At 45.9% G+C, this 114,395-nt stretch carries 116 protein-coding genes and 2 riboswitches (2 of these 118 cut by a window edge); of the genes, 80 read left to right on the forward strand and 36 right to left on the reverse strand.

Annotation, left to right across the window (positions count from 1 at the left end):
* From srfAC to CDO84_RS01020, 3 genes are all read left to right on the forward strand, one after another.
* On the forward strand, positions 1–1,735 hold the end of the coding sequence (gene srfAC / locus CDO84_RS01010; RefSeq protein ID WP_040084197.1) for a surfactin non-ribosomal peptide synthetase SrfAC. It extends 2,093 nt beyond the left edge of the window; the window shows 1,735 of its 3,828 coding nt (coding positions 2,094–3,828); the start codon falls outside the window, past its left edge; it ends in the stop codon at positions 1,733–1,735.
* Positions 1,736–1,763: 28 nt separating this feature from the next.
* Positions 1,764–2,492, forward strand: a complete 729-nt coding sequence (srfAD, locus tag CDO84_RS01015; protein WP_040084195.1) for a surfactin biosynthesis thioesterase SrfAD — start codon at positions 1,764–1,766, stop codon at positions 2,490–2,492.
* A gap of 99 nt (positions 2,493–2,591) precedes the next feature.
* The gene (locus CDO84_RS01020; protein WP_040084194.1) at positions 2,592–3,818 is read left to right on the forward strand and encodes an MFS transporter; all 1,227 of its coding nucleotides are present in this window, start codon (positions 2,592–2,594) and stop codon (positions 3,816–3,818) included.
* 14 nt (positions 3,819–3,832) lie between these two features.
* On the opposite strand, the gene CDO84_RS01025 is transcribed toward CDO84_RS01020, so the two are convergent.
* Both CDO84_RS01025 and CDO84_RS01030 read right to left on the reverse strand, forming a co-directional pair.
* Positions 3,833–4,390, reverse strand: coding sequence for a YcxB family protein (locus tag CDO84_RS01025; protein ID WP_040084193.1), 558 nt, complete (start codon positions 4,388–4,390; stop codon positions 3,833–3,835).
* Positions 4,391–4,443: 53 nt separating this feature from the next.
* Positions 4,444–5,382, reverse strand: coding sequence for a DMT family transporter (locus CDO84_RS01030; RefSeq protein ID WP_040084192.1), 939 nt, complete (start codon positions 5,380–5,382; stop codon positions 4,444–4,446).
* Between the two features lie 123 nt (positions 5,383–5,505).
* Between CDO84_RS01030 and CDO84_RS01035 the strand changes: the two genes are divergently transcribed.
* Positions 5,506–6,840, forward strand: a complete 1,335-nt coding sequence (locus CDO84_RS01035) for an aminotransferase-like domain-containing protein (RefSeq protein ID WP_040084191.1) — start codon at positions 5,506–5,508, stop codon at positions 6,838–6,840.
* Here CDO84_RS01035 and CDO84_RS01040 read toward each other — a convergent pair.
* From CDO84_RS01040 to bsdA, 6 genes are all read right to left on the reverse strand, one after another.
* A complete protein-coding gene (locus CDO84_RS01040; protein WP_040084190.1) occupies positions 6,835–7,509 on the reverse strand; it encodes a 4'-phosphopantetheinyl transferase in 675 nt (224 codons plus the stop codon). The genes CDO84_RS01035 and CDO84_RS01040 overlap by 6 nt on opposite strands.
* A gap of 103 nt (positions 7,510–7,612) precedes the next feature.
* Positions 7,613–8,260 (reverse strand): YczE/YyaS/YitT family protein, encoded by a 648-nt coding sequence (locus CDO84_RS01045; protein WP_040084189.1) that lies wholly within the window; start codon positions 8,258–8,260, stop codon positions 7,613–7,615.
* Positions 8,261–8,383: 123 nt separating this feature from the next.
* The gene (gene tcyC, locus CDO84_RS01050; protein ID WP_014662753.1) at positions 8,384–9,127 is read right to left on the reverse strand and encodes a cystine ABC transporter ATP-binding protein TcyC; all 744 of its coding nucleotides are present in this window, start codon (positions 9,125–9,127) and stop codon (positions 8,384–8,386) included.
* A gap of 13 nt (positions 9,128–9,140) precedes the next feature.
* A complete protein-coding gene (tcyB, locus tag CDO84_RS01055) occupies positions 9,141–9,845 on the reverse strand; it encodes a cystine ABC transporter permease TcyB (protein WP_014662754.1) in 705 nt (234 codons plus the stop codon).
* Entirely contained in the window at positions 9,832–10,638 is an 807-nt protein-coding gene (tcyA, locus tag CDO84_RS01060; protein ID WP_040084188.1) for a cystine ABC transporter substrate-binding lipoprotein TcyA, read from the reverse strand. Before tcyA ends, tcyB begins: the two co-directional genes overlap by 14 nt.
* A 115-nt stretch (positions 10,639–10,753) precedes the next feature.
* Positions 10,754–11,626 (reverse strand): transcriptional regulator BsdA, encoded by an 873-nt coding sequence (gene bsdA, locus CDO84_RS01065; protein ID WP_040084186.1) that lies wholly within the window; start codon positions 11,624–11,626, stop codon positions 10,754–10,756.
* A gap of 89 nt (positions 11,627–11,715) precedes the next feature.
* Between bsdA and CDO84_RS01070 the strand changes: the two genes are divergently transcribed.
* From CDO84_RS01070 to CDO84_RS01090, 5 genes are all read left to right on the forward strand, one after another.
* Positions 11,716–12,330, forward strand: a complete 615-nt coding sequence (locus CDO84_RS01070) for a non-oxidative hydroxyarylic acid decarboxylases subunit B (RefSeq protein ID WP_050982287.1) — start codon at positions 11,716–11,718, stop codon at positions 12,328–12,330.
* 2 nt (positions 12,331–12,332) lie between these two features.
* Positions 12,333–13,754 carry a phenolic acid decarboxylase BsdC gene (bsdC, locus tag CDO84_RS01075; protein WP_040084185.1) on the forward strand — a complete coding sequence of 474 codons (1,422 nt, stop codon included), beginning with the start codon at positions 12,333–12,335 and terminating at the stop codon, positions 13,752–13,754.
* A gap of 16 nt (positions 13,755–13,770) precedes the next feature.
* Complete coding sequence (gene bsdD, locus CDO84_RS01080) at positions 13,771–13,998, forward strand: phenolic acid decarboxylase subunit BsdD (RefSeq protein WP_019257455.1); 228 nt, start codon at positions 13,771–13,773, stop codon at positions 13,996–13,998.
* On the forward strand, positions 13,995–14,459 hold the full coding sequence (locus CDO84_RS01085; protein WP_040084183.1) for a pyridoxamine 5'-phosphate oxidase family protein: 465 nt from the start codon (positions 13,995–13,997) through the stop codon (positions 14,457–14,459). The genes bsdD and CDO84_RS01085 overlap by 4 nt, the downstream gene beginning before the upstream one ends.
* A 64-nt stretch (positions 14,460–14,523) precedes the next feature.
* The gene (locus CDO84_RS01090; RefSeq protein WP_040084181.1) at positions 14,524–15,369 is read left to right on the forward strand and encodes an alpha/beta fold hydrolase; all 846 of its coding nucleotides are present in this window, start codon (positions 14,524–14,526) and stop codon (positions 15,367–15,369) included.
* Between the two features lie 39 nt (positions 15,370–15,408).
* On the opposite strand, the gene CDO84_RS01095 is transcribed toward CDO84_RS01090, so the two are convergent.
* Positions 15,409–16,887, reverse strand: coding sequence for a peptide MFS transporter (locus tag CDO84_RS01095; RefSeq protein ID WP_014662760.1), 1,479 nt, complete (start codon positions 16,885–16,887; stop codon positions 15,409–15,411).
* Positions 16,888–17,166: 279 nt separating this feature from the next.
* On the opposite strand from CDO84_RS01095, the gene CDO84_RS01100 reads away from it, so the two are divergent.
* Positions 17,167–18,921 carry a right-handed parallel beta-helix repeat-containing protein gene (locus CDO84_RS01100; RefSeq protein ID WP_040084180.1) on the forward strand — a complete coding sequence of 585 codons (1,755 nt, stop codon included), beginning with the start codon at positions 17,167–17,169 and terminating at the stop codon, positions 18,919–18,921.
* Between the two features lie 14 nt (positions 18,922–18,935).
* Here the strand turns inward: CDO84_RS01100 and CDO84_RS01105 are convergent, their stop codons facing one another.
* Complete coding sequence (locus CDO84_RS01105) at positions 18,936–19,157, reverse strand: YczF family membrane protein (protein WP_014662762.1); 222 nt, start codon at positions 19,155–19,157, stop codon at positions 18,936–18,938.
* Between the two features lie 124 nt (positions 19,158–19,281).
* On the opposite strand from CDO84_RS01105, the gene gerKA reads away from it, so the two are divergent.
* The 3 genes from gerKA to gerKB are packed head-to-tail and all read left to right on the forward strand — an operon-like array spanning position 19,282 to position 23,278.
* On the forward strand, positions 19,282–20,916 hold the full coding sequence (gene gerKA, locus CDO84_RS01110) for a spore germination protein GerKA (protein ID WP_040084178.1): 1,635 nt from the start codon (positions 19,282–19,284) through the stop codon (positions 20,914–20,916).
* A complete protein-coding gene (gerKC, locus tag CDO84_RS01115) occupies positions 20,906–22,129 on the forward strand; it encodes a spore germination protein GerKC (protein WP_040084176.1) in 1,224 nt (407 codons plus the stop codon). Before gerKA ends, gerKC begins: the two co-directional genes overlap by 11 nt.
* 24 nt (positions 22,130–22,153) lie before the next feature.
* Complete coding sequence (gerKB, locus tag CDO84_RS01120; protein WP_040084175.1) at positions 22,154–23,278, forward strand: endospore germination permease GerKB; 1,125 nt, start codon at positions 22,154–22,156, stop codon at positions 23,276–23,278.
* 101 nt (positions 23,279–23,379) lie between these two features.
* On the opposite strand, the gene CDO84_RS01125 is transcribed toward gerKB, so the two are convergent.
* Positions 23,380–24,060: an ABC transporter ATP-binding protein gene (locus tag CDO84_RS01125; protein ID WP_014662766.1), complete on the reverse strand. Its 681-nt coding sequence runs from the start codon at positions 24,058–24,060 to the stop codon at positions 23,380–23,382.
* Between the two features lie 15 nt (positions 24,061–24,075).
* Positions 24,076–25,551 carry an ABC transporter permease gene (locus CDO84_RS01130; RefSeq protein ID WP_040084174.1) on the reverse strand — a complete coding sequence of 492 codons (1,476 nt, stop codon included), beginning with the start codon at positions 25,549–25,551 and terminating at the stop codon, positions 24,076–24,078.
* A 212-nt stretch (positions 25,552–25,763) separates the two neighbouring features.
* Here CDO84_RS01130 and yclJ point away from each other — a divergent pair, with 212 nt between their 5' ends.
* The 4 genes from yclJ to phrC all read left to right on the forward strand — a co-directional run bounded on the left by yclJ (position 25,764) and on the right by phrC (position 29,272).
* A complete protein-coding gene (gene yclJ, locus CDO84_RS01135; protein WP_040084391.1) occupies positions 25,764–26,447 on the forward strand; it encodes a two-component system response regulator YclJ in 684 nt (227 codons plus the stop codon).
* Positions 26,434–27,855, forward strand: a complete 1,422-nt coding sequence (gene yclK / locus CDO84_RS01140; RefSeq protein ID WP_082033070.1) for a two-component system sensor histidine kinase YclK — start codon at positions 26,434–26,436, stop codon at positions 27,853–27,855. The genes yclJ and yclK overlap by 14 nt, the downstream gene beginning before the upstream one ends.
* 162 nt (positions 27,856–28,017) lie before the next feature.
* Positions 28,018–29,166 carry a response regulator aspartate phosphatase RapC gene (rapC, locus tag CDO84_RS01145; protein ID WP_014662770.1) on the forward strand — a complete coding sequence of 383 codons (1,149 nt, stop codon included), beginning with the start codon at positions 28,018–28,020 and terminating at the stop codon, positions 29,164–29,166.
* Positions 29,150–29,272 (forward strand): phosphatase RapC inhibitor PhrC, encoded by a 123-nt coding sequence (gene phrC, locus CDO84_RS01150; RefSeq protein WP_014662771.1) that lies wholly within the window; start codon positions 29,150–29,152, stop codon positions 29,270–29,272. Before rapC ends, phrC begins: the two co-directional genes overlap by 17 nt.
* 97 nt (positions 29,273–29,369) lie before the next feature.
* Here phrC and CDO84_RS01155 read toward each other — a convergent pair whose 3' ends face one another.
* Both CDO84_RS01155 and CDO84_RS01160 read right to left on the reverse strand, forming a co-directional pair.
* Complete coding sequence (locus CDO84_RS01155) at positions 29,370–29,480, reverse strand: YjcZ family sporulation protein (protein ID WP_040084173.1); 111 nt, start codon at positions 29,478–29,480, stop codon at positions 29,370–29,372.
* A gap of 142 nt (positions 29,481–29,622) precedes the next feature.
* On the reverse strand, positions 29,623–30,987 hold the full coding sequence (locus tag CDO84_RS01160) for an aspartate kinase (protein ID WP_014662772.1): 1,365 nt from the start codon (positions 30,985–30,987) through the stop codon (positions 29,623–29,625).
* A gap of 384 nt (positions 30,988–31,371) precedes the next feature.
* Between CDO84_RS01160 and yclN the strand changes: the two genes are divergently transcribed.
* From yclN to yclQ, 4 genes are read left to right on the forward strand one after another with little or no spacing between them, the layout of a single operon-like run.
* Positions 31,372–32,322: a petrobactin ABC transporter permease YclN gene (yclN, locus tag CDO84_RS01165; RefSeq protein ID WP_040084171.1), complete on the forward strand. Its 951-nt coding sequence runs from the start codon at positions 31,372–31,374 to the stop codon at positions 32,320–32,322.
* Complete coding sequence (gene yclO / locus CDO84_RS01170) at positions 32,315–33,262, forward strand: petrobactin ABC transporter permease YclO (RefSeq protein WP_040084169.1); 948 nt, start codon at positions 32,315–32,317, stop codon at positions 33,260–33,262. The genes yclN and yclO overlap by 8 nt, the downstream gene beginning before the upstream one ends.
* Positions 33,256–34,014, forward strand: coding sequence for a petrobactin ABC transporter ATP-binding protein YclP (gene yclP, locus CDO84_RS01175; protein ID WP_040084168.1), 759 nt, complete (start codon positions 33,256–33,258; stop codon positions 34,012–34,014). The genes yclO and yclP overlap by 7 nt, the downstream gene beginning before the upstream one ends.
* Positions 34,015–34,035: 21 nt before the next feature.
* On the forward strand, positions 34,036–34,989 hold the full coding sequence (gene yclQ, locus CDO84_RS01180; RefSeq protein WP_040084167.1) for a petrobactin ABC transporter substrate-binding protein YclQ: 954 nt from the start codon (positions 34,036–34,038) through the stop codon (positions 34,987–34,989).
* Between the two features lie 47 nt (positions 34,990–35,036).
* Here yclQ and CDO84_RS01185 read toward each other — a convergent pair whose 3' ends face one another.
* The 4 genes from CDO84_RS01185 to CDO84_RS01200 form a co-directional block, all read right to left on the reverse strand.
* Positions 35,037–36,455 carry an MDR family MFS transporter gene (locus CDO84_RS01185; RefSeq protein WP_014662777.1) on the reverse strand — a complete coding sequence of 473 codons (1,419 nt, stop codon included), beginning with the start codon at positions 36,453–36,455 and terminating at the stop codon, positions 35,037–35,039.
* Positions 36,456–36,474: 19 nt separating this feature from the next.
* Positions 36,475–37,353 (reverse strand): TetR/AcrR family transcriptional regulator, encoded by an 879-nt coding sequence (locus CDO84_RS01190; RefSeq protein WP_040084166.1) that lies wholly within the window; start codon positions 37,351–37,353, stop codon positions 36,475–36,477.
* Positions 37,354–37,516: 163 nt separating this feature from the next.
* Entirely contained in the window at positions 37,517–38,266 is a 750-nt protein-coding gene (nfsA, locus tag CDO84_RS01195) for an oxygen-insensitive NADPH nitroreductase (protein ID WP_014662779.1), read from the reverse strand.
* A 16-nt stretch (positions 38,267–38,282) separates the two neighbouring features.
* Entirely contained in the window at positions 38,283–38,570 is a 288-nt protein-coding gene (locus tag CDO84_RS01200; protein ID WP_014662780.1) for a putative quinol monooxygenase, read from the reverse strand.
* A gap of 140 nt (positions 38,571–38,710) precedes the next feature.
* Between CDO84_RS01200 and CDO84_RS01205 the strand changes: the two genes are divergently transcribed.
* Positions 38,711–39,025: an ArsR/SmtB family transcription factor gene (locus CDO84_RS01205; RefSeq protein ID WP_040084165.1), complete on the forward strand. Its 315-nt coding sequence runs from the start codon at positions 38,711–38,713 to the stop codon at positions 39,023–39,025.
* 1 nt (position 39,026) lies between these two features.
* Here the strand turns inward: CDO84_RS01205 and gabR are convergent, their stop codons facing one another.
* Complete coding sequence (gabR, locus tag CDO84_RS01210) at positions 39,027–40,466, reverse strand: MocR-like transcriptional regulator GabR (RefSeq protein WP_014662781.1); 1,440 nt, start codon at positions 40,464–40,466, stop codon at positions 39,027–39,029.
* 105 nt (positions 40,467–40,571) lie between these two features.
* Between gabR and gabT the strand changes: the two genes are divergently transcribed.
* The 4 genes from gabT (at position 40,572) to gdh (ending at position 45,130) form a co-directional block, all read left to right on the forward strand.
* Complete coding sequence (gene gabT / locus CDO84_RS01215) at positions 40,572–41,882, forward strand: 4-aminobutyrate--2-oxoglutarate transaminase (protein ID WP_040084164.1); 1,311 nt, start codon at positions 40,572–40,574, stop codon at positions 41,880–41,882.
* Positions 41,883–41,950: 68 nt separating this feature from the next.
* Positions 41,951–43,339 (forward strand): succinate-semialdehyde dehydrogenase, encoded by a 1,389-nt coding sequence (gabD, locus tag CDO84_RS01220; RefSeq protein WP_014662783.1) that lies wholly within the window; start codon positions 41,951–41,953, stop codon positions 43,337–43,339.
* A gap of 122 nt (positions 43,340–43,461) precedes the next feature.
* A complete protein-coding gene (gene glcU, locus CDO84_RS01225; RefSeq protein ID WP_014662784.1) occupies positions 43,462–44,325 on the forward strand; it encodes a glucose uptake protein GlcU in 864 nt (287 codons plus the stop codon).
* Positions 44,326–44,344: 19 nt separating this feature from the next.
* Positions 44,345–45,130, forward strand: a complete 786-nt coding sequence (gdh, locus tag CDO84_RS01230; protein WP_040084163.1) for a glucose 1-dehydrogenase — start codon at positions 44,345–44,347, stop codon at positions 45,128–45,130.
* A gap of 44 nt (positions 45,131–45,174) precedes the next feature.
* On the opposite strand, the gene CDO84_RS01235 is transcribed toward gdh, so the two are convergent.
* The 3 genes from CDO84_RS01235 to ycnK are packed head-to-tail and all read right to left on the reverse strand — an operon-like array spanning position 45,175 to position 48,035.
* Positions 45,175–45,789, reverse strand: a complete 615-nt coding sequence (locus tag CDO84_RS01235; RefSeq protein WP_014662786.1) for a YcnI family copper-binding membrane protein — start codon at positions 45,787–45,789, stop codon at positions 45,175–45,177.
* 13 nt (positions 45,790–45,802) lie between these two features.
* Entirely contained in the window at positions 45,803–47,428 is a 1,626-nt protein-coding gene (gene ycnJ / locus CDO84_RS01240) for a copper transporter YcnJ (protein WP_040084162.1), read from the reverse strand.
* Positions 47,429–47,462: 34 nt separating this feature from the next.
* Positions 47,463–48,035, reverse strand: a complete 573-nt coding sequence (ycnK, locus tag CDO84_RS01245; protein WP_014662788.1) for a copper uptake transcriptional regulator CutR — start codon at positions 48,033–48,035, stop codon at positions 47,463–47,465.
* 164 nt (positions 48,036–48,199) lie between these two features.
* On the opposite strand from ycnK, the gene CDO84_RS01250 reads away from it, so the two are divergent.
* From CDO84_RS01250 to sipU, 6 genes are all read left to right on the forward strand, one after another.
* Complete coding sequence (locus tag CDO84_RS01250; RefSeq protein WP_003246726.1) at positions 48,200–48,553, forward strand: hypothetical protein; 354 nt, start codon at positions 48,200–48,202, stop codon at positions 48,551–48,553.
* Between the two features lie 173 nt (positions 48,554–48,726).
* Entirely contained in the window at positions 48,727–50,163 is a 1,437-nt protein-coding gene (locus CDO84_RS01255) for a PTS mannitol transporter subunit IIBC (protein ID WP_040084161.1), read from the forward strand.
* A gap of 24 nt (positions 50,164–50,187) precedes the next feature.
* Positions 50,188–50,619, forward strand: a complete 432-nt coding sequence (locus tag CDO84_RS01260) for a PTS mannitol transporter subunit IIA (protein WP_040084159.1) — start codon at positions 50,188–50,190, stop codon at positions 50,617–50,619.
* Position 50,620: 1 nt separating this feature from the next.
* Complete coding sequence (locus CDO84_RS01265) at positions 50,621–51,742, forward strand: mannitol-1-phosphate 5-dehydrogenase (RefSeq protein ID WP_040084158.1); 1,122 nt, start codon at positions 50,621–50,623, stop codon at positions 51,740–51,742.
* A gap of 93 nt (positions 51,743–51,835) precedes the next feature.
* Positions 51,836–52,900, forward strand: a complete 1,065-nt coding sequence (locus CDO84_RS01270) for a tartrate dehydrogenase (protein ID WP_082033069.1) — start codon at positions 51,836–51,838, stop codon at positions 52,898–52,900.
* 133 nt (positions 52,901–53,033) lie between these two features.
* On the forward strand, positions 53,034–53,597 hold the full coding sequence (gene sipU, locus CDO84_RS01275; RefSeq protein WP_040084157.1) for a signal peptidase I sipU: 564 nt from the start codon (positions 53,034–53,036) through the stop codon (positions 53,595–53,597).
* Positions 53,598–53,658: 61 nt separating this feature from the next.
* Here sipU and CDO84_RS01280 read toward each other — a convergent pair whose 3' ends face one another.
* Complete coding sequence (locus CDO84_RS01280; RefSeq protein WP_040084156.1) at positions 53,659–54,267, reverse strand: dienelactone hydrolase family protein; 609 nt, start codon at positions 54,265–54,267, stop codon at positions 53,659–53,661.
* A gap of 85 nt (positions 54,268–54,352) precedes the next feature.
* Between CDO84_RS01280 and CDO84_RS01285 the strand changes: the two genes are divergently transcribed.
* The gene (locus CDO84_RS01285; protein ID WP_014662795.1) at positions 54,353–54,745 is read left to right on the forward strand and encodes a 3-hydroxyacyl-ACP dehydratase FabZ family protein; all 393 of its coding nucleotides are present in this window, start codon (positions 54,353–54,355) and stop codon (positions 54,743–54,745) included.
* Between the two features lie 32 nt (positions 54,746–54,777).
* On the opposite strand, the gene CDO84_RS01290 is transcribed toward CDO84_RS01285, so the two are convergent.
* On the reverse strand, positions 54,778–54,942 hold the full coding sequence (locus CDO84_RS01290) for a hypothetical protein (protein WP_052438188.1): 165 nt from the start codon (positions 54,940–54,942) through the stop codon (positions 54,778–54,780).
* A gap of 132 nt (positions 54,943–55,074) precedes the next feature.
* Here CDO84_RS01290 and CDO84_RS01295 point away from each other — a divergent pair, with 132 nt between their 5' ends.
* From CDO84_RS01295 to CDO84_RS01335, 9 genes are all read left to right on the forward strand, one after another.
* Positions 55,075–55,824 (forward strand): Cof-type HAD-IIB family hydrolase, encoded by a 750-nt coding sequence (locus tag CDO84_RS01295; RefSeq protein WP_040084155.1) that lies wholly within the window; start codon positions 55,075–55,077, stop codon positions 55,822–55,824.
* Between the two features lie 201 nt (positions 55,825–56,025).
* A complete protein-coding gene (gene pxpA, locus CDO84_RS01300) occupies positions 56,026–56,799 on the forward strand; it encodes a 5-oxoprolinase subunit PpxA (RefSeq protein ID WP_014662798.1) in 774 nt (257 codons plus the stop codon).
* Between the two features lie 14 nt (positions 56,800–56,813).
* A complete protein-coding gene (locus CDO84_RS01305; RefSeq protein WP_014662799.1) occupies positions 56,814–58,028 on the forward strand; it encodes an NRAMP family divalent metal transporter in 1,215 nt (404 codons plus the stop codon).
* Positions 58,029–58,051: 23 nt separating this feature from the next.
* Positions 58,052–58,825, forward strand: a complete 774-nt coding sequence (locus CDO84_RS01310; protein WP_080478305.1) for a putative hydro-lyase — start codon at positions 58,052–58,054, stop codon at positions 58,823–58,825.
* Between the two features lie 44 nt (positions 58,826–58,869).
* Positions 58,870–59,592 (forward strand): 5-oxoprolinase subunit PxpB, encoded by a 723-nt coding sequence (pxpB, locus tag CDO84_RS01315; RefSeq protein WP_040084154.1) that lies wholly within the window; start codon positions 58,870–58,872, stop codon positions 59,590–59,592.
* 2 nt (positions 59,593–59,594) lie between these two features.
* Positions 59,595–60,602 carry a 5-oxoprolinase subunit PxpC gene (gene pxpC / locus CDO84_RS01320; protein ID WP_082033075.1) on the forward strand — a complete coding sequence of 336 codons (1,008 nt, stop codon included), beginning with the start codon at positions 59,595–59,597 and terminating at the stop codon, positions 60,600–60,602.
* Between the two features lie 15 nt (positions 60,603–60,617).
* Positions 60,618–61,370, forward strand: a complete 753-nt coding sequence (locus CDO84_RS01325; RefSeq protein WP_014475834.1) for an IclR family transcriptional regulator — start codon at positions 60,618–60,620, stop codon at positions 61,368–61,370.
* A gap of 63 nt (positions 61,371–61,433) precedes the next feature.
* The gene (gene lipC / locus CDO84_RS01330) at positions 61,434–62,075 is read left to right on the forward strand and encodes a spore germination lipase LipC (protein ID WP_040084151.1); all 642 of its coding nucleotides are present in this window, start codon (positions 61,434–61,436) and stop codon (positions 62,073–62,075) included.
* Positions 62,076–62,247: 172 nt separating this feature from the next.
* Positions 62,248–62,493 carry a YczI family protein gene (locus CDO84_RS01335; protein ID WP_014662805.1) on the forward strand — a complete coding sequence of 82 codons (246 nt, stop codon included), beginning with the start codon at positions 62,248–62,250 and terminating at the stop codon, positions 62,491–62,493.
* A 5-nt stretch (positions 62,494–62,498) separates the two neighbouring features.
* Here CDO84_RS01335 and CDO84_RS01340 read toward each other — a convergent pair whose 3' ends face one another.
* A complete protein-coding gene (locus tag CDO84_RS01340; protein ID WP_014662806.1) occupies positions 62,499–62,786 on the reverse strand; it encodes an antibiotic biosynthesis monooxygenase family protein in 288 nt (95 codons plus the stop codon).
* A gap of 150 nt (positions 62,787–62,936) precedes the next feature.
* On the opposite strand from CDO84_RS01340, the gene pbpC reads away from it, so the two are divergent.
* From pbpC to CDO84_RS01360, 4 genes are all read left to right on the forward strand, one after another.
* A complete protein-coding gene (pbpC, locus tag CDO84_RS01345) occupies positions 62,937–64,943 on the forward strand; it encodes a penicillin-binding protein 3 (RefSeq protein ID WP_052438187.1) in 2,007 nt (668 codons plus the stop codon).
* A gap of 100 nt (positions 64,944–65,043) precedes the next feature.
* The gene (locus tag CDO84_RS01350) at positions 65,044–65,946 is read left to right on the forward strand and encodes an aldo/keto reductase (protein WP_040084149.1); all 903 of its coding nucleotides are present in this window, start codon (positions 65,044–65,046) and stop codon (positions 65,944–65,946) included.
* Positions 65,947–66,132: 186 nt separating this feature from the next.
* Entirely contained in the window at positions 66,133–68,217 is a 2,085-nt protein-coding gene (gene mtlR / locus CDO84_RS01355) for a mannitol operon transcriptional activator MtlR (protein ID WP_040084148.1), read from the forward strand.
* A gap of 211 nt (positions 68,218–68,428) precedes the next feature.
* Complete coding sequence (locus CDO84_RS01360; RefSeq protein WP_040084147.1) at positions 68,429–69,940, forward strand: class I adenylate-forming enzyme family protein; 1,512 nt, start codon at positions 68,429–68,431, stop codon at positions 69,938–69,940.
* 18 nt (positions 69,941–69,958) lie between these two features.
* On the opposite strand, the gene CDO84_RS01365 is transcribed toward CDO84_RS01360, so the two are convergent.
* On the reverse strand, positions 69,959–70,555 hold the full coding sequence (locus tag CDO84_RS01365) for a class I SAM-dependent methyltransferase (RefSeq protein WP_040084146.1): 597 nt from the start codon (positions 70,553–70,555) through the stop codon (positions 69,959–69,961).
* Between the two features lie 150 nt (positions 70,556–70,705).
* On the opposite strand from CDO84_RS01365, the gene CDO84_RS01370 reads away from it, so the two are divergent.
* The 5 genes from CDO84_RS01370 to amj all read left to right on the forward strand — a co-directional run bounded on the left by CDO84_RS01370 (position 70,706) and on the right by amj (position 74,540).
* Positions 70,706–71,566 carry an SDR family oxidoreductase gene (locus tag CDO84_RS01370; RefSeq protein WP_040084145.1) on the forward strand — a complete coding sequence of 287 codons (861 nt, stop codon included), beginning with the start codon at positions 70,706–70,708 and terminating at the stop codon, positions 71,564–71,566.
* Positions 71,567–71,581: 15 nt separating this feature from the next.
* Entirely contained in the window at positions 71,582–72,085 is a 504-nt protein-coding gene (gene lyxE / locus CDO84_RS01375) for a D-lyxose ketol-isomerase (RefSeq protein ID WP_040084144.1), read from the forward strand.
* An 87-nt stretch (positions 72,086–72,172) separates the two neighbouring features.
* Positions 72,173–72,718: a GNAT family N-acetyltransferase gene (locus tag CDO84_RS01380; protein ID WP_040084143.1), complete on the forward strand. Its 546-nt coding sequence runs from the start codon at positions 72,173–72,175 to the stop codon at positions 72,716–72,718.
* Between the two features lie 83 nt (positions 72,719–72,801).
* Positions 72,802–73,224, forward strand: a complete 423-nt coding sequence (locus CDO84_RS01385) for a pyridoxamine 5'-phosphate oxidase family protein (protein WP_014662815.1) — start codon at positions 72,802–72,804, stop codon at positions 73,222–73,224.
* Between the two features lie 506 nt (positions 73,225–73,730).
* A complete protein-coding gene (gene amj, locus CDO84_RS01390; protein ID WP_003234394.1) occupies positions 73,731–74,540 on the forward strand; it encodes a lipid II flippase Amj in 810 nt (269 codons plus the stop codon).
* 44 nt (positions 74,541–74,584) lie between these two features.
* Here the strand turns inward: amj and CDO84_RS01395 are convergent, their stop codons facing one another.
* Entirely contained in the window at positions 74,585–74,875 is a 291-nt protein-coding gene (locus CDO84_RS01395; protein WP_014662816.1) for a DUF3817 domain-containing protein, read from the reverse strand.
* Between the two features lie 184 nt (positions 74,876–75,059).
* Here CDO84_RS01395 and lrpC point away from each other — a divergent pair, with 184 nt between their 5' ends.
* From lrpC to CDO84_RS01445, 10 genes are all read left to right on the forward strand, one after another.
* Positions 75,060–75,494: a transcriptional regulator LrpC gene (lrpC, locus tag CDO84_RS01400; RefSeq protein ID WP_003246585.1), complete on the forward strand. Its 435-nt coding sequence runs from the start codon at positions 75,060–75,062 to the stop codon at positions 75,492–75,494.
* Between the two features lie 64 nt (positions 75,495–75,558).
* On the forward strand, positions 75,559–77,742 hold the full coding sequence (locus tag CDO84_RS01405) for a DNA topoisomerase III (protein WP_040084142.1): 2,184 nt from the start codon (positions 75,559–75,561) through the stop codon (positions 77,740–77,742).
* Between the two features lie 201 nt (positions 77,743–77,943).
* Complete coding sequence (locus CDO84_RS01410; RefSeq protein ID WP_040084141.1) at positions 77,944–79,032, forward strand: glycosyl hydrolase family 8; 1,089 nt, start codon at positions 77,944–77,946, stop codon at positions 79,030–79,032.
* The gene (gene epsK, locus CDO84_RS01415; protein ID WP_040084140.1) at positions 79,013–79,864 is read left to right on the forward strand and encodes a cyclic-di-GMP receptor EpsK; all 852 of its coding nucleotides are present in this window, start codon (positions 79,013–79,015) and stop codon (positions 79,862–79,864) included. The genes CDO84_RS01410 and epsK overlap by 20 nt, the downstream gene beginning before the upstream one ends.
* 10 nt (positions 79,865–79,874) lie before the next feature.
* Positions 79,875–81,584, forward strand: coding sequence for a DUF2334 domain-containing protein (locus CDO84_RS01420; RefSeq protein WP_082033074.1), 1,710 nt, complete (start codon positions 79,875–79,877; stop codon positions 81,582–81,584).
* A complete protein-coding gene (locus CDO84_RS01425) occupies positions 81,577–82,839 on the forward strand; it encodes a glycosyltransferase family 2 protein (RefSeq protein ID WP_040084138.1) in 1,263 nt (420 codons plus the stop codon). Before CDO84_RS01420 ends, CDO84_RS01425 begins: the two co-directional genes overlap by 8 nt.
* Before the next feature lie 5 nt (positions 82,840–82,844).
* Complete coding sequence (locus tag CDO84_RS01430) at positions 82,845–84,956, forward strand: cellulose biosynthesis cyclic di-GMP-binding regulatory protein BcsB (RefSeq protein WP_040084137.1); 2,112 nt, start codon at positions 82,845–82,847, stop codon at positions 84,954–84,956.
* 137 nt (positions 84,957–85,093) lie between these two features.
* Positions 85,094–85,237, forward strand: a riboswitch (cyclic di-AMP (ydaO/yuaA leader).
* Positions 85,238–85,430: 193 nt separating this feature from the next.
* The gene (gene kimA / locus CDO84_RS01435) at positions 85,431–87,254 is read left to right on the forward strand and encodes a potassium transporter KimA (RefSeq protein ID WP_014662824.1); all 1,824 of its coding nucleotides are present in this window, start codon (positions 85,431–85,433) and stop codon (positions 87,252–87,254) included.
* Positions 87,255–87,310: 56 nt separating this feature from the next.
* A complete protein-coding gene (locus CDO84_RS01440; protein WP_040084387.1) occupies positions 87,311–87,760 on the forward strand; it encodes an NUDIX hydrolase in 450 nt (149 codons plus the stop codon).
* Between the two features lie 66 nt (positions 87,761–87,826).
* Positions 87,827–89,551, forward strand: a complete 1,725-nt coding sequence (locus CDO84_RS01445) for a pyruvate oxidase (protein ID WP_040084136.1) — start codon at positions 87,827–87,829, stop codon at positions 89,549–89,551.
* A 294-nt stretch (positions 89,552–89,845) separates the two neighbouring features.
* Here CDO84_RS01445 and CDO84_RS01455 read toward each other — a convergent pair whose 3' ends face one another.
* The 4 genes from CDO84_RS01455 to CDO84_RS01470 all read right to left on the reverse strand — a co-directional run bounded on the left by CDO84_RS01455 (position 89,846) and on the right by CDO84_RS01470 (position 92,510).
* Positions 89,846–90,112, reverse strand: coding sequence for a hypothetical protein (locus CDO84_RS01455; protein WP_040084133.1), 267 nt, complete (start codon positions 90,110–90,112; stop codon positions 89,846–89,848).
* Between the two features lie 103 nt (positions 90,113–90,215).
* A complete protein-coding gene (locus tag CDO84_RS01460) occupies positions 90,216–91,493 on the reverse strand; it encodes an Nramp family divalent metal transporter (RefSeq protein WP_014662829.1) in 1,278 nt (425 codons plus the stop codon).
* A 229-nt stretch (positions 91,494–91,722) separates the two neighbouring features.
* Positions 91,723–91,980 (reverse strand): GlsB/YeaQ/YmgE family stress response membrane protein, encoded by a 258-nt coding sequence (locus CDO84_RS01465; protein WP_003246519.1) that lies wholly within the window; start codon positions 91,978–91,980, stop codon positions 91,723–91,725.
* A 77-nt stretch (positions 91,981–92,057) separates the two neighbouring features.
* Positions 92,058–92,510: a DUF2188 domain-containing protein gene (locus CDO84_RS01470; RefSeq protein WP_014662830.1), complete on the reverse strand. Its 453-nt coding sequence runs from the start codon at positions 92,508–92,510 to the stop codon at positions 92,058–92,060.
* Positions 92,511–92,628: 118 nt separating this feature from the next.
* Here CDO84_RS01470 and CDO84_RS01475 point away from each other — a divergent pair, with 118 nt between their 5' ends.
* From CDO84_RS01475 to CDO84_RS01490, 4 genes are all read left to right on the forward strand, one after another.
* Positions 92,629–93,447, forward strand: a complete 819-nt coding sequence (locus tag CDO84_RS01475; protein WP_014662831.1) for an EcsC family protein — start codon at positions 92,629–92,631, stop codon at positions 93,445–93,447.
* A gap of 128 nt (positions 93,448–93,575) precedes the next feature.
* Entirely contained in the window at positions 93,576–93,947 is a 372-nt protein-coding gene (gene gsiB, locus CDO84_RS01480; protein ID WP_014662832.1) for a glucose starvation-inducible protein GsiB, read from the forward strand.
* Positions 93,948–94,079: 132 nt separating this feature from the next.
* A complete protein-coding gene (locus CDO84_RS01485; RefSeq protein WP_014662833.1) occupies positions 94,080–94,412 on the forward strand; it encodes a cupin domain-containing protein in 333 nt (110 codons plus the stop codon).
* A gap of 2 nt (positions 94,413–94,414) precedes the next feature.
* On the forward strand, positions 94,415–94,774 hold the full coding sequence (locus CDO84_RS01490; protein WP_040084132.1) for a YdbC family protein: 360 nt from the start codon (positions 94,415–94,417) through the stop codon (positions 94,772–94,774).
* Positions 94,775–94,810: 36 nt separating this feature from the next.
* Here the strand turns inward: CDO84_RS01490 and CDO84_RS01495 are convergent, their stop codons facing one another.
* Both CDO84_RS01495 and dctB read right to left on the reverse strand, forming a co-directional pair.
* Entirely contained in the window at positions 94,811–95,632 is an 822-nt protein-coding gene (locus CDO84_RS01495) for a manganese catalase (RefSeq protein WP_015382816.1), read from the reverse strand.
* Positions 95,633–95,716: 84 nt separating this feature from the next.
* Positions 95,717–96,769: a C4-dicarboxylate TRAP transporter substrate-binding protein DctB gene (dctB, locus tag CDO84_RS01500; protein WP_014662836.1), complete on the reverse strand. Its 1,053-nt coding sequence runs from the start codon at positions 96,767–96,769 to the stop codon at positions 95,717–95,719.
* A 69-nt stretch (positions 96,770–96,838) separates the two neighbouring features.
* On the opposite strand from dctB, the gene dctS reads away from it, so the two are divergent.
* The 9 genes from dctS to CDO84_RS01545 all read left to right on the forward strand — a co-directional run bounded on the left by dctS (position 96,839) and on the right by CDO84_RS01545 (position 106,673).
* On the forward strand, positions 96,839–98,446 hold the full coding sequence (gene dctS, locus CDO84_RS01505) for a two-component system sensor histidine kinase DctS (protein WP_014662837.1): 1,608 nt from the start codon (positions 96,839–96,841) through the stop codon (positions 98,444–98,446).
* Complete coding sequence (gene dctR, locus CDO84_RS01510; protein WP_040084131.1) at positions 98,436–99,116, forward strand: two-component system response regulator DctR; 681 nt, start codon at positions 98,436–98,438, stop codon at positions 99,114–99,116. The genes dctS and dctR overlap by 11 nt, the downstream gene beginning before the upstream one ends.
* Positions 99,117–99,235: 119 nt before the next feature.
* Positions 99,236–100,501 carry a C4-dicarboxylate transporter DctP gene (dctP, locus tag CDO84_RS01515; RefSeq protein WP_040084129.1) on the forward strand — a complete coding sequence of 422 codons (1,266 nt, stop codon included), beginning with the start codon at positions 99,236–99,238 and terminating at the stop codon, positions 100,499–100,501.
* Positions 100,502–100,648: 147 nt separating this feature from the next.
* Positions 100,649–101,701, forward strand: a complete 1,053-nt coding sequence (locus CDO84_RS01520) for an AI-2E family transporter (protein WP_040084127.1) — start codon at positions 100,649–100,651, stop codon at positions 101,699–101,701.
* A gap of 48 nt (positions 101,702–101,749) precedes the next feature.
* Positions 101,750–101,880: riboswitch (cyclic di-AMP (ydaO/yuaA leader) on the forward strand.
* A gap of 72 nt (positions 101,881–101,952) precedes the next feature.
* Positions 101,953–103,191: a dicarboxylate/amino acid:cation symporter gene (locus CDO84_RS01525; protein WP_040084124.1), complete on the forward strand. Its 1,239-nt coding sequence runs from the start codon at positions 101,953–101,955 to the stop codon at positions 103,189–103,191.
* Between the two features lie 90 nt (positions 103,192–103,281).
* On the forward strand, positions 103,282–104,208 hold the full coding sequence (locus CDO84_RS01530) for an ABC transporter ATP-binding protein (RefSeq protein WP_040084122.1): 927 nt from the start codon (positions 103,282–103,284) through the stop codon (positions 104,206–104,208).
* Positions 104,201–104,968: a DUF2705 family protein gene (locus CDO84_RS01535; RefSeq protein ID WP_014662842.1), complete on the forward strand. Its 768-nt coding sequence runs from the start codon at positions 104,201–104,203 to the stop codon at positions 104,966–104,968. Before CDO84_RS01530 ends, CDO84_RS01535 begins: the two co-directional genes overlap by 8 nt.
* A 94-nt stretch (positions 104,969–105,062) precedes the next feature.
* Positions 105,063–105,398, forward strand: a complete 336-nt coding sequence (locus CDO84_RS01540) for a hypothetical protein (protein WP_003225151.1) — start codon at positions 105,063–105,065, stop codon at positions 105,396–105,398.
* 129 nt (positions 105,399–105,527) lie between these two features.
* Positions 105,528–106,673: an acyl-CoA dehydrogenase family protein gene (locus tag CDO84_RS01545; protein ID WP_040084120.1), complete on the forward strand. Its 1,146-nt coding sequence runs from the start codon at positions 105,528–105,530 to the stop codon at positions 106,671–106,673.
* 24 nt (positions 106,674–106,697) lie between these two features.
* Here the strand turns inward: CDO84_RS01545 and fbpB are convergent, their stop codons facing one another.
* Both fbpB and CDO84_RS01555 read right to left on the reverse strand, forming a co-directional pair.
* On the reverse strand, positions 106,698–106,877 hold the full coding sequence (fbpB, locus tag CDO84_RS01550; RefSeq protein ID WP_080478162.1) for a Fur-regulated basic protein FbpB: 180 nt from the start codon (positions 106,875–106,877) through the stop codon (positions 106,698–106,700).
* Positions 106,831–106,995, reverse strand: coding sequence for a Fur-regulated basic protein FbpA (locus tag CDO84_RS01555; protein WP_003225157.1), 165 nt, complete (start codon positions 106,993–106,995; stop codon positions 106,831–106,833). Before CDO84_RS01555 ends, fbpB begins: the two co-directional genes overlap by 47 nt.
* Before the next feature lie 246 nt (positions 106,996–107,241).
* Here CDO84_RS01555 and CDO84_RS01560 point away from each other — a divergent pair, with 246 nt between their 5' ends.
* The gene (locus CDO84_RS01560; RefSeq protein ID WP_040084119.1) at positions 107,242–108,114 is read left to right on the forward strand and encodes a cation diffusion facilitator family transporter; all 873 of its coding nucleotides are present in this window, start codon (positions 107,242–107,244) and stop codon (positions 108,112–108,114) included.
* A 14-nt stretch (positions 108,115–108,128) separates the two neighbouring features.
* Here the strand turns inward: CDO84_RS01560 and CDO84_RS01565 are convergent, their stop codons facing one another.
* Entirely contained in the window at positions 108,129–108,449 is a 321-nt protein-coding gene (locus CDO84_RS01565) for a thioredoxin family protein (RefSeq protein WP_003234326.1), read from the reverse strand.
* 153 nt (positions 108,450–108,602) lie between these two features.
* On the opposite strand from CDO84_RS01565, the gene CDO84_RS01570 reads away from it, so the two are divergent.
* The 5 genes from CDO84_RS01570 to CDO84_RS01595 all read left to right on the forward strand — a co-directional run.
* Positions 108,603–109,688, forward strand: coding sequence for a D-alanine--D-alanine ligase (locus CDO84_RS01570; protein ID WP_014662845.1), 1,086 nt, complete (start codon positions 108,603–108,605; stop codon positions 109,686–109,688).
* A 71-nt stretch (positions 109,689–109,759) separates the two neighbouring features.
* A complete protein-coding gene (locus tag CDO84_RS01575) occupies positions 109,760–111,133 on the forward strand; it encodes a UDP-N-acetylmuramoyl-tripeptide--D-alanyl-D-alanine ligase (protein ID WP_040084386.1) in 1,374 nt (457 codons plus the stop codon).
* Positions 111,134–111,534: 401 nt separating this feature from the next.
* Positions 111,535–113,019, forward strand: coding sequence for a degradosome RNA helicase CshA (gene cshA, locus CDO84_RS01585; RefSeq protein ID WP_040084118.1), 1,485 nt, complete (start codon positions 111,535–111,537; stop codon positions 113,017–113,019).
* A 173-nt stretch (positions 113,020–113,192) separates the two neighbouring features.
* The gene (locus CDO84_RS01590) at positions 113,193–113,672 is read left to right on the forward strand and encodes a PH domain-containing protein (protein WP_014662848.1); all 480 of its coding nucleotides are present in this window, start codon (positions 113,193–113,195) and stop codon (positions 113,670–113,672) included.
* Positions 113,662–114,395, forward strand: partial view of a PH domain-containing protein gene (locus CDO84_RS01595; RefSeq protein WP_040084116.1) — the beginning only. The gene runs 748 nt beyond the window's last position; 734 of the gene's 1,482 nt are visible here — the first part of the coding sequence; the start codon lies at positions 113,662–113,664; the stop codon falls past the right edge of the window. Before CDO84_RS01590 ends, CDO84_RS01595 begins: the two co-directional genes overlap by 11 nt.

Below are 114,395 nucleotides of genomic sequence, written 5' to 3' on the forward strand. Positions count from 1 at the left end.
CAATGTCATGTTTGCGACAACTGCGCTGTTTAATCTTCTCACAGATGCGGGAGAGGATTGGATGAAGGGGCTTCGCTGCGTGTTATTCGGCGGAGAGCGCGCGTCTGTGCCGCACGTCAGGAAAGCGCTGCGGGTCATGGGGCCGGGCAAGCTGATTAACTGTTACGGGCCGACCGAGGGAACAGTGTTTGCGACTGCTCACGTCGTGCAAGATATACCGGATTCCATCTCCTCATTGCCGATCGGAAAGCCGATCAGCAATGCCAGTGTTTATATTCTGAATGAGCAAAGCCAGCTCCAGCCATTCGGGGCGATCGGTGAACTGTGCATCAGCGGAATGGGCGTGTCAAAAGGATATGTAAATCGTGCTGACCTCACGAAGCAAAAGTTTATCAAGAACCCGTTTAAGCCGGAAGAAATGCTTTACCGCACAGGGGATTTAGCACGCTGGCTGCCGGATGGAACGATTGAATACGCCGGCCGTATTGACGATCAGGTCAAAATACGGGGACACCGGATTGAGCTTGAAGAAATTGAAAAGCAGCTGCAGGAATACCCGGGAGTGAAAGATGCGGTCGTTGTTGCGGACTGCCCTGAGTCTGGCGATGCATCAATCAACGCCTACCTGGTGACCCGGACGCAGCTTTCAGCTGAAGGCGTAAAGGCGCACCTGAAAAAACAGCTTCCTGCTTACATGGTGCCGCAAACCTTTACCTTCTTGGATGAGCTTCCTTTAACGACAAACGGGAAAGTCAATAAACGGCTGCTGCCAAAACCTGATCAGGATCAGCTGGCGGAAGAATGGATCGGACCGCGAAACGAGATGGAAGAAAAAATCGCGCAAATCTGGTCTGAGGTTCTCGGCAGAAAACAAGTCGGCATTCATGACGATTTCTTTGTGCTCGGAGGACATTCCTTGAAGGCAATGACCGCCGCCTCCCGCATCAAGAAGGAGCTCGGGATTGATCTTCCGGTAAAGGTTTTGTTTGAAGCGCCGACAATCGCCGGTATTTCAGCGTTTTTGAAAAACGGGGGCTCAGATGGATTGCAGGATGTAACGATAATGAATCCCGATCAGGAACAGATCATTTTCGCATTTCCTCCAGTCTTGGGCTATGGCCTCATGTACCAAAACCTGGCCAACCGCTTGCCGTCATACAAGCTGTGCGCCTTTGACTTCATTGAGGAAGAAAATCGCCTTGACCGCTATACGGATTTGATCCAGAAGCTTCAACCGGAAGGGCCTTTGACTTTGTTTGGATATTCAGCAGGATGCAGCCTGGCGTTTGAAGCTGCCAAAAAGCTTGAGGAACAAGGCCGTATTGTGCAGCGGATCATCATGGTGGATTCCTATAAAAAACAAGGTGTCAGTGATCTGGACGGACGCACGGTTGAAAGTGATGTCGAAGCGTTGATGAATGTCAACCGGGACAATGAAGCGCTCAACAGCGAAGCCGTCAAACAAGGACTTAAGCAAAAAACACATGCCTTTTACTCATACTACGTCAGCCTGATCAGCACAGGCCAGGTGAAAGCAGATATTGATCTGCTGACTTCAGGCGCTGATTTTGACATGCCGGAATGGCTTGCATCATGGGAAGAGGCAACAACAGGTGTTTATCGTGTGAAAAGAGGCTTCGGAACACACGCAGAAATGCTGCAGGGCGAAACGCTAGATAGGAATGCCGTAATTTTGCTCGAATTCCTTAATACACAAACCGTAACGGTTTCTTAAATGAAGTGATGAAAGGAGGAGACAGCCAATGAGCCAACTCTTCAAATCATTTGATGCGTCGGAAAAAACGCAGCTCATCTGTTTTCCGTTTGCCGGCGGCTACTCAGCGTCGTTTCGCCCTCTCCATGCTTTTTTGCAGGGGGAGTGTGAGATGCTTGCTGCTGAGCCGCCGGGACACGGCACGAATCAAACGACAGCCATTGAGGATCTCGAAGAGCTGACGGATTTGTACAAGCAAGAACTGAACCTGGGCCCTGATCGGCCGTTTGTGCTGTTCGGACACAGTATGGGCGGCATGATCACCTTCAGGCTGGCGCAAAAGCTTGAGCGGGAAGGCATCTTTCCACAGGCAGTTATCATTTCTGCGATACAGCCGCCTCATATTCAGCGGAAGAAAGTGTCCCATCTGCCTGATGATCAATTCCTTGATCATATTATCAAATTAGGCGGAATGCCCGCAGAGCTTGTTGAAAATAAGGAGGTCATGTCCTTTTTCCTGCCTTCCTTCCGATCGGACTACCGGGCGCTTGAACAATTTGTGCTTCACGACCTGGCCCAGATCCAATCGCCTGTTCATGTCTTTAACGGGCTTGATGATAAAAAATGCATTCGAGATGCGGAAGGCTGGAAGAAGTGGGCAAAAGACATCACATTCCATCAATTTGACGGCGGCCACATGTTCCTGCTGTCACAAACGGAAGAAGTCGCAGAACGGATTTTTGCAATCTTGAATCAGCATCCGATCATTCAATCGTGATCAAAAGCGGACAGCTCAGGCTGTTCCGCTTTTTAGTGTGGAATGACAATTTTTGCATGGTATAATAGTCGAAATACTCAAATAAAGGCAGGTCAAAACATGCGCACGTCTCCCAGGATGAAATGGTTTGTATTGCTGTTTACGTTTGTTTTCGCCATCGGAATGAACTCATTCAGAAACTCCTTTCAATTTTTTATGCTTCCAATGGCGGATGCCTTCCATGCCGACAGGTCGCTGATCTCGGTTTCTGTCAGCATTTTTATGATCACAACCGGCATCGTCCAGTTTTTTGTCGGTTTTTTTATCGACCGGTTCAGTGTCAGAAAAATTATGGCGCTGGGGGCTGTTTGCATCAGCGCTAGCTTTTTGGTGCTTCCGTATTCACCAAATGTTCATGTGTTTTCCGCTATTTACGGTGTGCTTGGCGGGATCGGCTATTCCTGTGCGGTCGGCGTGACAACCCAGTATTTCATCAGCCGCTGGTTTGACACACACAAAGGTCTGGCACTTGCTATTTTGACCAATGCCAACTCTGCGGGCTTGCTGCTTCTCTCGCCCATTTGGGCAGCGGCTCCGTACCATGCCGGCTGGCAGAACACCTATACCATTTTGGGAATCGTCATGGCGGCTGTTCTGCTGCCGCTCCTCGCCTTCGGGATGAAGCACCCGCCACATGCACAAGTGCAGTCAGTGAAAAAATCTTATGACTGGAGAGGATTTTGGAACGTGATGAAGCAGTCTCGCCTCATTCATATCCTGTACTTTGGGGTGTTTACTTGCGGATTTACGATGGGAATCATTGATGCTCACCTCGTCCCGATACTGAAGGATGCGCATGTCTCTCATGTTAACGGAATGATGGCCGCGTTCGGGGCGTTTATTATCATTGGCGGATTATTGGCGGGCTGGCTGTCAGATCTCCTCGGCAGCAGAAGCATCATGCTATCCATCTTATTTTTCATCCGGCTGCTCAGCCTGATTTGCCTGCTCATCCCCATTTTCGGAATTCATCACAGCGAACTTTGGTATTTTGGCTTTATCCTGTTATTTGGACTCAGTTACACAGGCGTGATCCCGCTGACCGCGGCGTCAATTTCAGAAAGCTATCAAACAGGATTGATCGGTTCGCTGTTAGGCATCAATTTCTTTATCCATCAGGCTGCCGGGGCTCTCAGTGTGTATACGGGCGGTTTGTTTTTTGACATGACTCATGATTATCTGCTGATTGTTGCTGTGTGTATCGTGTTTGTAGGTGTATCGGCTGTAATAGAGCTTGTGCCGTTTTTCGATAAACAAAAGGCAAAAGAAACCCATCAATCAATATAAAAGGACCGGCACTATCAATGCCGATCCTTTTTAAATTTGAGTTTTTTTGTTTCGGTATTTTTAAGGATAATCTCCTTGAATCTGTTCATCTCCACTTCGGAATGAAAAAAATGTTTTGGTATCGCAATATATTGGCTGCTGGATGTATTGATCCGAAAGATATTCTTATATTCGAAAACAGCTGTGATTTCATTCCAATTGAAAATGAGGTCATATTTTTTAGAACTTATACGAATTCCTTCTTGATTCACAGTATATGTTCTTTTGGATTTCATCCGTTCGTTCTTCTTGTATGCTCTGGAAAACTTCACATATAGAAGAAGGAGGAGCAGCAGTGTAAACAGAACGGACAACACGATAATCAACATACTGTTCATAAACAAGTTAAGCGCGTCACTGCCATAAACGATACGGGGCCATCCGTTAATGAAGTTAACTGCAGCAAATATGGCACAACACAACAGAAAGTAAAAGCATGACATTTTTGCGATTTGATAAAAAAAGATTTCTCTTACATCCTTAAAAGTGATTTCTCCTGGAAGAATGATACTTTCACTAGCATATTGAATCATACGGTAAACCTACACCTCTAACCATGTTTTTCCTTTCAGTCTAGCATAATTTCTCATTTTTTTGCAGGCATACCAGAGCGCTTTGTTTTTTTCTGCAGATTGGTATTGCTCCCCAGCACGCCAATCATAATACAAACTGCTCCGGCAAAGTGATACCAGGCAAGGCTTTCGTTTAGAATCACCACTCCTGCAATCATCGTTACGATAGTAGATACATGATTAAAAGCACTCATTTTAAACGCCTCAATCCGTGACAGCGTATAGTTAGACAAGAATGAAGTGACGAGTGAAGACAGCACGCCCAAATACAAAATAGAGAGAACGAAGCCGGGCTCCCGGAATGGCAGAAAATAAGTGCCGACAGTTCCCGCCGCTCCGTGGCGCACAAGGGCAATGGCGTTGAAGACGACAAAGCCGATGGCAGACATGATGTAGGTAAGCTCGGTCAGCTTGAACCGCTGCGTCATTTTTCTGGCAGCGGTATTGTACATCGCTGAAGACAAGGCGGACAACAGTATCAGCAAAGACCCTTTTAAGCTGGCTGATTCCACGTCAACGCCTTTCATCACAAAAATAAACATGACACCGGCAACGGATAAAACCGTGAACCCCTTTTGTATCCACGTCGGGCGTTCCTTTAAAACATAAGCGGCAAACACCATCGTGAAAATCGGAATGGCTGCCTGAATAACCCCCGCTTCAGATGAGGACGAGTACACAAGGCCGAATGCCTGAAAGCTGAAAAATAGCGCGGGATACAGCAGGGCGAGCGGCAAAATGGCAATGACGTCCTTTATGCGGATTGAAAGCTTTACCCAGCCGAATAAGACAGGTACAGTGGCCGCAGCAAACGCAATGGTGAACCGGTGCGCCAGAATATCAAACGGCTCTGCTGTTTCCAGTGCGATTTTTACGAATAGAAAGGATAAACCGATAATAACCGAATATAAAACAGCCGCTATATAAGCGGAGGCTTGCTGATGTTTAACCATAATGGGAGGTGCTCCTTTACCTGAATTGCAGCGCCGGTCGCTCCCTTTATTGTATGGCCGCGGTCAGCACGGTACAATGAGAAAAACAATGAACTGTACCGGTACAAAACAGGAGGAGAAGACATGGAGAAATATATGTGTCTATTAACGAGGATAGAGGAGATGATGCAAAGCACCGCCTATCAAGAAGGAGACAGGCTTCCATCTATCCGTCAGCTGTCCGCCCGCCACCAAGTCAGCAAAAGCACAGTGATCCGCGCGCTGCAGGAGCTGGAAAAGCGCCACCTTATCTATTCCGTTCCGAAAAGCGGCTATTATATTGTGAAAAAGACGGGGAAATCAAAAAGTGGGCAGCCTGGCCCCATCGACTTTGCCACATCTGCGCCGGATCCAGATGTGTTTCCGTATCTTGATTTTCAGCACTGCATCAACAAAGCGATTGATACATATAAAAACGATTTGTTTATTTATGGGACGCCAAAGGGGCTTCCATCACTCATCCGTGTACTCCGAAAGCTCTTGGCCAATCAGCAGGTATTTGCGGATGAACGGCACATTTTCATTACTTCAGGTGTCCAGCAGGCGTTATCCTTGCTTTGTGCCATGCCGTTTCCAAATGGGAAAGAGAAGATCGCCATTGAACAGCCGGGCTACCATTTGATGGTCGAACAGCTTGAGACGCTTGGAATTCCCGCCATCGGAGTGAAACGAACGGAAGAGGGGCTCAATTTAACCGAGGTTGAGCGGCTGTTTCAAACAGAATCGATCAAATTTTTTTACACGATGCCGCGCTTCCATAACCCGCTTGGCTGCTCTTTGTCAGAGCAAGAGAAACAAGAGCTTGTAAGACTGGCAGAAGCGTATGATGTCTATCTCGTTGAGGATGATTATCTCGGTGATTTGGAAGAAAATAAAAAGGCAGATCCGCTGCACGCATATGACCTGTCCTCACATGTCATTTATTTGAAAAGTTTCTCGAAAATGATGTTTCCCGGTCTTCGTGTGGGGGCGGCTGTTTTGCCCGAAGCACTGACTGACATGTTTCATGCGTACAAAAAGCTGAACGACATCGACTGTTCGATGATTTCTCAAGCGGCATTGGAGATTTATCTGAAAAGCGGTATGTATGGCAGGCACAAGGAGAAAATCAGAGATTCCTATAAGGAGCGATCACTGAGGCTTCATCAAGCCATTCAAACCCACAGGCAGCTGGGAAGCGGACGCTTTACGTTTTCAGGCGGCCAGGCACCCTGTATGCACACCCATCTGGTGCTTCCTGAGGATCTACCGGCCTCAAGAGTGATTCATAGACTGAAAAAACAAGGGGTTCACCTTGAGGCGATAGACCGTCATTATTTATCAGGTTATCCAAAAGAAAATCTATTAAAAATCAATATATCCAATGTGAAAACGGAAGATATTGATCGCGGTGTCAAGCTGTTGATGAGCCATTTATAAAAGCGCTTCGTACGAGACCATTGTGATATCCTCAGGGAAATCAGGGTGCGCGGCGCATACAGCCATTTTGTAGCCGGGATCGACATCATACGTTTTGATATAGCAGGGGGAATGGCTGTCCGGAAGCTCAATGGATACTTCTCCGTCCTGATGCAGGCGCACTGAAAAGGAATCAAGCGGTAGTGATAACCCCTTGCCCTCCTGTTTGATAAAGCTTTCTTTCATTGACCATAGATGATAAAAATAGTCTGTTTGCTCGTCTTTGTTTTTGGCTAAAAGGTCGCTGTACTCTGTTTTTGAAAAGAAGCGCTTGGCGATCTCAAGGCTGATCGGTTTCATTTTTTCAATATCGATGCCGATGGGCTGTGAATCAAACGCACCAATGACCCAGCGGCCGGAATGAGAAATGTTGAAATGGGCGTCAGGAAGATCAGGGATGCAGGGCTTCCCGTATTCCTGCGTGCTGAAGCGGATATCAGATTTGTCCAACTGATACTGCCCGCTTATGACTGAACGAACAAGCACATCTCCCAGCAGGGTGCGGTGTGCATCTTCTTTATGATAAAATCTCCGGCATTTCTCCCGTTTTTCAGGCGATATGAAAGACATGAACCGTTCAGTCTCTTCCTGTGAAAGCGGGCGGTCCATATAAATTCCGTAAATCTTCATTCTAGGTCCTCCGTCTGCAAAAGATTGTCAAAACCATCCTATCATACATCAACAAGACTCATATAGAGGAGAAAATAAAAAACAAAGCCAAGACGGCTTTGTTTTAGTGTATAGGCGGAGATGCTTTCACAGCGGCTGTCCGCCTTGCCACGGCATAATTCAGCAGCTGGATTGACTGCGGCAATGAAAAGCGCAAAATGAGTCCGGTGAAGATGGCGGTCAAAATGGTGCCAAAACCGATCGGGCCGCCCATGCCCCATGCCGCAAATAAAATAGTTAATTCCATGCCGTTCCGCACCCATTGCACATTCCAGCCGGTTTTTTCTGTAATCAGCATCATCAGTGAATCACGCGGCCCCGCGCCAAGGCCTGCTGATACATAAACACCGACGCCGTAACCGATCAGCACCACGCCGAGAGAGAAGACGATGACGGAGCCCGTGTAGGTCGAGGGAGCAGGCAGAAGAAAATTGAAAAAGTCTATAAATACACCGATGAGCACCATATTCAGGATCGCTCCAATTTTTGGCCAAGCCCTCGTGAACAATGACGTTAATCCGACGATGAGCGCTCCAATAATGATGGACCACTGGCCGACGGTAAGCCCGTAGTGCTGAAACAGGCTGTAATGAAATGCATCCCACGGACTAATGCCGAGTGCTTTTCCTTCTATCGTCAGGGATACACCAAAAGCCAAAATGATCAAACCGGCAAAATAAAATGTCCAGCGCAGAACAAGTTCTTGCTTCACGTGAGGTCCCTTCTTTCGTAAAAATCAGTCGATTGTCATTGTAGCACATCTGACAGAAGAGCGGAATAGGCGAAAGGAGCTCAACAAAAAAACAGGGCGCCCGCAGGCGCCCTGTTTTTCTTATTACAGCGGATTCAAAATCCGGTTCAAGAACCGCTGTGTCCGTTCTTCTTTTGGGGCGGAGAAAATTTGCTCCGGCGGTCCTTGCTCCACGATTACACCGCCGTCGATGAAGATGACTTCATCAGCAACCTCCTGCGCGAACTTGATTTCGTGGGTCACCACGACCATGGTCCAGCCTTCATTGGCTAAGTCCTTGATAACCTTCAGCACCTCTCCGACGAGCTCCGGATCAAGCGCTGAGGTCGGTTCGTCAAACAGCATGAGCTCAGGCTGAATCGCCAGTGCGCGGGCGATGCCCACGCGCTGCTGCTGTCCGCCGGAAAGCTGGAACGGATATAAATCCATTTTGTCCTTCAATCCGACTTTATCAAGAAGCTGGATCGCTTCTTTTCTGACTTCCTCTTTGTTCCGTTTTTGCACCTGAACAGGGCCCTCCATCACGTTTTCGAGGGCTGTGCGGTGCGGGAACAAGTGATACGCCTGAAATACCATTCCGGATTTTCGGCGAAGCTTTAGGATATCCGCCTGTTTCACCTTTTTGGAGAAATTGATGGAGAAATCATCAAATGCAAGCTCTCCGCGATTCGGAATCTCCAGCGCGTTCAGGCAGCGGAGCAGCGTCGTTTTCCCTGAACCTGAAGGCCCAAGTATGGCGATGACTTTTCCTTTTTCAATCTTCATATCTATCTTTTTTAAAATTTCATTTTCACCGAATGATTTGTTTAATCCCTTAACGGTAAGCATACTCGGAACCTCCTTATTTGGCCACGTAGCGGTCAAGACGCCGTTCGATGACATGCTGGACGAGTGAAAGCAGGAAGCAGATAATCCAATAAATAAAGGCTGCTTCAATATAGATCACTAAAATTTGATCAAGATTCCGCGCGCCGATTTCCTGGGCTTTTCTGAACAGCTCAGCGACCAGAATTTGGGAGGCGAGGGATGTATCTTTAATCAGGCTGATAAAAGTATTGGATAATGGCGGGATCGACACACGAAACGCCTGCGGCAGTATGACGCGGAACAGCGTTTTCTGATGTGTCATGCCGATTGTGTAGCCGGCTTCCCATTGCCCTTTCGGCACGGATAAAATAGATGCCCGGATGATTTCAGATGCATAGGCGCCGACGTTTAATGAAAAGGCGATGACTGCGCTTGGAAATGGATCTAATGTGATGTTAAAGGCCGGGAACAGATAGAAAATGATGAACAATTGAACGAGAAGAGGAGTGCCGCGTATTGCGGATACGTATACGCTGAACACCCATCTCAAAGGTCTCACTTTCGACATTCTGGCAAGCGCCGTAATCAGCGCCAAGATCATTCCAAATATAAAGGAAAGAATCGTAAGGGGAATCGTATAGTAGATTCCCCCTGAAAGTATCGGCCAGAATGACTGCTGCACCAGATCCCACGGGATCGCCGTGCCAAGCGTCAATGCCGGCAGATTATTTAGAAACATCTTCGCCGAACCATTTTTTAGAAATTTTAGAAAGAGTCCCGTCCTCTTTCATTTCTTTTAATGCTTTGTTGACTTGATCAACAACCTCGCCGCTTCCTTTACGGAACGTGAAATACGTTTCCTGCGGATCGCCTGTTTCAAACGCGATCTTCACGTTTTTGTTGCCGGATGTTTTTAAGTAGTTCAATACGGCAAGCTTATCGTTGTACGTCATGTCGACGCGGCCTTGCTGGATCATTTGGAGGGCTTGCGCCATGCCCTCAACGCCTTCTACTTTAGCGCCGGCATTCGTAGCTAATTTGTTGTAGTTGCTTGTCAGTGATTGAGCTGACGTTTTTCCTTTTACATCTGCTTCAGACTTAATATCGTTGTTGTCTTTTTTCGTCACGACAACGGCTCTTGATGTTGTGTATTTATCTGAGAAATCATATTTGTCTTCACGATCTGTTTTTCCGACTTGGTTGGCAACAACGTCAAACCGTTTGGAATTCAGGCCGGCAAACATGCTGTCCCATTGTGTTTCTTTAAAATCGACTTTCAGTCCGAGGCGTTTTGCGACTTCTGTGATGACTTCGACATCATAGCCAGTCAGCTTGTCAGTGTCTTTGTCGTGGTAAGTGAACGGCTCATATGTTCCTTCCGTTCCGACTGTGAGCACACCTTTTTTCTTGATTGAAGCCCAAAGATCGCCACCTTTGGCATTATCTTTTGACTGATTGTCATTTCCTGCTCCGCAAGCTGCAAGAGCTGCAATACTTACGACCATGAATAAAGCCAATAATGCTTTTTTCATCTTATTCCCCACTTTTCTGGTTGATTTTATTGAAATAAAAAATTAGCTTACAAATCTAAAGGATAACTTTTTTTTAGTATGAGTCAAGTATTTGGTTTTCATAAGACAAATTCTTTTAAAATAAATCCAAAAATTGCTGTGCCGGTTTAGGCAAATAACTGTCCGTTCTCCACATGACAGCGGGCGTCATAATGAAGGGATTATTTTCGATATGAACGGTGTGAACGTGATTTCGCATATGAACGGGAATCATTGTGACAGGCAGAATGGACGCGCCAAATCCGGATGACACGAGGCTGAGCAAAGTTGCAGAGTCATGGCATTCACAAACAATGCTCGGCTTCAGGTTCAAACGATGAAATTCATTCATGACCTGATTATAAACGCCTTTTCCGTTAACAGGCCGGAGCAGTATCAGCGGAAACGAAGGAATGTCCTCCATCTTAATCGTGTCTCCGCACGGATATCCGGCGTCATCTGAAAGCACGAGCACACATGGAATGTCATCAAGCTGCTTGAATTGTACTCTGTCACTTTTGATCAGTGTTGTCGTGACCGCCGCATCGATTTGCCGGCTTTCCAGCAGTTCCAACAGTGTCGCAGGCTCATTTTCCCAAATATTAAAGGTGAGATGGGGGTATCTCTCTTTGATCTGTGTGACTTTTTCAAGCATCAGAGCCGCGCAATAAATTGTTGAACCCACGGCTAGCGTGCCGGCTACCTCCTCCTTCAGCTCCTGTACCTCGATGACGGCATCCTCAAACCTATGCAAAATCTCCTTTGCTCTTTTCAGAAAAACAGTTCCTTCATATGTAAGCGTCATTTGTTTTTTCTTGTTCCGATCAAACAGAACAACACCAAGCTCGTCCTCCAGCTGTTTGAGCTGCCTGCTTAAAGGCGGCTGCGCCATGTGAAGCTTTTTGGCTGCGGAGGTGATTTTCTGTTCTTGGGCAATGGTAATGAAGTATCGAAGCTGGCGAATGTCCAAAAGAAAGCGCCTCCTTAATATACCTTTTAGGTATTAAATATAGATTTTATAGATATTTTTCATATGGATATATCAGGAGTATGATTGAAATGAAAGCAGAATTCAAGCGTAAAGGAGGGGGCAAAGTGAAACTCGTTGTCGGAATGACAGGGGCAACAGGGGCGATTTTCGGGGTCAGGCTGCTGCAGTGGCTGAAGGCTGCCGAAGTGGAAACCCATCTCGTTGTGTCTCCTTGGGCGAACGTCACGATCAAACACGAAACAGGCTATACCTTACAAGAAGTAGAACAGCTGGCCACATACACTTACTCACATAAGGACCAGGCGGCAGCCATTTCAAGCGGATCGTTTGATACCGATGGAATGATCGTTGCGCCGTGCAGCATGAAATCTCTCGCAAGCATTCGCACCGGAATGGCGGATAATCTGCTGACACGTGCGGCGGATGTCATGCTCAAGGAGAGAAAAAAACTCGTCCTCTTAACGAGAGAGACGCCTTTAAACCAAATACATCTCGAAAATATGCTAGCGCTTACGAAAATGGGTACAATCATTCTTCCTCCGATGCCGGCATTTTATAATCAGCCGACCAGCTTAGAGGAAATGGTTGACCATATTGTATTTAGAACGTTGGACCAATTCGGCATTCGCCTTCCTGAAGCGAAGCGCTGGAATGGGATTGAAAAACATAAAGGAGGAGCTTGATCATGGCTTATCAAGATTTCAGAGAATTTCTCGCAGCCCTCGAAAAAGAAGGACAGCTGCTTACAGTGAATGAAGAGGTAAAGCCGGAGCCTGATTTAGGGGCCGCCGCACGCGCAGCCAGCAACCTTGGCGATAAGAGCCCCGCGCTTTTATTTGACAACATTTATGGCTATCATAACGCGCGAATTGCGATGAATGTCATCGGCTCTTGGCCGAACCATGCAATGATGCTGGGTATGCCGAAAGACACACCGGTAAAAGAACAGTTTTTTGAATTCGCAAAGCGTTATGACCAGTTTCCGATGCCGGTCAAACGTGAGGAAACAGCGCCATTTCATGAAAATGAAATCACAGAAGATATCAATTTGTTCGATATACTGCCTCTTTTCAGAATTAACCAAGGTGATGGAGGCTATTATTTAGACAAAGCATGTGTCATTTCCCGTGATCTTGAAGACCCTGACAACTTTGGCAAACAAAATGTCGGCATTTACAGAATGCAGGTCAAAGGAAAAGACCGCCTCGGCATTCAGCCTGTGCCGCAGCACGATATTGCCATCCATTTGCGCCAAGCTGAAGAACGCGGCATCAATCTTCCAGTCACGATTGCGCTTGGCTGTGAGCCGGTTATTACAACAGCGGCATCGACTCCGCTTCTTTATGATCAATCAGAATACGAAATGGCAGGCGCGATTCAAGGCGAACCATATCGCATCGTCAAATCAAAGCTGTCTGATCTTGATGTTCCGTGGGGCGCTGAAGTGGTGCTTGAAGGTGAGATTATTGCCGGAGAGCGCGAATATGAAGGGCCGTTCGGTGAATTCACAGGCCATTATTCCGGCGGACGAAGCATGCCGATCATTAAAATTAAACGCGTCTATCACAGAAACAATCCAATTTTCGAGCATTTATACTTAGGCATGCCTTGGACAGAATGCGATTACATGATCGGCATTAACACATGCGTGCCGCTTTATCAGCAGTTAAAAGAAGCGTATCCGAACGAAATTGTGGCAGTAAACGCCATGTACACACACGGTTTAATCGCGATTGTATCCACAAAAACCCGTTATGGCGGATTTGCGAAAGCGGTCGGCATGCGCGCATTGACCACACCGCACGGACTTGGCTACTGCAAAATGGTCATTGTCGTTGATGAGGATGTCGATCCATTCAACCTGCCGCAGGTCATGTGGGCGCTTTCGACGAAAATGCATCCGAAACACGATGCGGTCATCATTCCGGACTTATCTGTTCTGCCGCTTGATCCGGGATCTAATCCGTCAGGAATCACTCACAAAATGATTCTTGACGCGACTACACCGGTTGCGCCGGAAACAAGAGGCCACTATTCACAGCCGCTTGATTCTCCGCTTACAACGAAAGAATGGGAACAAAAACTAATGGACTTAATGAATAAATAAGGAAAGGGTGTTCGAAATGCATACATGTCCTCGATGCGACTCAAAAAAGGGAGAAGTCATGAGCAAATCGCCTGTAGAAGGCGCATGGGAAGTTTATCAGTGCCAAACATGCTTTTTTACATGGAGATCCTGTGAACCGGAAAGCATTACAAATCCCGCGAAATACAATCCGGCGTTTAAAATTGATCCGAAGGAAACAGAAACAGCCATTGAAGTTCCGGCGGTGCCGGAACGAAAGGCTTGATCAGCGTGAACTGTCTATCAGACCGTCTTTTTGAACTGCTTGACGGGGACCGCCTAAATGAGAAGCAGCATGAGGCCTTCGTTCTGCAAACAGTGTCAGAGGATGGCTGGCCGCATGCCGCTATGATCAGTGCGGGGGAAATGATCGCGCTGAACCGAACTGATATCCGAATCGCTCTGTGGAAAAACACAATGACTTCGGCCAATATCCTTCGCACAGGAAAAGCTCAGTTCACGGCATGGTGGAAGGGAGCCGCTTATTATGTAAAGCTTGAATGCGCGCCTTTGCCGCCTTTGAATGATGCCGAATATGATAGAGACCGTTTTTCCTGCCGGGTCGTTTCAGTGAAGGAAGACGTTGCGAAATACGCTGATTTGACTTCTGGTGTCCGTATCGAGCTTCACAGACCTGAAGAGGTGCTGAGCAGATGGAAAAAGACCCTGGAAGAAGTAAAACGGTAATATCGATAACCTGACGCCATGCGTCAGGCTTTTTTTATATAATGAAAACAAAGGGGGCGGAAAAATGGAACGTACGGGGATCTGTCACTCGGACGGTTTTGATTTAGCTTATCGAATTGAGGGCGAGGGCGCACCCATCCTTGTGATCGGGAGTGCGGTTTACTACCCGCGCCTTTTTTCCTCAGATCTCAAACAGAAATATCAATGGATCTTTGTCGACCATAGGGGATTTGCTAAGCCTAAGCGGGAGCTTCGTGAGGAGGATTCGAGGCTTGATGCCGTCTTGGCTGATATTGAAAGGATGAGAACATTTCTTCAGCTTGAGGATGTTATCATCCTGGGACATTCCGGGCATGCTTTTATGGCTTTAGAGTATGCCAGGACATATCCTGAACATGTCCGGAAGGTGGCGCTCTTCAATACTGCGCCTGATAACAGTGAAGAAAGACAACGAAAAAGTGAATCATTTTTTATGGAAACAGCCAGTCTTGAGAGAAAGAAACGCTTTGAAAAAGATATCGCGAATTTGCCGCAGGACATTGAAAACGATCCTGAAAGACGCTTCGTACACATGTGTATTCGCGCTGAAGCGAAAAGCTTTTATCAAGAGCGGCCGCATGCAGCTGCTTTATGGGATGGCGTATTTACGAATATGCCGATCATGGATGAATTATGGGGGAATACATTTGCCCGGCTGAATCTCATTCAGCGGTTAGTTGATGTACAAGTGCCGGTGTACATCGGCTTAGGAAGATATGATTATTTGGTTGCGCCTGTTGCGCTATGGGATACTGTTGACGATTTATATCCCCATGTGGAGAAGGTTATTTTTGAAAAGAGCGGCCATCAGCCGATGCTGGAAGAACCGCAAGCCTTCGAACAAAGCTTCAGGAAATGGCTTGATCAATAAAAAACAGCCCGCGGATCAACATCCGCGGGCTGTTTCTGATTATAAGACCCCTTTCATCGCGCGTTTGATCACCGGCGAGAGCAGCAGGAGAATGCCGCCAAGAACGATAGAAATCAAACCGATGGTGCCGAAGTATGTTGTTTCAGGAATTTTATCAAACAATCCGGCTACTTGGGCATTGATCGCTTGGGCTGCTGCGTTCGTCAGAAACCACATACTCATTGTCTGTGCAGAGAAGGCAGCTGGCGCCAGTTTCGTTGTCACGGATAAACCGACTGGAGACAGGCACAGCTCTCCAAGCACAACAAGCAGGAAGCTGAGAACGAGCCAAAGCGGGCTTACGAGTGCTTCTTTTCCTTGCATAGCCGGGAATACCATAATGATAAATGACAATCCGGCAAGAATAATTCCGATTGAGAATTTAACTGGCGTAGACGGCTGGCGTTTGCCGAGCTTCATCCAGAGCCATGCGAATATTGGCGCAAATATGACGACAAACAATGGATTTAATGATTGGAACCAAGATGACTGAAGTTCGAATCCGCCCAATGAAAGTCTTATACGCTCATCAGCATATACCGCAAGAATGGTCGCTCCCTGTTCCTGAATGGCCCAGAACATGACAGCACCGATAAACAAAGGAACGTAAGCGGCAAGACGGGATTTTTCTGTTTTGTCCGCTTTTTTGCTAGTAAACATGATGATGAAATAAATAACAGGAATCAAAATACCGAGAATACTTACTAGGTCGATGAAACGCTTGATCGTCAGCACGCCTGTTTGTACGGAGATAATCACTGCGATCGCCACAATGATCACACCGATTCCGGTGCCAATCGCAGATTTTTTAGACAGCGGATTCGGCACATTGGAACCTGCAAGACCGAGGTTTTTCTTTCTTGTCAAAGCAAATACGATAAGTCCGAGAAGCATTCCGACCGCGGCAGCTCCGAAGCCGAGATGATAGTTGTACTTCTGTCCGAGTGTTCCGACAATTAACGGCGCAAGTAAACCACCGAGGTTAATCCCCATGTAGAAAATACTGAAACCTGAGTCGCGGCGCGGGTCTTCTTTCGTGTAAAGATCCCCAACCACGCTTGAAACGTTTGGTTTTAATAAGCCTGTTCCGACAATGATAAGCACCATGCTGATATAGAATGCTATCGAACTACCCGGATAGGCGAGTGCAATGTGGCCGAACATAATGAATATGCCGCCGTAAAACACGGTGTTTGCGGTACCGAATACCCGATCAGCGAGCCATCCGCCAATAATAGTGGACATGTATACGAGTGAGCCGTAAATCGACATAATGGCAACCGCAGTGCCTTTGTCAAAACCAAGCCCGCCGTTTACCGTCTCTGTATACAAATAGTAAAGTAAGATTGCTCTCATTCCATAGTAAGAGAAACGCTCCCAAAATTCGGTGAAAAATAGTGTAAATAGTCCTCGCGGGTGACCAAAGAACCCTTTTTGCGGGACGCTTTTGATGATACTTTCGTTATCAATCGAAGCCATGTCAGCCAAACCCTTTCTAAAAAAAGTGTATTATAAAAATCATATTCTTATATAATACTTGTGTCAATATAATTTATACTCATTTCAAATAGTTCCATAATGGAAAAATTATAAATGCCTAAAAATAGTGATTTTCTCCTAATTTTTATACTCTTTATCGTGAGATTTTCTTACACAACTATTCCTTTATATTTTTTTAATAAAATTTTAGAGAAATGTACAAGCAGACCGGGCCTTTGTGAGTAACATGATAGTAATCATAGAGAAGGAGGCTCGCAATTGGCTGAATTCATATTAAATGCAGCAGATTTCGGTGTTCCTGGAGATGGTCAAACGGATTCGACAGAACTGATTAATCAGTGCCTCAGTACAGCTGTTTCGAAAGGCTATCATACTGTCTGGTTTCCAAAGGGAACATATTTAATAGATGGAACGCTTGGCGGAGATTTTAATCAGAAGTTTCGAAACGCGGGAATCATTGTTCCCGGCAACCTTGAGATTATGATGGACCCAGAGTGTATTATGAAAGTAATCCCGAATCGTTCGTGGGGTTATTCCGCATTTTATGTAGGCAAGCAAGAGAATATAACCATTTCCGGGGGACAAATTATCGGCGAACGCGATGAGCATATCTACGCCTCAGCGGGGATCAGGTCAACCCATGAATGGGGCTTTGGCATATGTATTGAAGGATGCTCGAATGTTGTCATTGATCATGTGAAAATTTCTGATTTTACCGGCGATGGGATCATTGTCAGTCCGAGGGGATTAAAGACCAATCAAGATTATCGAACGTCAAAGCAAATTATCATCCGCCGCTGTGAGGTTCGGCGGTCGAGGAGAAATAACATTTCCATTACCGGATGTGACATGGTCACAGTGGAGGAATGCGTGATTGAAGATGCCGGAACGGGGAATGGGACAGCGCCGAAATACGGAATCGACATTGAAGGATATGGCGAAGGTGATGTTGATTATGAGGAACCGATTAATGTATCAATTCGCAATAACTACTTTATTGGAAACGTTTCAAGTTCTGTGACCAATTTTAACGGGTATGGCGTTTTAATAGAAGGAAATCTCTCAGATAATACAATCAGCTACGGATATGGGACGCAAACAGTGATCAAGGGAAATATTCTGAGAGGTCCTGAAGACGCGGCGGCTGCGACAAGAGTCGGGATAACCGGACTCGGTGTGTCACAAGGAAAAGAGACCAGTGATGCGGTGATCTCTGGCAATCTGATTACCGGATTTTCAACTGGAATTGATGTCAGGGGAAAGAGCGTTCTTGTGACCAACAACAAAATCAGCAACTTTGAAAACACAGGGATATTGGTTTATCAGTCTTCTGACGTAAAGGTAGACGGAAACCACATTCAAAACGGACTGTCTGAAACAAGGCGCAGCATCGGTCTTCGCGCAGTACTGTCAGATGACATCGCGTTTCTGAATAACTGTCTCATTCAAGTCATTGACGGTGTGAACATCTCCGGAGGCGACGTGATCATTAAAGATAATCTCCTGAGAAAATTCAGCCGGGGCATTTGGATCGCTCAAGGGAATGCGGTGATTGAAGGAAATACACTGCATCCTGACACGTTTGAAGCGGTCCCGGAATCATATGCTGTTTCCGTCACAAATAATGCTGGCGCTATCATCAAAAACAATACATTTAAAGAGTTTAAAAATTACCCGATTTACTGCTCCACAAGTGCAAAAACCTCAATTATCGGCAACCACCTCGAGAGATCTCCGCTTTTGGTCACCATCTATATCAGCACCGGTGTGCATGAGATTTTTGATAATACCATTTCAGTCAACAGAACAGCCGGGAATCCGATTGTGATTTATATCAATGGATCAGCAGGCTCTATCATTTCTGGAAACACCATCAATAACCTCTCCGCAGGCACTGCGACAGCTATTCAAACAAACACCTCAACCAATTCCAAAATCATTGGCAACCGCATTTTTAAAGGGACCATCAACAAACACAGCAGTGATACACTAGACGGCAATATTATCGCCTGAAAAAAGCGCCCCCTCTAGGGGTTCTTTTTTTTCGATTTATAGATCACGTACATTTCCCTCACAAGGACTAACACAAAAAATATAAGCACAACCCATTCCGCAAACGTTGTCATCTTAAAGCTGGACATATTGTTATAAATCGCTTTTGTTAAACTGAACCCTTGAAGCATGTCCATCAATACAGAAATAGTTAATAAACAAATTAATATGACTCCTGTCACGCCCAATATCTTCATGCTTCATCATCCTCCGCTTTTAGTGTCTATCGTTGGCGGAGAAGTTATACGGCATCTAAACCTATGCATAATCTTAATTCTAATAGGAAGAATATGAGAAAACGACAAGGAAAGGTATTTGTGTATGCCTTTATTTTCTAAGCGAAAGAACAATACCGGTTCAAAAGACAAGCAGAATACAGAAGAAAAGAACCAGGAACGGCAGCAAGAAAAAGAAAGGCCGGCTCTCATTTCTCCTAGTTTGGCAAAGAACATAGCGGAAACGAAAAAGGAAGTCGGAAGCAGCTCTGACGTTATCATTCGCGAGATTAAAATCGGGGAGCAGGATCGTGTCCATCTAGCTGTTATTTATATTGCTGGGCTGGTCGATAATAACACGATCCATGAGTCGTTAATCGATCCATTGGTACAGGATGAGTCTATCCAGAATACTCATGCGATCCAGCAAATTCTTGAAAAAACGCTCCCACTGGGCGGGGTGAAAGCGGAAAAGAGCTGGGATAAGCTTTTTTCCGAGTTAATGCTCGGCAATGCGCTCGTTTTTGCCGATGGCTATGCCGAAGCGCTGATTTGCAGCACTCAAGGGGGAGAGCAGCGCTCCATCCAAGAGCCGAGCACCCAGGTGTCATTCCGCGGCCCGCGCCAAGGGTTTACAGAATCTCTGCAAACCAATATTTCCATGATCCGGCGATACATTAAAAACCCGAATTTATGGGTTGAAAAAATGAAAAAAGGTTCTGTCACAAATACGGATATCGCCCTCATGTACATTGAAGGAATATGTGATGAAAAGGTGCTGAAGGAAGTGAAGCAGCGCCTGGAAAAAATAGATATTGACAGTATTTTGGAATCTGGATATATTGAGCAGCTGATTGAAGATGAAACCTTTACGACGTTTCCGACTATGTATCATACAGAACGCCCTGATGTTGTAGCGGGCAATCTGTTAGAAGGAAGATTCGCGATTATTGTGGATGGAACACCGTTTGTGCTTATTGCTCCGGCATTATTTGTCCAATTTTTTCAGTCTGTTGAAGATTATTATTCCCGTTTTGACATTGCGACAAGCATACGGATCCTGCGGGTTTTAGTCTTTTTCATTTCGCTAGTGGCTCCGGCTGTCTATGTGGCAGCCACGACGTTTCACCAAGAAATGATACCGACTCAGCTGTTAGTGGTCATTGCGGCCCAGCGGGAAATTGTCCCGTTTCCGGCTGTTGTGGAGGCGCTAACGATGGAGGTTGCTTTTGAGATTCTGAGGGAAGCGGGGGTCAGGCTGCCCCGGGTTGTCGGCTCGGCAGTATCAATCGTAGGCGCGCTCGTAATCGGCCAGGCTGCCGTACAAGCTGGTATTGTCTCTCCGGCAATGGTGATTATCGTGGCACTCACCGCGATTGCGAGCTTCGCAACGCCGGCATTTGCAATGGCGATTTCAGCCCGGCTCATCCGGTTTATTTTTATTATTGCCTCAGCTGTTATGGGTTTTTACGGGCTGATTTTAGGGATCATTATGATGTTTGTGCACTTATGCAGTCTTCGTTCATTTGGCGTTCCATATATGTCGCCGCTTGCACCCTTTTCTTCACAAGGCGTAAAGGACGCGCTGTTCCGGGTTCCGTGGTGGGCCGATGAAAAGAGGCCGGAATCGGTCAGTAAGGAAGATAAGGTGCGGCAGGGAGAGGGTCAGCGCCCAGAGCCGGCCGCTTCACGAGGAATGGTGAACAAAGATTTGGAAGAAGGGGATCAGAATGGTACGTAAATGTCTGTTAGCCGTTCTCATGCTTTTGAGCGTCATTGTGCTGCCCGGCTGCTGGGATAAGCGGGAGCTGACGGATCTTGCGATTATCTCGGCGATTGGCATCGATCGGACAAACGACGGCAACTACGTGCTGCATCTTCAAATTATCAATCCAGGAAATGTTGCCGGCGGCCTTCAAGGAGGCGGTGCCGGAGACAGGCCGCCTGTATCTGTCTATTCGATTGAAGGTAACAATATAACGGAAGCACTCAGAAAAGCCTCCATAAAGGTGTCACGCCGGCTTTATTTTGCCCATACCAATCTGGTCGTGATCAGTGAAAAGCTGGCAAAAGAAGAAGGATTGGATTTTGTTTTAGATAATCTTGACCGGGACACAGAATTCAGGACAACGGCAACATTCGTCGTTGCTCATAAAACAAAAGCGGAAAATATTGTGAAAATCTTGACGCCAATTGATAAAATTCCATCAAATAAAGTCAATAAAACCCTGGATTTCACGGAGGCGGAATACGGACGGGTGGTTAAAACCAATATTCAGGACGTTTTAAAAACACTTGCCGCCAATACCAGGGCGCCGGTTATTCCGGGATATATGATGATTGGTGACGATAAAAAAGGAGTCAGCATGGAAAACACGCAGGCGACTGACCCGAAAGCCATTCTCCAGGCAGATGGTTTGGCGATTTTTGATAAGGCTGGGTATTTAAAGTATTGGCTTGAAGATCATGAAAGCGTGGGGGCAGTCTGGCTGATGAATAAGATCCAGCATACGTTTATTAATGCTGACTGGGACAAGACGAAGGATGCCGTCAGCTTGCAGGTTACCCATCAAGATACAAAGCTGGTACCGGAGATGCGGAACGGACGTCCATACATCCATGTGAAAGTGTCGGTTGAAGGAATTATAGATGCTGTCAAATACCCTTTCCAATTGTCTGACCCCAAGGTGCTGCCCGCTATTGAAAAAGCGCTCAACAAAGAGCTGGAAAAGGAAATCAGCCATACTGTGAAAAAGATCAAGAAGAATAAAATAGATTTTATCGGTTTTGGTGACACGATATATAGAAAGTATCCGGAGCAGTGGGAGAAAATGAAGGATACATGGGACAAAGAGTATTTACCGGACCTGCCCATCGACGTAAAGGCCGAGACGTATATCAGAAGAACGGGATTGCGAAACAATCCGATCAAACACCAGTTTAAAGATGATTAGGTCTGTAGAAAGGGGAAGTGACAGATGGAAAAAGCCAGAATAAGCATAAGGCAGCTGTTTGTCATGATCATCATTTTTGAACTGGGCAGCTCCTTATTGATTACACCCGGATCGATGGCGGGCAGGGATGCTTGGATAGCAGTTCTATTAGGCTGTGCGGCCGGGCTGTTTCTTTTCTATTTGTATCAGGGCATTTATCAATGCTATCCGGAATCTTCACCGAAAGAATATATGGATGATATGCTCGGAACCAAGCTGAGCTGGCTGTTTTCATTTCTCTATATCTTGTACTTTGCCTATATTGCCGCAAGGGTGCTGCGTGACTTTGGAGAAATGCTGCTGACGTTTGCTTATCATGATACACCTATCATTATTGTAAATGCTTTATTAATGGTTGTAAGCATATATGCCGTAAGAAAAGGAATTGAAGTGCTCGCACGCGCGGCCGAACTGCTTTTCGGGGCCATGTATTTACTGGGCGCGCTCGGCCTCGTGCTGATTATTGTCTCAGGCACTATAGACCCGCACAATTTAAAGCCGGTTTTGGCAAACGGCATTTCTCCTGTCCTTCACTCTGTTTTCACACAGACCATGTACGTTCCATTTGGTGAAGTTGTTTTATTTGTGATGATTTTCCCTAACCTGAATGACAGAAAAAATGCGAAAAAAATGGGGATGATTGCCATGGCTATTAGCGGATTGGTTGTGGCGCTCACCGTGGCGATTAATATCAGCGTGCTTGATGTTGATCTTACACTCAGATCCCAGTTTCCGCTTTTAAGCACGATCCAGACAATCAAGGTCGAAGAATTTTTAGATCGGCTTGATGTCTTTTTTATGCTGGCGCTGATCATTGGCGGCTTCTTTAAGGTCAGTCTCTACTTATATGCCACTGTGGTGGGGACATCTACGCTCTTTAAGGAAAAGAATCCCTCCCAATTGGCTTATCCGATGGGATTGGGCATTTTAATCCTCTCTATTACGATTGCGACTAACTTTTCGGAGCACTTGAACGAAGGCCTGAAAGTGGTGCCGCTGTATATTCATTTGCCTTTTCAATTATTGTTTCCGCTCTTTCTGTTTATTCTGGCTGTTTGGAAAAAGAAGCGAAGAGAGAAGTCAAAAGAGGCAGGAACGAAAAAAGGATAAAAAGAGCGGGGGGATGCAGCCGCCGCTCTTTTTATGTTCACTTCTATATAAAAGGGGGATATAGGTTGCGCCCCTGTCTGCACTGGCAGAGGCGCGTTTTGTTATACCACTGCGACGTTTTCCTTCACAGTAAAGCTTCCTCTTGAAAGTCTGATATTAATGTCGGATACTTTTGCAATTTGCTCATCGTGCGTCACCATGATGACGCATTTATCTTCCTTGTGCGCCAGATCTTGAAAGAGCCGTACAATTTCTTTTGATGTGTCCTCATCAAGGTTTCCGGTCGGTTCATCGGCTACGATAAGATCCGTGTCACAGCAGAAAGCTCTTGTAATTGATACCCGCTGCTGCTGTCCGCCGCTCAGTGTGAGCACTTTTTGCCGGGCTTGTTTTTCGTTGATGCCGACCTTCTGCAGCATGTCAAGCGCATACGATTCTTTGTTCTTTTCTTTAGATCCTGTGATTTCCATAGCGGTTGTGACGTTCTGCAAAGCCGTCATATACGGAAGCAGGTTGTACGCCTGAAACACGATTGATACATATTGATTTCTGAAATTGGTTAAGCCGATTTTAGAAACCGCTTTTCCGTCGTAAAGGATGTTTCCTTCTTTTGGTGCGTCAAGTCCACCTGCCAGAGACAGGAAAGTGGTTTTCCCTGTCCCTGATGTGCCGACGATCGTGTAGAATTTTCCTTTTTGAAAGCTGATGTTAATATCCTGAAACAACGGCTGGCTTTTGTCTTTATACCAGTAGCCGACTTGTTGAAATTCTAATAAGCTCATAGGTTCCGCCTCTTTCTATTCCTGTTTTGTCAGTATCGTTTTCGGATGAAGCCGCAGTACTGAAATGGACGGCAGCAATGTTGCAATGATTGCGATAAGGATGCCGATCCCGCCAAGAACAAGCATGTCGTTCATAGAAACCGCGACGTTCAGTGAATCGATAACGTCCGCGTTTGATGAACTGTGGCCGAACATTCCGCCGCCCATGCCGCCACCGCCGCCAGGCATTTGTCCGTTTTGCCCGCTTGCAGTTTGCGTTGAATCGGTTGATGAACTGATCTGCTGGGATAAAAGCTGATTTCCAAGCTGATTCGCGACGAGATTTCCAGTCACCGATGCAAGGCCGATCGCGATAACGGCCACGATCAGAATCTCAGTCAAGAACTGTCCAATCAATTTCCACCGTTTTTCACCGATGGCCATTAACACGCCCATTTCGTATTTGCGCTCCCTGATCGACATCATGACAATCAGGCCAAGAATGACAGCCCCTGCCACTGATACAAGATACACCACGTTTTTAGAGAAAGAAGCTACATTTTCAATCGGGCCGACCATTTGCTGGTACAACTGATCGTTTGTATTCAGTGTGTACGTATCGAAGTCAATGGATGTTTTCTTCGCCGCTTTTACGAAAGCATCCATATTTTTCGCATCGTCCATATAGTAAACGGCTGAGTCAATCGTATTTTGATAGTCGTCGCCTTTCAGCGCCGCTGTTGCTGTGTAAGGTGTATAAAGCTTGTTATAAGGATTTAAGAAAGAGAAATTTTGGGCTTGGTCATCGCCTGAAGATGTTGTTTTATAAATACCGACGATCTTCAGCTTTACTGTTGTATCCTCATCTGATGCTGATTCAATTGTGATCGAATCGCCAACGCTTAAATCATTTTCTTCCGCTAATGTTTCGTTGATCACTGTTACTTTTTTACCGACATCTGATTTTGTAATCGCGCGTCCGTCAGTGATTTTTGAATCCCCGTCAGAGAAATCATCAACTAATGCTGTGCTGATGACACCTTCAATCGAAAGATCGGCTTGCACCATTTGCGGTCCGCCTTGTCCGCCGCCTTGGCTGTTTTTAGCATTTGAGTTTGAACTGCTTGAGCTGGAATCGCTTGAACTGGAGCTTGAGCTCTCAATCGCATCAAAGTTCCCCGCGTTGGCTGAAGCTGATGTGATGTAATTGTAGCTCTTCACATGATCGAGTGCTGCAAGCTTATTTGCATCAGACACTTTAATCGGTGTTGATTCGAAGCTGCGTTTTTCGCCGCTGTCCTGCTGTTTTTCCATTTGCTTTTGGCGGTCAACCTGTAGTGTCACGCTCCCGCCGAGCTCTTGTCTGGCCAGTTCGCTTGATTTTTGTGCTGCCGACTGGATGGTGAGGCCTGATAGAACAAAGACACATATGACTGTAAACACAAATAATTGCAATAACGTTTTTCCCTTTTTAGCCTTCATATTCCAAAAGGCCCGTTTGATAAAGTTCATTTATGTTCCTCCGTATAGGTATTGTTATTGATAAGGCCGCCTCTGGGGCGGGCTTGCTTGTTGATAAATTAATAGTAGTCCAAAGGTATGAAAAAAATATGAACAATCTATTTCTAGTTGATGAAATAAAAACTAACAATTGTGAAACGCAAAACCTTCTGTTTAAAATGGTGCTATTATATAAAAAAGCATCAAAACAACCGGAGGATATAATGAAAATATTAATGATAGAAGATAATGTTAGTGTCTGTACGATGACGGAGATGTTCTTTTTTAAGGAAGGTTTTGAAGCGGAATTCATTCATGACGGATTAGAGGGATACCAGCGTTTTACGGAAGAAAATTGGGATCTGATCATTTTGGATATCATGCTTCCATCTATGGACGGCGTGACCATTTGCAGAAAAATAAGAGAGACAAGCACGGTGCCGATTATCATGCTGACTGCCAAAGACACTGAATCAGATCAGGTCATCGGTTTTGAGATGGGGGCGGATGATTATGTCACGAAGCCGTTCAGCCCGCTGACATTGGTTGCCCGCATCAAAGCCGTCATCAGAAGATACAAGGCGACAGGCAAAGCGGTTGTTGATGAAGATATGATCGAATCGGAATGCTTTACAATTAATAAGAAGACGAGAGAAGTCTTTTTGAACGGAGAGCCTGTAGAAAATCTCACGCCGAAGGAATTCGATCTGCTTTACTACCTTGTCCAAAATCCGCGTCAGGTGTTCTCCAGAGAACAGCTGCTTGAACAGGTATGGGGCTATCAATTTTATGGAGATGAGCGGACGGTTGACGTTCATATCAAACGGCTGCGGAAAAAGCTTGCCAGCGAAGACAAGCCTTTCCTATATACCGTGTGGGGAGTAGGGTATAAATTTGATGAAGATTAAATATTTATACCAGCTGCTGCTGAGCCATATCAGCATTTTGATTTTAGCGTTTGTCATTATCATTTCGCTATTTTCTCACTTTGTGAAAGATTTTGCCTATCAAAATAAAGTAGAGGAACTGACGTCATATGCGGTTCAGATCGCGAATGAATTCCAAGCAGGCCAGGTTGATATGCGCAGGCTCTATCCTTATCAGGACATTTTAAGCACAAGAAAGACTCAGTTTATCATCTTCAATGAAAAGCAGCAGCCTTATTTTCTTCCTGAAGGCTTTCATCATCAGCCAAGGGAACAGCTGAAGAAATCAGAATGGAACAAGCTGAAAAAAGGGCAGACTGTCATGATCAGGGCAGATGGCCGTTTTGATGATGAAGTGTCTCTTGTGGCGCAGCCTATATTTGTTCAGAACGAGTTTAAAGGCGCCGTTCTGCTGATTTCTCCAATCAGCGGCGTTGAACAGATGGTCAATCAGGTCAACCTCTATATGTTTTACGCTGTAATCAGCACGCTCGTCATTACGATTCTTGTGAGCTGGCTCCTATCCAAATTCCATGTCAAACGGATTCAAAAGCTGAGAGAAGCGACAGATAAAGTGGCTTCCGGCGATTATGACATCCACTTGGAAAACAGCTACAGGGATGAAATCGGCGTACTGGCGTCCGACTTTAATATTATGGCGAAAAAATTAAAGCAATCGAGGGATGAAATCGATCGCCTTGAGAAGCGGAGAAGGCAGTTTATCGCTGACGTGTCACATGAATTAAAAACTCCGCTGACGACGATCAACGGTTTGGTTGAAGGGCTGAACAGCCAGACGATTCCTGAGGATAAGAAGGATAAGTGCTTCTCGCTGATCAGTGAGGAAACGAAGCGCATGCTGCGGCTCGTAAAAGAAAATCTGGATTATGAAAAAATCAGGTCTCAGCAAATTACCTTGAACAAGCTGGATGTTCCGCTGATCGAGGTGTTTGAAATCGTGAAAGAGCACTTAGAGCAGCAGGCGGAAGAAAAACAAAACAGGCTGATGATTCAGGTAGAGGATCACGTGATCGTTCATGCCGATTACGACAGGCTCATTCAAATACTCGTCAACATTACGAAAAACAGCATCCAATTTACGCAAAACGGTGACATTTGGCTGCGCGGAATAGAAGGTTATAAAGAGACGATTATTGAAATTGAAGATACGGGGATCGGCATTTCAAAAGAGGATATTGAGCATATTTGGGAGCGGTTCTATAAAGCAGATATTTCAAGAACGAACACGGCATACGGTGAATATGGACTCGGTCTCTCGATCGTCAAGCAGCTCGTTGAAATGCATCGGGGCACAGTAGAGATCAAGAGTGAAGAAGGGAAAGGCACAAAATTTATCATCCGCCTTCCCTTAACGGCAAAGCAGCAATAGCATACAGGGCGGCAGCATCATCAGATGAGCCGCCTTTTTTGCACACCGCTTCGGTTTATTGCGTGCTCCCGAAAACAAAGATTGCGTGTTTTTCGGGTTAGGACAGTCTATAAACATGATAAAATATGACATAAACAGTTTTTGATGGGAGAGGGTGAAGGAATGAAGAGCGGGGTAATTCCTTCTTCAGCGGTCGGTCAAAAAATTAACGAGTGGTACAAATATATCCGGACATTCAGCGTGCCGGATGCCGAAGTGTTAAAAGCTGAAATCCAGCAGGAACTGAAACACATGCAGCATGATTCCAACTTGCTGCTTTATTATTCACTAATGGAATTCCGGCACCAGCTTATGCTGGATTATCTTGAGCCGTTAGAAAAATTAAATATCGAAGACCAGCCAAGCCTGTCTGAATTATCACGAAACATTGACAGCAATCAGGCAGATCTTAAAGGGCTGCTCGACTATTACGTGAATTTTTTCCGCGGGATGTATGAGTTTGATAAGCGGGAATTTATTTCTGCCATTACATACTATAAACAGGCGGAGAAAAAACTTTCCTTTGTCGCAGACCATATTGAACGGGCTGAATTCTACTTTAAAATCGCGGAAGCTTATTATTATATGAAGCAAACGTATTTTTCATTGATTAATATCAAAAACGCCTATGAAATTTACGTGGAGCAGGAAACCTATAATGTGAGAATCATTCAATGCCATTTCGTGTTCGGGGTTAACCTGATGGATGAAAGAAATTTCGAACAAGCCGCACGCCATTTCAAATTGGCGCTCAATATGGCCCAAGCGGAACAAAAAGCCCAGCTGGTCGGAAGAGCATACTACAATCTCGGATTATGCTATTACAATCAAGATATTCTTGACCCTGCCATTGAGTACTTTGAAAAAGCGGTCTCCACGTTTGAAAGCAGCAGGATCATCAATTCTCTGCCGCAAGCCTATTTTTTAATCACCCTGATTTATTATAAACAGGGAAAACATGATAAAGCTTCGGAATATCACAAGCGGGGCTATGAATATGCTAAAGAAACAGACGATGCAGACTATGCCGTAAAATTCGAGTTTTTGCAATCCCTATATCAGGATCAGCCCAGTGAAGAAGGAATCGAGCGATGTTTTCAATACCTAAAAAATAAAAATATGTACGCTGATATAGAGGATTTAGCCCTAGAAGTAGCAAAATATTACTATGAACAGAAGTGGTTTAAACTGTCTGCTTCCTACTTTCTACAAGTTGAAGAGGCAAGAAAACAAATACAAAGGAGTGAAGGTTTGTATGAAATTGAAATCTAAGTTGTTTGTTATTTGTTTAGCCGCAGCCGCGATTTTTACAGCGGCTGGCGTTTCTGCTCATGCGGAAGCACTCGACTTTCATGTGACGGAAAGAGGAATGACGTAAGAACCAGCCCCTTCTCTTTGGTGAGAAGGGGTTTTTCTTTTCAAAAAAACACCGCAAGACATAGTCTTGCGGCGCCCCCGCAGAGACGGTCAGCAGCTTAGTAGCCGCCAACAAACGCAGTCCCTACGATAATTAAAAGAATGAACAATACAACGATTAAAGCGAAGGAACTGATGCCGTAACCGCCGCCAGTAGAGTATCCTGACATAAGGTTTCACCTCCCTATGAAGGATACTATAAGATATGCTGAGCCGATCTGTTTGGCAGGGATAATAGTGGACAAGAGAAAAAAATGAACAATTCGGCTATATGAAAAATAGCGGGCGCTGCGGCCCGCTATTTATGTACGATTAAGAGATCAGCACGCCCGCGAAAAATTCCTGGTATAACGCTTGAACGGCTTTTCTTTCTTCGGCTTCTTTTACGCCAAACATCATGCTCACTTCAGATGATCCCTGATTGATCATTTCGATATTCACCTTAGCCTCTGATAATGCTTTGGCGGCTCTTGCTGTTGTACCGACATTGTGGCGCATCGCTTCTCCTACAACCATAATTAGTGCGAGATGATGCTCGACAATGACTTCGTCGGCATGCAAATCCTTTTCGATCCGTTTGATCACGCTGCGTTCAGTGGCGGCATCCATTTGACCCTCCCGCAAGATGATGGTCATGTCATCAATTCCCGATGGAACATGCTCATACGTCAATCCGTGCTCCTCCAGGATTTGAAGGGCTTTGCGGCCAAATCCGATTTCTCTGTTCATTAAATACTTGCTGATATAAATGCTGCAAAAACCGGTATCGCTGGCAATGCCGACGACAGGCCCGTTCGTGTTATCCCGCTTGCTTACGACGCGGGTGCCTCCGGCTGAGGGGTTGTTCGTATTTTTGATCTGAACAGGAATCCCCGCTCTAAATGCCGGAATGAGCGCTTCATCATGAAACACTGAAAAACCGGCGTAAGACAGCTCCCGCATCTCTCTGTATGTCAGCTCACTGATTTCCTTTGGATTTTCAACGAAGGACGGATTGACAGAATACACAGCGTCCACGTCTGTAAAGTTTTCGTACAAATCAGCTTGAAGTCCGTTGGCAAGAATCGAGCCGGTAATATCAGAACCGCTCCGTGAGAATGTGATCACATCGCCATCCTTGCTGAATCCGAAAAAACCGGGAAAAATAATGAGTCCGTCACGTTCCCGGAGACGATAGAGGTTTTGATAGGATTCAGGAAGAACTTGCGCGTTGCCGGGTTCATTTGTCACAAAAAGGCCGGCATCCTTCGGGTTGACATATTCCGCTTTGACGCCTTTATAGCGGAAATAAGCGGCGATCAGCTTGGCGTTGTTATCCTCCCCGCTGGCCTTAACTGCGTCAAGATATTGCTCGGGATTGCTTTTGTCTCCTTCTAAAAGCGTAAACAAATCATCTCTGATTTTATCGATAATGCTTTGCCCCAGCTGAAGCTCATTGGCGATGAGAGCGTACCGTTCCACAACCGCTTCCGCCAGTTCAGGTGCGCTGCCTGATGCCAAATATTGTTCTGCACATGCGATTAAGAGATCAGTCACTTTCGTATCCTCGGCATAGCGTTTTCCCGGAGCTGAAACGACTACAGCTTTCCGTGCCGGGTCTGAGGTAACGATGTGAAACACCTTGTCAAGCTGGGCGCCTGAAGCAAGTGAGCTGCCTCCGAATTTAACGACCTTCATGTTTACATCTCCTAATGTTTAAAATTTTCACACAAATTTAGTATTTATTATCTCTCTTTCAGTCCTGTAAATCAAGGGATAATTTCTCTCTGGAATGAACATTTGTATTTTCCACGAGGAATAATGTCAGGTTTGCTGACCGTAAACAGGCGTTCAAAAGATAAATATGGTAAACAGCCTAACGTTTTGGGATGGAAAATGGTTAGAATGATTAGTAAAATTGATAAATGACCAGGTTAATATTTTTAAAGAATATTGACTAACACTAGAAAAATGGTAATATGTAAATGATAATGATAATCAATTACTATATGGCCATATTGTTTTGAGTCCTTGCGGAGTAGGAGATACGTTCTTTTTGCTGTAAGGATGTAAGGAGGCAGCATGAAGCTACGTTATTTATTTATTCTACTTATCATATTAGCCATCACATCTGTATTTATCGGCGTAGAAGATCTGTCGCCGCTTGATCTCTTCGATTTAAGCAAACAAGAGGCGTCAACGCTGTTTGCAAGCCGTTTGCCGCGATTAATCAGCATTGTCATCGCGGGCTTAAGCATGAGCATCTGCGGCTTGATTATGCAGCAGATCAGCAGAAACAAATTCGTGTCACCGACGACGGCGGGCACGATGGATTGGGCTCGGCTCGGCATTTTAATTTCCTTGCTGCTGTTTACATCCGCCAGTCCTTTAATCAAAATGCTGGTCGCGTTTGTCTTTGCCCTAGCAGGCAACTTCCTGTTTATGAAAATCCTTGAAAGAATCAAGTTTAACGACACCATCTTTATTCCGCTTGTCGGTTTAATGCTCGGGAATATCGTCAGTTCAATCGCGACTTTTATCGCGTATAAATATGACTTGATCCAGAACGTGTCATCATGGCTTCAGGGAGACTTCTCCTTAGTCGTGAAAGGGAGATACGAGCTTCTTTATCTGAGTATTCCGCTCGTCATCATTGCCTATGTGTATGCGGATAAATTCACATTGGCCGGTATGGGAGAAAGCTTTTCTGTCAATCTCGGCCTAAAATACAAGCGGGTAGTGAACATCGGGCTCATTATCGTGTCCCTGATCACGTCTCTTGTCATTTTGACTGTCGGTATGCTGCCGTTTCTCGGTTTAATCATCCCGAATATTGTATCGATTTACAGAGGAGACAATCTGAAGAGCAGCCTGCCGCATACTGCGCTATTGGGAGCGGTTTTTGTGCTGTTTTGCGATATATTGGGCAGAGTTATTATCTTCCCTTATGAAATCTCGATTGGCCTGATGGTCGGAATCATCGGCAGCGGCATTTTCCTGTTTATGCTGTTAAGGAGAAAAGCGTATGCGTAACCAGATGAAAATGGCGTTGCTCGTTGGTTTAGCCATTGTATGTATTGGCTTGTTTCTGTTTTATGACTTAGGCAATTGGGATTACACCCTGCCGAGACGAATCAAAAAGGTCGCCGCCATTGTGCTGACGGGGGGAGCGATTGCGTTTTCGACCATGATCTTTCAAACGATTACGAACAACCGCATCCTGACGCCGGGCATCTTGGGCCTCGATTCTCTCTACATGCTGATTCAGACCGGCATTATCTTTCTGTTCGGTTCTGCGAATATGGTCATTATGAATAAAAACATCAACTTTATCATCTCTGTTCTTCTGATGATACTGTTTTCTCTTGTTTTATATCAGATCATGTTCAAGGGTGAGGGGAGAAATATCTTTTTCCTTCTGCTTATCGGTATCGTGTTTGGCACGCTGTTCAGCAGCCTGTCTTCCTTTATGCAGATGCTGATTGATCCGAATGAGTTCCAAGTGGTGCAGGACAAGATGTTTGCCAGCTTTAACAACATCAATACAGATTTGTTATGGCTCGCGTTCATCATCTTCCTGCTGACAGGCGCTTATGTCTGGCGTTTTACAAAGTTTTTCGATGTGCTGTCGCTCGGACGCGAGCACGCCGTGAATTTGGGCATTGACTACGACAAAGTGGTGAAGCAGATGCTGATCGTGGTTGCGATTTTGGTTTCTGTGTCAACAGCGCTAGTCGGGCCGATTATGTTTTTAGGCCTTCTTGTCGTCAACCTGGCGAGAGAATTCCTGAAAACCTATAAGCATTCATACTTAATCGCAGGCTCCGTTTTCATCAGCATCATTGCGCTGGTCGGAGGGCAGTTTGTGGTTGAGAAAGTGTTTACCTTCTCAACGACGCTGAGCGTCATTATTAATTTTGCCGGCGGGATTTATTTTATCTACTTGCTGTTAAAGGAGAATAAATCATGGTAGAGGTCAAAAATGTAAGCAAACAATATGGCGGGAAAGTTGTCCTTGAAGAGACGTCAGTCACGATTCAAAAGGGCAAAATCACCTCGTTTATCGGTCCTAACGGCGCCGGCAAAAGTACGCTGCTGTCTATCATGAGCCGCCTGATCAAAAAAGATTCCGGCGAGATTTACATAGACGGACAAGAGATTGGATCATGCGACAGCAAAGAGCTTGCCAAGAAAATGAGCATTTTGAAGCAGGCGAACCAAATCAATATTAGGCTCACGATCAAAGACCTCGTCAGTTTTGGAAGGTTTCCGTACTCGCAGGGCCGGCTGACTGAGGAAGACTGGGTTCATATCAACCAGGCGCTCAGCTATATGAAGCTGGAAGACATTCAGGACAAATACCTCGATCAGTTAAGCGGCGGACAATGTCAAAGGGCATTTATCGCCATGGTCATTGCCCAGGACACCGATTATATCTTTCTGGATGAGCCGCTGAACAATCTGGATATGAAACATTCAGTTGAAATTATGAAACTGCTGAAACGGCTGGTAAAGGAGCTTGGAAAAACGATCGTCATCGTCATTCACGATATCAATTTTGCTTCTGTCTATTCGGACTATATCGTAGCTTTGAAAAACGGCCGCATCGTAAAAGAGGGGCCGCCTGAAAAAATAATAGAAACCTCTGTGCTTGAGGAAATCTACGATATGACCATCCCGATTCAGACGATTGATCATCAAAGAATAGGTGTCTATTTTTCTTAATATATAGAAGAGGTGAAGAGCATGAAAAAGTTCGCATTACTATTCATCGCTTTGGTGACAGCAGTTGTCATTTCTGCATGCGGAAACCAAAGCACAAGCAGCAAAGGTTCTGATTCAAAGAAAGAACAAATCACGGTGAAACACCAGCTGGACAAAAACGGCACAAAAGTACCGAAGAACCCTAAAAAAGTTGTCGTATTTGACTTTGGAAGCTTAGATACATTAGATAAACTAGGACTTGATGATAAAGTAGCGGGCCTGCCGAAACAAGCCCTTCCTAAATATCTGTCCAAATTCAAAGATGACAAATATGCTGATGTCGGAAGCCTAAAAGAGCCAGACTTCGAGAAAGTGGCAGATTTAGACCCTGACCTGATCATTATTTCAGGAAGACAATCTGAGTCTTACAAAGAATTCTCTGAAATCGCGCCGACAATTTACCTTGGCGTAGACACAGCGAAGTATATGGAATCATTTAAATCAGACGCGGAAACAATCGGTAAGATCTTCGATAAAGAAGACGAAGTGAAGGATGAACTCGCAAAAATCGATGATTCAATCACAGATGTAAAGAAAACGGCTGAAAAGCTTAACAAAAACGGTCTTGTCATTATGGCGAACGACGGGAAGATCAGCGCATTCGGCCCTAAATCAAGATACGGCCTGATCCATGACGTGTTCGGCGTGACACCGGCTGATAAAAACATCAAAGCGTCTACTCACGGACAAAGCGTTTCATACGAGTACATTTCAAAAACAAACCCGGATTACCTGTTTGTCATTGACCGCGGTACAGCGATCGGTGAAACATCATCTACAAAGCAAGTTGTTGAAAATGATTATGTAAAAAACGTAAACGCTGTGAAAAATGATCATGTCGTCTACCTTGATTCTGCTACTTGGTACTTATCAGGAGGCGGTCTTGAGTCTATGGCGCAAATGATTAAAGAAGTGAAAGACGGTTTAGATAAGTAAAACCAAAAAGAGCCTCCGCTAAATCAGCGGGGCTCTTTTTATGTTGATCAGCGTGCCGGCTGCTGTTCGGCAGGGCGCTGAGGTTTCTTTAGTGTGAATGAGAGAAGGAAGCCGACAAGTGCTATGACGGCAGCCACAATAAAAGCGGCGTTCATGCCGTGCAGGGCGGCGTGCTTTACATTTGTCGTGCCTGCATGTGCCGCCTGGTTGCTCATCACGGAAACCAATAGCGCGGTTCCGATCGAGCCGCCGACTTGGCGAATCGTGTTGTTCATCGCCGTTCCGTGCGGAATCAGGTGGCGCGGCAGCGCATTGATGCCGGCTGTTGTCACCGGCATCATGATCATGGCGGTGCCTAAGAGACGAACGGTGTATAAAACGACAATCCAAGCGAGTGACGTATGATCAGTCAGCTGCATAAACGGCAGTGATGTCAGGAAGATGATGCAGAAACCGGCAATCGCCAGCCCTCTTCCGCCGACACGGTCAAAAACTCTGCCGATAATCGGCGACATGAAGCCCATCACAACGGCTCCCGGCAGAAGCATAAGCCCTGTATCAAAAGCTGTGACGTCTCTGACGTTTTGTGTATAAAGCGGCAGGATGGTTTCCGTACCGATCAATAATGCAAAGACAAGGGTTCCCAGCAGTGTTGTTAAGCTGAAAACGCCAAACGTGAAGACGCGGAATTCTAGCATCGGTTTTTCAAGCTTCATTTGTCTTGTGATAAATAAGAGCAGCGCGATGACACCCACCAGCAGTGAAATCAAGACGGTTGAACTGGACCAGCCGTAAGAGCCGACGCTTGAGAAGCCGTACAGAAGGCCGCCGAACCCAAATGTTGAAAGGATGACTGATAAAATATCAATCTGTGTTTTTCTTAAAGTCGTCACGTTTTTCATCAGGATGCTGGCAAGAATCAAATCAATCACAGCAAACGGAAGAATAATATAAAACAATGATCTCCAAGAGAAAGCTTCGACAGCCCATCCGGAAAGAGTCGGTCCGATCGCAGGCGCAAATGAGATGACCAATCCAACCATACCCATAGCCTGGCCGCGCTTTTCAATCGGAAAGATTGTCAGGAATACAGTCTGCATGAGCGGCATCATAATGCCGGCTCCGGCCGCTTGAATGATACGAGCCGTCAGCAGAACCGGGAAGTTCGGCGCGAATGCTCCGACAATCGTTCCGGCGGTGAAAATGCTCATTGCTGTGATGAGCAGCGTCCGGCTTGTGAATTTCTCAATTAAAAACGCAGTGATCGGAATTAAGATCCCGTTGGTTAACATAAATGACGTGGTCAGCCACTGTGCTTGGTTGGCATCAACATTGAAATCCCTCATGATATGGGGGAGGGCGGTAATCAACAATGTCTGATTCAAAATCGCCACAAACGCTCCGGCTAACAAAATGCCGACAATGACAGAACGGTTAAAAGGTTTCGGTTCAATACTTGTGTCCAATACATATCCCTTCTTTTCTCTAAGTGATTAACAGTGTTTTTAACATGGAAACGGGCTGTGTTAAAACACCGGTTTGTTCCAGATAGCCAATTAGTGATTTGAGTAAAAAAGCGCGGGGTTCTTCCTTCTTCGCTTCTTCTTCCAGCATGGCGGCTGCGGATGTCAGTTCATCTACGTCATAGTCCGCGGCAGGCAGGGAAGAGATGCCTTTATGTAATTCCTTCAGGCTTTCCGATAATAGGACTGACTTATCCTTTGGTTTGTAGGAGGATGCCGAATGAATATAAAGCTCGATGGCTTCGGGCGGAAGAAGAGACTGATGGGTTTCCCTGTTTTTTACAATCTGATTGAGGGTGCTGATGATAAACGCTGCGATCGGGTCAAGCTCAAGCGGTTTTTCCTCAATTTTGATCAGCATTAAAAACTCACGCATCATGCCGTGAAGAATGATGACCAAATCCCACACAAACGGGAGAATGGTTTCTCCATACGCCTGGATCAGCGAATCACGGTGCCAGCAGATAATCGTCGATCTGGTCTGATGGATATGCTGTTTGACCCGGTCATTATGCAGCTTGGGATTTCCGTAGGTCAGCATATTGAAAAACTGCTGATTCCGCCTGAAGCCCTCCAGTTCCATTTTGACCTTTTGCGTCAAACGCTCCTCCGGTGTAAGTGCGGTATTTTCCTGAAGTCTTGAGGCCGCGGCCACCATTTGCTTCTGGTTAAATGACAGCAGCTCCAAAAGCAGGTCTTCTTTAGATTGAAACAGCTTATATATCGAAGCTTTTGACATCTTACATTCTTCTGCGATCGCCTGCATGGAAACCGACGTAAAATCCTTTTCCGAAAAAAGCTTTCGCGCGGCTAACAAGATATCTGTTTTTTTATCAAGCATCTCATGGCTTCCTTCTTTCTTGAGCATTAGAAAACCCATTGGTTCACAGAAAACCAATGAGTAACAATGAAAAAATTTTACCAAATAAACAAATTAGAAGTCAATGGATTTTAACCGGGTAAATGAAAGGCCTGCCGGAAAATCCGACAGGCCGGGTGAAGGCTTATTTTTCAACCTTAAATCCTTGTTTTTCAAGCATTTCACGGATATGCGGATAGTACAGGCGCTCATAGTATGAAGCGATGCTCTGTGACCAGTTTCTTGTTTCTTTTCCGTTTGTCCGTTTATTCATGTATTCAGACATCTGTTCGTCGTATGCCTGAATGTGAGACGTCAGCTCATCCTGGTTCAAATAAGTTTCCTGATGATTGACTGCTGCCTGCGGAAGGCGCGGTTTTTTCGCGGAACGGTCAGCAGGATGCCCAATGACAAGTCCTGATAAAGGGAACACGTATTTCGGAAGCTCAAGCAGTTCGATCAGCTCTTGAGGGTTTCCGCGAACCGCGCCGATCGGAACTGTGCCAAGTCCGAGTGACTCAGCGGCTGCTGTCGCTGTGCCGAGGGCAATACCAGCGTCTACTGCGCCGACAAGAACAGATTCCAGTCCATTTGTGATTTCCATTTTGAAATCATGCAGATCTTCAAGCGCGATTTTGGCCCGGTTGAAATCTGCGCAGAACAGCAGGAAAACAGGAGCTTGATCGATCCATGGCTGGCCGCCTGCCAGCTCAGAGATTTTCTTTTTGCGCTCTTTATCCTGCACTGTGATCACAGTCACTTGCTGCCCGTTGATAGAAGAAGGGGCTGCTTGCACCGCTTCAATGATTTGGTCCAATTGCTCTTGAGCTACAGGTTCATCTGTGTAGCTGCGAATTGAGCGGTGGTCTGTTAATGATTTAATCACTTCATTCATATGAGACACCCTTTCTTTACTCGCTAAGCTCTGTGCGGACAACATCAAGAGGAGCGCTCAGCAGTTCTTTTGCTTTTGCGACAAACCCTTGGAAGTGTGCAGTTTCATTGTGGGATTTCATCGCTGCTTCACCTTTCCATTGTTCAAGCATGACAAATGTATTTTCTTCGCCTACTTTTTCAAATAGGTCGTACTGCGCGTTGCCTTCCTCAGCTCTTGAATGCTGAACAAGCGATTGCGCCTCGCTCAAAAATTCCTCGCGTTTTTCTGGTTTTACTTTCATGTAAGCTTGTAATACGATCATTCTAATCTCCTCCATCGTTATGCTGAATTTATTGTTCGAATTTCATCGAACTAACTGTACCATGTATTCTACATGAGGTAAAGGAAAAACCCTTAATTAGTAAAATTGTCATTCTAATTGTTGTGTGATACATTTGTGTCATGAACATTCCAAACCATCCAGAAACAGAAACATTGCAGCTGACAAAGGTTCTTCATGCACTTAGCGATCCGCTTCGTTTAGAGCTGGTCAAGCAATTAGCTGTAGCGAAAGAAAAAACGTGCAGCACCTGTGCGGATGTGCAGGTTGCTAAATCGACTTTGTCGCATCACTTTAAAGTTTTGAGAGAATCAGGCATCGCGCAAGTTCGGATAGAAGGAAAGCGCCGGTATTACTCGCTTCGCGCTGAAGACCTTGAAAAGGCATTTCCGGGCCTGCTTGAAGCCGTGCTGAATGTAGACCAGGACCGCTGGTGAATCAATCCCCTGTAACGGGGATTTTTTTATGTCCGTAAACAGCTTTGAAAAGCCGCTGCACACCCTCCTGAATATCCTCTTCCTTCAGCCGGGCAAAGCCGATAATGAGTGCTGTCCTGCCTGTTTGCCGCTGGTTTTTCTTCAAGTTAAACCGGCTCATTCCGAATATTTCAAGCTGCAGGCCGGCGGCATGTGAGAGGATGTCTTGTTCGGTGCGGCTGGTATCAAATTCGGTAACAAAGTGCAGCCCCGCATTTGCTCCTTTAACGGTAACTGCTCCGCTGAACCCTGCTTCTAAAGCGGTGATCAGGCGTTCTCTCTTTTCTTTATAATGCTGCTTCATTTTTTTTATATGCTTCTGGTATTCACCAGACTCGATAAATTCCTGCAGGGTGAGCTGCGTCAGTGATGAGCAAGTCTGCAGATCATAGCCCCGCTGTTTGTATGTCCTCAACAGCTCAGGCGGCAACACCATATAGCTGATCCTCAAGCCGGGGAGAAGGGACTTCGAAAAGGTTCCCATATAGATGACATTTTGAAAACGATCTAAGCTTTGCAGTGCCGGTATACTGTCTACATCATATGTGAATTCACTATCATAATCGTCCTCAATGATGTATCGGCGCGGCTTCCCGGCTGCCCAGTTCAGCAGCTGAATTCTTCTGGATACAGGCATAATCGTTCCGGACGGAAACTGATGCGACGGGGTCGTCACCAGCACATCAGGCTGCTGTCTGGTGATTTCAGCAATCGACATTCCTTTTTCATCCAGCATGATCGTTTTTACTTGTTTTCCGGCATTCCTCAAAAGCTGGTACATGCGCCTGTAGCCAGGCTCCTCCATCGCATACACGGCTTCCTTGGGCAAAAGCTCAGTCAACAGCTGCATGAGCACCTGTGTGCCTGCCCCTATGATTATTTGTTCCGGCCTGCATTTTACACCCCGCGTCAGAGAAATGAGCCTGGTAATGGCCGCTCTTACTTCATATATCCCTTGCGGATGCGACATCTCGCCGAGCGTGCGGTATGAGCGGGAGGCCGCTTTTTGCTCGCAGCGAAACCAGCTTTTGATCGGAAAATGGTCTGTATCGGAGCTCATGTGTGAAAACGAAATCCAATCGCTCTGATCAATGTGAATCTCTTTCAGGTCATCGGGCAGTGCATATGGAGTAAGCTCCTCGGCGGAAAACATGTCTAGCTCCTCCACGAAGAAACCCTTTCGCTCAATGGCGTACAAATACCCCTCAGCCAGCAGCTGCTGATAGGCTGAATTCACTGAATTTACGCTGACCTTCAGATTTACAGCCAGCTCCCGCTTGGAGGGAACCTTCGAGTGTGGCAGCAAATTGTGGCTGAGGATTTCTTTTTTCAGCTTTTGATAAATTTGCTGATAGATATAATCAGCTTGTTCTGAACGATCGAGTGTAATCGTGATATCCATTTGCAGATTCTCCTTCTGATACCATCCAAAAGTTATAATTGGTACTTTTCATCATACCAAAGAGAAGTCAGAATGATAAGAAAATACCGACAGGGGGATATTCACATGAGTCAAACAACAGCAAGCATCACAACTGCACAATGGCAGCAAAAACGGGATCAATTTGTGTCAAAAGGTGTGAGCAACGGCAACCGCAGTCTGGCGGTCAAAGGAGAAGGGGCTGAGCTGTACGATCTGGACGGCCGGAGATTTATTGATTTTGCAGGCGCCATCGGAACGTTAAACGTCGGTCACTCTCATCCGAAGGTGGTTGAGGCTGTGAAGCGGCAGGCGGAGGAGCTGATTCATCCAGGCTTCAATGTCATGATGTATCCGTCTTATATCGAATTAGCCGAAAAACTGTGCGGCATTGCACCGGGCGATCACGAGAAAAAAGCGATTTTTCTTAACTCAGGGGCGGAAGCGGTCGAAAACGCTGTGAAAATCGCCAGAAAGTATACAAAACGTCAAGCGGTTGTCTCGTTTACCCGCGGGTTTCACGGGCGTACGAATATGACGATGAGCATGACAAGCAAGGTAAAACCTTATAAATTCGGTTTCGGGCCTTTTGCGTCAGAGGTTTATCAAGCGCCATTCCCTTACTATTATCAGAAGCCGGACGGCATGAATGATGAAAGCTATGACGACATGATGATCCAAGCGTTCAATGATTTCTTTATCGCTTCCGTTGCGCCTGAAACGGTAGCGTGTGTCGTGATGGAGCCGGTGCAGGGAGAAGGCGGATTTATTATTCCTTCGAAAAGGTTCGTGCAGCATGTTGCTTCATTCTGCAAAGAACATGGCATTGTTTTTGTTGCTGATGAAATTCAAACCGGCTTTGCCAGAACTGGCACTTATTTTGCGATTGAGCACTTTGAGGTAGTGCCTGACCTGATCACGGTGTCTAAATCGCTTGCGGCTGGCCTGCCATTAAGCGGTGTGATCGGCCGTGCGGAAATGCTAGATGCGGCAGCGCCAGGCGAGCTAGGGGGCACGTATGCCGGCAGCCCGCTCGGCTGCGCGGCGGCTTTGGCTGTCTTGGATATTATTGAAGAAGAAGGGCTGAATGAGCGATCTGAAGAAATTGGAAAAACCATTGAAGGCAAGGCGTATGAGTGGAAACAAGAATTCCCGTTCATCGGTGACATCCGCAGACTCGGGGCGATGGCGGCAATCGAAATCGTCAAGGATCCTGACACGCGTGAGCCTGATAAAGCAAAAGCAGCAGCGATTGCTGCCTATGCGAATCAAAATGGATTACTTTTGCTGACAGCGGGAATTAACGGTAATATCATCCGCTTTTTGACACCGCTTGTCATCTCAGACAGCCTTTTAAATGAAGGGCTAAGCATCCTGGAGGCGGGCCTGCGAGCTTAATCATTGGAAAGAAAACGGCCGGGTCTGCTATCATTTTAAGTAATCATGAAAAGAAAGGAATGTTCAATATGCCAGATCAATTAAAGGTCTACAACCCGGCTACGGGCGAGGAGATCAAAACGATCCCTCAGCAATCAGCCAAAGAAGTAGAAGAAGCCATTGAACGTTCACATCAAGCGTTTAAAACGTGGTCTAAAACATCAGCGAACGAAAGAGCGTCTCTTTTGAAAAAATGGTATGAGCTGATTGTTGAACATAAAGAAGAACTTGCAGATTTAATTACAAAGGAAAACGGAAAACCCTATCAGGAAGCAGTCGGAGAGGTACTATACGGCGCAGGCTATATTGAATGGTTCGCAGAGGAAGCGAAGCGTGTGTACGGAAGAACGGTCCCCGCTCCGACAACGGGTAAACGAATTGTGGTCACACGCCAGCCCGTCGGTCCCGTTGCCGCTATCACGCCTTGGAATTTTCCGAATGCGATGATTACACGCAAAGCGGCGCCTGCTCTTGCTGCGGGCTGTACATTTATCATCAAGCCGGCGCCGGACACACCGCTGTCTGCTTATGAACTGGCGCGCCTCGCATATGAAGCGGGTATTCCGAAGGATGTTCTTCAGGTTGTGATCGGCGATGGAGAAGAAATCGGAAATGTGTTCACAAGCAGTCCGAAAATCCGCAAAATCACGTTCACAGGATCAACACCAGTAGGGAAAATCCTCATGAAAAACAGCGCGGACACTGTGAAACACGTTTCAATGGAACTCGGCGGACACGCCCCGCTGATCGTAGATGAAGATGCGGACATTGACCTTGCCGTTGAACAGGCGATGGCGTCCAAATACCGGAACGCCGGGCAAACATGCGTATGTGCCAACCGCCTGATCGTTCATGAATCCATCAAAGATGAATTTGCTGCGAAACTGAGCGAGCAAGTGTCTAAGCTGAAAGTCGGAAATGGACTTGAAGAAGGCGTCAATGTCGGCCCGATCATCAACAAAAGAGGCTTTGAAAAAATCGTCAGCCAAATTGATGATGCGGTTGAAAAAGGCGCGAAAGTGATTGCTGGGGGCACATATGACCGAAACGATGACAAAGGTTGCTACTTTGTGAATCCGACAGTGCTTACCGATGTTGATACGTCCATGAATATCATGCATGAGGAAACATTCGGCCCAGTCGCCCCGATCGTCACGTTTTCTGATATTGATGAAGCGATTCAGCTTGCCAACGATACACCGTACGGCTTAGCTGCTTACTTCTTCACAGAAAACTACCGCCGCGGCATCTATATTTCCGAAAATCTAGAGTATGGCATTATCGGCTGGAATGACGGCGGACCATCAGCGGTTCAAGCGCCATTCGGCGGAATGAAAGAAAGCGGCATCGGCCGTGAAGGCGGTTCGGAAGGCATCGAGCCGTACCTTGAAACAAAATATTTGTCCATCGGTTTGTAAAAGAATGCAAGCTCCTGAGAGCTGCCGGATTTTCCGGCAGCTCTTTTTGTGTTCCGGCGAATAATCACAACAATTCCAGCCAAAATAACAGCAAATACATTTTGAAAGAAGGTTCCCCAACAATGGATTTATTATTGGCTCTTCTCCCAGCTTTGTTTTGGGGGAGCATTGTTCTCTTCAATGTGAAATTAGGCGGCGGGCCGTACAGCCAGACACTGGGAACGACGATCGGGGCGCTCATTGTTTCTATCGTTATTTACTTTTTTGTTCAGCCCGTTCTGTCACTTCGCATCTTTATTGTTGGAATCGTATCCGGCTTATTTTGGTCACTTGGACAGGCCAACCAGCTGAAAAGCATTCAATTGATGGGCGTATCTAAAACAATGCCGATTTCCACAGGAATGCAGCTCGTTTCCACCTCGCTGTTCGGTGTGATCGTGTTCCGCGAATGGTCAACACCGATTGCGATTACGCTCGGCGTTCTCGCTTTGATCTTTATCATTGTGGGAATCATTCTCACGTCCTTGGAAGATAAGAATGATAAAAAAGAAGGCGAGCCAAGCAATTTGAAAAAGGGCATTTTGATTCTCCTTGTTTCGACTCTTGGTTATTTGGTTTATGTAGTCGTGGCTAGATTGTTCAATGTGTCCGGCTGGTCCGCGCTGCTGCCGCAGGCAATTGGCATGGTGGTCGGGGGGTTAGTTTTAACCTATAGACACAAACCCTTTAACAAGTATGCAATCAGAAATATTCTCCCAGGCTTAATCTGGGCAGGCGGAAATATGTTTTTGTTTATTTCTCAGCCGCGAGTTGGCGTTGCAACGAGCTTCTCCCTTTCACAAATGGGAATTGTCATTTCTACGCTCGGGGGTATTTTCATCCTGCGTGAAAAGAAAACGAAACGTCAGCTAATAGCAATTGCAATCGGGATTATCCTGATTATTGCGGCCGCCGTCTTCTTGGGTATCGCGAAATCAAATTCATAACAAATGGAGGAAGATGTATATGTATCCGGATTTAAAAGGAAAAGTCGTTGCCATTACAGGAGCTGCATCAGGGCTTGGAAAGGCAATGGCCATCCGCTTCGGCAAGGAGCAGGCAAAAGTGGTTATCAACTATTATAGTGATAAACAGGATCCAAACGAGGTAAAAGAAGAGGTCATCAAGGCAGGCGGTGAAGCTGTTGTCGCCCAAGGAGATGTCACGAAAGAGGAAGATGTAAAAAATATCGTGCAAACGGCAATTAAAGAGTTCGGCACACTCGATATTATGATTAATAATGCCGGGCTTGAAAATCCTGTGCCGTCTCACGAAATGCCGCTTAAGGATTGGGAAAAAGTCATCGGCACGAACTTAACGGGTGCCTTTTTAGGAAGCCGTGAAGCGATTAAGTACTTCGTGGAAAACGATATCAAGGGAAATGTCATCAATATGTCCAGTGTGCATGAGATGATTCCGTGGCCGTTATTTGTCCACTATGCAGCTAGTAAAGGCGGAATTAAGCTGATGTCTGAAACGTTGGCTTTGGAATACGCGCCGAAGGGCATTCGCGTCAACAATATCGGGCCAGGTGCGATCAACACGCCAATCAATGCTGAAAAATTCGCTGACCCTAAACAGAAAGCGGATGTAGAAAGCATGATTCCGATGGGATATATCGGCGAACCGGAGGAAATCGCAGCAGTAGCGGTGTGGCTTGCTTCGAAGGAATCCAGCTACGTCACAGGCATTACGCTGTTTGCAGACGGCGGAATGACGAAATATCCTTCTTTCCAGGCAGGCCGCGGTTAAACATAAAAAGCGACCCAGACATGACATCTGGATCGCTTTTTTTATTAGGCGCGTTTTTTCTTAACAAGCGCTGCTACAGATAAAATAATGGCAGCCGCGGACAGCACAATCGCTGTAATGTCTAGAGCTGAAGAACCTGCGTTTTCAGAATCATCTTCTGTTTTCGTGGCGCCGTGCTCATCTGTCACTTGTTTTGCAGAAGTGATCTTTGTAATGGAGTGAGGTGTATCGGCATTCTCGTCACCTGTCCATTCAACAATGCTGCTGTCCTTATAATATTGATATGCGTCCCAAGCGGCTTCCTCCGCTTTGTCAGGGTTTTTTGCAACAAAGGTAAACTGCTGGAACTGTCCTTCCTGAATACCGCCGCCAGTCGCTTCCCACGTCACGGACACTGATTTGTCATCATGTTTTTGGGTGGAAACCTTCCAGCCTGGAATTGGCTCGTACTGCTGGAATTCAACATCCTTCGGCATTTTGAGGACAACCTTCGTTGTCGGTTGATTTTTCTCGGAAGGAACCTTCATTGTATACGTTTCCCAAGAGCCTGCAGCAGATTCAGCCGGTTTTACAGAAACATGCGCGCTGGCAGGAGCCGTAAAGAATAAGAGAGAGCCGACAATAGCCGGACATAGTGTCAATGCGATTTTTTTCAACAACGTAAACACTCCTTTAATTGGTCTTTGTAAACATGATATTGATTTCGTTAAAGTCACCGGTCAGTCCGTGGACTTTGATCTTCCAGTTTCCCTTCTCATTAATGGACAGGTTTTCATCCTGGAAGACGCCTTTTGTTTTCTCTTTTAATTGAAACGTGCTTTTGTTTTCGCTGCCTGACAGCCCTGTTTTATAAATGGTTAACGTGATTTGCTGGATGTTTTTCACCGGATCTCCGTTATGGTCGGTGACTCGCAGCTCAAAAACATTTTTCCCGGGCTGGTTTGGGCTGATGCTGAGTGAAACGCTTTGTCCGTTCTCAATCGCTTTGGTTTGGTAGAACGGTTCCGGCTGCGGCTCAGGCGGGCTTGGCAGGCTTGTAAACACAGCAGCTGTGATCAATACAGCAATGCCGATTGCCCACTCCGCTTTCAACGTTCGGCTGATTCCTGTGCGGCGCTGCTTTCTGGTGAGAAGAAAATGAATCGCGCCTAAAACCAGCATGAAAACAAACAGCCCGCTTTTCACTAAAAGTGCTTGGCCATACGCTGTATGGAACAGTGAATCCATTGAACGAATGATGAAAAATCCATTGAGCAAGCCTGAAAACAAAATGACGCCGACTGCAGTGAGTGCCCATGGGGAGAACCGGCTTACCGTTTCCCATGCGAGCGTTTTGTCAGGCTGCCTCCATTCTTTTGAGAGCAGCAAAACGAGTGCCGCGATTCCGCCGACCCAGATGGAAGCGGAAGATAAATGAAGGAAATCCATCAAAATGCCCACTGTTTTTTCTTCAACGACAGCCGCATGTCCTGTAAACGCCTTGGCAAGCAGGAGACCGAAAAAGAAAATGAGCGGCGCAGTCCAATAGCCAAAAGATGAAAAGCGGTTTTTCCGTATTGCAGGGATTACAGACAGTGCGAGCAGCACGAACAGTGCGGCCTGTATAATCCAAATAGAGCCGCCTGCTGTCTCAAACAGTGTTTCTCGGATGTAGCCCGGCTGGAATGCGCTGCCCCAGCCACCGCCTGCGTTCGCTTTTGTTTGAATCGGAAGCTGAAGCAAAAGCGCCAGACCCAGTGCTGCGATCGAGACGATCAGGATACGTCTCGTCCGTTTCACGAGCTGTTCTGGTTTCCCTTTATACCAGAAAAGATGGAAGAAAACCGTTCCGATAAACAGAGATAAGGCTGTATACAGAATCGCGCGATCTGCGGCTGTTCCCGGATTCAGCGCTGAAACGGATGCTTTTTGGCTGCTGAATCCGCCATCCGCTTTCCCGATACTGAACGGAATGACGCCGGAAACCGGATGCCCGTCCGCGGATACCGCATTCCATTCCGCTCTGTACACATCATGAGGCAGATTCTTTTTTAGCTTCGCTGTCATGATGTGATTGTTGTCTTTTTTGATTTCCGTCTTGTCCATATCCACCCGGTCGCCGTTTGAATTATAGACTTTAATGTAATGAAATCCTTCTTCAACAGGTTCATTAAATTCAATCTCCACCTGTGCAGGCGCGTTTTTTAATTCGCTGTTTTCCCCAGGTGAGGATTTGACAATATAGGCGTGAGCAAAGCTTGTTTTCGGCAGGAAAACAAGAAAAAGCAGCAGAATGATCCACCATCTGTTTCGCTTCATCACTCAGACACCACCTTCCGCTGTATGTGTTGTGTTATTTCTTGGTGCAGGTGCAGCGTTTCTTTCTGTCTTTGAGCATGTCTTCCAGCGCTTGGTCGAAAGTACGGACGGCGCCGCCGAATCCTTTTTGAAATCGTTCGGCATGGTCAAGCGTCGCAAACGGAATGGCCTGCGGCTGGCAGCAGTGCAGGTTCAATTCAGCATTTACGACAAAATAAGCCGAACCGGCACTGACGGTTGTGTGTAACAGAAAATCTCTGCAAATCAAGTGTGAAACCTCTTCCGTTTTATCGGCGTAACGCAAAAATGCACAATGTGCGCAGCATAGCTGTTCAATGTCTTGGTTTACCGTAATCAGCTGAACCGAATGTGCTTGATTGACGGGCTTCAAGCAATAGCTGCACATATGATCTGTTTGAGGTGTTCGGACGGGAAGCGTGATACCGCCGGCTGTTTTGATGACTTGATTTGACTGAACCAGCTGATTGACATCTCTATATACCGTCATTTCCGAAACGCCGAACCTTGCGCTGATGTCAGAAATTCTAAGCGAGCCTTCTTCTTTCAGCCACTTTAGTATGTGTTGCTGTCTATTAATCGGAAGCATTCATACACCCTCTTCATTAAGATCTATTTAAGCGTAGAGGATTTTAGAGACGGAGACAAGTAAGCTGATGATAAAAAATGTGAAAATGTGTTGAACAGCAACAAAACGTAACAGAAGGGACTCTGGTATAATAGACAGATGGAATAGAAAGTGAGGAATACCCTATGAAAGAAACACCATGCCCGAACTGCGGCAAACCTTTGACAGGCGATATGGTCAGATCATCAAATGTGCCTTGTCAATTTCGCTGCGGCCACTGCCGGGAACGGCTTTATGAATATAAAGTTTCAGCTCCGATTATGCTGGTATCATTAGCGGCTATCGTGCTGCTTATTTATCTTTTGATGCTCCTCCGCAATGCGGCAGGCTCAGTGCTGCCAGCTGTACAGCACGTGCCGATGGCTGTATTTGCGCTTGTGTGCGCGTATCCCGTTTTTATTGTGAGTGAGCGGATGATTGCAAAGTACGTGATTCAAAACGGCAACATTATTTATAGAGGAAAAAGAAAAGGCTCCTGATATCAGGAGCCTTTTTATTTTTAAAAAATTGTCACAGTCATGTGCCAAAGTCCTCTTTACTTTCAATTGTATAGGGGATGTAAGCGTTTTAACATAGAGTCAAAGGGAAGGCATCATTCTCTAAACATATCTTTGTATCTTATAGCGACAAACAAAACAGGGAGGGTTTATATATGCAGCAGCAAGAACAGCAGCAAGGCGGCATGAAAGTGAAAGTGCAGCGCTTTGGGAGTTATTTGAGCGGAATGATCATGCCGAACATCGGCGCGTTTATCGCGTGGGGCATCATTACCGCGTTGTTTATTCCGGCAGGATGGTTTCCAAATGAACAGCTGAATACGCTTGTCAGCCCGATGATCACGTATTTACTGCCGCTTTTGATAGCGTATACAGGCGGAAAAATGATTTACGACCACCGCGGCGGAGTCGTCGGGGCGACAGCGGCAATCGGGGTGATTGTCGGGTCAGATATTCCAATGTTTCTAGGCGCAATGATTATGGGGCCGCTTGGCGGATACCTCATTAAACAAACTGATAAATTGTTCAAGGATAAAGTCAGACAAGGCTTTGAAATGCTGATCAACAACTTTACAGCAGGGATTGTCGGCGCGGCTTTAACGATTCTCGCGTTTTACGCCATCGGCCCGGTTGTCCTGACACTAAACAAATTGCTGGCGGCTGGTGTGGAAGTTATTGTACACGCGAATTTACTGCCGGTAGCCAGTGTTTTTGTAGAACCGGCGAAAGTGTTGTTCCTCAACAACGCCATTAACCATGGAATCTTAAGCCCGATCGGAATCGAGCAAGCATCTCAAACAGGAAAATCCATTTTGTTTTTAGTGGAAGCAAACCCTGGACCGGGGCTCGGCATTTTGCTGGCGTACATGTTCTTCGGTAAGGGATCTTCAAAATCAACGGCTCCCGGTGCGGCGATCATCCATTTCTTCGGCGGGATTCACGAGATTTATTTCCCGTACATTTTGATGAAACCGGCCCTGATTCTCGCAGCCATTGCCGGCGGAGCAAGCGGACTTTTAACGTTCACGATCTTTAATGCCGGACTTGTCGCAGCGGCGTCACCGGGAAGCATTATCGCATTGATGGCGATGACGCCAAGAGGAGGCTATTTCGGCGTATTGGCGGGTGTATTGGTCGCTGCAGCTGTATCGTTCATCGTATCAGCAGTGATCCTGAAATCCTCAAAAGCAAGTGAAGAAGACCTGGCTGCCGCAACAGAAAAAATGCAGTCCATGAAGGGGAAGAAAAGCCAAGCAGCCGCTGCTTTAGAGGCGGAACAAACCAAAGCGGAGGAAGCGTCTGAGCTGTCTCCTGAAAGCGTAAACAAAATTATCTTTGCGTGTGATGCGGGAATGGGATCAAGTGCCATGGGGGCATCCATCTTAAGAAACAAAGTGAAAAAAGCAGAGCTTGACATCAGTGTGACCAACACGGCCATTAACAATCTGCCAAGCGATGCGGATATTGTCATCACCCACAAAGATTTAACAGATCGCGCGAAAGCAAAGCTGCCGAACGCGACACACATATCAGTGGATAACTTCTTAAACAGCCCGAAATACGATGAGCTGATTGAAAAGCTGAAAAAGTAATCTTATAGAAAGAGAGTGATACTCATGCAAGTACTCGCAAAGGAAAATATTAAACTCAATCAAACGGTATCATCAAAAGAAGAGGCCATCAAATTGGCAGGCCAGACGCTGATTGACAACGGCTATGTGACAGAGGATTACATTAGCAAAATGTTTGAACGTGAAGAAACGTCTTCTACGTTTATGGGGAATTTCATTGCCATTCCACACGGCACAGAAGAAGCGAAAAGCGAGGTGCTTCACTCTGGAATCTCAATCATTCAGATTCCAGACGGTGTTGAGTACGGAGAAGGCAACACGGCAAAAGTGATATTCGGCATTGCGGGTAAAAATAATGAGCATTTAGACATTTTGTCTAACATCGCCATTATCTGCTCAGAAGAAGAAAACATTGAACGCCTGATCTCCGCTAAAAGTGAAGAAGATTTGATCGCCATTTTCAACGAGGTGAACTGACATGATCGCTTTACATTTCGGTGCGGGAAATATCGGGAGAGGGTTTATCGGCGCGCTGCTTCACCACTCTGGCTATGATGTGGTGTTTGCGGATGTAAACGACACGATGGTCAGCCTCCTCAATGAAAAAAAAGAATACACAGTCGAACTGGCAGAAGAAGGACGTTCATCAGAGGTCATTGGCCCGGTCAGCGCGATTAACAGCGGCAGCCAGCCGGAGGAGCTGTACCGGCTGATTAATGAGGCTTCGCTCATCACAACAGCTGTCGGCCCGAATGTGCTGAAGCTGATTGCTCCATCTATCGCAGAAGGTTTAAGACAGAGAAACGCTGCCAACACACTGAATATCATTGCGTGCGAAAATATGATTGGCGGAAGCAGCTTCTTAAAGAAAGAGATATACAGCCATTTAACGGAAGCAGAGCAGGAATCCGTCAGTGAAACGGTAGGTTTCCCGAATTCTGCCGTTGACCGGATCGTGCCGATTCAGCATCATGAAGACCCGCTGAAAGTATCGGTTGAACCATTTTTCGAATGGGTCATTGATGAATCAGGCTTTAAAGGGAAAACACCAGTCATAAACGGCGCGCTGTTTGTTGATGATTTAACGCCGTACATCGAACGGAAGCTGTTTACGGTCAATACCGGACACGCGGTGACAGCGTATGTCGGCTATCAGCGCGGATTGAAAACAGTCAAAGAAGCAATTGATCATCCGGAAATCCGCCGTGTCGTTCATTCGGCGCTGCTTGAAACTGGTGACTATCTCGTTAAATCGTATGGCTTTAAGCAAACTGAACACGAACAATATATCAAAAAAATCATCGGGCGCTTTGAAAATCCTTTCATTTCGGACGATGTGACCCGCGTAGCGAGATCGCCTCTCAGAAAATTGGGAGAGAATGATAGACTCGTAGGCCCGGCAAAGAAAATAAAAGAGCCGAACGCACTGGCGGAAGGAATTGCCGCAGCCCTGCGCTTCGATTTCACCGGTGACCCTGAAGCGGTTGAACTGCAGGCGCTGATCGAAGAAAAAGGATACAGCGGCGTACTGCAAGAGGTGTGCGGCATTCAGTCCCACGAACCGCTGCACGCCATTGTTTTAAAGAAACTCAATCAATAACCAACCACCACCCGTGACACAACGTCACGGGCTTTTTTTACAATCTCGCTATCTAGTATAATAGAAAACGCTTACGATAACAGGGGGAGGAGAATGACGATGAAACAATTCGAGATTGCGGCAATACCGGGAGACGGAGTAGGAAAAGAGGTTGTAGCGGCTGCTGAAAAAGTGCTTCATACAGCGGCTGAGGTGCACGGGGGTTTGTCATTCTCATTCACGGCTTTTCCATGGAGCTGTGATTATTACTTGGAGCACGGCAAAATGATGCCCGAAGATGGAATACATACGCTTACTCAATTTGAAGCCATTTTCTTGGGAGCCGTCGGAAATCCGAAGCTGGTTCCCGATCATATTTCGTTATGGGGGCTGCTGCTGAAAATACGGAGGGAGCTTGAGCTTTCCATTAATATGAGGCCAGCCAAACAAATGGCGGGCATTACGTCGCCGCTTTTGCATCCAAATGATTTTGACCTTGTGGTGATTCGCGAGAACAGTGAGGGTGAATACAGTGAAGTCGGCGGGCGCATTCACAGAGGCGATGATGAAATCGCCATCCAGAATGCCGTGTTTACGAGAAAAGCGACAGAACGTGTCATGCGCTTTGCCTTCGAATTGGCGAAAAAACGGCGCGGCCATGTGACAAGTGCGACAAAGTCTAACGGCATTTATCACGCGATGCCGTTTTGGGATGAAGTCTTTCAGCAGACGGCCGCTGAGTATAGCGGAATTGAAACGTCATCCCAGCATATTGATGCGCTGGCCGCTTTTTTTGTGACGCGTCCGGAAACGTTTGATGTTATTGTGGCGAGTAACTTGTTCGGTGATATTTTAACCGACATCAGCTCGAGCCTGATGGGAAGCATCGGCATTGCGCCTTCTGCGAACATCAATCCATCCGGCAAATATCCATCCATGTTTGAACCGGTTCACGGCTCAGCTCCTGACATTGCCGGACAGGGCCTTGCCAATCCAATCGGCCAGATTTGGACAGCGAAGCTGATGCTGGACCACTTCGAGGAGGAAGAACTGGGGGCGAAAATTCTGGATGTAATGGAGCAAGTAACTGCCGACGGCATCAAAACACGCGACATTGGGGGGCAAAGCACAATGGCTGAGGTCACTGATGAAATCTGTGCGCGTTTAAGAAAGCTCTGATGAAACAGGCCGGGGAAGTTGGCTGCCCCGGCCTGTCCATTTCCTTACGAAAATTTCCCCAAAAGTCTAACCAAGCTGATCCAAATGCTGTATAATAATTTGGAATTCTTAGGAAAGCACTGGGTGAAGGAAGTTGAATGCAAAAACAATCACGTTAAAGAAAAAAATAAAAATCGAATGGATCGTTGTACTCAGTATCGTTATGATTGCAGCTCTCATTTTTACGATCAGATTGGTGTTTTACAAGCCCTTTCTCGTTGAAGGCTCATCGATGGCCCCAACGCTTAAAGATTCAGAAAGAATTCTGGTTGACAAAGCAGTCAAATGGACTGGCGGGTTTCATAGAGGCGACATCATAGTCATTCATGACAAAATGAGCGGCCGCTCTTTTGTCAAACGTTTAATCGGTTTGCCTGGTGACAGCATCAAAATGAAGAATGATCAGCTATACATAAATGATAAAAAGGTGGAAGAACCGTACTTAAAGGAACAGAAACAAGAGGTCGAAAAGTCGGGTGGAACCTTAACAGGCGACTTCGAAGTTGAGGTGCCTTCCGGTAAATATTTTGTAATGGGAGATAACCGTCTCAATTCACTAGATAGCAGAAATGGAATGGGCATGCCTTCTGAGGAAGATATCATCGGTACTGAATCTCTCGTCTTTTATCCATTCGGTGAGATGAGACAGGCAAAATAAAACGCAATGCAAAAAGTACATGGAACGTATGACGGCACTGATAAAAAAGCGCCGTGCACGTTTAAAAAAATGATGATGAAGCAGGGCGGAGACGTTTTTCCGCCCCGTTTTTTATGATGGAAAGCGTTTTGAAGAAAAGGGCCCTGTCGAAATAAACAGAATCAGGATTGGCGAAGCCGTGAAGCGCATCAAATTGATAAATCTTCAGATGGGCATGCTGTTTCTCCTGAAGTTTTTTGATCAGAAGCGCCACGTCAAACGATGGCTCATAAGAAGGGAAAAACAATAGGACCGGGCAGGCTGGCACGTGGTGAAGAGAATCACGTATCCGGGAACCGTAATAACAAACAGTTCCGCTTACCTCGGGCATACTGCTGCATTTCCATGCGATGGTAGCCCCTACGCTGAATCCAATCACAAAGATGTGCCGTCCGGCATTTTGCCTGATCACATTCTGGATGATGGTTTCTCCCGTTTTCAGCCGTTCATGTTTTGTAAATTGTTCGTATGCCGTTTTTTCCTCTAGCAGTGTGTAGACTTCTTCCGGTTCGAGCAAGTTGGGCGTCAGCACGTCATATCCAGCCATGTTGATCAGCCGGGCCATCTTTTTCATATGGCTGTTTACACCGTATATTTCGTGGACAAGAATGACAAGCGGTTTTGGGGACATAACGGCCTCCTTTTGTGTTTTTTCCATTATATCCTATCGTTACGCTTTAGGCTGATATATAATGGTCAAAAAAAGGAGATATACAATGAACCCATTATCTTTGCCTCACCGCTACCCGTTTTTATTTATTGATGGCGTGACGGATAGCGAGCCCGGCAAACACGCGGCAGCTTATAAACGAATTAGTGAGAATGACTGGTTTATCACTGATGCCCAAACAGAAATGCCGTTTTCACTTGTGATTGAAGCGCTAGCGCAAACCGCTGCTTTTACAGGAATTACAGATGAGAACAGCTTGGGGTTATTGTCTTCGGTGAAGAAAGCAGAAAAGCTGGGAGCGGCTGTGCCTGGTGACCGGCTTGATCTTACGTTTGAAGTCACGCGCAATCGGCGCGGATTTGTGTTCGGACATGCCAAGGCGTCAGTAGGGGAGCAGCCTGTTGCTGAAGCTGAAATCGGCATCTATATTGAAAAATGAAAAAAACCCTTCACAACATTTTGTGAGGGGTTCTATTTTGTGTCGTAATCCCGTTCGCTTTGAGAGTCATCTCTTTGCTGGCGTTTGTGTTTTTCATCATTCATATTTTCCTTCAGCTCTTCATTAGGAATTGGATCGGTTAAGTCGTTGTGCTCGGGATTTTCATTTGGTTTGTTTTGCTGTTTTCTTTCTGCCATGTTTGATCACCTCACCGTTTGTTTTCCTCTTATCAGTTCACCTCAAACATGGGAAATCGCTTTTTTGTCCCGCTGGGTATAATGTATTAGAATAGAGAGAAGCACAACAAAAAGATAAAGAGAGGTACATATATGTCTGTTCAAAGAGAAGATGTAGATATCAAGCTGATCGCAATTGATATGGATGGAACATTGCTGAACGACGAGCAGCTGATCTCGGAGGAAAACCGCAAAGCCATTCGTGAAGCGGAGGATAAAGGTGTGTATGTGGTAATCAGCACGGGCCGGACGCTGATGACGTGCCGGGAGCTGGCCGAGTCGCTGAATCTGTCATCCTTTCTAATCACGGCAAACGGCAGTGAAATCTGGGACTCGGATTTTAATTTGGTGGAACGGAAGCTGCTCCATACAGACCATATTCAAATGATGTGGGATTTGCGGAATAAACACAACACCAATTTCTGGGCTTCTACCGTGAACAAAGTATGGAGAGGCGAGTTTCCGGAAAACATTACGGATCATGAATGGCTCAAATTCGGCTTTGACATCGAGGATGACGACATCCGAAACGAAGTGCTGGAGGAGCTGAAAAAAAACAAAGAGCTCGAAATCACAAATTCAAGTCCGACAAACATTGAAGTCAACGCGCTCGGCATCAACAAAGCGGCAGCCCTTGCCAAGGTTACGGAAAAACTCGGCTTTGCGATGGAGAATGTGATGGCGATGGGCGACAGCCTCAATGACATCGCGATGATTAAAGAAGCGGGTCTGGGCGTCGCAATGGGTAATGCGCAAGACATCGTGAAAGAAACGGCTGATTGGATCACGGATACAAATATTGAGGATGGTGTCGCTAAGGCGATTCGCCATTGGGTACTATAAAAAAGAGAGTCCTAAGATGGACTCTCTTTTTGTTTGGCAGGTTTTCTTCTGGGACCATGGTAGGTTTTCTGACAAAAGTATTTCACAAACTAATATGCTTGACTTATAATGAAATAAAGTTCAAAAATTCGGAATAGTCGTTCCGAATTTCGGGACAATAAATACATAAAGCATATCGTTTGCTTTGGCAGGAGGGATTCTGTGTTTCAAATTGATTTAAACTGTGATTTAGGAGAAAGCTTCGGAGCCTACAAGATAGGCCTTGACCAAGATATTTTAGAGTATGTGACATCAGCGAATATCGCATGCGGATTTCATGCTGGAGATCCTAGTGTGATGCGAAAAACCGTCACGCTTGCAGCAGAAAGAGGTGTGAAAATCGGCGCGCATCCGGGCTTGCCGGATTTACTCGGTTTTGGGCGCCGCAATATGGCGATTTCACCTGAGGAAGCGTATGATCTTGTCATTTATCAAATTGGCGCGCTCTCTGGCTTTCTAAAAGCAGAGGGACTTCACATGCAGCACGTCAAGCCGCATGGCGCTTTATACAATATGGCGGCAGTCGATCAAAAACTGTCGGATGCGATCGCGAAAGCTGTCTATAAGGTTGATCCCGGCCTGATTCTTTTCGGTCTTGCTGAGAGCGAGCTTGTAAAAGCGGGAGAACGGATCGGACTTCAGACCGCAAATGAAGTGTTCGCCGACAGAACATACCAATCGGACGGCACGCTGACACCGCGCTCCCAACCGGACGCACTCATTGAAAGTGATGATGCCGCCGTCACCCAGGTCATCAAAATGGTGAAAGAAGGGGCGGTCAAATCTCAGCAAGGACATGATGTGTCATTAAAAGCAGATACAGTCTGTATTCATGGAGATGGAGCCCATGCGCTGACATTTGCCCGAAAAATCAGAAAAGAGCTTAAGGCGGCAGGAATTGAAGTGACAGCTATTTCAGAACAGAAGTCGACATAAAGGAGGAACAATAGATGGAGCAGGAGAAAAAAACAGCAGGAAAAAAAGCGGGCAGCTGGTCATTGCTGATGGGCGCCGCCTTTTTAATGGCAACCTCAGCAATCGGACCGGGTTTCCTCACCCAAACTGCAACTTTCACAAACACACTCGCGGCAAGCTTCGGTTTTGTCATCTTAATCTCTATTATTTTAGATATTTTTGCCCAAACCAATGTGTGGCGCATCATCGCAGTTTCTGGAAAACGCGGTCAGGAAATTGCGAATATGGTGCTTCCGGGACTGGGGTATTTCATCGCCATTCTCGTCGTACTTGGCGGGCTTGCCTTTAATATTGGGAATATCGGAGGTGCCGGGCTGGGGCTTCAGGTGCTGTTCGGCATTAAACCGGAAACAGGCGCATTGATCAGCGCTGTTATCGCCATTTTGATTTTTGTCATTAAAGAAGCGGGAAAAGCGATGGACCGTTTTACGCAAATCGCGGGCTTTGCCATGATCATCCTAACGCTGTATGTCGCAATCACGTCTGCACCGCCAGTCGGACATGCTGTGGCGAACACGTTTGCCCCTGAACACATCAGTATTTTTGCTATTGTTACACTGGTGGGCGGAACTGTCGGCGGATATATCACATTTGCCGGGGGACACCGTTTGCTGGATGCAGGCATTAAAGGGAAGGAATCCATTCCCCAAGTAACAAAAAGCTCGGTTGTCGGCATTTTAATTACCTCTGTCATGCGGATCGCTCTTTTCCTTGCGGTGCTTGGCGTTGTTTCAAAAGGCCTGCATATCGATGAAAGCAACCCTGCGGCTTCAGTCTTCAAGCTTGCTGCTGGAAATGTCGGTTATAAAATTTTCGGATTGATTATGTGGTCTGCGGCCATTACATCTGTGATTGGAGCAGCTTATACATCTGTTTCGTTTTTCAAAACCTTTTCTCCAAAAATTGAAAAGAATTCACGCGGCATTATTATCGGATTTATTGTGATTTCTACGTTAGCTTTTGTCACAATCGGACAGCCTGCGAAGATCCTCGTCCTTGTCGGATCGCTGAACGGCTTGATTTTGCCGATTGCACTCGGAACGCTGCTTGTTGCCGCCTACAAGAAAAACATTGTTGGTGATTATAAGCATCCGCTATGGCTGACAAGCACAGGCGCGCTTGTAGTGATTGTAATGGCAGTTATGGGAATTTACACGTTATGTACACAACTTCCTCAATTGTGGAGCTGATATAAGTGGAGCAATTAAACAAAATGGCGCCAAAAGATGTACGCGCCCTGATAAGAGAGGGAAAAATAAACGGGCCGACCGCAGGCATGTCCGGCGGCTATGCCCAAGCGAATCTTGTGGTTTTGAAGAAAGATCTTGCTTTTGATTTCCTGCTGTTTTGCCAGCGAAATCAAAAGCCCTGCCCTGTGCTCGATGTGACTGAAACGGGTTCGCCTGTGCCGTCTCTGGCTGCGCCGGATGCTGATATCAGAACGGACTTTCCGAAATACCGTATTTACAGGCACGGTATCTTAACGGAAGAAGTATCTGATATTACGCCATACTGGGAGGACGATTTTGTCGGCTTTCTGATCGGATGCAGCTTCTCCTTTGAACAGGCACTGATCAACAATGGGATAGCGGTCCGGCATATTGATGAGGGGACAAATGTCCCGATGTATCAAACGAATATCGATTGTGTTCCGGCGGGGGCGTTTCACGGACGGATGGTTGTCAGCATGAGACCGGTTCCTGAACGGCTGGCTGTACGTGCCGCACAAGTGACCTCGCGTTTTCCGGCTGTGCACGGAGGGCCGATCCATATCGGCAATCCGGGAGCAATCGGCATTCGCAATCTGGACAAACCGGATTTCGGAGATGCCGTTTCCATTCGTGAAGGCGAGGTTCCTGTTTTTTGGGCATGCGGAGTGACACCGCAAGCCGTGGCTATGAATGTAAAACCTGAAATGGTCATCACACATGCGCCGGGGCATATGCTCATCACAGATATTCGAGACGAGTCGCTTGCGGTGCTGTAACCTCTCGTCATCCTGATGAACGAGAATTAAAAGAGGTGAGAAAGATGACTGTACGATATCAAATCGAACAGCTCGGTGATTCTGCAATGATGATCCGATTCGGAGAAGAAATCAACGAACAGGTCAACGGCATTGTCCATGCCGCGGCCGCTTATATAGAAGAACAGCCATTTCCGGGATTCATTGAATGTATCCCGGCTTTTACAAGTCTAACCGTATTTTATGATATGTATGAAGTGTACAAGCATTTGCCTCGGGGTATAAGCTCACCTTTTGAGAAGGTAAAGCGCGATGTCGAAGAGCGGCTGGTAGAAATAGCTGAAGATTATGAGGTCAACCGCCGTATTGTGGAAATTCCCGTCTGCTATGGCGGTGAATTCGGGCCTGATTTAGAAGAGGTGGCGAAGATCAATCAGCTGTCACCGGAGGAAGTGATCCACATTCATACAAGCGGTGAATATGTGGTGTATATGCTCGGATTCGCGCCTGGTTTTCCTTTTCTAGGCGGGATGTCAAAACGCATTGCAGCTCCGCGAAAATCATCGCCAAGACCGTCGATTCCCGCAGGTTCGGTCGGTATTGCGGGATTGCAGACAGGTGTTTATCCGATTTCAACGCCGGGCGGCTGGCAGCTGATCGGCAAAACGCCGCTGGCGCTTTTCCGGCCGCAGGAAAATCCGCCGACATTGCTGCGGGCGGGAGATACTGTGAAATTCGTTCGCATCTCAGAAGAAGACTATCACGCCTATAAGGAGGAGTCCAATTGAGCATGAAAGTATTAAAGCCCGGACTGCTCACAACGGTTCAGGATATAGGCAGAACGGGTTACCAAAAATACGGCGTTCTGGCCAGCGGCGCCATGGACACGGTTTCGCTGCGCATTGCCAATTTGCTGATCGGAAACGGCGAAAATGAAGCAGGTCTCGAAATAACGATGATGGGGCCGGGTCCGTCGTTTCATTTTGCAAAAACGACGCTGATTGCGGTGACAGGGGCGGACTTCACGCTGCGTATTAATGACGAGGAAGCGCCTTTATGGAAGCCTGTGCTCGTCAAGGAAAACAGCACGGTCAGCTTTGGCCCCTGCAAGCTCGGCAGCCGTGCTTATGTAGCCGCAGCCGGCGGCATCAATGTGCCTGCCGTTATGGAAAGTAAAAGCACATACGTCAGAGCAGGCATCGGCGGACTTCATGGCAGAGCGCTTCAAAAAGAAGATGAACTGTCTATTGGAGAGATGTCAGCTCTTTCGCAAACCATCCTTTCCCGTTTAAGTCCGCAGCTTGAAAAACAGGGATTTGCAGCACCGAAGTGGTCGGTCAGCCGCAGCAGATTTCTGCCGCTGAAGAAGAATCCCATCATTCGGGTGCTGGAAGGAAAGCAATTCGCCTTTTTCACAGAAGAATCAAAAACGCGTTTTTATCAAGAAACATTTCGTGTCACGCCGCAATCCGACCGTATGGGCTACAGGCTCAAAGGAGAGCCGCTCGAACTGAAAGCCTCGCTTGAGATGGTGTCAGAAGCGGTTTCGTTTGGAACAGTTCAGGTGCCGCCTGACGGCAACCCGATTATCCTGCTTGCAGACCGGCAGACGACTGGCGGCTATCCGAGGATCGCGCACATCATATCCGCCGATCTTCCGATTGTTTCCCAAATCATGCCGGGCGAGCACGTCCAGTTTGAGCCTGTGTCCCTTCAGGAAGCAGAAGCGCTTGCGGTAGAACGGGAACAGCATATAAAAGAACTGAAAACGAGAATGAAGATGGAATGGCTGACATAGCAAAGGGGATGAAGGATGCAGAATAAAAATAAAACCGTAGTCAAATCTATGGCGCTGCTTAATTTGTTTTTGCATAAACCAAGCCTGACCTTAAGTGAACTGGTGGCGCTGACAGGAATGCCGAAGACCTCTGTTCACCGGATGGTCAGCTCCTTGGAGGAAATGGGGTTCCTCAGTCGGGATGCGTCCGGCGCTTATTCGCTGGGGTTGGTGTTTTTGGAATTCGGACAGCTTGTCGCTGACAGGCTGGATATCAGAAAAATAGCGAAACCCGTGATGGAAGAGCTGTGCCGGGAAGTGGACGAGGCCGTGCAGTTGATCATGAGGGACGGCAATGAAGCGATATACGTTGAGAAAATAGAAGGAACACAGACTGTACGGCTGTATACGGCAATCGGCAGGCGTTCCCCACTGTATGCGGGAGCGTGCGCCAGAAGCATTCTGTCCTTTCTTCCCCGTGAAGAAATCGAAGCATACATCAAACAAACCGAACTCATTTCAATTGGCTCCGGAACGATTACCGATCCCGAAAAACTGCTTCAGGAGATTGATGCCTCTGTTCAAAATGGCTATACTGTCAGCTATTCAGAGCTCGAAAACTATACGGCGGCGATCGGCGCCCCGATTTTTAACCATAAGCGCCAGGTGGCAGCCGGCATTAGCATCGCAGGCTTTGAAGCGAGATTTACAGAAGACAGGCTGCCCTATTTAACAGAAAAGGTGAAGGACGCCGCTTTACAGATTTCAAGAAAAATAGGATATACATAAGTAGCCAATCTTTACTCTGCTGCGTACATTAACGTATCGACGTTCAGGAGTGGAGGAAAGAACATGGTGCTTCGATATACAGCTCTGGGCGATTCCTTGACGACAGGGAGAGGCTCCGGGCTGTTTTCACCCGGCTTCGTCCATCGTTTTGGAGACATGATGTCAGCTGACTTGAAAACAAAAACGGCAATAGCCCTATTTGCCAGATCAGGCCTGAATACAGAGGAGATTTTGGGACTCCTGTCATATTCCTATGTGCAAAAATGCATTCGAGATGCTGATATGATAACGATCACAGGCTGCGGAAACGATCTTATCGATTCGGTCTTAGCCTACCAAACCTCTAAGGATGAAACAATTTTCAGCCGTGTATCCGCCCATTGCCATGAGAATTTTGAAAAGATGATTGCCAAGATCGCCGAGATCAAAGGAGAAAACCCTTCCCCGTACGCCATCCGTGTGTTCAACTTATACAACCCGTTTCCCAGCATTGAAATCGCCGGCAAATGGATCACATCCTTCAATTCACATTTAGCAACACTTGCATCAGCACCCCATGTCAAAATCGCGGATGCCTACAGCATCTTCAAAGGCAAGGAGCAGGAATACCTGTCCCTTGACGGTGTCCATCCGAACAGCAAAGGCTATCAAGCGATGGCTGAAGCCGTTCACAAGTTAGGCTATAAAGAATTGTCAGTTTCATAGAAAACGCGCCTCATGACAGGCGCGTTTTTTATGTGTGATCGAAATATTAAAAGAAACTTAAAATTCCCTTTCTTCTGTTCTACATCCCCAAAAAGTGCGCTAGAATAATGGAGGGCGTAGGCAAATATAGCCATAACGTTCAATATTTCGTATATAAGGAAGGATGGTCCTTTTGTTTCGCATTGTTAAAATGTCCTTTGCGGTTATCATTATTTTATTGGCGCTTATTGCTTTTAAATATACGGAACACACCTCTGTTATCCAATCGGTTATGCTTGTTTTCCTTGGTGCAGTCATGTTTATGCAGGGGCTTGAAGAACGCAAAAAAGAAAATGACGGCTCAGGCGCTTTTAATATTTATACCGCCGTTTTTGTATGGTCTGTCTCCCTTATCGGTTTTACACTTCATATTATATAAATCTATTACACATCCTGAAAATGCTCGACCGTCGGGAACGGGGTATAGAACCGATGAAGCAAGGCTTTCCACTCTTGATACTCTGAAGAACCGCGAAAGCCTTCCGTATGGTCCTCAAGTGTTTCCCACTCCACAAGAAGCAGATATTTATGCGTTTCCTCCATGCATTTTGATAACGAGTGAGTGATATAGCCCTTCATGCCGGAAATGATCGGCGCCGCTTGCCGGAACGCCGCCTCAAACTCTTGTTCAAGCCCTTCTTTAATGTGAAGCATTGCTGCCTCTCTGACCATGCTATCCCTTCTTTCTGTCTTTTCAAATAGTCTACAGCAAACGATAGGAGATTTCTGCAAAATCGGTGAACTTTTCCTTCATTTTCAAAAAAATCTTGCACGCACCAATTCAATTAAGAGAAAATAACAAGTGGAAGGCAGGGGAAAGTCATGTTAAAAAAGTGTATTCTACTAGTATTTCTATGCGTCGGGTTGATTGGATTGATCGGATGCTCCAAAACAGATTCACCAGAGGATCGCATGGAAGCATTCGTGAAACAGTGGAACGATCAGCAATTCGATGACATGTATCAAAGCCTGACTAAAGATGTCAAAAAAGAAATCTCCAAAAAAGATTTCGTCAACAGGTATAAAGCCATCTATGAGCAGGCCGGCGTAAAAAATTTGAAAGTCACTGTGGGAGAAGTAGATAAGGACGATCAAGACAACAAGACGATGAAACATATCCCGTATAAAGTCAGCATGAACACAAATGCCGGCAAAGTCAGCTTCAAAAATACTGCTGTGCTGAAATTAGAAAAAACAGATGACGAGGAGTCATGGAATATAGATTGGGACCCATCGTTTATTTTCAAACAGCTGGCTGACGACAAAACCGTGCAAATTATGAGCATTGAACCGAAACGAGGCCAAATTTACGATAAAAATGGAAAAGGCTTAGCCGTCAATACAGATGTTCCGGAAATCGGGATTGTTCCCGGAGAGCTTGGCGATAAAAAAGAGAAAGTCATAAAAGAGCTCGCCAAAAAACTTGATTTGACTGAAGACGATATCAAGAAAAAGCTGGATCAAGGCTGGGTAAAAGACGATTCGTTTGTGCCGCTCAAAAAGGTCAAGCCTGACCAGGAGAAGTTAGTTTCTGAAGCGACGTCATTACAAGGCGTAACAAGAACGAATGTCAGCTCCCGCTACTATCCGTATGGCGAAAAGACAGCCCATTTGACAGGGTATGTCCGCGCCATTACAGCGGAAGAACTAAAGAAAAAGAAAGCAGGAACGTACAGCGATACGTCTAACATCGGCATCGCCGGACTTGAAAATGTGTATGAAGACAAGCTAAGAGGCACAACTGGCTGGAAAATTTACATGCCGCAAACCGGGGAAGTCATCGCTGAAAAGAAAGCAAAGGACGGCGAGGATCTTCATCTTACAATTGATATTAAAACGCAAACGAAGCTGTACGATGAACTCAAGGATGACAGCGGGACGGCAGTCGCGCTGCAGCCGAAGACAGGCGAAACACTTGCACTTGTCAGCGCGCCTTCCTACGATCCGAACGGGTTTATTTTCGGCTGGAGCGATAAGGAATGGAAAAAGCTAAACAAAGATAAAAACAATCCGTTTTCAGCGAAATTCAATAAGACATATGCACCAGGTTCCACCATTAAACCGATTGCAGCTGCTATTGGAATCAAAAACGGCACCCTTAAAGCCGATGAAAAGAAAACAATCAAAGGTAAGGAGTGGCAAAAAGATTCGAGCTGGGGCGGCTATTCAGTGACACGCGTGTCTGAGAGACTTCAGCAAGTCGATTTGGAAAATGCCCTTATTACGTCAGACAATATTTATTTTGCCCAGAATGCGCTTGATATGGGAGCGGACACCTTCACAAAAGGCTTGAAGACATTCGGTTTTTCAGAGGACATTCCGTATGAATTCCCGATCCAGAAATCGTCTATTGCAAATGACAAGCTTGATTCAGACATTTTGCTTGCGGATACAGGCTACGGACAAGGGCAAATGCAAATGTCTCCGCTTCACTTGGCAGCTGCTTACACGCCATTTGTTGACAATGGAGACCTTGTCAAACCGACGCTGATCAAAAAAGACTCACAAACAGCTGATGTTTGGCACAAGCAAGTGGTCACCAAGGAAGGAGCGGCAGACATTACAAAAGGTCTGAAGGGCGTTGTCGAGGATGAGCGCGGATCAGCCTATCAGCCTGTCGTGAAAGGAATCACAGTGGCCGGAAAAACAGGAACAGCCGAGCTGAAAACATCCAAAGATGATAAGGATGGCGCGGAAAATGGCTGGTTTGTCGGCTACGATTACAAAAACAAAGACCTGCTTGTCGCCATGATGATCCAAAATGTGCAGGACCGCGGCGGCAGCCACTACGTCGTTGAGAAAGCGAAAAAGCAATTTCAATCGAATTAAAATGTCTTTTTAAAAGGGGCGAAAGGAAAAAGGGGATCTGAGGCCGAATGAACTAGTAAGGGGCAAAACCCGGTTTATACAAGGAAAAGAGGGATTTTGCATGCAACGTATTCAATTGGCGGAGGATCTTCAATTTTCAAGAGTCATACACGGCCTTTGGCGGCTGAATGAATGGAACTATTCAGATGCTGAACTGCTGAGTCTCATTGAATGGTGTATCGATCACGGCATCACGACCTTTGATCATGCGGATATTTATGGGAGCTATACGTGCGAAAAGCTGTTTGGAAACGCCCTTGCTCTTTCGCCCGGATTAAGAGAAAACATAGAGCTGGTCACAAAATGCGGCATTGTTCTTGAATCGCCTGAACGGCCAGCTCACAGATCGCATCATTATAACACAAGCAAATCGCATATTTTGGCATCTGTTGAGCAATCACTTATGAACCTTAGGACGGATTATATCGATGTGCTGTTGATTCACAGACCGGACCCGCTCATGGATCCGGAGGGGGTAGCAGAGGCGTTTCAAGCGCTGAAATGCTCTGGCAAGGTCAGGTACTTCGGCGTTTCGAACTTTAAAGATCACCAGTATCGGATGCTGGAATCGTATTTGCCTGAGAAGCTCGTGACCAACCAGATTGAGCTTTCCGCTTATGAATTAGAAAATGTGCGCGACGGCACTTTGAATCTCTGTCAGGAAAAACGGATACCGCCGATGGCTTGGTCGCCTCTGGCAGGCGGCAAAGTTTTCACTGGTGACACGGAAAAAGACCGGCGTGTCCGCACGGCGCTTGAATCCGTTCAAGCAGAAATCGGCGCCGCTTCTTTGGACGAGGTCATGTACGCATGGCTGTATACGCATCCGGCAAACATCATGCCGATTGTCGGAAGCGGAAAGCGCGAGCGGATTTCTGCCGCGATAAACGCGATGTCATACAAGCTTGACCAAGATCAATGGTTTCGTATTTTTACAGCCGTACAGGGTTACGATATTCCATAAAAAGCATCAGCTTACCAGCTGATGCTTTTTCAATGTTGTCACACCGCTTAGTGCCAAATTACCATTTATAACTGATTGATTCTTTTGTGAAAGCGTTTTATATTAAAAGGAAACCTCTCTATATCCTCTACTGCATCTCCTTGCGACTTCATCCGCACATCAAGATTGTCTAGGAGGTCTTTTTTTATGTATATGACTGCCAGAGAACAAAAGCTGTTAAAGCACTTGTTATTACAAAATAGATATATAACCGTAACTGAGCTTGCTGAGCTGATGGAGGTCAGCACGAGAACCATTCACAGGGAGCTCAAATCAATTAAGCCGCTGATGGAAACCGTCGGGCTTACGCTTGATAAACAGCCCGGCAAAGGGTTGAAAGCAGTGGGAAGTCCCGAGGATAAACAAAAGCTGCTCACCGATTTATCATATGAACAGCATGAATACAGCGCGGACGAAAGGAAACTGCTCATTCTCTGTTCGCTATTAGAGTCTCAGGAGCCCGTCAAACTGTACACGCTTGCTCATGATCTTCAGGTGACAAATGCCACGGTCAGCTATGACTTAGACGAGCTGGAGAAATGGATTTCTCCCTTCGGATTGACTCTGATCCGCAAAAGAGGTTTTGGCATCCAGCTCATAGGGCCGGAGAATGCGAAACGGAAAATTGTCGGCAACTTGATTGTGAACCGCCTCGACATCCAAATGTTTTTGGAAGCGGTTGAATTAAACATCAAAGGAAAACCTGATTCTTCAGAGAAAATGTTTGGTGTTGTCAGCAAAGGTGAGCTGCTAAAAATGGAGCGCATCTTATTTCAGCTGAAGGAAAAAATCGCTTTTTCATTGTCCGACAGCTCCTATATAGCGCTCGTCGTCCATCTGACGTATGCGATCGAACGGATTAAGCTTGGGGAAACCATCACCATGGAGCAAAATGAGCTTGAGGAGATGAAGAATGCGAGAGAATACAGCTCGGCTCTTGAAATCGCAGGCGAGCTTGAACGAGCCTTCGGCGTGACGATACCGGAGGCGGAGGTCGGCTATATTACAATCCACCTTCGAAGCGCCAATCGAAAATACAAAACAGAATACAAAGCGCAGGAAATTGAGCTGGAAACAGCCCTGCAAACAAAGCGGCTCATTGCCTTTATATCAGATAAAATCCGAATGGATCTCACGAAAAACTACTCTTTATATGAAGGCTTGATCGCCCATTTGGAGCCGGCCGTCAGTCGCATAAAAGAAAATATTGAGATATACAATCCGATGAAGGAACAGATTAAGCACGATTATTTTCTGCTTTACATGGCAATTGAAGAAGGCGTCGAAAAATATTTTCCGGGCATGTCCTTTTCTGATGATGAAATCGCTTTTATCGTTCTTCACTTTGGCTCGGCTCTTGAAATCAAAAAAGAAGAAGCAAAAGTGAAAGCGCTTGTCGTCTGCTCAAGCGGGATCGGCTCTTCGAAAATGCTTGCCTCAAGGCTGAAGAAAGAGCTGCCGGAAATTGAATCGTTTGATATGTCATCCCTGATCGAGCTAAAGGGGAAGGATGTTCAAGCGTATGATATGATTGTATCCACTGTTCCGATTCCTTATGAAAACATTGATTACATCATGGTCAGCCCGCTATTAAATGAGGAAGACGCAAACCAGGTCAAGCAGTATATCAAGCGGAAAATTCCCCTTATTCTTAACAAAAAAAGAAGCCCCAAGGAAGAAACGCAGCAAGCTGATGCACCTGATATGCTGGAAGCGGCGGAAAGCATAGGTCGGTATATGGAGGTTATTCAAGATGTTTTACGCCATTTTTCACTAACTCAACTCAAAACAAACCCGGATCATAGCATGCTGCTGTTAGAACTTTTTCAGCAGCTGAAGAAGGATGGCTTGATCCGTGATCCGGAAAAAGCCGCGGTTTGCCTGGCTGAGCGGGAGAAACAAGGGGGATTGGGCATCCCGGGAACAAACATGGCGCTTTATCATCTAAAAAATGATGAAATCGTCCTGCCTTTTTTCAAAATGTTTGATCTCAGCACCTCCTATGAAGTGGATGGCATGGACGGAAATACCCTCATCATGACACGCATCCTCGTCATGATGGCGCCTGGTTCATTATCTGCTGAAGGCTCGGAAATTTTAAGCGCGATCAGCTCGGCAATTATCGAGAGCGGAGAAAGCATGGCGGGGTTTCAAGAAGAAGGAGAACAAGAATTGTATCAGCGGTTAAACCGCATATTTTTCACTTGGATGAAAGAAAAAAACATACTGTAATCCTTCATGGCACACGTCAAAAAATTGGCGTGTGTTTTTCTGTGGACGGGGAACAAAATAAGAAAATGTGGGACTATTTTATCATTCAGTATTGGAATAATTCCAAAATGAAATAGTTTTACAAGTTATCTTTTTTGGGTTAAAATGGGTGAGGTAAGGAAGAAAATCTAACAAATTATTGAAGATTCAAGAGAATATAGGAGATGACGATATGGAAACATTACAGCATCTGATTCTGCATGACATGCCGGATAGCGAAGAAATAGAGGCTGTAAAAAGCGGAGACCATACACTGACATATAAAGGTTACCGTAAACGGATTAATCAGCTGGCGAATGCCATGCTGCAAAAAGGAATTCAAAAGGGCGACCGTGTTGCATTGCTTTGCAAAAACGGCCATCCCGCATCAACTGTTATGTTCGCCGCGCTTGAAATAGGTGCTGTTGTTGTACCTGTCAGCTGGCAGCTGAAACCATATGAAATGACAGGCATTTTAAAAGCAAGTGAACCGAAAGCGATGTTTTACGGAGCGGAGTTTAAAGAGACGCTGGATGAAATTCTTCCTGAATTGTCCTCACTGTGTTTAACAATGGAGACAGGAACAGCTTACGAAACATCTGCTGAATTTGAAGCGCTGTTTGCCGGTCCTGATCAATTGCCGGAAACGGAAATGGTTTCCCCAGATGATACAGCACTTCTCATGTTCACGTCTGGCACAACGGGAAACCCGAAAAGATGCATGATCACACATGGCGGCATATACAGATACGTCAAAAAATCCAACAGCTCAGTAACACGCATGAAGGGCCTTCGTTTTCTCGCGTGCCATCCGATTTATCATACGAGTGCGCTCATTTGCATCATGCTTGGAACGTTTGCAGGAACAACCTTTGTGTTCACAAAGGATCAAGATCCTGTTCACATGCTGAAGGTCATTGAAGAAGAGAAAATTCAGACCGTGATGGCTCTTCCTGTGTTTTACACGTATTTGCTTGAAGCGTGGGAAACGCACCAAACTGACTTATCGTCGCTTGTTATTTTAATGACAGGCGGAACAAAAGTGCCGAGCAGCCTAATCCGCCGCTATCTTGATATCGGCATTCCGCTCGCGCATGGCTATGGAAGTACTGAGGCTTGGGGAATCAGTACATGGATGCCTGATATGGGAATGGATAAAGCGGCATCTGCGGGGAAACCTGTGGAAGGCGTTAAAGTCAAAGTCGAAGATCCTGTGACGGGAGAAGAACTCCCCCAAGGAGAAATCGGCGAAATCGTTGTTCATACTCCATTCTTATTTAAAGGCTATGAAGACAACCCTGAAGCAACAGCGAAAGTGCTGCAAAACGGATGGTTCAGAACCGGAGATTCTGGCTATGTGGATGAAGATGGCTTTATTTTCATCACTGGACGCTACAAAGATGTCATTATTTACGGAGGCGATAACGTCTATCCTGATCAGGTTGAAGAAGTTATCCAGCAGATCCCGGGAATCCTTGAAACGGCGGTGGTCGGAATACCAGACCCGCTTTACGGTGAAAAACCGAAAGCTTTTATCGTGAAAAATGGCGGCCAGCGCATAACGGAAGAGGATGTCATCGCATTTTGTAAAGAGCGCCTGTCCGCTTACAAAATACCTGAAGTTGAATTCGTTAACGAACTGCCGAAAAACAACCTCGGCAAGGTGAAAAAAGACGTCCTGCGCAACCAGGCTGTACATTCATAAAAGAAGAAGCCCGCCACTTTATGTGGCGGGCTTCTTTGCAGTTGCACAAACGGCAAGCTCAGGCCTAATGTTCTTAAATTGTATATCAATGTCCTCGAAGCCGGCTGCTTTGAAGTCGGCAATCATCTGTTTTCCAAATGATTTGGTTTTCTCAGGGCTGGCATCCGCTTCCCGCGGCTGCATCGTAATGGCTGCTTTGCCGCCGGGCTTTAATGCCCGATAAATCTGTTTCATGCCTTTTGTTTGGTCATTCCAAATGGTGTAGTTGTTAACGGAAATCACTTTATCATAAAACGAGGCGGAAAGAGGAAATGTCTCGACGCTTCCTTGTATCAGGCGTACCCCCTCTGATTTCACTCTGCGGGCGGCCAGCTTCAGCATGGCTTCTGACACATCAATCCCATGAAGATGAACATCCTTTTCGCGTTTCAATATCTGCTGCATGCAGTATCCAGGGCCAAACCCGACTTCTAAAATGCTGTCCCCGCGCATGATCTCAAGCTGATTGATTGTCCACTGATTCAGTGTCTGATTTTCAGCAGCCATGATGTACCCGGCAATCATGCCGATGACGCCTTTAGGTCTGCTGAATTTTTTTGAAAGCATGTTAATCATTCAGTAACCCCCTTTTCAAGTTATTTCCTCCCAGCGTTCCATGTGAAACATTTTTCTGATAAAGCAATACGAAGGTGCCAATCCATGTTTATCCAAAGAGCGTGTGAGGTACACAACAAATAGACAAGAAACCAAAGGAGGAGAATCATCATGGCACATTATCCAAAAGAACTGCCGGCACAAACCCAAAATCGCCAGCCGGGAATTGAAAGCGAAATGAATCCAAGTCCGGTGTATGAGTACGAGAATTACAAAGGAGCGGACAAATTAAAAGGAAAAGTTGCGCTCATTACAGGCGGCGACAGCGGGATCGGACGCGCGGTTTCGGTTGCTTACGCAAAGGAAGGCGCTGATATCGCCATTGTATATAAGGATGAGCATGGAGACGCCGAAGAGACGAAGAAACGCGTTGAACAAGAAGGTGTAAAATGCCTGCTGATTGCCGGTGACGTCGGTGAAGAGGAATTCTGCAATGAAGCGGTTGAAAAAACGGTCAAAGAACTAGGCGGCCTTGACATCCTTGTCAACAATGCAGGTGAACAGCATCCGAAGGAAAGCATCAAAGATATTACGAGCGAACAGCTTCACCGCACATTCAAAACAAACTTTTATTCTCAATTTTATTTGACTAAAAAAGCAATTGATTACCTGAAACCGGGCAGCGCCATCATCAATACGACATCCATCAACCCGTACGTAGGGAACCCGACACTCATTGATTATACAGCGACAAAAGGGGCGATCAACGCCTTTACAAGAACAATGGCGCAGGCGCTTGTCAAAGACGGCATCCGTGTAAATGCAGTCGCGCCGGGTCCAATCTGGACGCCACTAATCCCAGCTACGTTCCCTGAAGAAACAGTTGCTCAATTTGGGCAAGATACGCCGATGGGCCGTCCTGGACAGCCTGTTGAGCACGTCGGCTGTTATGTGCTGCTGGCATCAGATGAGTCCTCTTACATGACAGGACAGACCCTGCATGTCAACGGCGGAAACTTTGTGACGACATAAGAGGGAGTGAGACATATGGGCATCACGAAAGAAGAAGTGAACAGCTACTATCAAAAAGCAGGGATTGTATTAACGGACGAGGAAGTAGACCAAATCCAGCTGATGGATTACGGCTTAGGAAAAGAAAGAAAAGTCGGGCTCCAGCTCTTCGTCTACGTCAATACAGACCGTTATTGCTCAAAGGAACTGGTGCTGTTTCCGGGACAGACTTGCCCGGAACACCGCCATCCGCCGGTCGACGGCCAGGAAGGCAAGCAGGAGACCTTCCGCTGCCGCTACGGAAAAGTGTATCTTTACGTAGAAGGAGAAAAAACGCAGCTGCCAAAGGTTCTCCCTCCTCAGGAAGACAGGGAACACTATACGGTCTGGCACGAAATTGAGCTGGAACCGGGTGGGCAATATACGATTCCCCCGAATACAAAGCATTGGTTTCAAGCCGGGGAAGAGGGAGCCGTCGTGACGGAAATGTCTTCGACGAGCACAGATAAGCATGATATCTTTACCGATCCAAGGATATAAGGATGAGGCTTAGCAGCCCATCCTTTTTTGTATTGAAAAAAACGGGATCATCGCTATAATGGGTAAAAAAGGAAAGAGGGAGAGGCAATGTTCACTTGCAAGGTAAATGAGCACATCACCATCCGATTATTGGAGCCGAAGGATGCGGAGCGGCTGGCCGAACTCATTATCCAAAATCAGGAGAGGCTTGGCAAGTGGCTGTTTTGGGCGGAAAATCCAAGCAGCGCTGAAACGTACAGAGAAACGATCATTCCAAATTGGCGGTGGGAATATGCTGATCTGACCAGCATTGAGGCGGGGCTCCTTTATGACGGCAGCCTATGCGGCATGATCGGACTGCATAACCTTGATCAAGTGAATCGGAAATCGGAAATCGGATACTGGATTGCCAAAGAATTTGAAGGGAAAGGCATTATTACCGCTGCCTGCCGAAAACTCATTACTTATGCTTTTGAAGAGCTTGAGCTGAATCGTGTGGCGATCTGTGCGGCTGTCGGAAACGAAAAAAGCAGAGCGGTTCCGGAGCGGCTCGGCTTTCTAGAGGAAGGAAGGGCACGGGACGGCTTATTCGTAAACGGCAGGCACCATGATCTTATCTATTACAGCTTGCTAAAGCATGAATGGAAAGGATGAAAATAAAGAGCACACTTTCTTGTTTAAATCTTCCCCGGATGTGGAAAAGTAACAGCGGAGACGTTAAAAAGGAGTGATTCGAGATGAATCAGAAAGACATAAAACAAAAAGTGCTTGATGTTCTAGATCACCATAAAGTAGGTTCGCTCGCAACGGTTCAAAAGGGCAAACCGCATTCCCGCTACATGACTTTTTTCCATGACGGGCTGACGATTTACACACCGACAAGCAAGGAAACTCATAAAGCGGAAGAAATTGAGAACAACCCCAATGTCCACATTTTATTAGGCTATGATTGTGAAGGCTTTGGCGACGCCTATGTCGAAGTTGCCGGAAAAGCCAAAATCAACAATTCGGCAGAACTGAAGGACAAAATATGGAGTTCTAAATTAGAGCGCTGGTTTGATGGCAAGGATGATCCGAATCTGGTGATTCTTGAAATTGAACCGGAAGATATCAGATTAATGAATGCCGGAGAGAAAACACCGGTCTCACTTGACCTGTAAAAAATAATTGTGTTTTCAGGGGCGATATGTTATTATGAATAGCTAGTAAGAAAAATAAGCAAATAAAAAAGAAAGTAAACTTCTTTTTTCTGTTTTGAGAGAGAAGCTTACCGCTTCCCAAGCAGCATAATCAGCTGCCCTTATTCTTTTCCTTCATAACAAATCGCCCCTAACGATGAGATGGAAAAAAGACTTTTTTGTTTTACAATTCACACCGGCGCGGCTTCGGAGCCGCAGTGACGATTGAGAGGTAGGGCTTTCGTTGTCTTGTGTTCAAGAAATTTCCATGGTGTTTACTTTCCAGAAAGATTCTTCGGAACAATGCTTTATGAATCTAACCCGCCCGAGCTGGCGGATGATATAATCTTTATTTGCGTATAGAAAAGAATAAGACAAACCGCTCGGCGTTCGCCAGCGGTTTTTTTATTGCAAAAAACACATCGTACTGAAACCTAATTGCCTTCTTTGCAGTCTTATCTCTAGGATGAAATTGGAGGAAGAATAACGTGCATGTCATTACAACACAAGTACTTTTTATATTTTGTTTTTTATTGCTGATTCATTCGATAGAAACCTTAGCCTATGCCACAAGGCTTTCCGGGGCCCGCGTTGGATTTATTGCGTCCGCGCTTTCCCTGTTTAATGTCATGGTCATTGTGTCCAGAATGTCGAACATGGTGCAGCAGCCCTTTACCGGGCATTTAATTGATGATGCGGGAAAAAACGCACTGGCGATTGTAGGCGAGCAGTTCCGCTTCTTGATTTTCGGATCGACAGTCGGCACCATCCTGGGCATCATCCTGCTCCCGTCTTTTGTCGCTCTTTTTTCACGGGCGATTATTCACTTGGCGGGCGGCGGCGGCTCCGTTTTTCAAGTATTCCGAAAGGGATTCTCGAAACAAGGATTCAAAAATGCCCTTTCCTATTTGCGTCTGCCGTCTATTTCATATGTAAAAGGATTTCATATGCGCTTGATTCCGAAGCGTTTGTTTGTCATCAACATGCTGATCACATCGATTTATACGATTGGCGTGCTTTCGGCTTTGTACGCAGGCCTGCTGGCGCCGGAGCGCAGCACGACAGCCGTCATGGCTTCGGGTTTGATCAATGGAATTGCGACGATGCTGCTGGCCATTTTTGTTGATCCTAAGGTATCCGTTCTTGCCGATGATGTGGCAAAAGGAAAACGAAGCTATATCTATTTAAAATGGACCTCTGTCACAATGGTTACATCAAGGGTGGCGGGCACACTCCTCGCCCAGCTCATGTTTATTCCGGGGGCCTACTATATCGCCTGGCTCACAAAGTGGTTTTAATAAGAAAGGCTGGATCAAAAAGATCCAGCCTTTTTTGCGTTTCCTTATTTAAAATTCCTCAATCCGCGATCGTACAAAAAGTTTCCGAATGGGACGAAAGCGACGATGAAGCCGGCGGCTGACCATTTCAACGGCCATTTGACAGAGAAGGTTGCATAAGCCAAGACAAGCAAATACAAAATGAACAACCCTCCGTGAACCGAACCGACAATTGTCACTGCAAGCGGAAGGCCTGCCCAATATTTAAGCGGCATAGCGATGAACAGCAGGATTAAGAGTGACATTCCTTCAATAAAACCCATCGTGCGAAGTCTTCCGATCGGCGTGTGCAGCATAAATCGCCCTCCTTGTGGACACGTTTTCATTTTATACTATAAACAATCCAGAGGGGCATATGACAGCTTTCAAAAAATGTTCGGAAAACATTCATTTTTACATGCCTTTTTCAGGGAACTGTACTTGTCATTTACAAAAATACCCGAGATAATGTGTACAAAATCATAAAAGAAGGATGTTGAAATGAAACTTGACCAGATTGATCTGAATATCATTGAGGAGCTGAAGAAGGACAGCCGGTTGTCGATGAGGGAATTAGGCAGAAAAATTAAGCTGTCGCCTCCATCTGTGACAGAACGGGTAAGGCAGCTTGAATCGTTTGGCATCATCAAGCAATACACGCTGGAGGTCGACCAGAAAAAACTGGGTCTTCCCGTTTCCTGCATTGTGGAAGCAACCGTCAAAAACGCGGATTACGAGCGGTTCAAAAGCTATATTCAAACATTGCCGAATATTGAATTTTGCTACCGGATTGCGGGTGCAGCCTGCTATATGCTGAAAATCAATGCCGAAAGCCTCGAAGCGGTAGAAGATTTCATTAACAAAACATCGCCCTACGCGCAAACCGTCACTCACGTCATTTTCTCAGAAATTGACACGAAAAACGGGCGCGGTTAGAGAGTGCCGCGCGAAGTCTGTTATAATAACAGGATGAGTGTGAAAGAAAGAGAAGTGATTAAGCATGTCAAAAACAGTTGTATTAGCTGAAAAACCTTCAGTCGGCCGGGATTTAGCCCGGGTGCTGAAGTGCCATAAAAAAGGAAACGGTTATCTCGAAGGTGATCAATATATTGTGACCTGGGCTTTAGGCCATTTGGTGACACTTGCCGATCCGGAAGGCTACGGAAAAGAATTTCAATCATGGCGTCTGGAGGATCTGCCAATTATCCCAGAACCATTAAAGCTTGTGGTGATTAAAAAAACAGGAAAACAGTTCAATGCGGTCAAATCGCAGCTTACCCGTAAAGACGTCAATCAGATTGTCATCGCGACTGACGCAGGCCGGGAAGGAGAGCTTGTTGCGCGCTGGATCATTGAGAAAGCGAATGTCCGCAAGCCAATCAAGCGGCTGTGGATTTCTTCTGTAACGGATAAAGCGATCAAGGAAGGATTTCAAAAGCTTCGCAGCGGCAAAGAATACGAAAATCTGTACCATTCTGCTGTCGCCAGAGCGGAAGCGGATTGGATTGTGGGGATTAATGCGACCCGTGCGCTGACAACAAAATTCAATGCCCAGCTCTCATGCGGTCGTGTGCAGACCCCGACGCTTGCCATGATTGCAAAGCGCGAGGCAGACATTCAAGCGTTTACGCCAGTTCCATATTACGGCATCCGTGCTGCAGTCGACGGCATGACGCTGACGTGGCAGGATAAGAAATCAAAGCAGACGAGAACGTTCAATCAAGACGTAACAAGCCGTTTGCTAAAAGACCTTCAAGGAAAGCAAGCGGTCATAGCTGAGCTGAAAAAAACAGCGAAAAAAAGCTTTGCGCCTGCGCTTTATGATTTAACGGAGCTGCAGCGTGACGCCCACAAGCGCTTCGGTTTTTCTGCTAAAGAAACGCTTTCTGTGCTGCAGAAGCTGTATGAGCAGCATAAGCTCGTCACATATCCGCGGACGGACTCTAGATTTTTATCCAGTGACATCGTCCCGACGTTAAAAGACCGCCTGGAAGGCATGGAAGTAAAACCGTACGCCCAATATGTCAGCCAAATTAAAAAACGCGGCATCAAATCCCATAAGGGCTACGTCAATGACGCGAAGGTGTCAGACCACCACGCGATTATCCCGACCGAAGAGCCGCTCATTCTCAGCAGTCTGAGTGATAAGGAACGAAAGCTGTATGACCTGATTGCGAAACGTTTCCTTGCAGTATTAATGCCTGCATTCGAATATGAAGAAACAAAGGTCATCGCAGAAATCGGCGGAGAAACCTTTACGGCAAAAGGCAAAACCGTACAGTCGCAAGGATGGAAAGCTGTTTATGATATGGCGGATGAGGATGATGAGCAGGACGATGACAGAGATCAGACACTTCCTGCGCTTCAAAAAGGCGACACACTTGCCGTCCGCACGTTAACGGAAACAAGCGGCCAAACGAAGCCGCCCGCCCGCTTTAACGAAGGGACCCTGTTGTCAGCGATGGAAAACCCAAGCGCGTTTATGCAGGGAGAAGAAAAAGGCCTCGTCAAAACGCTTGGAGAAACAGGCGGCCTCGGCACGGTGGCAACGCGTGCCGATATCATTGAAAAACTGTTCAACAGCTTTTTAATTGAGAAAAAAGGCCAGGATATCTTTATCACTTCTAAAGGAAAACAACTCCTGCAGCTTGTTCCGGAGGATCTGAAATCACCGGCCTTAACGGCAGAATGGGAGCAAAAGCTGTCTGCGATCGCGGCCGGCAAATTGAAATCGGCTGTCTTTATTAAAGACATGAAGGCTTACGCTCACCAAACGGTAAAAGACATCAAAAACAGCAGCCAAACCTTCCGACACGACAACATCACGGGAACGGCATGTCCGGAATGCGGCAAAATGATGCTGAAAGTAAACGGCAAACGCGGGACGATGCTCGTGTGCCAAGACCGTGAATGCGGAAGCAGAAAAACGATTGCCCGAAAAACAAACGCGCGCTGCCCGAACTGCCATAAAAGAATGGAGCTTCGCGGCCAAGGTGAGGGCCAGACCTTTGCGTGTGTGTGCGGCCACCGCGAGAAGCTCTCTGTATTTGAAAAACGAAAAAACAAAGACAAAGCACGTGCTTCCAAACGGGACGTGTCCTCTTATTTGAAAAAACAAAATAAAGATGAGCCGATTAACAATGCGCTGGCAGAACAGCTGAAAAAACTCGGTTTGGATAAATAATAAAAAACCTGTGCCTATCGCACAGGTTTTTCTATTGGACTTAGGACCCGTTTTTTTAATGTTCAAAAAGGAAAAAAAAAGCTAGCAATCTGCATTTTTTTCTTTTATAGTAAATGTACTTTGTAACATGGCAGTCATATTTTCTTCTATAACTATTTGTGAGCGTCTGATTCGCTTCAGGCGACAAAGGGGGATTTGCCTGTGAGGCATGCACTAATTGCTGTCATCTTATTCTTTTTATCTATCGGACTTTCCGCAGGGTGTGCTGAAGCTGGAAATAAGGCCCAAAATCAGTCGGCGGCAGAAGTGAACACCAGCCCGCTGCAGCCAGCGGAATATTTCATCTATCATAATCTAATGAATGATCAAGGGCTGATCAAAACCGATTTTTCAGACCAGCCTTCGTATTTATCAGAATCTCTCGGCCTGTGGATGGAGTTTCTGCTCAGCAAAAATGACGCACCGCATTTCCAGGATCAATATCAGCATCTGACTGATTCATTTCTGATGAGCAATCACTTGGTGACGTGGAAGATTCAAAATGGCCAAGCGAGCGGGACGAATGCGCTGATAGATGATATGAGAATTATGCTGTCTCTTGACCAAGCCGCCGCAAAATGGGGCCGCAGCGACTACGCGCAAACGGCTAAGGATATCGGCACGGCTTTGAAGACATACAATATGAACAACGGTTTATTCACAGACTTTTACGACTCACAGGCCGCTTCAAAGGATGTGACGCTTTCATACGTCATGCCTGATGCCTTAGCTATTTTAAAGAAGAATGGAATCATAGACGAAGAAACAGAACAGCGGAATGCCAATGTTCTCTATTCAGCTCCTTTAAAAAATGGCTTTTTGCCGAAGACATACAGCTCGGTGACGAAGGAATACACATATGACAGTGAAATCAACCTGATTGATCAGCTTTACACTGCTTTGCATTTGCCGGAAGGGGATGAAAAAGCATCTGTTTTAGCGGACTGGATCAAGCAGGAATTTCAGACAAACGGAAAGCTGTACGGGCGATATTCGGCAGATACGAAGGAGCCTGCCGTGCAATATGAATCGCCATCCGTATATGCATTAGCCGTATTGTTTTTGACAAAACAGCATGAAAACAGCTCTGTCATCAAAGCCATATATGACAGAATGAATGACTTTGAAATTCATGATCCTGTGAAGTCGTATTATGGAGGCTATATGAGCGGCACTCAGACGCATTCATTTGACAATCTGCTGCCGCTGTTAGCCGAAAGGAAGCTTTTTAATGAAAATATCATTCAATGAATCACAAAAATTATTTGCTTATTTTTCAGGGCTCATCGCGGCCCTGTCTCTGTTTATTTATTATGTGTCAGCCCAGCAATCGGAAGGCGCTCTGATCCTTTGCATCACGTTTGTCGTCATCGCCGCAGGCATCTGGTTCGGCCCAATTTACGCGCTGGCGGTGACCTTAATCGTACTTTTTGTTCTCGGCACCTTAATGATGTTTTTCCAGACTGGACAGGCATCGCTCTTTCCAGCTGAGGAAGGGCTGCGAATGCTTGTCGTGTGGGGAATCGCGCTTTTGCTGTTTTCTTTTATTTCCGGAAGAATCCACGATATCACAGCAGAGCTTCGGCGCTCAATCACACGGCTTCAATCCGAAATCAAAAGTTTTGTTGCTGTTGACAGAGTGACTGGGTTTGATAACAAGCAAAGGATGCAGCTGGAACTTTCAGAAGAAATGAAGCGGGCTGAGCGCTACGGCAATTCTTTTGTGTTTTTGCTGCTCCATATGCATTATTTCAAAGAGTTTAAATCCTTGTACGGTGAAAAAGAAACGGATCGCCTCTTCCAATATGTCGGTCAGCAAATCAGGACGAGTGTTCGGGAAACGGATAAGAAATTCCGCCCCTCTGACGAGCGTATCGGGATCGTGCTGACGCACACGCCTGCTGAACATATGCCAGCCGTTCTGACCAAGCTGAAGAAACAATTGGATACATATCAGCTGGAAAATGGAAAGTACGTCTCGCTTATGTTCCACGTTTGCTATTTGCCCTACCGGAAAGATATCAAAACAGCTGATCAATTTTTAGAAGAACTGGAAAACGAGATGATGATGAATGAACTATAAAGGAATCACACTGCTCTGCATCATGCTGCTTCTGTTTTCAGCGATTGTGTCTTTTCCCGTTTCTGCGCAAGCGAAGGAGCGGGATGCCGGCATTCTCATCATCTATTCAACCTTGGACGGCAAAGAGTCGTCTCAAGTCAAAATGCTCGATTTGCTTGCGGGACACTTTACATCCCATGTAACAGTCAAAAGAGATTCAGATGTTGAAGCGTCGGATTTCAAAGGAAAAGATCATGTGATGTATTACGGCCAATCGAAAAGAAAGCTCAGCAAAAAATTGCTGTCTCTTATCAGCGGCGTAAAAAAACCGGTTGTCGCCATTGGCTATAACGCAGGACAAATCAGCCAATTTTCCGGGCTTTCATTAGCCCGCAAAGAAAATGTGTTTCAGGTTCACAGCAGGCCAGAAAAGGCCGATGTGTCTCTGGAAAGCGGGCTTAATGTGCTGAGCGTATCAGGCCTGAAAGGAACGGCGCTTTACACCTTCAAAGCCGACGACGGCAAAACACATTCTTTTATATGGAAAACAAAAAAAGGGAATGTGTACATTGGATTAACGAATTTGTTAAATGACAATTTGATCGTGGCGAAACAGCTCAGAGAAGCCTTCGGAGAGAAGGCGGGGACGACGTTATTGTATTTGCGTCTCGAGGATATCAGCCCGATGTCTGATGAAAAATTGCTGCTACAAGCCGGTACATATCTGCATAAGCGGCATATTCCTTTTATCCTGGCGGTCATTCCGGTTTACTTGAATCCGGAAACAGGCGACAAAGTGTATTTGTCTGATCAACCGAAGATGGTCAAGGTGCTGAAAAAGCTGCAAAGCATGGGTGGCAGTATCATTGTTCACGGCTATACTCACGCTTATCGCTACAGTGAAACAGGAGAGGGCTTTGAATTTTGGGATGCAAAGGCGGATCAGCCGATTACATCCGGAAATGCCGAAGACCCCCCGTCCATTTTGGAGAAGGCACAGGACTTCCCGAACGAACAAGCCTACCGCAGCTATCTCGAACCATTTCGGGAAAAGGAAGAAACGTATACAAAGCAAAAACTGACGCGGGCCATTGAGGATTTGACATCATCGGGTCTTTACCCGCTGGCGTTTGAAGCGCCGCATTACACGATGTCCGAATACGGCTATCAAATCGCTTCACAGTATTTTTCAAGCATTTTTGGCCAGGTTCAGCTCAGCGACACAACGTGGAAAACCTCCGGTGCACCTCCGTTCGTGACCGCTCCCTCGATGCTGCATGGAATGACGCTTTATCCGGAGACGATCGGCTTTGTTGATACATCAAAGCAAAACCCGCTCGGCGAGATGGAGGAGCATATCTCTCAGATGATTGATTTTGAAGGCGGAGTAGCCGGTGGATTTTATCACCCGTACCTTGGGATGAAATATCTGCCGGAGCTGGTTGATCAGATGGAACGCATTCCAGACAGTGAATGGCTCGATTTAAAGAAAACGCAACAAACCGTCAAAACAGACAAAGTGGAAATTCATACAAGCGGTGATGGAACGATTCAGGTGAAAAACGGCGTAAGCGCCATAGACGAGTTTTTCGATCATCATCGGCAAACCCCTCTGGAAAAGGCATTATGGATTCTCTCCGCTGTCGTGCTCTTATTTGTCATCATGTTTGTCAGTTATACGTTTTACTTGAGAGCCACATTGAAAAAACGAATTTTTAAGGAGAGAAGAAGCCTTGGGTAATACGCTGTTCTTTATCTCGCTAAGTTTAATATGGGTGATGCTTCTCTACCACATGTTCCTCATGCAGGGCGGGTTCCGCCACTATATGACCTTCGAACGGAATATCCCGAAGTGGAGAGAAAACATGAAGGAGCTGCCAAAGGTCAGCGTCCTCATCCCGGCGCATAACGAAGAGGTTGTGATTCGGCAGACGCTGAAGGCGATGGCCAACCTTTATTATCCGAAGGACCGTCTGGAGATTATCGTCGTGAATGACAATTCGTCAGACCGGACGGGTGATATCGTCAATGAATTTTCCGAGAAATACGATTTCATCAAAATGGTGATTACGAAGCCGCCGAACGCAGGTAAAGGAAAATCCTCTGCACTCAACTCGGGTTTTGCCGAATCGAATGGCGATGTGATCTGTGTGTATGACGCCGACAATACGCCTGAGAAAATGGCCGTGTATTATCTCGTGCTCGGCCTGATGAATGACGAAAAGGCAGGCGCCGTGGTAGGGAAATTCCGCGTCATCAATGCGGCAAAGACGCTGCTGACGAGGTTTATCAATATCGAAACGATCTGTTTTCAGTGGATGGCCCAGGGAGGCAGATGGAAGTGGTTCAAAATCGCCACGATCCCAGGCACCAACTTCGCGATCCGTAGAAGCATTATCGAAAAGCTCGGAGGCTGGGATGACAAAGCGCTCGCTGAGGATACTGAGCTGACCATCCGGGTATATAATCTCGGCTATCACATTCGCTTTTTCCCTGCGGCCATCACGTGGGAGCAGGAGCCGGAAACCTGGAAGGTATGGTGGCGCCAGCGCACCCGATGGGCGCGCGGTAATCAATATGTCGTGCTCAAATTTTTGGCGCAGTTTTTTAAGCTGAAACGAAAACGGATTATCTTTGATTTGTTTTATTTTTTCTTTACGTACTTCCTGTTTTTCTTTGGCGTGATCATGTCAAATGCGATTTTTGTAGTGAATTTGTTTTATGATTTGCATTTGTCTGTTGGATTTTTGGCAATGATTCTCTGGATTTTGGCATTTTTCTTATTTATGACAGAGGTCATGATTACGTTGAGCATTGAAAAAACAGAAATGAACAGGCAAAACTTTTTTATCGTGTTTCTCATGTACTTCACATACTCGCAGGCATGGATTGTGCTTGTTATCTACTCTTTATTCGTAGAAATCAAGCACCGTTTATTCAAGCAGGAGGTCAAATGGTACAAGACAGAACGATACAACCAACATAAAAGCGGGTGACCTTTTTGAAACAAATAATGATTTTTCTCACAAGCTTCATGCTGCTGGCGATGACTGGACAAACGGCTCTTGCCAAAGACGTACAGGTCAGCGGTTCGCTCCTCGGGAAAAGCAACCGAGAACAAGCCAAACAGCAGGTGCTGACAAGCGAGCTGATTACACTGTATGGATCAAAAGACAGCGCAGAGCTGACGTATCAGATCCCGGCAGGCGCCTCTTCGGGCAATCAGCAATTGGTAATCGAATACGAGGCATCAAATCTTTTAATTTCTCCATCATCGTTAACGGCTGTCATTGATGATGAACCGGTCAAGACGTTAAAGCTTGATGGTGATTCCAAACGGAAAACAGTGAAGCTGAATCTGAATAAAAACCAGTCAGCGCAAGGTTATCACAACGTATCGCTGAAATTTTACGGCGTAATGAAAGAGGGCGTGTGTGTCAGACAGGATACGTCTGGCAACTGGATCAAAATTTATCCGGACAGCCGGCTGACACTTGCTGACAGCGGTGAAGCGAAAGGAACGTCGCTGGACCATTATCCGTACCCATTCGCCCAATCTGGAAACACAACCGAAGAAACCGCCATCGTCATTCCGGATGACCCAAGTTCGGCGGAAATTGAAGCTGCGGTTAAAACAGAAGGCTATTTGAAAACGGTGGACAGCAGTGTCAGGATTGCGTATGTCACAGAATCTGAGCTGAAAAAAATCGATAAGCCGACGATTGTTATCGGAGTGGACAAGCATTGGAACGGCAAAGTGAAAAAACTGATGAAACAAGCCGGCTTACAGGCAAAAGGAGAAGAACTTCTGCTTGCTGAGCGGGTGCTGAAAGCAGAGGGCAAGCAGCAGCCGGTTCTGTTTGCGCAAGCTGCATCCGAGGACGTACTCGCTAAAAAAATCAGCGTGATGACAGATCAGACATACACAGGCCAGCTCAGCGGCGATACACTTTCAATCAGCAAGCTTAAGCAGACAGAAAAAAAAGAAAGCGATAAGCTGACCCTCGAGAATTTTGGAGCGGGCGATATCACAATTGGAGCCGACAAAACATCTTCAGCACATTATTTTTATCCGGCTTCGGCGGTTTTGGATGAAAACCAATCAGCGAAGCTGTCGCTTAAACTGAAAAAGTCTGAAACGATTCAAGCCTCAACGGACGAAAATGAATCGGCTTCTCAGGCTTCAGAGCTGAAAGTGATGATCAACGGCCAGCCGCACTCGGTCCGGCTTGATGACTTAGGAAAAGAAGATAAAAACGGATTCTATCATGTTACGGTAAAAGTGGACCCAAAGCTGCTGCAAAAAAACCGCTACATTGATATTCAGTTCGTCACAACCGGGTTAAAGGAAAACAACCCTTGCAACACCACTGATGAAGAAAAGTGGGTCTTTATTGATAAAAGCAGTACATTATCATACACCATCAAAGGGATGTCCCCGTCAGCGGATTTTCAAGAGTGGCCGCTTCCTTACGCCGGAAATCAGGTTCAAACAACGGTAATCGTGCTTCCTGACACCGTAAGCCAATCGAAGCTTGAGGAGCTTTCTCTCATAACGGAATCCTTTGGCAGCGAAGCACAGCATTCATATACGGTAAAGAAATCATCTGACGTTACAGCAAACGATGCGAAAGGCCGAAACCTCATTTTTATAGGAGGGATCAATCAATTTTCTCTTCTGAAGGAGAAATCATCAGACCTGCTTGTGCCGCAGGCAAAAAATGGCTCGTTTGATGTATCTGGTTTCGAGATGCTGAATGAGACGACAAAACAAGTGGTATTTACCCAAGCATCGCCTTGGGATTCACACTATACAATGGCTGTATTTGCACCGGCAAAAGGAGAAGGCACGGCTGTCACGAAAGAGATCATCAATTATCTGAACAGCAACGATGATTCGGCAACCGTCCTTAATGAAACAAATAGCCAGCAGGTGTTTACAAACCACCAGCAGCTCAAATCGGAGACAATCAGCTCAGACGCAGAACAACCAACACAGGATCATAGCCAGAAATGGATGTATATTGGTGTGCTGGCACTTATTATGGTGATTGCGGCAGTGTTCATTTGGGTTGCCGTAAGACGAAGAAAAAGAAAGACAGATACAGAATAAAAACAGAGGCAATCTAGCCTCTGTTTTTTTTTATTTTTGGTATGTAAATTCCATTTGTGGAACCTATCATTTTATTTTTTCCGCCCGGCCAATAAGCCTCTTTACAACGTGTGGGAACGGGAGTATGATCTCTTTTAGAAAACAAATCGCTTAATCTGAAATCAGAGCGGGGGACCCATTAGAATGGCTTTTTGCCGTTGGGGTGAATCCTTTTTAGGTAGGGCTAACTCTCATATGCCCGAATCCGTCAGCTAACCTCGTAAGCGTTCGTGAGAGGAGATGAATGAAACCTGTGTTCGATGTTATGGCACAGGGGCATCCGTTTGCCTCTGTGTTTTTTGCCGTTCATTTTTAGGAATGTAAATCGCATACAGAGACATCATAGCAGAAAGGACTATTGCAAAATGTGAGAGCAAGACACTGATGTTTTATTGTTTTAATTGAAAAATGAGAAATTAAAAGGGGAAGACATCGATGTATCATTCAATCAAACGTTTTTTGATTGGGAAACCACTAAAATCTCAAGCAGCGGGAGAGCAAAAACTGACGAAATTAAAAGCCTTGGCAATGCTTTCCTCAGATGCGCTGTCATCTGTCGCTTATGGGACAGAGCAAATTCTAATCATTTTAGCAACAATCAGTGCTGCCGCATTTTGGTACTCCATTCCGATTGCGGTCGGCGTTCTCATATTACTGCTCGCACTGATTCTTTCATACAGGCAAATTATTTACGCTTATCCGCAGGGCGGCGGGGCCTATGTTGTTTCGAAAGAAAACCTCGGCGAAAAGCCGGGATTGATCGCGGGCGGTTCATTGCTTGTCGATTATATTTTAACGGTAGCGGTAAGTATTTCCGCAGGAACGGACGCCATCACGTCGGCCTTTCCTGCATTGCATGATTATCATGTGCCGATCGCTATTTTTCTCGTGTTAGTGATTATGATTTTGAACCTGCGCGGGCTTTCGGAATCGGCATCCATTCTTGCCTACCCGGTTTATCTGTTTGTGGTGGCGCTATTGGTTCTCATTGCCGTCGGGTTGTTCAAGCTCATGACAGGACAAATAGACCAGCCAGTTCATCATACACCGCTTGGCACACCTGTAGCCGGCATTACGCTGTTTTTGCTGCTTAAGGCTTTTTCCTCCGGATGCTCAGCGTTGACCGGAGTTGAGGCCATTTCTAACGCCATTCCCGCTTTCAAAAACCCGCCTGCACGAAACGCGGCAAGAACGCTTGCGATGATGGGGATTTTGCTGGCGATTCTGTTTTCCGGCATCACGGTGCTCGCATACGGATATGGAACGGCGCCGAAGCCCGATGAAACAGTGGTTTCACAAATTGCGTCCGAAACCTTCGGGCGGAATGTGTTCTACTATGTCATCCAAGGTGTCACATCGCTTATTTTGGTCCTTGCGGCAAATACGGGATTTTCAGCCTTCCCGCAGCTTGCCTTCAACCTGGCGAGAGACCAGTATATGCCGCGAATGTTTACAGTTCGGGGTGACCGCTTAGGCTTCTCAAATGGGATTATCTTTTTAGGCTTTGCCTCCATTATTCTCATTATCTTATTCGGAGGACAGACGGAGCACTTAATCCCGTTATATGCTGTGGGCGTATTTATTCCATTTACGCTTTCACAAACCGGCATGTGCATAAAATGGATCAAGCAAAAACCAAAAGGCTGGATCGGAAAAATGCTGATCAACTCCTGCGGCGCTCTGATTTCGTTTATGGTTCTATCTATCCTTTTTGTGACAAAGTTTAATGTCGTATGGCCTGTGTTAATCTTTATGCCTATCGTCGTTTTGCTGTTTTTTGCGATTAAAAATCACTACACAGCGGTTGGTGAACAGCTTCGCATCGTAGACAAAGAGCCGGAAGAAATCAAAGGCACCGTTGTGATTGTGCCTGTAGCAGGTGTTACCACCGTCGTGCAAAAATCGATTCACTATGCGAAATCACTGTCCGATCAGGTGATCGCCGTTCACGTGTCATTTGACAGAGAACAGGAAAAGAAAGTCGAAAAACGCTGGGAAGAGCTCAATAATGGAGTGCGTCTCGTTACCCTTCACTCCTCGTACAGAAGCCTTGTTCATCCGTTTGATAAATTTTTAGAAACAGTTGAGGCAAAAGCGAAGAAGGAGCAGTTTTCTGTCATGGTGCTATTTCCGCAATTTATAACGAAAAAACGCTGGCACACCATCCTTCACAATCAATCGGCCTTCCTCCTCAGAGTTCGGCTGTTTTGGAAAAAGGACATAATGGTTGCCACACTGCCGTATCATTTTAAAAAGTAAAGTCTAGGACCAAGGGAATCACCTTGGTCTTTTTTGCGGGAAAGAGAGGAATGGCGGTGTATACACAAGGTGCTTTTGTAATCGTACTGAACGAAAATCAGCAGATTCTATTGGTCAAACGAAAAGATGTTCCTTTATGGGATCTGCCGGGCGGCAGGATTGATTCCGGGGAATCGGCTGAGGCAGCGGCGGTACGTGAGGTATTGGAAGAGACGGGATACAATACAGCGCTTTCCGCGAAAATAGGTGTCTATCAAAGGCCAAAGTTTCTAGATGAACAGCATGTGTTTTTCGGAAGCATAACAGGCGGACAAGCAATAGCGGACGGCACAGAGACAGCACGATTAAAGTGGTTTTCTCCGCGGCGTTTGCCGCTTTTTATGGTGCCGAACCGAAAACGGCAAATCAAAGATTACGTGAATGGCGCCTTAGATGCAACCATCACCCTCAAGGACGTCGGCATGCTTGCGGCGATCGATCTGTTGAAAAGAAGACTTGGCAAGTGATTCAGGTCTCCGGGTTTTAAAGCCTTTCTCCTGTGGTATTGAAAAAAGGAAAAAGGAGGATACGTTATGGCACACAAAACTGCAGGACAAGCAATGACAGAGCTGCTTGAACAATGGGGAGTTGATCATGTTTACGGCATCCCCGGGGATAGTATAAATGAGTTTATTGAGGAATTAAGACACGAAAGAAATCAACTGAAGTTCGTTCAAACCCGCCATGAAGAGGTGGCGGCACTGGCAGCCGCGGCTGAAGCAAAACTCACCGGCAAGATCGGAGTCTGTCTGTCGATCGCAGGGCCGGGAGCGGTGCACTTATTAAATGGTTTATATGATGCAAAAGCGGACGGCGCCCCTGTGCTGGCCATTGCAGGACAGGTTTCATCAGGTGAAGTCGGACGGGATTATTTCCAGGAGATCAAGCTGGAGCAAATGTTTGAGGACGTGGCTGTGTTCAACAGAGAGGTACATAGCGCGGAAACACTGCCGGATCTCTTGAATCAGGCGATCCGCACCGCCTACAGCAAAAAAGGCGTTGCGGTATTGAGTGTGTCAGATGATCTGTTTGCGGAGAAAATCAAACGCGAGCCCGTGTATACTTCACCAGTGTATATTGAAGGGAACCTTGAACCGAAAAAAGAACAGCTCGTCACCTGCGCGCAATATATTAATAATGCTAAGAAGCCGATTATCTTGGCGGGGCAGGGAATGAAAAAGGCGAAACGGGAGCTCTTAGAATTTGCGGACAAAGCCGCGGCTCCGATCGTAGTCACACTACCGGCAAAAGGCGTCGTTCCCGATAAGCACCCGCATTTTCTCGGCAACCTCGGGCAAATTGGCACAAAGCCGGCTTACGAGGCAATGGAGGAATGTGATTTATTAATCATGCTCGGAACGTCATTCCCGTACCGCGATTATTTGCCAGATGATACACCGGCCATCCAGCTCGATTCAGACCCGGCAAAAATCGGAAAACGCTATCCGGTGACAGCGGGCCTTGTCTGCGATTCGGCTCTCGGCCTGCGCGAATTGACAGAGTATATTGAACGCAAGGAAGACAGAAGATTCCTGAATGCCTGCACAGAACATATGCAGCATTGGTGGAACGAAATTGAAAAAGATGAGACAGAGGCAACAACACCGCTTAAACCCCAGCAGGTCGTGGCACGTCTCCAGGAAGCGGCTGCTGAGGATGCGGTGCTCTCTGTAGATGTCGGCACTGTGACAGTTTGGATGGCGCGTCATTTCAAAATGAACGCGAACCAGGATTTCATCGTTTCAAGCTGGCTTGCGACAATGGGATGCGGCCTGCCGGGAGCGATCGCAGCAAGCTTGTCAGAACCGGAACGCCAGGCGATCGCTGTTTGCGGTGACGGAGGATTTTCCATGGTCATGCAGGATCTTCCGACAGCCGTCAAATATAAGCTCCCGATCACTGTCGTCATTTTAAACAACGAAAATCTCGGCATGATCGAGTATGAGCAGCAGGTTAAAGGCAATATCGATTATGTCACACAGCTTCAAAATGTCGACTATGCCGCATTTGCAGAAAGCTGCGGAGCAAAAGGCATCAAAGTGACCAAAGCGGAAGAGCTTGCGCCGGCTTTCCATGAGGCGCTGCACTCTGACCAACCGGTCGTTGTGGATGTCATGATTGGGAACGAACCGCCGCTGCCTGGCAAAATCACCTACGGGCAGGCAAAAGGCTTCAGCAAGTACATGCTGAAAAACTTCTTCGAAAACCAAAAAATCGAAATGCCGTCACTGAAGAAAAGTTTGAAACGGTTATTCTAAAAAAGAGGCCCTTTTAGAGGCCTCTTTTTTTGTGTTGGAAACAAATGTATTTCAGGTTATCCTTGTATTATATTGGTATGAGGAGGATTACATGTTTGAGTTTATAAAATTATTGTTGTATGCATTAGGATCTGCAGGAATGATCTATGCGTCATATCACGATTTTCGCCATGCTCAGAACGGGCAAAAGGACAAATGCACCTTCTTTCAAAGCAAAAAGACCAGCGCATTTGTCCTTGTATGTTTCATTTGTTTATTCTTATCAAATCTTACAGAGCTCTTCTCAGTATAGGGTTATTTCTCTTTTTTCTTCAGCCCGAAAAAGAAAGGAAAAGCAGAACCGACCAAGAAGGTGCCGAATAAAAACATGCCGCCGATAAACACGTGAAAATTCGTGTGTCCGGCTGTAAACGCGGTGATCAAGGAAATGATACTGAACATGATCATGGCCATGCCGGGCGCTATTCTCATTTTCCCTTTGGATTTATAGGCAGCGACAGAACATATAATGCCGATGACAATAGGAACAATCCACAAATAAAACAAAATAAATACTGACATCATCAAAACTCCGATTTTTTCTTCTATCATAACAAATTTCTGTCAAAAAGGGTATCAATGAGCTTTTGCCAAAAATAAAAAACCGGCTTTGCAGCCGGTTTTTTTATCGAAACGTATCTACAATTAAAAACACATTCAAAGCGACGATCAATACTGCAATCAGCCAAGACACCACTGTGACCCATTTGGCGTTGATCAGAGATCCCATGATCCGTTTATTGCTTGTAAACAGAATCAGCGGAATGAGGGCAAAGGCGATCCCGAAGGACAGCACGACCTGGCTCAAGACGAGAGCGGTCGTCGGATTTACGCCAGACGCGATGATCAAGATCGGCGGAATGATCGTGATAAACCGCCGTACATACAGCGGGATGCGGTAGTTGATAAATCCTTGCATAATCACGTCGCCTGAAAGTGTGCCGACAGACGAACTGGATAGCCCGGCAACGAGCAGCCCAATTCCGAATAAAGCCGCAGACATAGGGCTGACAAGATGTCCGAATTGCTGAAACGCGACATCAAGGTCCTCAACAAACAGGCCGTTTTTGAAAAATAATGCGGCAGCCACAATCAGCATACTTGCATTAATAGCTCCTGCAATTAGCATCGCTATTAAAATATCAATAAATTCAAATCTGAAGATTTTTTTCCGTTCTGCATCCGTTTTGCCGACCACCCGCCGCTGTGTAAGGGCAGAGTGCAAATAAATGGCGTGCGGCATAACAGTTGCGCCGAGAATACCCGCTGCAAGGAGCACACTGTCAGTGCCATGAAACGCCGGGACAAAGAGGCCCTTCATCACTGACACGGCATCAGGCTTTGCGAAAAATGTCTGCAGTGCAAAGGCGATCACGACCACAAACAGCATACCGGCAATGCCGGCTTCAAGTGAGCGATAACCGCGGCGCTGAAGCTCCAAGATCGCGAAAGAACCGATCGCCGCTATAATAGACGCTTCAAGCATCGGAATGCCGAACAGCAAATACAGTCCCAGAGCCGCTCCGATAAATTCCGCCAAATCAGTTGCGATAATGACAAGCTCGCCCTGAATCCATAATCCAATCGAGACAGGCTTCGGGAATTCTTCACGGGCAACCTCAGGCAGATTTTTGCCTGTCGCAATCCCAAGTTTGGCGGATAGAGATTGAATTAAAAGCGCCATGATATTGGAAAATAATATTACCCATAAGAGCATATATCCGTATTTAGAACCCGCCGAAATATTCGTTGCGAAGTTGCCGGGATCAATATAGGCGATGGCTGCTATAAATGCAGGACCAAGAAAAGGGAGCAGCCCTCTGAATCCTCTGATTTTCCCGTCAAGCGCATCTTGGACGGCTTTGGAACGGGGAGATTGTGCTGTGATGTCCTTGTTCATCATGTCTCACCTGAATTCTGATTGTTTTTGCCGTACAACAAAGAGTTTCCTTAAGGCAAATTATTTTATCTACATCATATGACCATCCCGGTTTCTTGTCAACCGAAAATGTTCAAAATACATTCCTGAATTTTTCCCTGTTATGTAACATGATATGTAGGGATTCGGGATAAGGTCCCATATAAAAAGACATCGTTTCAGTTCGAAACGATGCCTCCTGTATCTAATGAGTTTAGGCTTCCTTCCGCAGCCCGCGGAATATCAGGCCCAGCAAGAACACGAAGATGGCTGCCCCGATGATGGCCGGGAAAATAGCAAAGCCGGCGAGGCTTGGTCCCCAAGTGCCAAGAAGTCCGTGTCCGATCCAAGCGCCGATCAGCCCGGCAATCATAGAGCCGAAAATTCCTCCCGGCAGCCGGTTTCCTACAATGGCGCTTCCAATTAATCCGATAACGATAGCAACAACTAATGAAACCAAAAAGCTAAGCATCATGATCACCTCTCATAAATGATTTACCAATCAATAACCGCTCCTGATTATTTCGAAACACCTAAAAGCACATCGCTTTATGATCCCGTTTTGATCGTTCTCTGCACACTGCCGTCAGCCAAATGGACAACGACCTCAGTGCCTTTATGCGCAGCGATTTCCTTTGCCCGTTCAATCGCTTCTCTCTTTGTATCCTTGATGTCAGACGCACGTTTGGCTCCCTCGGCTTTGACTGCCCAGCCGTTTTTATGCTTGATGACATGCTCTGCTTTATGCATGAGTTCTGGGTCTCCGCCGCTGTTGGAACCATCATCGCGTTCTGTCTCGTCATCATGTTTAAGAAAATCATCAATTTCATCTGTAGATGCGTTTTCCGCCCATTCCTTCGCTTTGCTTGTCGCGATCGGGATCGCACGTCCGTCCTCATAGCCCTCATCAATCATCGCATTCGCAATATCAATTGCTTTTTTCTTGACCGGCTTCTCAAGGTTTTTTAATGAAGCGGGATAATCCTTCATTGACCATGGCATGTCCCATCACTCCTTTTTCTTTTATAAAAATGGTACCCGCAGGTGAAAAATAAAAACGCATCTGAACAAATGAAGGTATACTATATAGTAGAAAAAACGGAAGGGAAGTGCGGGTTGAGTGACAACAGAACGAAAAGAAGACTTACACCAGCAATTAAAAGAGATAGAAAAATGGGAAAAAGCTCAGCAAAAAGTCTGGTTTTGGGAAAAGCTCGGCCGTCTCCCGTTTCAGCTGCTGGACAAGCTGACACCTGAATTCATTCAGAAAAAGATCGGCAAGCTCTTGGATGAGATCGGCAGCTTTGTTCAAACAGGAGGACAGTACCTGACATCTGAAAAACAGATTATCAGGATGTTTCAAAAGAAACTGCCGGAGGAGATCTTTGAATCGCTGGAGGACGTCCGGAAAGCGCCTCTTCCTGTCATGGATGAAATTGCGGAAGGAATGGGCAAAAACAGAATCAACGCAGCAACCGTTCAAGGCGCGACAACCGGTGTGGGCGGCGTGTTTACACTGGCGGCAGACATTCCGGCAGTGCTTGGCTTATCACTAAAAACATTACAGGATATCGCAGTTGCATACGGCTATGACCCAAAGGAGAAAAAAGAACGCGTCTTCATTGTGAAATGTTTGCAGCTGACGTCGGCTGATGTTGTCGGCAAAAGATCGATTTTGCAAGAATTAAAACACTACGATCAAGACCGTACTTATAAGAATGTCGCATCTCAAATCCAAGGCTGGCGAGAAGTCGTTTTAGGCTATCGGGACACGTTTGGCTGGAAAAAGCTATTCCAGCTGGTGCCGGTCGCCGGAATGGTTTTTGGCGCCGCTGCCAATCGCTCAACATTAAACGACATTACCGAGACAGGCATGATGCTGTACAAAAAGAGGCGCATTCTTGAACGGCTGAAAGAAACAGAACGAGAGATGGAATAGCAGAAAGCAGACGGACACCGCGATCCGCCTGCTTTTTTTATTGAAAACACACCCAATGTGTTTTGTTTGTTTAAAAGAATTGATAGCGGGAATACAACAACCAACACCAATTAAAGGAGGAATTCAAAATGGCAGACAATAACAAAATGAGCAGAGAAGAAGCAGGTAGAAAAGGCGGAGAAACAACAAGCAAGAACCATGACAAAGAATTCTATCAAGAGATTGGGAAAAAAGGCGGAGAAGCCACTAGCAATAACCATGACAAAGAATTCTATCAAGAAATCGGTGAAAAAGGCGGAGAAGCCACTAGCGAAAATCATGACAAAGAGTTCTATCAAGAAATCGGTGAAAAAGGCGGAGAAGCCACTAGCGAAAATCATGATAAAGAATTCTATCAAGAAATCGGCCGTAAAGGCGGAGAGGCTACAAGCAAAAATCATGATAAAGAATTCTACCAAGAAATCGGCTCAAAAGGCGGAAACGCCCGCAACAACGACTAATCAAAAGCATAAAGGCAGACAACCTGTAAATAAAAAGCGATCCGGCACATCAGCTGGATCGCTTTTTATTTCGGGAATTTTCTCAATTTATGCGACAATGCGATACAATAAGTGAAAAAGGGGTTTTCGCTAATGTCCGAAATGCAAAACTTGCTCGCTATTGCAAACGAAGTCAAAGAAAAACACGCCAATTTTTCAATTTCAGAGGTCAATGACCACTGCGTGCGCCTTGCGGTGTTTACAGGAGAATATGACTGGCACCATCACCCTGACTCAGACGAATTGTTTATTGTTCTTGAAGGTGAGCTGCTGATCGACTTTAAGGACAAAGAAACCGCGGTGCTCAAAGCAAATGACAGCCTGCTCATCCCGAAAGGCACGGTTCACCGCACACGCTCTTACGTCAGAACGGTGAATCTCTGTGTCGAGCATAAACAAGCCGAAACCGTCATCATAGAGGAGTAGCCATGCTGATCAAAAGGATTGTATGTGAAGTAGACACTGCAAATGCTGAAGCATTTGCAAAAGCGCAGTCAGAGTGGAAAGCACTATCACATGTAAATGGCTTCATCAAACAGGCCGGCGGCTGGCGAAAAATGATAGACGGGCCGCTCACCGCAGAAATCATCAGCGTATGGGAAAACAGAGAAGCCTATGATCATTTTATGGAGAACGAACATGACAGCATATACGAGGAAAACGACCAGAAGGCTGTGATTCTTTCCCTAGAGGTGACGCTGTATGAAGAGGATAAATCGTTCGTTCACGATCTGTTACATCACCCTGATATCCGGTATGAACCAGACTGGACGGTTCTGAAGGCATAATCAAAGCCCAAAACATCATGTTTTGGGCTTGTGTCTTTACTCGCGTCCCGGAAGTGTATTATGAACAAAAGGCGGTGCTGGTTTTAACTCCGGTTTTTCTCCAAACGTTTTTGCTTCTTTCACATATTCAAATGCTTCTCCGTCCGGCGCTTTTTCATTCAGCCAGTTTTGCTTGGCGCTTTCTTCGCCTTCAGAGAAATTGATAAGCTGATGTGAGAACTCTTGTTTTTCGAGCGCTTTCGGGAATGTGCCCGGCACAACCGGACCTTCCTGTGCTTCTAATTCTTTAATGGCGGCGAGCCATTGATTTTGGTGCATCGTGTCACGCGCCAGCAGGAAGCTGAGCATATCTTTGACGCCTTTGTCATCCGTCATTTCAAACAGGCGCGCGACCTGCAGACGGCCTTGAGATTCCGCATTCAGGTTGGCGCGGAAGTCTGCCAGCAGGTTTCCGCTTGCTACGATATAACCGCCGCTCCAAGGTACGCCTGTACTGCTTTCCGGCATGGCGCCAAGTCCTGATACAATTGCATGGTGAGGGTTCATGCCGCCCAGGATGGAGCCGATGACCGGATCTTCAGCGGCTTTTTCCTGCTGATCAAGAGGGGCGTCCTCTAGAAGTCTGGCGATCATCGTTGCGATCATTTCAACATGCCCGAGCTCCTCGGTTGCCGTATCCATCAGCAAGTCCTTGTATTTTTCATTTCCTCTTGTGTTCCAGCCTTGAAATAAGTACTGCATGGCAACTGAAATTTCTCCGAATTGCCCGCCTAAAATTTCTTGCATTTTTTTAGCGAATAATGGATCTGGACGATCTGGTTTAGCAGGATGCTGCAGCATTTTTGTATGCTTAAACATGTACCCATCTCCTTTTTCGATTATCTCTTTTTATATTTCCGATCAATAGAAAGATAAACGAAAACCAGCGTATCGAGATGGGAACTATGAATCTTTTCGGAGCTCCAATAGTTCCTTGATCAGCTTCCGGCCAAAGATTGGCTCGTACTGCCGGTAAACAGGATCAAGACGCTTCATCCATTCTTTTTTCTCTTTATCTGACAGCTCATAAATATGTATAGCAGAATTCTTTTTGATTTCCTCCAGCTGCTCCTTGTTCATTTGTTCGGCATACGTTTCATTCCACTCCGTTGTCTCCTTCATCGCTTCAGTCAAAATGCGCCTTGTTTCTGGGGTTTGCGCCTTCCAGAAATGCTCATCAGTCATGACAGCGTAGCCGAGGTAACCATGGCTGCTTATTGTCAAATAGTCCTGAACATTATAAAATTTTTTAGAATAGATGTTTGAGATTGTATTTTCTTCACCATCAACTACATTGTTTTCTAGCAGCTGAAAGGTAGAATTGAAGGATTCCTGATGGGGTATTGCGCCAAGCAGCTTGAACTGATCCTCAATCACATCGCTTTGCATAATCCGGAGATCCTGCCCTTTTAAATCATCCGGGGTTCTGACCGGCCCTTGATTTGTCGTGATTTGTTTAAAGCCGTTTGTCCAATAGGCCAGTCCTTTTAATTGGTTTTTCTTTAGAGAATCAAACAGCTGTGTGCCGATGCTTCCGTTCAGCCCTTTTTTGGCGGCATTGTAATCTGTAAAAGCATACGGTAGATCCAGCACTCCCCATTCAGGCGAGAGCATGCCGAGCTTCGATGTGGAGGGGGCAATAAATTGAACATCGCCGTTTTGCAATGCTTCGATTTCTTCAATGTCCGAGTACAGGCTTCCATTCGGAAATACTTCAATTTTTATTTTCCCGCCTGATTTTTCGTTCACCAAATCAGCGAATTTATTGGCGGCCAGCCCTTTTGGCGTATTTTCAGCAACCACGTGGCTGAATTTAAAGACGATTTGATCCTGCAAGCCTTCCTGGTCGTCATCATAAACAATCTCTTTATTGCCGGTATGATCATGGAATCCGATAAATAAAGCGGTTGCAATTCCAGCGATCATCAGCGCGAGACATGCAAGCAAACTCTTCATGAAAAGCCCTCCCCTATGTTAAGGATAATGGGGGCAATGACATTCGTAAAGACCTGAAAGGAGAAGCTGATGAACAAAAAGAAGCTCTCAATCCGTTGGAAAATCACGATCTTATCCTATATCCTCGTCATTTTCTCCTTTTTGATCGGCGGCATTGTGCTCATCGGCAACATTCAGCATACAGAGGAGCGGGAGCTGAAAAAGCGGCTGATGAATACGGCCCGGACGGTGTCAGAGATGACAGAAGTGAAAGAAGCTTTGACGCAAAAAAAACGAACAGAAGCGGTTCGCCATGCGGTTGAAGAAATCAGGATGATTAATGAAGCAGACTATATTGTCGTCATGGATATGAATCACATTCGATATACGCATCCTGTCAGCACTAGCATTGGCAAGAAATCAGAGGGAGCAGACGAGGAGGCGGCGTTTGCGGAGCACATTTATTTCTCTGAAGCAAAGGGTGAGATCGGCACGGCGGTTCGCGCTTTTTATCCGGTTAAGGATCACGACCTCAACCAAATTGGCGTGGTGCTTGTCGGAAAAACACTGCCGGGGATTGCTGACATCCTGCTTCATTTAAAGCGTGATATCGCATTCATCGTTGTGCTGACACTCGGCTTCGGACTTGCGGGTTCCTTTTTGCTTGCCCGTCATATCAAAAAACAAATGTTTCAGCTTGAGCCACATGAGATTGTCCGAATGTATGAAGAGCGGACGGCGACGTTTCACTCGATGAATGAAGGGGTGATCGCCATTGACAACCGTCTCATCATTACGATTTTCAATGAAAAAGCGAAACAGATCTTTGAAGTGCAGGGGGATCTGATCGGCAAGGTGATCTGGGAGGTTCTCAAGGATTCGCGCCTGCCCGAAATCGTGGAGCGAAACAAAGCGGTTTATAATGAAGAAATTCGTGTCAGCGGTAAGGTCATCATGAGCAGCAGAATTCCGATCGTCATGAAGAAAAAAGTGATCGGCGCCGTCGCGATTTTTCAGGACAGAACGGAAGCAGCCAAGATGGCAGAGGAATTGACTGGTGTCAGAAACTTTGTGGAGGCGCTCCGTGTCCAAAATCACGAGCATATGAATAAGCTGCACACGATCGCCGGTCTCATCCAGCTGGGGAAATCTGAAAAAGCCTTGCAGCTTGCATTCCAGGCATCAACTGAGCAGGAAAATGTGACTGAATTTTTGCACCGCTCGATTCAAAATGACGCTGCGGCCGGCCTTCTATTAAGTAAAATCAGAAGGGGAAGGGAGCTCGGCATTGCTGTTCATATAGATGAAAACAGCAGTCTTCAGCAATTTCCCGAGCATGTTGATCAGCATGATATCGTCGTGCTTTTGGGGAATCTGATTGAAAATGCCTTCGGTTCTTTTGAAACCGTTCAATCAGATGACAAACGAATTGACATTAGCATCGAACAAACGGATGATATCCTTGCTATTTTAATAGAAGATAACGGCTGCGGGATTGAACAGGCACATATGCCGCACCTTTATGACAAAGGTTTTACGGTCAATAAAACAGGCGGCACAGGCTATGGCCTGTATTTAGTGAAACAAATCATAGACAAAGGATCGGGTACGATAGAAGTTGATTCACATGCGGGGCAGGGGACATCTTTTTCTATCGTTTTTCCAATGAAGGGGGAGGAAGCACAGCATGGCTCGTAAAGAATGGAAGGTTCTGCTCATTGAAGACGATCCGATGGTTCAAGAGGTCAATAAGGATTTTATTACAACTGTTAAAGGCTTTACTGTCTGTGCAACAGCAGGAAACGGAGAGGAAGGCATTAAGCTGATTAAAGAAGAACAGCCTGATCTCGTCATTCTCGATGTGTACATGCCGAAAAAAGACGGCATCAAGACTTTGCAGGAGATCAGAAAGCAAAAGCTTGAAGTGGATGTCATTGTCGTCTCCGCTGCAAAAGACAAGGAAACGATCTCACTTATGCTGCAAAACGGGGCGGTTGACTATATCTTAAAGCCGTTTAAGCTTGAGCGAATGAGACAGGCGCTCGAAAAGTACAAGCAATATAAACAAAAAATCGAAGCGAATGATACGCTGTCTCAGGAACAGCTCGATGCGATCCTGAATATTCCGCAGCAGGCCGTACAGAATCTGCCGAAAGGGTTGAATCACTTCACGATGAATGAAGTCACTGCATTTTTGAAACAGCAAACCGCATCCCTTTCTGCGGAAGAGGTCGCCAAGGCGCTCGGCATCGCCAGAGTGACAGCCAGACGATATCTTGATTACTTAGAAAAAACCGGGATCATCAAATTGGACGTTCAATATGGCGGAGTCGGCCGGCCGGTCAACCGCTACGTGTTAAAAGGATAAACCTGAGACCAAAAAGACCAAAATGTCCGTTATGATCATAAACTTCCCCAGACTATATGAAAACGCTATCATTCTAGTAAGAAAGACACAAAGGCGAATAGGACAGGGGGATGAAGGATATGAAACTGTTTAAAAATTTAACAGTTCAGGTCATAACCGCGGTCATCATCGGGGTCATTGTCGGGCTGGTCTGGCCGGATGTCGGCAAAGAAATGAAACCGCTTGGCGATACATTTATCAACGCTGTTAAAATGGTGATCGCACCAATCATTTTCTTCACAATCGTTCTCGGGATTGCAAAAATGGGCGATATGAAGAAGGTTGGAAAAGTAGGGGGAAAAGCGTTTATCTATTTCGAGGTTGTCACCACCCTCGCACTCATTATCGGTTTATTTGTCGTCAACATCATGAAGCCGGGTGCGGGTCTTGATTACAGCAAGCTTGAAAAGGGAGATGTATCACAATACACGCAAAATGGCGGTCAGGGAATCGACTGGATTGAATTTGTGACACACATTGTTCCGTCCAACATGGTTGATGCCTTCGCAAAAGGGGACATTTTGCAGGTCTTATTCTTTTCTATTCTTTTCGGAGTCGGTCTTGCGGCATTAGGTGAAAAAGGGAAAAGCATCATTGATTTCTTCGACAAGGTTTCTCACGTCTTTTTCAAAATTATCGGCTACATTATGCGAGCTGCGCCAATCGGGGCATTTGGGGCGATGGCGTATACGATCGGGCACTTCGGGCTCGATTCCATCAAACCGCTGGCAAGCTTAATGATGTCTGTTTATATTACGATGTTCCTGTTCGTATTTGTTGCTTTAAATATCATCTGCAAGCTTTACGGATTCAGCCTGTGGAATTACCTGCGCTTCATTAAAGATGAGCTTTTGATCGTGCTTGGCACAAGCTCTTCCGAATCGGTGCTTCCGCGTATGATGGATAAAATGGAGCGCTACGGCTGTTCCAAATCCGTTGTCGGGCTTGTGATTCCGACGGGCTATTCATTTAACCTCGACGGCACATCCATTTATTTATCAATGGCGACGGTCTTTTTGGCACAGGTGTTTGGAGTAGACCTCAGCATCGGCCAGCAAATTACGATTATCCTCGTGCTGATGCTGACATCGAAGGGAGCGGCAGGTGTGACGGGGAGCGGATTTATCGTCCTTGCATCAACGCTGTCAGCGCTTCAGGTCATTCCGCTGGAGGGTCTTGCACTCCTGCTTGGTGTCGACCGTTTCATGAGTGAAGGAAGAGCCATTGTGAACCTGATCGGAAACGGAATCGCCACGATCATTGTTGCAAAAAGCGAAAATGAATTTGATGAAGCAAAAAGCGTAGAGGCTGTTGAAGGCATGAAAAAAATGAAAACAGCAGTTTGAAAAAAGAACGGCCCATTCATGGGCCGTTTTTTTAATTGTTTAAGAATTATTAAGGTAAGGACAGAGACCTCAGCATTTTTTTGTTATATAATTTACAAATGGATACTATATTGAATGAAGGACGTTTGTCCTAACAGGAGTGTATAAATGGCCGCTTTAGTTAAATTTTTTCAGCACCCGGGAGTAAGGCGTTTTTCCATCTTTGTCGTGTTAACTGGTGTGTTATATCTATTTAAGAGCATGATCAACTTAATATTGCTTACCTTCATTTTCACGTTTTTAATGGATCGTTTGGAGCTTGTCGTGCGGCAGTTTGTAAGCCAGTTCTTCCGCGTGAGCCAGCGGGTTGTCATTACGTTTCTTTACATGCTGCTTGCTGTGCTGCTAACAGTCGGAGGTTTTGTATTTTATCCGGTCGTCGCGGCGCAGATCCAGCAGCTGGTTAAGCAGATTAAACATATTGCGTATCACCCTGACCGCATCCCTTTCTTTGATGAGATCACCAGTGTTTTCGGAGATATCAACATCAGTTCATATGTCAAAGAGGGCTTCAATGTAGTGTATACGTATCTGGCCGATATCAGCACATTCGGTTTGCAGGTCGTGATGGCGCTTATCCTCAGCATGTTTTTCTTATTTGAGAAAAAACGCCTTTCTGAATTCATGGCGAAATTTAAAACGAGCAAACTGAGGGTCTTTTATGAGGAAATTGCTTTTTTCGGAAGCAAATTTGCCAGAACGTTCGGCAAGGTGCTTGAGGCACAATTTATCATTGCGCTCGTCAATTGTATTCTGACGTTTATCGCGCTTTGGATTATGCACTTCCCGCAGCTGTTTGGGCTGTCTATTATGGTGTTCTTCCTTGGATTGATCCCTGTGGCAGGCGTCGTCATTTCCCTGATTCCGCTCAGCATTATCGCCTACAGCACTGGCGGCGGAATGTATGTGCTTTACATTGTGCTTGTCATATTCGCCATTCATGCGATCGAAACCTATTTCTTAAATCCAAAGCTGATGTCTGCGAAAACAGAGCTGCCAATCTTTTTCACCTTCACAGTACTCATTTTCTCTGAACATTTTTTCGGCATTTGGGGCTTAATTATCGGGATTCCGATCTTTGTATTTCTCCTTGATATTCTTGATGTCACCAACAAGGAGGATCGACCTAAAAGATCCAGAGAAAAAAGTAACAAAAAATAGTTTACAAAATTGGATCTTTTCTGTATAAATAAAATAGATCATATAATAGTAAGCCACACGCTTAATCCTATAACAAGGAGTGGGGGACCCGATCTTTTGGGGTTAATTTTTCATCTGAAAAACGGACATCTCTTCGTCCGAACCCGTCAGCTAACCTCATCAGCGTGAAGAGAGAGTCCTGTGGTTTGATTGTATAGCCAAAGCCCGCGGGAGTCTCTCGCGGGCTTTTTTCAAAAGAGGGAGGAATGCGGATGAAGCTGGCTACAAAGATTATCATTGCATTGGTGCTGGGTGCTGTGACGGGGATTATTCTTAACGTAACATCACCTGAATTATTTGAAAATTTAAATAAGTTTGTATTTGGTCCTCTAGGCACCATCTTTTTAAACCTCATTAAAATGCTTGTCGTTCCGATTGTCTTTTTCTCACTGACGCTGGGAGTAGCCGGGCTGGGCGATCCTAAGAAGCTTGGCAGAATCGGCGTGAAAGCCATTTCTTATTTTCTCATCACGACTGCAGTCGCGATTACGATTGCCATCATTTTAGCTCTTGTCATCAAACCGGGAGAGTTCGGAACGTATGATACTTCATCTGCCGAATTCACTGCTGAAAAAGCCCCAAGCATTGCAGACACACTGTTAAACATTATTCCGACCAATCCTGTTCAAGCGATGACGGAAGGAAATATGCTTCAAATTATTGCTTTTGCCATTTTTGTCGGACTAGGGATTACAATGCTCGGAAAAAAAGCGGATATGCTTCTCAAAGTCGTTGAACAAGGAAATGAATTGATGATGTACTTGGTTAATCTTGTCATGAAGTTCGCTCCGTATGGTACATTCGGTCTGATTGCGACAGCTATCGGAAGCCAAGGATTCAGTGCAATGAAAGCGATGGGATTGTACATGGTTGTGGTAACCGTTGCATTGCTGATACATGCAGTCGTTACCTACGGATCTACAGTAGCGCTTTTAGCCAGAAGAAATCCGATCACGTTCTTTAAAAATTTCTCAGAGGTTATGGTTGTGGCGTTCAGTACCTCCAGCAGCAATGCGACACTCCCGGTATCTATGGATGTGGCTCAGAAAAAATTAAAAGTGCCTGAGCCAATCAGCAGCTTCGTCCAGCCGCTCGGTGCAACAATTAATATGGACGGAACAGCCATCATGCAAGGGGTAGCCACTGTCTTCATCGCGCAGGTGTTCGGGCATGATCTGACATTTACGCAGCTGCTGATGGTAATACTGACGGCTGTGCTGGCAAGTGTCGGAACCGCTGGTGTTCCGGGAGTCGGTTTGATTATGCTAGCCATGGTGCTTCAATCTGTCGGCCTGCCTGTCGAGGGAATCGGATTGATTCTTGGAATTGACCGCTTGCTTGATATGCTCCGTACAGTGGTGAACACAACAGGTGACGCGGCCTGCGCTGTCATCATTACAGAAACCGAAAAGAATAAGCAGACTGAGCAAGCGCCGACTCTATCGGTTTAACCAAACATTTGGAAGCAACAAGTGCTATAATACAAACAGTGCCTAATTTTGGGCACTGTTTATTTTTGGTTGAAAAAGGAGGAAGGCTTTATGGCTGAGCCGATTTTACATATTGAAGGCCTCGATAAAAAGATTGGGTCTAAAGCGATTTTAAAACAGATCAGCATGGACGTCATGGAGGGTGAAATCATCGGTCTGCTTGGTCCGAATGGTTCCGGAAAAACAACACTTATCCGTATCATCGTCGGGCTGCTAAAACAAAACAGCGGAAGCGTGACAATCAGCGGATTCCAGCATGATACAGAGTTTGAAAAAGCGATGGAAGCGGTTGGAGCGATCGTCGAGAACCCTGAGTTCTATCCGTACCTGACAGGCTGGGAAAACCTCAAGCACTTTGCGAATATGCACAGGAAAATAACGGATGAACGGCTTGATGAAGTGGTGGAACGTGTCGGGCTGACGTCAGCCATTCATGATAAAGTGAAAACCTATTCTCTTGGAATGCGGCAGCGTCTGGGAATAGCTCAGGCAATTCTTCACCGGCCGAAGCTTCTCATTCTAGATGAACCGACAAACGGCCTCGATCCTGCGGGGATGAAGGATTTTCGCGATCATATTAAGGAGCTCGCAGAAGTGGAGGGAACAGCAGTCCTGTTCGCCACTCATTTATTGCGCGAGGTTGAAGATCTGTGCGACCGTGTCATCATCATTCAAAAGGGTGAGATCAAAGCGGAAGTCAGCTTACAAGGAACTGGTCAAACCACAGAAAAAGCGATTATAGAAGTGCAGCCGCAAGAAAAAGCGCTCAATTGGCTGACAGGCAATCAATATCAAGCTGAGCGCCAAGCTGGGACGATTGTAGTTGAGGTAGCAAAAGAAAACATTCCGGAGCTGAACCGATCACTTGTTGGACAAGGTCTGAATGTATTCTCCATTACGCCTTACACGCAATCACTGGAAGACGAATTTATAAAAGCGACGACTGCTCATCAAGAGGAGGGAGAAGAGCTTGTCTAAATTAATTTGGAATGAACATATGAAACTTTTTAATCGGAAGGTCACTTTGGTTTCTCTGATCCTGATGGCTGTCTTCCAATTCTTCATGGCATTGATCATTAAACGGATTGTCGTCAGTGCCGGGACAGATGAAAACTTCATCGGCTATTTATCGTATACACCGAGCCTGAACATTTTGCTGCAGGCTTTAACGATCGTGATTGCTGCGACAATTATTTCGATGGAATTTGATAAAAAGACGATCAAATTTCTGCTCATTCGTCCGGTTAAACGCCAAAAGGTTTTTTGGTCAAAATTAATCACAGTCGTAATGGTCAGCTTTTATTTGTATGTGGCATACTACATTTTGGCTTTATTATTCGGTCTCGTGTTTTTTGGCACATCCGTGACCTCGGAATCACAGACATTGCTGATCAACACCTTGGCGCTGATCGGGTCAAACTGGCTTGAAGCCGTGATGATGGGATTATTCGGCCTGCTTTGTTCTTCGCTGTTCCGAAATAGCGCGGTAGCAGTTGTTGTTTCCTTTGTCGTTTTATACGGAGCGAGTACACTTGTTCAGCTCATGAAGTTGTTTGAAAACAAGTGGGGAAGCTTTTTGCTTTTTGCGAACACTGACTTTACACAATACAGAAGCGGAGAGACAGCGTTGTTTTCAGGCATGACGCCATTGTTTTCAATTGGGATTCTCATCATACACGCGATATTCTTCATCGTCGTTGGCTGGTGGTGCTTCTGTAAACGGGATGTTCGGGTCTAAAGGCAAGGAATGACATTTTTGTGAAAAAGCTCACGTAAATCAATATCATTTGATATTTTGGTTTATACTAAAGGTACTGACGGAGGTGTCTCGATTGAGGAACTTTATTACCGCTTTACCGATCGTATTGCTGCTTGGATTCTCATTTGTGTCATTCATGTTTCAGTTTGAACATCTTGTTTATTTCAGGCTCGCGCTAGGGTTGTTTTCTCTCGTGGGGCTGTACATGATATATAAAATGAAGACGGGCATTCGCTATTTTATCATCTATCTGTATGCCAGCTGGATTGTGTTGGCTGCAGTGACCGCTTTTGAAGAGCCGATTTTCTCAAGCTTTTTCTTTGGCGGCCTGGTGATGACAATGGGTTACCTGACATATATGCTGATTTATCTCGGCATGAAACAAGACCGGGATGCAAATCCTGTGTAATCGCGCTGTTCCCTAGGGGAACGGCGTGTTTTTCTATACTGGACAAAAAGATTAACAGTTGCGGAAAAATGGCAGGAAATCTATAATACATATTAAATTTATCGGAATTAAAACTTGGGGGGCTGCCGGATGTCATTATTTATACAAAACGATCAACAGCGGCAATGGATGGAGAAAATCGGACGGATTGCGGATGAATTTCAGCAAACAGCTGCTGAAGATGACGAACAGGGACGTTTTCCTGTGGAGAAAATACAAAAACTGCGTGATGCTGGCTATACGGCATTAACATTGCCAGCTTCTCATGGCGGAGGGGGCATTTCTGTTTACGAAATGCTCTTGTTTCAAGAACGGCTTGCACGGGGAGATGCTCCTGCGGCTCTTAGCATCGGCTGGCATTTGAGCGTAATCGGGGAGCTTGGAGAAGGAGACAGCTGGGATGAAGACGTATTTGCATTTGTTGCCAAGGAAGTCCAAAACGGAGCCGTCATTAACAGGGCGGCGACTGAAGCGAAAACCGGAAGCCCGACGAGAGGAGGGCGTCCGGGTACAAATGCCGTCAAAAAGGATGGCAAATGGGCAGTGAATGGAAGAAAAACCTTTACGACGATGTCACAAGCACTGGATTATTTTTTAGTAACCGCATGGATTGAAGACAAACAAACAACAGGCGTGTTTCTCATTCATAAAGATGATCCCGGTTTGTCGATTGAAGAAACGTGGGATATGATGGCGATGCGGGCGACAGGGAGCCATGATCTTGTACTGAACGAAGTCATGCTTGAAGAGAATAAGCTGGTTGAATTGCTTCAAGGGCCTCGTGGAGCTAAGCCGAATGGCTGGCTGCTTCACATTCCGGCGATTTATCTTGGTGTTGCTCAAGCTGCGCGTGACTATGCAGTGCAATTTGCCTCTGAGTATTCTCCAAACAGTTTGAAGGGACCGATCAAGAATGTCCCGGCCGTACAGCAAAGGACAGGTGAAATGGAGCTTGAACTGCTTAATGCCAGACACTTTCTTTTCCATATCGCTCAATTATATGACGATCCGGAACGGCGTCCACACTTGACAAGCGAGCTCGGTGCAGCTAAGCATATCGTCACAAACGCTGCGTTGTCTGTTGTTGATAAAGCGATGAGAATTGTCGGAGCCAAAAGCCTTGAACGAACCAACCCGCTTCAGCGCTATTACCGTGATGTACGCGCCGGTCTCCATAACCCGCCGATGGATGACGCCGTGATACACACCCTGGCAGCAGAAGCGTTTGAGTCATAAAAAAAAGAGCCTTTCCGGCTCTTTTTATGTATTGTTTTGCTCTTGCAGATTTTTTTGATGCTTGCGGTCGATCCTGTCATAAATAACATTCATCAGCTTTGGATTGCCCATAATCGCCTCTTTGTTTTCCTGGATCAGCTGTTGGTAAGTTTTTATTTTACGCTTCGGCATGCTCCGGCGCCCTCCTGACATGTTTGTATTCACTTTCTAACTCCGTCAGCGACAATTCATACAGATGACGCTTTGACTTTTTGTATATACCATTCTGTATTAACAGATGAATGAGCTGTTTTTTTCTGATTTCTGCAGACTGAGGTGTCATTGTGTCACCAACCTCCAATCAAACGATATTGATAATCATTATCAATTAACTTCAGTATACAATGTCCGCAATAGCCTGTAAAGGTGAAAACAGTCCTATTCTTTGCCAATTTACAAACATTCAACAAATCGACAAAAAGTTTCCCGGGCAATATTTGCTGTCGAAATGTCCCGCTTCATTGAACGCAGTTCTGCTATTTTTCATGTTTTGAACCATACTATGTAATAGAATGGAGGCTGGTATACAATGGAGCGGACAGAAAATCTGAAAAAGGGAGAAAAAGGGGCGCTCCTCAATATTTTTGCATATGTCATCCTTGCTGTTGTGAAGCTAGTCATTGGGATTCTATATCATTCTGAAGCGCTGAGAGCAGACGGGTTAAATAATGGAACAGATATTGTTTCGTCCTTAGCGGTGTTCATAGGATTGCGGATTTCCCAAAGGCCGGCTGACAGCGATCATCCGTACGGCCATTATCGGGCTGAAACAATTTCGTCTCTTATTGCGTCTTTTATTATGATGGCAGTCGGCATTGAAGTGTTAATCGGCGGAGGAAAAGCGATTGCGGGAGGCACAACGGAAACGCCCAATCTTATCGCGGCATGGACGGCGTTAGGCAGTGCTGTGTTTATGTATGGCATCTATGTATATAACAAAAGGCTGGCAGCGTCCATTAAAAGCTCTGCCCTGATGGCAGCGGCAAAGGACAGCAGGTCAGACGCTTTTGTAAGTGCCGGCGCGTTTATCGGTGTTTTTTCGTCCCAGCTGCAGCTGCCGTGGATTGATCCGGTAACGGCTTTTATCATCGGCATCATCATTTGCAAAACGGCGTGGGATATCTTTAAAGACGCTTCACATTCTTTAACAGACGGCTTCCATTTAAAAGATCTTGAGCCTTACAGACAAACCGTCGCGAAGATCGGAAATGTGCATCGCTTAAAGGATGTGAAAGCGAGGTATTTAGGCAGCACAGTTCATATCGAAATGGTCATTACGGTTGATCCGAAGCTTACAGTAGAAGAAGGTCATGGAGTGGCTGATGAAGTAGAAGACAAAATAAAACATGAACACGATGTCACTCATGTTCATGTTCATGTAGAGCCCGACGACATAAAATAAGGCTGTTTAACGAATTAGCTTATATGTTCAGATAAAAATTCAGTCACTTCTTCAGGCGTTTTGGCATTGGCGCTGTGAAGATGAGCTGTTTTTTCACCGTTTTTGAAGATAAGCAGGCTGGGAATGCCCATTACTTGGTATTTTTCAGCCAAGTCAGGAAGCTCGTCCTTATTCAGCTCATACCAGTCGTTTTGATTGTATTCTTCCAAAATATCGCCGATGAACATATTCATGCGTGTGCAGTCTGGGCACCAATCAGCATAAAACTTTACAATGATTTCTTTATCAGATTGAATCAGTTCATTAAATTGTTCGTTCGTTGTGATTTTTTTCATATGTCACATCTCCTTTTCAATGCCATTTTAATATAAAATAAAAAGGAATTACATACAAATGCATTCAACATCAGCATGCCCAAAAATAATTAGATCATTTTCTTGTGAAAGTGATAAGATAGTAAAGATGAATTGTAGTGGGGGGAGTATCCATTGAAAACAAGTCTAGGATTAGTGTACGGAGGAAAGTCGGCAGAACATAATGTTTCCCTGCAGACAGCTCTGGCTGTAATCAAAGCGCTAAATACTGAGAAGTTTGATATACATCCGATTTATATAACAGAAAAAGGCGAATGGGTTAGAGGCGCCCGTTTAACTGAGCCTGTTTCAAACGTGAAAATGCTTCAATTTGAGCAAGGAGGCAGTGCTTTTTCTCCAGCTGCCCTGAACCAGGAGATGTTTCCGCAGGAAGCGTCACAGCAAAATGAAGCAATCGACGTCGTATTCCCGCTCCTCCACGGACCGAACGGAGAAGACGGTACGATCCAAGGGATGCTAGAGCTCTTGAACATTCCTTATGTCGGCAACGGAGTACTTGCTTCCTCAGCAGGCATGGACAAAGTCGTCATGAAACATTTATTCGCGCAGGCCGGCCTTGCTCAAGCTAAATACGCAGCTTTCCTTAAGAAGGATTGGACTCGTTCTCCGAAAGAATGCTGTGAGCAGGTTGAACAGGAACTAGGCTACCCTTGCTTCGTAAAACCGGCAAACCTTGGTTCAAGTGTCGGAATCAGCAAATGCCGAAACCGTGAAGAACTGCAAAAAGCGTTTGAGCTTGCTTTCCAATATGACCGCAAAGTCGTCGTCGAAGAAGGCATCAACGGCCGCGAGATCGAAATCGGCGTTCTTGGAAATGACGATCCTAAATGCTCTGTTGTGGGAGAAATCGCACCGAAGACGGATTTCTACGATTACAAAGCGAAATATGAGGATGGAGATACTGATCTGATGATTCCGGCGATTGTCACCGAAGAGGAATACGCAACAATCAGTGATATGGCGATCAAAGCGTTTAAAGCGATCGATGGTTCAGGACTCGTCAGAGCGGACTTTTTCCTGACAGCTGACGGCGAAGTTCTGATCAATGAAGTCAACACAATGCCTGGCTTTACACCTTTCAGCATGTTCCCGCTGCTCTGGAAAGAAGCTGGTGTGGAATACGCTGACCTGATTGAACAGCTTGTGGAGCTTGCAAAAGAACGCCACGCTGAAAAACAATTGATCAAGCATACATTCTAATGAAGAAGGACACTGCCGGTAAAAGGGCAGTGTTTTTTCCCGTATATACAAAAGAAAGAGAGGGACCTCACTTGATTAAGCGAACAGTAAAAAACATTGCTGAAATGGTCAATGGCACATTGACAAATCCGAAATATGAACAAACAGTCATTCATGGAGTGGCAACCGATACAAGAAAACTGGAACAACATCAGCTTTTCATTCCGCTGAAAGGGGAACGTTTTGACGGCCACGCTTTTGTGGAAAAGGCTTTTGAAGCCGGTGTAGCGGCCGTTCTTTGGGATCGGTCAGAACCAAATCCGCCTGAGAATCACGCCGTCATTTTAGTGGATGATACCCTTATCGCACTTCAGCAGCTTGCAAAAGCCTATTTGCAGGAGCTTGGCACACGTGTCATCGGAGTAACCGGAAGCAACGGCAAAACGACAACGAAAGATATGATTCACGCCGTCCTGGGAACCCGGTACCATGTCCACAAAACAGGAGGAAACTTCAATAATCACATCGGTATGCCGCTGACGGTTTTAGCGATGCCTGAAAATACGGAGATCGCCGTATTGGAGATGGGAATGAGCGCCAAAGGAGAAATTGACCTCTTGAGCCGGCTGGCAAACCCGGATGCGGCAGTGATTACGAATATCGGCGAATCGCATATGCAAGACCTTGGCTCTAGAGAGGGTATCGCGGAGGCGAAGCTTGAAATCATTAACGGGCTTAAAGAAGATGGAGTGCTGATTTATATCGGGGACGAACCGCTCCTTCAAAATGCATACAGCTGCCGGACGAAAACGTACGGGATGGGAGCGCATAATGATTATCAGCTTCAGGATGTCAGCCAGAGTGAGGAAGGCACCCATTTTACAATCAAAGGGATGGAAACATCGTTTTTTATTCCGATACTCGGCAAGCACAATGTGATGAACGCCATGGCTGCAATTGCTGCTGGGGCTTATTTTGGCATCACGCCTGAGGATGCGGCGACGGGACTGAGCGGCCTAAAGGTAACCGGTATGAGACTTGAACTCATCAAAACAGACAGCGGCCTCTCGATAATCAATGACGCTTATAATGCGAGTCCGACCTCCATGAAAGCTGCGATTCAATTGACAGAAAGTCTTGAAGGCTATGGCAAAAAAATGCTCGTGCTCGGCGATATGCTTGAACTCGGCGATCTGGAAGAAACGTTCCATCAAGAGTGCGGCGCTGTGATCAGCCCTGAGAAAATTGACCGCGTTTTTACGTACGGAAAACTGGGAGCTTTTATCGCGGAAGGCGCACTGAAACACTTTGAGAAAGACCGTGTCAGCCACTACACTGAGAAAAAAGATCTCCTCCAAGCTGTGAAGGAAAACGCATCAAAAGGCGATTTGATTTTATTCAAAGCGTCCAGAGGTATGAAGCTTGAAGAAATCGTTAAAGATTTAATAGAGAGCCCGCTTTCATAAGAAAATAATTTACGAAAAAAATCATATTACATCATAAAATCATTCGATGTGCAAACACTAATGTATGCCGGCCGGAAATTATGTATATCTGGCCGGCTGCGGCTATGATACAATATATATAGGTTATTTCGCGATACGAACATATTCGTCCGGCCTTTTCATCCGCTGACCCGAAGTTCTCCGCCGGACAAATGGGAGCGGATGGAGCAACAGCCGGCATATTCGAGAAGCCGATCTGCTTCTCATCTTATTGAAAAACAAATAGTGTAATGGTAAGATAAAACTTAAAGTAATTCGGGCTTTGTATACGGATGGATCCTGTCCTTTTTGTCTAAAGGGCAGTTTTATAAGTGGTAAATCACGACATTACTGAAACAGCAATTAGAAGGAGTTTGAATAATTTGACTATAACGTTTCAAGATTTTAATTTAAGTTCTGATCTCATGAAAGCAATTAATCGTATGGGATTTGAAGAAGCAACACCGATTCAGGCACAAACAATACCGCTCGGACTTTCAAATAAAGACGTCATTGGACAAGCGCAAACAGGTACAGGTAAAACAGCTGCGTTTGGTATACCCCTTGTTGAAAAAATTAACCCCGAGTCTCCTAATATTCAAGCAATCGTAATCGCGCCAACCCGTGAATTAGCCATTCAAGTATCTGAAGAATTATATAAAATCGGACAAGATAAACGTGCGAAGGTTCTTCCTATTTACGGCGGACAGGATATTGGACGACAAATCCGGGCGTTAAAGAAGAATCCGAATATTATTGTCGGAACACCTGGACGTCTTCTTGACCACATCAACCGCCGCACAATTCGTTTAAACAATGTAAATACTGTTGTAATGGATGAAGCGGATGAAATGCTGAACATGGGATTCATTGACGACATTGAATCTATCCTTTCAAACGTGCCGAGCGAGCATCAGACACTTCTGTTCTCTGCTACAATGCCTGCACCGATCAAACGCATTGCAGAGCGCTTTATGACTGAGCCGGAACACGTAAAAGTAAAAGCGAAAGAAATGACGGTTTCTAACATTCAGCAGTTCTATTTGGAAGTGCAAGAACGCAAAAAATTCGATACACTGACTCGCCTTCTTGACATTCAGTCTCCTGAGCTTGCGATCGTATTCGGACGTACAAAACGCCGTGTCGATGAGCTGGCTGAAGCCCTGAACCTTCGCGGATATGCAGCTGAAGGAATTCACGGTGACTTAACGCAGGCGAAACGTATGGTTGCGCTTCGTAAATTCAAAGAAGGCGCAATCGAAGTTCTTGTCGCAACTGATGTTGCCGCTCGCGGACTTGATATTTCAGGCGTAACACACGTGTACAACTTTGACGTGCCTCAAGATCCTGAAAGCTACGTTCACCGTATCGGAAGAACGGGCCGTGCAGGAAAAACAGGTATGGCAATGACGTTTATTACACCGCGTGAGAAAAGCATGCTTCGCGCAATTGAACAAACAACAAAACGCAAAATGGACCGCATGAAGGAGCCTACACTTGATGAAGCGTTAGAAGGCCAGCAGCAGGTTACGGTTGAACGTCTTCGTACGGCAATCAGCGAAAACAACCTGAACTTCTACATGACAGCGGCAGCTGAGCTGCTTGAAGATCATGATGCAGTGACTGTGGTTGCAGCGGCTATCAAAATGTCTACAAAAGAGCCTGACAATACACCGGTTCGCTTAACAGACGAAGCACCGATGGTCAGCAAACGCTATAAAAACCAACGCTCTTCTAAACGCAGAGACGGCCAAGGCGGCGGCTACCGCGGCGGAAAAGGGAAAAGCAACAACCGTTCTTCCTACGACAAAAAGCGTTCAAATGATCGCCGTTCTTCAGGTGACAGACGCCAGAAAAAATCTTACTAATTCGATCGATTCAGAGCCCAAAACATCATGTTTTGGGCTTTTTTATATTCGCGATTTTTGATTCAGCAAACTTTCAGCTGACGGAAGCCATTTTTCTATGTATGCTTAAGAATGAAACCTTTCCGTACAAGAGACGTATAAGTAACGACGAAAAAAAAGGGAGGTAGGTATTTTTGAGAGAGCAGCCAAAAAACCAAATCAGTCCAGACGGATTAAAGGTTTGGCGACTTCAAGAGATCATCATATCCGCTGTCTGCTTGCTTATCGTCATAGCAGTTGCAGTGTTAAGCTATTATTTTCATTGGCCGTACTGGATCAGCGGCGTGCTCGGCGCAGTTTGGCTGCTGGGATCGATTGTGACGGTCTTTCTCATTCCGAAGGTCCGTCATAAGGTGTGGCGATATGAAGTCCATGAACATGAAATAGATATTCAGTCAGGTATTTTTGTGGTGACACGTGTGATTGTCCCGATGGTCAGGGTTCAGCACGTTGATACGTCGCAAGGGCCATTATTGAAAAAATACAATCTGGCAACAGTGAAAATTTCCACGGCTGCGACCGTTCATTCGATCCCCGCTTTAGAGATGGAGGAAGCGGACCGGCTGAGAGACTCCATTTCCCGTCTGGCAAGGGTGACTGACGATGATGTCTGAACCGAAACGCCTGCACCCGGCAGCAGTCATTTTGAATTTATGCCATACCATTATTCAAACAATAAAAAATATCATTCTGCCATTCTTTTTTGTGTATATCGTCAATTCAAACCATACTGTCCGTTTTTACGGAGCCATTGCGCTCGGTGTGCTGTTCATCTGGCTTGTAGCGGCAAGCATCATCAAATGGAGAAGGTTTACCTATCGAATTGAAGATGATGAATTTAGAATCGAAGAAGGCTTATTTGTTACGAAAAAGCGATACATATCGATTGATCGGATTCAAACGATGAATACGAGCGCGGGCCTTGTCCAGCAAATCTTTAAGCTTGTGAAGCTGCAAATTGAAACAGCGGGCGGAGGCAAGGAGGCAGAAGCCGTTCTTTCTGCTATTTCTGTGGAAGAGGCTGAACGCATCAAAGAAGCTGTCTTTAAGAAAAAAGCGCAAAGACGAGAAAATGAACTTGATGATGAACAGCTTGAAGCTGAGGAGGAGTTATATCCTGCCGTTGAGGTGCAAGAGCACTATCGCATGAACGCGAAAGAATTGCTCATGGCCGCTTCTACCTCCGGCGGAATCGGAGTCATTATCTCGGCTGTATTTGCGCTTATTTCCCAGCTCGATGAAGTATTGCCGATGGATTGGTTATTCGATAAATTTTCCTTTCTTCAGCACGCCAGCATCGGTATTTACGCGGTACTCATTTTTATCGGTTTATTTAT

The sequence above is a fragment of the Bacillus sp. MD-5 genome, assembly GCF_002201875.1.
GTDB classification, from domain to species: Bacteria; Bacillota; Bacilli; order Bacillales; family Bacillaceae; genus Bacillus; species Bacillus stercoris.

What these genes read in the sequence shown, in the direction of transcription:
- srfAD (WP_040084195.1), top strand. Translation starts at nt 1,764, where the DNA reads ATGAGCCAACTCTTCAAATCATTTGATGCGTCGGAAAAAACGCAGCTC.
- CDO84_RS01020 (WP_040084194.1), top strand. Translation starts at nt 2,592, where the DNA reads ATGCGCACGTCTCCCAGGATGAAATGGTTTGTATTGCTGTTTACGTTT.
- CDO84_RS01025 (WP_040084193.1), bottom strand. Translation starts at nt 4,390, where the DNA reads ATGATTCAATATGCTAGTGAAAGTATCATTCTTCCAGGAGAAATCACT.
- CDO84_RS01030 (WP_040084192.1), bottom strand. Translation starts at nt 5,382, where the DNA reads ATGGTTAAACATCAGCAAGCCTCCGCTTATATAGCGGCTGTTTTATAT.
- CDO84_RS01035 (WP_040084191.1), top strand. Translation starts at nt 5,506, where the DNA reads ATGGAGAAATATATGTGTCTATTAACGAGGATAGAGGAGATGATGCAA.
- CDO84_RS01040 (WP_040084190.1), bottom strand. Translation starts at nt 7,509, where the DNA reads ATGAAGATTTACGGAATTTATATGGACCGCCCGCTTTCACAGGAAGAG.
- tcyC (WP_014662753.1), bottom strand. Translation starts at nt 9,127, where the DNA reads ATGCTTACCGTTAAGGGATTAAACAAATCATTCGGTGAAAATGAAATT.
- tcyB (WP_014662754.1), bottom strand. Translation starts at nt 9,845, where the DNA reads ATGTTTCTAAATAATCTGCCGGCATTGACGCTTGGCACGGCGATCCCG.
- tcyA (WP_040084188.1), bottom strand. Translation starts at nt 10,638, where the DNA reads ATGAAAAAAGCATTATTGGCTTTATTCATGGTCGTAAGTATTGCAGCT.
- CDO84_RS01070 (WP_050982287.1), top strand. Translation starts at nt 11,716, where the DNA reads ATGAAAGCAGAATTCAAGCGTAAAGGAGGGGGCAAAGTGAAACTCGTT.
- bsdC (WP_040084185.1), top strand. Translation starts at nt 12,333, where the DNA reads ATGGCTTATCAAGATTTCAGAGAATTTCTCGCAGCCCTCGAAAAAGAA.
- bsdD (WP_019257455.1), top strand. Translation starts at nt 13,771, where the DNA reads ATGCATACATGTCCTCGATGCGACTCAAAAAAGGGAGAAGTCATGAGC.
- CDO84_RS01090 (WP_040084181.1), top strand. Translation starts at nt 14,524, where the DNA reads ATGGAACGTACGGGGATCTGTCACTCGGACGGTTTTGATTTAGCTTAT.
- CDO84_RS01095 (WP_014662760.1), bottom strand. Translation starts at nt 16,887, where the DNA reads ATGGCTTCGATTGATAACGAAAGTATCATCAAAAGCGTCCCGCAAAAA.
- CDO84_RS01105 (WP_014662762.1), bottom strand. Translation starts at nt 19,157, where the DNA reads ATGAAGATATTGGGCGTGACAGGAGTCATATTAATTTGTTTATTAACT.
- gerKA (WP_040084178.1), top strand. Translation starts at nt 19,282, where the DNA reads ATGCCTTTATTTTCTAAGCGAAAGAACAATACCGGTTCAAAAGACAAG.
- gerKC (WP_040084176.1), top strand. Translation starts at nt 20,906, where the DNA reads ATGGTACGTAAATGTCTGTTAGCCGTTCTCATGCTTTTGAGCGTCATT.
- gerKB (WP_040084175.1), top strand. Translation starts at nt 22,154, where the DNA reads ATGGAAAAAGCCAGAATAAGCATAAGGCAGCTGTTTGTCATGATCATC.
- CDO84_RS01125 (WP_014662766.1), bottom strand. Translation starts at nt 24,060, where the DNA reads ATGAGCTTATTAGAATTTCAACAAGTCGGCTACTGGTATAAAGACAAA.
- CDO84_RS01130 (WP_040084174.1), bottom strand. Translation starts at nt 25,551, where the DNA reads ATGAACTTTATCAAACGGGCCTTTTGGAATATGAAGGCTAAAAAGGGA.
- yclJ (WP_040084391.1), top strand. Translation starts at nt 25,764, where the DNA reads ATGAAAATATTAATGATAGAAGATAATGTTAGTGTCTGTACGATGACG.
- rapC (WP_014662770.1), top strand. Translation starts at nt 28,018, where the DNA reads ATGAAGAGCGGGGTAATTCCTTCTTCAGCGGTCGGTCAAAAAATTAAC.
- phrC (WP_014662771.1), top strand. Translation starts at nt 29,150, where the DNA reads ATGAAATTGAAATCTAAGTTGTTTGTTATTTGTTTAGCCGCAGCCGCG.
- CDO84_RS01155 (WP_040084173.1), bottom strand. Translation starts at nt 29,480, where the DNA reads ATGTCAGGATACTCTACTGGCGGCGGTTACGGCATCAGTTCCTTCGCT.
- CDO84_RS01160 (WP_014662772.1), bottom strand. Translation starts at nt 30,987, where the DNA reads ATGAAGGTCGTTAAATTCGGAGGCAGCTCACTTGCTTCAGGCGCCCAG.
- yclN (WP_040084171.1), top strand. Translation starts at nt 31,372, where the DNA reads ATGAAGCTACGTTATTTATTTATTCTACTTATCATATTAGCCATCACA.
- yclO (WP_040084169.1), top strand. Translation starts at nt 32,315, where the DNA reads ATGCGTAACCAGATGAAAATGGCGTTGCTCGTTGGTTTAGCCATTGTA.
- yclP (WP_040084168.1), top strand. Translation starts at nt 33,256, where the DNA reads ATGGTAGAGGTCAAAAATGTAAGCAAACAATATGGCGGGAAAGTTGTC.
- yclQ (WP_040084167.1), top strand. Translation starts at nt 34,036, where the DNA reads ATGAAAAAGTTCGCATTACTATTCATCGCTTTGGTGACAGCAGTTGTC.
- CDO84_RS01190 (WP_040084166.1), bottom strand. Translation starts at nt 37,353, where the DNA reads ATGCTTGATAAAAAAACAGATATCTTGTTAGCCGCGCGAAAGCTTTTT.
- nfsA (WP_014662779.1), bottom strand. Translation starts at nt 38,266, where the DNA reads ATGAATGAAGTGATTAAATCATTAACAGACCACCGCTCAATTCGCAGC.
- CDO84_RS01200 (WP_014662780.1), bottom strand. Translation starts at nt 38,570, where the DNA reads ATGATCGTATTACAAGCTTACATGAAAGTAAAACCAGAAAAACGCGAG.
- CDO84_RS01205 (WP_040084165.1), top strand. Translation starts at nt 38,711, where the DNA reads ATGAACATTCCAAACCATCCAGAAACAGAAACATTGCAGCTGACAAAG.
- gabR (WP_014662781.1), bottom strand. Translation starts at nt 40,466, where the DNA reads ATGGATATCACGATTACACTCGATCGTTCAGAACAAGCTGATTATATC.
- gabT (WP_040084164.1), top strand. Translation starts at nt 40,572, where the DNA reads ATGAGTCAAACAACAGCAAGCATCACAACTGCACAATGGCAGCAAAAA.
- gabD (WP_014662783.1), top strand. Translation starts at nt 41,951, where the DNA reads ATGCCAGATCAATTAAAGGTCTACAACCCGGCTACGGGCGAGGAGATC.
- glcU (WP_014662784.1), top strand. Translation starts at nt 43,462, where the DNA reads ATGGATTTATTATTGGCTCTTCTCCCAGCTTTGTTTTGGGGGAGCATT.
- gdh (WP_040084163.1), top strand. Translation starts at nt 44,345, where the DNA reads ATGTATCCGGATTTAAAAGGAAAAGTCGTTGCCATTACAGGAGCTGCA.
- ycnJ (WP_040084162.1), bottom strand. Translation starts at nt 47,428, where the DNA reads ATGAAGCGAAACAGATGGTGGATCATTCTGCTGCTTTTTCTTGTTTTC.
- ycnK (WP_014662788.1), bottom strand. Translation starts at nt 48,035, where the DNA reads ATGCTTCCGATTAATAGACAGCAACACATACTAAAGTGGCTGAAAGAA.
- CDO84_RS01250 (WP_003246726.1), top strand. Translation starts at nt 48,200, where the DNA reads ATGAAAGAAACACCATGCCCGAACTGCGGCAAACCTTTGACAGGCGAT.
- CDO84_RS01255 (WP_040084161.1), top strand. Translation starts at nt 48,727, where the DNA reads ATGCAGCAGCAAGAACAGCAGCAAGGCGGCATGAAAGTGAAAGTGCAG.
- CDO84_RS01260 (WP_040084159.1), top strand. Translation starts at nt 50,188, where the DNA reads ATGCAAGTACTCGCAAAGGAAAATATTAAACTCAATCAAACGGTATCA.
- CDO84_RS01265 (WP_040084158.1), top strand. Translation starts at nt 50,621, where the DNA reads ATGATCGCTTTACATTTCGGTGCGGGAAATATCGGGAGAGGGTTTATC.
- CDO84_RS01270 (WP_082033069.1), top strand. Translation starts at nt 51,836, where the DNA reads ATGACGATGAAACAATTCGAGATTGCGGCAATACCGGGAGACGGAGTA.
- CDO84_RS01280 (WP_040084156.1), bottom strand. Translation starts at nt 54,267, where the DNA reads ATGTCCCCAAAACCGCTTGTCATTCTTGTCCACGAAATATACGGTGTA.
- CDO84_RS01285 (WP_014662795.1), top strand. Translation starts at nt 54,353, where the DNA reads ATGAACCCATTATCTTTGCCTCACCGCTACCCGTTTTTATTTATTGAT.
- CDO84_RS01290 (WP_052438188.1), bottom strand. Translation starts at nt 54,942, where the DNA reads ATGGCAGAAAGAAAACAGCAAAACAAACCAAATGAAAATCCCGAGCAC.
- CDO84_RS01295 (WP_040084155.1), top strand. Translation starts at nt 55,075, where the DNA reads ATGTCTGTTCAAAGAGAAGATGTAGATATCAAGCTGATCGCAATTGAT.
- CDO84_RS01305 (WP_014662799.1), top strand. Translation starts at nt 56,814, where the DNA reads ATGGAGCAGGAGAAAAAAACAGCAGGAAAAAAAGCGGGCAGCTGGTCA.
- CDO84_RS01310 (WP_080478305.1), top strand. Translation starts at nt 58,052, where the DNA reads ATGGCGCCAAAAGATGTACGCGCCCTGATAAGAGAGGGAAAAATAAAC.
- pxpB (WP_040084154.1), top strand. Translation starts at nt 58,870, where the DNA reads ATGACTGTACGATATCAAATCGAACAGCTCGGTGATTCTGCAATGATG.
- pxpC (WP_082033075.1), top strand. Translation starts at nt 59,595, where the DNA reads ATGAAAGTATTAAAGCCCGGACTGCTCACAACGGTTCAGGATATAGGC.
- CDO84_RS01325 (WP_014475834.1), top strand. Translation starts at nt 60,618, where the DNA reads ATGCAGAATAAAAATAAAACCGTAGTCAAATCTATGGCGCTGCTTAAT.
- lipC (WP_040084151.1), top strand. Translation starts at nt 61,434, where the DNA reads ATGGTGCTTCGATATACAGCTCTGGGCGATTCCTTGACGACAGGGAGA.
- CDO84_RS01340 (WP_014662806.1), bottom strand. Translation starts at nt 62,786, where the DNA reads ATGGTCAGAGAGGCAGCAATGCTTCACATTAAAGAAGGGCTTGAACAA.
- pbpC (WP_052438187.1), top strand. Translation starts at nt 62,937, where the DNA reads ATGTTAAAAAAGTGTATTCTACTAGTATTTCTATGCGTCGGGTTGATT.
- CDO84_RS01350 (WP_040084149.1), top strand. Translation starts at nt 65,044, where the DNA reads ATGCAACGTATTCAATTGGCGGAGGATCTTCAATTTTCAAGAGTCATA.
- mtlR (WP_040084148.1), top strand. Translation starts at nt 66,133, where the DNA reads ATGTATATGACTGCCAGAGAACAAAAGCTGTTAAAGCACTTGTTATTA.
- CDO84_RS01360 (WP_040084147.1), top strand. Translation starts at nt 68,429, where the DNA reads ATGGAAACATTACAGCATCTGATTCTGCATGACATGCCGGATAGCGAA.
- CDO84_RS01365 (WP_040084146.1), bottom strand. Translation starts at nt 70,555, where the DNA reads ATGATTAACATGCTTTCAAAAAAATTCAGCAGACCTAAAGGCGTCATC.
- CDO84_RS01370 (WP_040084145.1), top strand. Translation starts at nt 70,706, where the DNA reads ATGGCACATTATCCAAAAGAACTGCCGGCACAAACCCAAAATCGCCAG.
- lyxE (WP_040084144.1), top strand. Translation starts at nt 71,582, where the DNA reads ATGGGCATCACGAAAGAAGAAGTGAACAGCTACTATCAAAAAGCAGGG.
- CDO84_RS01380 (WP_040084143.1), top strand. Translation starts at nt 72,173, where the DNA reads ATGTTCACTTGCAAGGTAAATGAGCACATCACCATCCGATTATTGGAG.
- CDO84_RS01385 (WP_014662815.1), top strand. Translation starts at nt 72,802, where the DNA reads ATGAATCAGAAAGACATAAAACAAAAAGTGCTTGATGTTCTAGATCAC.
- CDO84_RS01395 (WP_014662816.1), bottom strand. Translation starts at nt 74,875, where the DNA reads ATGCTGCACACGCCGATCGGAAGACTTCGCACGATGGGTTTTATTGAA.
- lrpC (WP_003246585.1), top strand. Translation starts at nt 75,060, where the DNA reads ATGAAACTTGACCAGATTGATCTGAATATCATTGAGGAGCTGAAGAAG.
- CDO84_RS01405 (WP_040084142.1), top strand. Translation starts at nt 75,559, where the DNA reads ATGTCAAAAACAGTTGTATTAGCTGAAAAACCTTCAGTCGGCCGGGAT.
- epsK (WP_040084140.1), top strand. Translation starts at nt 79,013, where the DNA reads ATGAAAATATCATTCAATGAATCACAAAAATTATTTGCTTATTTTTCA.
- kimA (WP_014662824.1), top strand. Translation starts at nt 85,431, where the DNA reads ATGTATCATTCAATCAAACGTTTTTTGATTGGGAAACCACTAAAATCT.
- CDO84_RS01445 (WP_040084136.1), top strand. Translation starts at nt 87,827, where the DNA reads ATGGCACACAAAACTGCAGGACAAGCAATGACAGAGCTGCTTGAACAA.
- CDO84_RS01455 (WP_040084133.1), bottom strand. Translation starts at nt 90,112, where the DNA reads ATGTCAGTATTTATTTTGTTTTATTTGTGGATTGTTCCTATTGTCATC.
- CDO84_RS01460 (WP_014662829.1), bottom strand. Translation starts at nt 91,493, where the DNA reads ATGATGAACAAGGACATCACAGCACAATCTCCCCGTTCCAAAGCCGTC.
- CDO84_RS01465 (WP_003246519.1), bottom strand. Translation starts at nt 91,980, where the DNA reads ATGCTTAGCTTTTTGGTTTCATTAGTTGTTGCTATCGTTATCGGATTA.
- CDO84_RS01470 (WP_014662830.1), bottom strand. Translation starts at nt 92,510, where the DNA reads ATGCCATGGTCAATGAAGGATTATCCCGCTTCATTAAAAAACCTTGAG.
- gsiB (WP_014662832.1), top strand. Translation starts at nt 93,576, where the DNA reads ATGGCAGACAATAACAAAATGAGCAGAGAAGAAGCAGGTAGAAAAGGC.
- CDO84_RS01485 (WP_014662833.1), top strand. Translation starts at nt 94,080, where the DNA reads ATGTCCGAAATGCAAAACTTGCTCGCTATTGCAAACGAAGTCAAAGAA.
- CDO84_RS01490 (WP_040084132.1), top strand. Translation starts at nt 94,415, where the DNA reads ATGCTGATCAAAAGGATTGTATGTGAAGTAGACACTGCAAATGCTGAA.
- CDO84_RS01495 (WP_015382816.1), bottom strand. Translation starts at nt 95,632, where the DNA reads ATGTTTAAGCATACAAAAATGCTGCAGCATCCTGCTAAACCAGATCGT.
- dctB (WP_014662836.1), bottom strand. Translation starts at nt 96,769, where the DNA reads ATGAAGAGTTTGCTTGCATGTCTCGCGCTGATGATCGCTGGAATTGCA.
- dctS (WP_014662837.1), top strand. Translation starts at nt 96,839, where the DNA reads ATGAACAAAAAGAAGCTCTCAATCCGTTGGAAAATCACGATCTTATCC.
- dctR (WP_040084131.1), top strand. Translation starts at nt 98,436, where the DNA reads ATGGCTCGTAAAGAATGGAAGGTTCTGCTCATTGAAGACGATCCGATG.
- dctP (WP_040084129.1), top strand. Translation starts at nt 99,236, where the DNA reads ATGAAACTGTTTAAAAATTTAACAGTTCAGGTCATAACCGCGGTCATC.
- CDO84_RS01520 (WP_040084127.1), top strand. Translation starts at nt 100,649, where the DNA reads ATGGCCGCTTTAGTTAAATTTTTTCAGCACCCGGGAGTAAGGCGTTTT.
- CDO84_RS01525 (WP_040084124.1), top strand. Translation starts at nt 101,953, where the DNA reads ATGAAGCTGGCTACAAAGATTATCATTGCATTGGTGCTGGGTGCTGTG.
- CDO84_RS01530 (WP_040084122.1), top strand. Translation starts at nt 103,282, where the DNA reads ATGGCTGAGCCGATTTTACATATTGAAGGCCTCGATAAAAAGATTGGG.
- CDO84_RS01545 (WP_040084120.1), top strand. Translation starts at nt 105,528, where the DNA reads ATGTCATTATTTATACAAAACGATCAACAGCGGCAATGGATGGAGAAA.
- CDO84_RS01555 (WP_003225157.1), bottom strand. Translation starts at nt 106,995, where the DNA reads ATGACACCTCAGTCTGCAGAAATCAGAAAAAAACAGCTCATTCATCTG.
- CDO84_RS01560 (WP_040084119.1), top strand. Translation starts at nt 107,242, where the DNA reads ATGGAGCGGACAGAAAATCTGAAAAAGGGAGAAAAAGGGGCGCTCCTC.
- CDO84_RS01565 (WP_003234326.1), bottom strand. Translation starts at nt 108,449, where the DNA reads ATGAAAAAAATCACAACGAACGAACAATTTAATGAACTGATTCAATCT.